The 105,336-nt window shown below is 51.9% G+C and carries 95 protein-coding genes, 6 tRNA genes and 2 pseudogenes; 40 read left to right on the top strand and 63 right to left on the bottom strand.

Annotation, left to right across the window (positions count from 1 at the left end; all coding sequences use genetic code 11):
* The first annotated feature begins 371 nt into the window (after positions 1–371).
* From ypdA to A7098_RS17410, 3 genes are read left to right on the top strand one after another with little or no spacing between them, the layout of a single operon-like run.
* Complete coding sequence (gene ypdA, locus A7098_RS17420) at positions 372–2,069, top strand: two-component system sensor histidine kinase YpdA (RefSeq protein WP_000544384.1); 1,698 nt, start codon at positions 372–374, stop codon at positions 2,067–2,069.
* Between the two features lie 14 nt (positions 2,070–2,083).
* Entirely contained in the window at positions 2,084–2,818 is a 735-nt protein-coding gene (gene ypdB, locus A7098_RS17415) for a two-component system response regulator YpdB (protein ID WP_001298580.1), read from the top strand.
* A gap of 12 nt (positions 2,819–2,830) precedes the next feature.
* On the top strand, positions 2,831–3,688 hold the full coding sequence (locus A7098_RS17410) for an AraC family transcriptional regulator (protein ID WP_000648317.1): 858 nt from the start codon (positions 2,831–2,833) through the stop codon (positions 3,686–3,688).
* Positions 3,689–3,690: 2 nt separating this feature from the next.
* Here the strand turns inward: A7098_RS17410 and ptsP are convergent, their stop codons facing one another.
* From ptsP to glk, 6 genes are all read right to left on the bottom strand, one after another.
* Positions 3,691–6,192, bottom strand: a complete 2,502-nt coding sequence (gene ptsP / locus A7098_RS17405) for a phosphoenolpyruvate--protein phosphotransferase (RefSeq protein WP_105281167.1) — start codon at positions 6,190–6,192, stop codon at positions 3,691–3,693.
* A 24-nt stretch (positions 6,193–6,216) separates the two neighbouring features.
* On the bottom strand, positions 6,217–7,254 hold the full coding sequence (ypdE, locus tag A7098_RS17400; RefSeq protein WP_105281166.1) for an aminopeptidase: 1,038 nt from the start codon (positions 7,252–7,254) through the stop codon (positions 6,217–6,219).
* A complete protein-coding gene (ypdF, locus tag A7098_RS17395) occupies positions 7,254–8,339 on the bottom strand; it encodes an aminopeptidase (RefSeq protein WP_105281165.1) in 1,086 nt (361 codons plus the stop codon). The genes ypdE and ypdF overlap by 1 nt, the downstream gene beginning before the upstream one ends.
* Before the next feature lie 14 nt (positions 8,340–8,353).
* A complete protein-coding gene (locus A7098_RS17390) occupies positions 8,354–9,601 on the bottom strand; it encodes a PTS transporter subunit EIIC (protein ID WP_000985310.1) in 1,248 nt (415 codons plus the stop codon).
* A gap of 21 nt (positions 9,602–9,622) precedes the next feature.
* Positions 9,623–9,949: a PTS fructose transporter subunit IIB gene (locus tag A7098_RS17385; RefSeq protein ID WP_000038454.1), complete on the bottom strand. Its 327-nt coding sequence runs from the start codon at positions 9,947–9,949 to the stop codon at positions 9,623–9,625.
* A gap of 218 nt (positions 9,950–10,167) precedes the next feature.
* Positions 10,168–11,133, bottom strand: coding sequence for a glucokinase (gene glk, locus A7098_RS17380; protein ID WP_000170385.1), 966 nt, complete (start codon positions 11,131–11,133; stop codon positions 10,168–10,170).
* A 203-nt stretch (positions 11,134–11,336) separates the two neighbouring features.
* On the opposite strand from glk, the gene A7098_RS17375 reads away from it, so the two are divergent.
* Both A7098_RS17375 and ypeC read left to right on the top strand, forming a co-directional pair.
* Positions 11,337–12,593: an ion channel protein gene (locus A7098_RS17375; protein WP_032225851.1), complete on the top strand. Its 1,257-nt coding sequence runs from the start codon at positions 11,337–11,339 to the stop codon at positions 12,591–12,593.
* A 114-nt stretch (positions 12,594–12,707) separates the two neighbouring features.
* Positions 12,708–13,034 (top strand): DUF2502 domain-containing protein YpeC, encoded by a 327-nt coding sequence (ypeC, locus tag A7098_RS17370; RefSeq protein ID WP_105281164.1) that lies wholly within the window; start codon positions 12,708–12,710, stop codon positions 13,032–13,034.
* A 142-nt stretch (positions 13,035–13,176) separates the two neighbouring features.
* Here the strand turns inward: ypeC and A7098_RS17365 are convergent, their stop codons facing one another.
* On the bottom strand, positions 13,177–14,415 hold the full coding sequence (locus A7098_RS17365) for an Nramp family divalent metal transporter (protein WP_105281163.1): 1,239 nt from the start codon (positions 14,413–14,415) through the stop codon (positions 13,177–13,179).
* 338 nt (positions 14,416–14,753) lie between these two features.
* Here A7098_RS17365 and nupC point away from each other — a divergent pair, with 338 nt between their 5' ends.
* Positions 14,754–15,956: a nucleoside permease NupC gene (nupC, locus tag A7098_RS17360; RefSeq protein WP_001516818.1), complete on the top strand. Its 1,203-nt coding sequence runs from the start codon at positions 14,754–14,756 to the stop codon at positions 15,954–15,956.
* A gap of 55 nt (positions 15,957–16,011) precedes the next feature.
* On the opposite strand, the gene A7098_RS17355 is transcribed toward nupC, so the two are convergent.
* The 3 genes from A7098_RS17355 to A7098_RS17345 all read right to left on the bottom strand — a co-directional run bounded on the left by A7098_RS17355 (position 16,012) and on the right by A7098_RS17345 (position 18,599).
* Entirely contained in the window at positions 16,012–18,201 is a 2,190-nt protein-coding gene (locus A7098_RS17355; protein WP_024212638.1) for a sensor domain-containing phosphodiesterase, read from the bottom strand.
* A 207-nt stretch (positions 18,202–18,408) separates the two neighbouring features.
* Positions 18,409–18,484, bottom strand: a tRNA-Ala gene (locus tag A7098_RS17350).
* A gap of 39 nt (positions 18,485–18,523) precedes the next feature.
* Positions 18,524–18,599, bottom strand: a tRNA-Ala gene (locus A7098_RS17345).
* Between the two features lie 220 nt (positions 18,600–18,819).
* Between A7098_RS17345 and A7098_RS17340 the strand changes: the two genes are divergently transcribed.
* Together A7098_RS17340 and A7098_RS17335 are read left to right on the top strand one after the other, a co-directional pair.
* Positions 18,820–19,179 carry a YfeC-like transcriptional regulator gene (locus A7098_RS17340; protein ID WP_000472029.1) on the top strand — a complete coding sequence of 120 codons (360 nt, stop codon included), beginning with the start codon at positions 18,820–18,822 and terminating at the stop codon, positions 19,177–19,179.
* A 1-nt stretch (position 19,180) separates the two neighbouring features.
* Positions 19,181–19,573 carry a YfeC-like transcriptional regulator gene (locus A7098_RS17335; RefSeq protein WP_000826490.1) on the top strand — a complete coding sequence of 131 codons (393 nt, stop codon included), beginning with the start codon at positions 19,181–19,183 and terminating at the stop codon, positions 19,571–19,573.
* Positions 19,574–19,623: 50 nt separating this feature from the next.
* Here the strand turns inward: A7098_RS17335 and gltX are convergent, their stop codons facing one another.
* Entirely contained in the window at positions 19,624–21,039 is a 1,416-nt protein-coding gene (gltX, locus tag A7098_RS17330) for a glutamate--tRNA ligase (protein ID WP_105281162.1), read from the bottom strand.
* Positions 21,040–21,297: 258 nt separating this feature from the next.
* Here gltX and A7098_RS17325 point away from each other — a divergent pair.
* From A7098_RS17325 to A7098_RS17310, 4 genes are all read left to right on the top strand, one after another.
* A tRNA-Val gene (locus A7098_RS17325) sits at positions 21,298–21,373 on the top strand.
* 44 nt (positions 21,374–21,417) lie between these two features.
* Positions 21,418–21,493 (top strand) — tRNA-Val (locus A7098_RS17320).
* 46 nt (positions 21,494–21,539) lie between these two features.
* Positions 21,540–21,615 (top strand) — tRNA-Val (locus A7098_RS17315).
* Between the two features lie 4 nt (positions 21,616–21,619).
* Positions 21,620–21,695 (top strand) — tRNA-Lys (locus A7098_RS17310).
* Between the two features lie 106 nt (positions 21,696–21,801).
* Here A7098_RS17310 and xapR read toward each other — a convergent pair.
* From xapR to xapA, 4 genes and pseudogenes are all read right to left on the bottom strand, one after another.
* The gene (gene xapR, locus A7098_RS17305) at positions 21,802–22,686 is read right to left on the bottom strand and encodes a DNA-binding transcriptional regulator XapR (RefSeq protein ID WP_000439925.1); all 885 of its coding nucleotides are present in this window, start codon (positions 22,684–22,686) and stop codon (positions 21,802–21,804) included.
* A gap of 40 nt (positions 22,687–22,726) precedes the next feature.
* A complete protein-coding gene (locus tag A7098_RS17300) occupies positions 22,727–22,885 on the bottom strand; it encodes a DUF1427 family protein (RefSeq protein ID WP_000651752.1) in 159 nt (52 codons plus the stop codon).
* 52 nt (positions 22,886–22,937) lie between these two features.
* A complete protein-coding gene (xapB, locus tag A7098_RS17295) occupies positions 22,938–24,194 on the bottom strand; it encodes a xanthosine/proton symporter XapB (RefSeq protein ID WP_105281161.1) in 1,257 nt (418 codons plus the stop codon).
* 59 nt (positions 24,195–24,253) lie between these two features.
* A pseudogene (gene xapA / locus A7098_RS17290) lies at positions 24,254–25,086 on the bottom strand (xanthosine phosphorylase).
* A gap of 249 nt (positions 25,087–25,335) precedes the next feature.
* Here xapA and A7098_RS17285 point away from each other — a divergent pair.
* Positions 25,336–26,100: an outer membrane protein OmpK gene (locus tag A7098_RS17285; RefSeq protein WP_105281160.1), complete on the top strand. Its 765-nt coding sequence runs from the start codon at positions 25,336–25,338 to the stop codon at positions 26,098–26,100.
* 283 nt (positions 26,101–26,383) lie between these two features.
* Positions 26,384–27,382: a bile acid:sodium symporter family protein gene (locus A7098_RS17280; RefSeq protein ID WP_105281159.1), complete on the top strand. Its 999-nt coding sequence runs from the start codon at positions 26,384–26,386 to the stop codon at positions 27,380–27,382.
* Here A7098_RS17280 and A7098_RS17275 read toward each other — a convergent pair.
* The 3 genes from A7098_RS17275 to zipA form a co-directional block, all read right to left on the bottom strand.
* On the bottom strand, positions 27,379–27,597 hold the full coding sequence (locus A7098_RS17275) for a DUF3820 family protein (RefSeq protein WP_000410201.1): 219 nt from the start codon (positions 27,595–27,597) through the stop codon (positions 27,379–27,381). The two genes, A7098_RS17280 and A7098_RS17275, sit on opposite strands and share 4 nt — an antisense overlap.
* A gap of 1 nt (position 27,598) precedes the next feature.
* Positions 27,599–29,614, bottom strand: a complete 2,016-nt coding sequence (ligA, locus tag A7098_RS17270; protein ID WP_105281158.1) for an NAD-dependent DNA ligase LigA — start codon at positions 29,612–29,614, stop codon at positions 27,599–27,601.
* A gap of 70 nt (positions 29,615–29,684) precedes the next feature.
* Entirely contained in the window at positions 29,685–30,677 is a 993-nt protein-coding gene (zipA, locus tag A7098_RS17265) for a cell division protein ZipA (protein ID WP_000983144.1), read from the bottom strand.
* 229 nt (positions 30,678–30,906) lie between these two features.
* Between zipA and cysZ the strand changes: the two genes are divergently transcribed.
* The 5 genes from cysZ to crr all read left to right on the top strand — a co-directional run bounded on the left by cysZ (position 30,907) and on the right by crr (position 35,786).
* The gene (gene cysZ / locus A7098_RS17260) at positions 30,907–31,668 is read left to right on the top strand and encodes a sulfate transporter CysZ (protein WP_000255356.1); all 762 of its coding nucleotides are present in this window, start codon (positions 30,907–30,909) and stop codon (positions 31,666–31,668) included.
* A gap of 183 nt (positions 31,669–31,851) precedes the next feature.
* Positions 31,852–32,823, top strand: a complete 972-nt coding sequence (gene cysK, locus A7098_RS17255) for a cysteine synthase A (RefSeq protein WP_000034402.1) — start codon at positions 31,852–31,854, stop codon at positions 32,821–32,823.
* 383 nt (positions 32,824–33,206) lie between these two features.
* Positions 33,207–33,464, top strand: a complete 258-nt coding sequence (ptsH, locus tag A7098_RS17245) for a phosphocarrier protein Hpr (RefSeq protein ID WP_000487600.1) — start codon at positions 33,207–33,209, stop codon at positions 33,462–33,464.
* Positions 33,465–33,508: 44 nt separating this feature from the next.
* Entirely contained in the window at positions 33,509–35,236 is a 1,728-nt protein-coding gene (gene ptsI / locus A7098_RS17240; protein WP_000623129.1) for a phosphoenolpyruvate-protein phosphotransferase PtsI, read from the top strand.
* Positions 35,237–35,276: 40 nt separating this feature from the next.
* Positions 35,277–35,786, top strand: coding sequence for a PTS glucose transporter subunit IIA (gene crr / locus A7098_RS17235; protein WP_000522247.1), 510 nt, complete (start codon positions 35,277–35,279; stop codon positions 35,784–35,786).
* A 41-nt stretch (positions 35,787–35,827) separates the two neighbouring features.
* Here crr and pdxK read toward each other — a convergent pair whose 3' ends face one another.
* Complete coding sequence (gene pdxK, locus A7098_RS17230; RefSeq protein ID WP_105281157.1) at positions 35,828–36,679, bottom strand: pyridoxine/pyridoxal/pyridoxamine kinase; 852 nt, start codon at positions 36,677–36,679, stop codon at positions 35,828–35,830.
* 103 nt (positions 36,680–36,782) lie between these two features.
* Between pdxK and A7098_RS17225 the strand changes: the two genes are divergently transcribed.
* Positions 36,783–37,151: a YfeK family protein gene (locus tag A7098_RS17225; protein ID WP_105281156.1), complete on the top strand. Its 369-nt coding sequence runs from the start codon at positions 36,783–36,785 to the stop codon at positions 37,149–37,151.
* A 2-nt stretch (positions 37,152–37,153) separates the two neighbouring features.
* On the opposite strand, the gene cysM is transcribed toward A7098_RS17225, so the two are convergent.
* The 6 genes from cysM to ucpA all read right to left on the bottom strand — a co-directional run bounded on the left by cysM (position 37,154) and on the right by ucpA (position 43,106).
* Positions 37,154–38,065 carry a cysteine synthase B gene (gene cysM, locus A7098_RS17220; RefSeq protein ID WP_105281155.1) on the bottom strand — a complete coding sequence of 304 codons (912 nt, stop codon included), beginning with the start codon at positions 38,063–38,065 and terminating at the stop codon, positions 37,154–37,156.
* Positions 38,066–38,199: 134 nt separating this feature from the next.
* Positions 38,200–39,297 (bottom strand): sulfate/thiosulfate ABC transporter ATP-binding protein CysA, encoded by a 1,098-nt coding sequence (gene cysA / locus A7098_RS17215; RefSeq protein ID WP_000021084.1) that lies wholly within the window; start codon positions 39,295–39,297, stop codon positions 38,200–38,202.
* Complete coding sequence (gene cysW / locus A7098_RS17210) at positions 39,287–40,162, bottom strand: sulfate/thiosulfate ABC transporter permease CysW (RefSeq protein ID WP_064526347.1); 876 nt, start codon at positions 40,160–40,162, stop codon at positions 39,287–39,289. The genes cysA and cysW overlap by 11 nt, the downstream gene beginning before the upstream one ends.
* Entirely contained in the window at positions 40,162–40,995 is an 834-nt protein-coding gene (cysT, locus tag A7098_RS17205) for a sulfate/thiosulfate ABC transporter permease CysT (RefSeq protein WP_032225900.1), read from the bottom strand. Before cysT ends, cysW begins: the two co-directional genes overlap by 1 nt.
* Complete coding sequence (cysP, locus tag A7098_RS17200) at positions 40,995–42,011, bottom strand: thiosulfate/sulfate ABC transporter substrate-binding protein CysP (RefSeq protein ID WP_105281154.1); 1,017 nt, start codon at positions 42,009–42,011, stop codon at positions 40,995–40,997. The genes cysT and cysP overlap by 1 nt, the downstream gene beginning before the upstream one ends.
* A 303-nt stretch (positions 42,012–42,314) precedes the next feature.
* The gene (gene ucpA / locus A7098_RS17195) at positions 42,315–43,106 is read right to left on the bottom strand and encodes an SDR family oxidoreductase UcpA (protein ID WP_000517454.1); all 792 of its coding nucleotides are present in this window, start codon (positions 43,104–43,106) and stop codon (positions 42,315–42,317) included.
* A 229-nt stretch (positions 43,107–43,335) separates the two neighbouring features.
* Between ucpA and murQ the strand changes: the two genes are divergently transcribed.
* Positions 43,336–44,232 carry an N-acetylmuramic acid 6-phosphate etherase gene (murQ, locus tag A7098_RS17190; RefSeq protein ID WP_105281153.1) on the top strand — a complete coding sequence of 299 codons (897 nt, stop codon included), beginning with the start codon at positions 43,336–43,338 and terminating at the stop codon, positions 44,230–44,232.
* Positions 44,233–44,235: 3 nt separating this feature from the next.
* Positions 44,236–45,660 (top strand): PTS N-acetylmuramic acid transporter subunit IIBC, encoded by a 1,425-nt coding sequence (gene murP, locus A7098_RS17185; RefSeq protein ID WP_001040441.1) that lies wholly within the window; start codon positions 44,236–44,238, stop codon positions 45,658–45,660.
* Between the two features lie 146 nt (positions 45,661–45,806).
* Here murP and yfeX read toward each other — a convergent pair whose 3' ends face one another.
* The 4 genes from yfeX to A7098_RS17165 all read right to left on the bottom strand — a co-directional run bounded on the left by yfeX (position 45,807) and on the right by A7098_RS17165 (position 48,299).
* Complete coding sequence (gene yfeX, locus A7098_RS17180) at positions 45,807–46,706, bottom strand: porphyrinogen peroxidase (RefSeq protein ID WP_010344616.1); 900 nt, start codon at positions 46,704–46,706, stop codon at positions 45,807–45,809.
* Positions 46,707–46,801: 95 nt separating this feature from the next.
* Positions 46,802–47,377 carry an RpoE-regulated lipoprotein gene (locus A7098_RS17175; protein WP_000838945.1) on the bottom strand — a complete coding sequence of 192 codons (576 nt, stop codon included), beginning with the start codon at positions 47,375–47,377 and terminating at the stop codon, positions 46,802–46,804.
* A 60-nt stretch (positions 47,378–47,437) separates the two neighbouring features.
* Positions 47,438–47,887, bottom strand: coding sequence for a DUF2919 domain-containing protein (locus tag A7098_RS17170; protein ID WP_105281152.1), 450 nt, complete (start codon positions 47,885–47,887; stop codon positions 47,438–47,440).
* Positions 47,874–48,299: a GNAT family acetyltransferase gene (locus A7098_RS17165; RefSeq protein ID WP_000406000.1), complete on the bottom strand. Its 426-nt coding sequence runs from the start codon at positions 48,297–48,299 to the stop codon at positions 47,874–47,876. The genes A7098_RS17170 and A7098_RS17165 overlap by 14 nt, the downstream gene beginning before the upstream one ends.
* 213 nt (positions 48,300–48,512) lie before the next feature.
* Here A7098_RS17165 and amiA point away from each other — a divergent pair, with 213 nt between their 5' ends.
* Together amiA and hemF are read left to right on the top strand one after the other, a co-directional pair.
* Positions 48,513–49,382, top strand: coding sequence for an N-acetylmuramoyl-L-alanine amidase AmiA (gene amiA / locus A7098_RS17160; protein WP_000102902.1), 870 nt, complete (start codon positions 48,513–48,515; stop codon positions 49,380–49,382).
* A gap of 3 nt (positions 49,383–49,385) precedes the next feature.
* Positions 49,386–50,285: an oxygen-dependent coproporphyrinogen oxidase gene (gene hemF / locus A7098_RS17155; RefSeq protein WP_105281151.1), complete on the top strand. Its 900-nt coding sequence runs from the start codon at positions 49,386–49,388 to the stop codon at positions 50,283–50,285.
* Between the two features lie 5 nt (positions 50,286–50,290).
* Here hemF and eutR read toward each other — a convergent pair whose 3' ends face one another.
* The 18 genes and pseudogenes from eutR to maeB form a co-directional block, all read right to left on the bottom strand.
* On the bottom strand, positions 50,291–51,343 hold the full coding sequence (gene eutR / locus A7098_RS17150) for an HTH-type transcriptional regulator EutR (RefSeq protein WP_105281150.1): 1,053 nt from the start codon (positions 51,341–51,343) through the stop codon (positions 50,291–50,293).
* A gap of 45 nt (positions 51,344–51,388) precedes the next feature.
* The gene (gene eutK / locus A7098_RS17145) at positions 51,389–51,877 is read right to left on the bottom strand and encodes an ethanolamine utilization microcompartment protein EutK (RefSeq protein WP_010350327.1); all 489 of its coding nucleotides are present in this window, start codon (positions 51,875–51,877) and stop codon (positions 51,389–51,391) included.
* A 12-nt stretch (positions 51,878–51,889) separates the two neighbouring features.
* Positions 51,890–52,549 (bottom strand): ethanolamine utilization microcompartment protein EutL, encoded by a 660-nt coding sequence (eutL, locus tag A7098_RS17140; protein WP_001111038.1) that lies wholly within the window; start codon positions 52,547–52,549, stop codon positions 51,890–51,892.
* A gap of 9 nt (positions 52,550–52,558) precedes the next feature.
* A complete protein-coding gene (eutC, locus tag A7098_RS17135; RefSeq protein WP_105281149.1) occupies positions 52,559–53,446 on the bottom strand; it encodes an ethanolamine ammonia-lyase subunit beta in 888 nt (295 codons plus the stop codon).
* Between the two features lie 20 nt (positions 53,447–53,466).
* Positions 53,467–54,828 carry an ethanolamine ammonia-lyase subunit alpha gene (gene eutB, locus A7098_RS17130; RefSeq protein ID WP_000769998.1) on the bottom strand — a complete coding sequence of 454 codons (1,362 nt, stop codon included), beginning with the start codon at positions 54,826–54,828 and terminating at the stop codon, positions 53,467–53,469.
* A gap of 11 nt (positions 54,829–54,839) precedes the next feature.
* A complete protein-coding gene (gene eutA / locus A7098_RS17125; RefSeq protein ID WP_105281148.1) occupies positions 54,840–56,243 on the bottom strand; it encodes an ethanolamine ammonia-lyase reactivating factor EutA in 1,404 nt (467 codons plus the stop codon).
* Positions 56,240–57,466 (bottom strand): ethanolamine utilization protein EutH, encoded by a 1,227-nt coding sequence (gene eutH, locus A7098_RS17120; RefSeq protein WP_105281147.1) that lies wholly within the window; start codon positions 57,464–57,466, stop codon positions 56,240–56,242. The genes eutA and eutH overlap by 4 nt, the downstream gene beginning before the upstream one ends.
* Positions 57,467–57,679: 213 nt before the next feature.
* Positions 57,680–58,867 (bottom strand): ethanolamine utilization ethanol dehydrogenase EutG, encoded by a 1,188-nt coding sequence (gene eutG / locus A7098_RS17115; protein ID WP_105281146.1) that lies wholly within the window; start codon positions 58,865–58,867, stop codon positions 57,680–57,682.
* Complete coding sequence (gene eutJ / locus A7098_RS17110) at positions 58,857–59,693, bottom strand: ethanolamine utilization protein EutJ (protein WP_105281145.1); 837 nt, start codon at positions 59,691–59,693, stop codon at positions 58,857–58,859. Before eutJ ends, eutG begins: the two co-directional genes overlap by 11 nt.
* Before the next feature lie 10 nt (positions 59,694–59,703).
* On the bottom strand, positions 59,704–61,107 hold the full coding sequence (locus tag A7098_RS17105) for an aldehyde dehydrogenase family protein (RefSeq protein ID WP_105281144.1): 1,404 nt from the start codon (positions 61,105–61,107) through the stop codon (positions 59,704–59,706).
* A gap of 11 nt (positions 61,108–61,118) precedes the next feature.
* Complete coding sequence (gene eutN / locus A7098_RS17100; RefSeq protein WP_105281143.1) at positions 61,119–61,406, bottom strand: ethanolamine utilization microcompartment protein EutN; 288 nt, start codon at positions 61,404–61,406, stop codon at positions 61,119–61,121.
* Between the two features lie 106 nt (positions 61,407–61,512).
* Entirely contained in the window at positions 61,513–61,806 is a 294-nt protein-coding gene (gene eutM / locus A7098_RS17095) for an ethanolamine utilization microcompartment protein EutM (protein ID WP_000387713.1), read from the bottom strand.
* Positions 61,807–61,844: 38 nt separating this feature from the next.
* A complete protein-coding gene (gene pta / locus A7098_RS17090) occupies positions 61,845–62,861 on the bottom strand; it encodes a phosphate acetyltransferase (RefSeq protein WP_105281142.1) in 1,017 nt (338 codons plus the stop codon).
* Positions 62,858–63,661: an ethanolamine utilization cob(I)yrinic acid a,c-diamide adenosyltransferase EutT gene (gene eutT, locus A7098_RS17085; protein ID WP_105281141.1), complete on the bottom strand. Its 804-nt coding sequence runs from the start codon at positions 63,659–63,661 to the stop codon at positions 62,858–62,860. The genes pta and eutT overlap by 4 nt, the downstream gene beginning before the upstream one ends.
* Positions 63,658–64,360: pseudogene (gene eutQ / locus A7098_RS17080) on the bottom strand (ethanolamine utilization acetate kinase EutQ). The gene eutT and the pseudogene eutQ overlap by 4 nt, the downstream one beginning before the upstream one ends.
* On the bottom strand, positions 64,335–64,814 hold the full coding sequence (gene eutP, locus A7098_RS17075; protein WP_105281140.1) for an ethanolamine utilization acetate kinase EutP: 480 nt from the start codon (positions 64,812–64,814) through the stop codon (positions 64,335–64,337). The pseudogene eutQ and the gene eutP overlap by 26 nt, the downstream one beginning before the upstream one ends.
* Positions 64,815–64,826: 12 nt before the next feature.
* On the bottom strand, positions 64,827–65,162 hold the full coding sequence (eutS, locus tag A7098_RS17070) for an ethanolamine utilization microcompartment protein EutS (RefSeq protein ID WP_000356956.1): 336 nt from the start codon (positions 65,160–65,162) through the stop codon (positions 64,827–64,829).
* Positions 65,163–65,452: 290 nt separating this feature from the next.
* Positions 65,453–67,732 (bottom strand): NADP-dependent oxaloacetate-decarboxylating malate dehydrogenase, encoded by a 2,280-nt coding sequence (gene maeB, locus A7098_RS17065; RefSeq protein WP_105281139.1) that lies wholly within the window; start codon positions 67,730–67,732, stop codon positions 65,453–65,455.
* A gap of 285 nt (positions 67,733–68,017) precedes the next feature.
* Between maeB and tal the strand changes: the two genes are divergently transcribed.
* Positions 68,018–68,968, top strand: a complete 951-nt coding sequence (gene tal / locus A7098_RS17060; protein WP_001003728.1) for a transaldolase — start codon at positions 68,018–68,020, stop codon at positions 68,966–68,968.
* A gap of 19 nt (positions 68,969–68,987) precedes the next feature.
* Positions 68,988–70,997, top strand: coding sequence for a transketolase (gene tkt / locus A7098_RS17055; protein ID WP_032225925.1), 2,010 nt, complete (start codon positions 68,988–68,990; stop codon positions 70,995–70,997).
* Positions 70,998–71,072: 75 nt separating this feature from the next.
* Here the strand turns inward: tkt and A7098_RS17050 are convergent, their stop codons facing one another.
* From A7098_RS17050 to aegA, 3 genes are all read right to left on the bottom strand, one after another.
* Positions 71,073–72,116 (bottom strand): DUF1176 domain-containing protein, encoded by a 1,044-nt coding sequence (locus tag A7098_RS17050; RefSeq protein WP_032225926.1) that lies wholly within the window; start codon positions 72,114–72,116, stop codon positions 71,073–71,075.
* Positions 72,117–72,241: 125 nt separating this feature from the next.
* Positions 72,242–72,817: a GDP-mannose pyrophosphatase NudK gene (gene nudK, locus A7098_RS17045; protein WP_010344584.1), complete on the bottom strand. Its 576-nt coding sequence runs from the start codon at positions 72,815–72,817 to the stop codon at positions 72,242–72,244.
* Positions 72,818–72,884: 67 nt separating this feature from the next.
* The gene (aegA, locus tag A7098_RS17040) at positions 72,885–74,864 is read right to left on the bottom strand and encodes a formate-dependent uric acid utilization protein AegA (RefSeq protein WP_105281138.1); all 1,980 of its coding nucleotides are present in this window, start codon (positions 74,862–74,864) and stop codon (positions 72,885–72,887) included.
* Between the two features lie 205 nt (positions 74,865–75,069).
* On the opposite strand from aegA, the gene narQ reads away from it, so the two are divergent.
* Positions 75,070–76,770, top strand: coding sequence for a nitrate/nitrite two-component system sensor histidine kinase NarQ (narQ, locus tag A7098_RS17035; protein ID WP_024212552.1), 1,701 nt, complete (start codon positions 75,070–75,072; stop codon positions 76,768–76,770).
* Between the two features lie 163 nt (positions 76,771–76,933).
* Positions 76,934–80,047 carry a multidrug efflux RND transporter permease AcrD gene (gene acrD / locus A7098_RS17030; RefSeq protein WP_105281137.1) on the top strand — a complete coding sequence of 1,038 codons (3,114 nt, stop codon included), beginning with the start codon at positions 76,934–76,936 and terminating at the stop codon, positions 80,045–80,047.
* 98 nt (positions 80,048–80,145) lie between these two features.
* Here acrD and ypfM read toward each other — a convergent pair whose 3' ends face one another.
* Complete coding sequence (gene ypfM, locus A7098_RS17025) at positions 80,146–80,205, bottom strand: protein YpfM (RefSeq protein ID WP_001386977.1); 60 nt, start codon at positions 80,203–80,205, stop codon at positions 80,146–80,148.
* 378 nt (positions 80,206–80,583) lie between these two features.
* Here ypfM and A7098_RS17020 point away from each other — a divergent pair, with 378 nt between their 5' ends.
* The 3 genes from A7098_RS17020 to A7098_RS17010 are packed head-to-tail and all read left to right on the top strand — an operon-like array spanning position 80,584 to position 82,299.
* Entirely contained in the window at positions 80,584–80,940 is a 357-nt protein-coding gene (locus A7098_RS17020) for an ArsC family reductase (protein WP_000258248.1), read from the top strand.
* A 3-nt stretch (positions 80,941–80,943) separates the two neighbouring features.
* Positions 80,944–82,071: a succinyl-diaminopimelate desuccinylase gene (gene dapE, locus A7098_RS17015; protein WP_001277782.1), complete on the top strand. Its 1,128-nt coding sequence runs from the start codon at positions 80,944–80,946 to the stop codon at positions 82,069–82,071.
* A gap of 27 nt (positions 82,072–82,098) precedes the next feature.
* The gene (locus A7098_RS17010) at positions 82,099–82,299 is read left to right on the top strand and encodes a YpfN family protein (RefSeq protein ID WP_000383836.1); all 201 of its coding nucleotides are present in this window, start codon (positions 82,099–82,101) and stop codon (positions 82,297–82,299) included.
* 128 nt (positions 82,300–82,427) lie between these two features.
* On the opposite strand, the gene ypfH is transcribed toward A7098_RS17010, so the two are convergent.
* From ypfH to dapA, 6 genes are all read right to left on the bottom strand, one after another.
* Positions 82,428–83,126 carry an esterase gene (gene ypfH / locus A7098_RS17005; protein WP_000679838.1) on the bottom strand — a complete coding sequence of 233 codons (699 nt, stop codon included), beginning with the start codon at positions 83,124–83,126 and terminating at the stop codon, positions 82,428–82,430.
* A 73-nt stretch (positions 83,127–83,199) separates the two neighbouring features.
* Complete coding sequence (gene tmcA / locus A7098_RS17000; protein ID WP_105281136.1) at positions 83,200–85,215, bottom strand: tRNA cytosine(34) acetyltransferase TmcA; 2,016 nt, start codon at positions 85,213–85,215, stop codon at positions 83,200–83,202.
* A 14-nt stretch (positions 85,216–85,229) separates the two neighbouring features.
* Positions 85,230–86,093 (bottom strand): neutral zinc metallopeptidase, encoded by an 864-nt coding sequence (locus A7098_RS16995; protein ID WP_001267512.1) that lies wholly within the window; start codon positions 86,091–86,093, stop codon positions 85,230–85,232.
* 167 nt (positions 86,094–86,260) lie between these two features.
* Positions 86,261–86,974, bottom strand: coding sequence for a phosphoribosylaminoimidazolesuccinocarboxamide synthase (purC, locus tag A7098_RS16990; RefSeq protein WP_001295467.1), 714 nt, complete (start codon positions 86,972–86,974; stop codon positions 86,261–86,263).
* Positions 86,975–87,186: 212 nt separating this feature from the next.
* A complete protein-coding gene (bamC, locus tag A7098_RS16985; RefSeq protein WP_105281135.1) occupies positions 87,187–88,221 on the bottom strand; it encodes an outer membrane protein assembly factor BamC in 1,035 nt (344 codons plus the stop codon).
* 16 nt (positions 88,222–88,237) lie between these two features.
* Positions 88,238–89,116: a 4-hydroxy-tetrahydrodipicolinate synthase gene (gene dapA, locus A7098_RS16980; RefSeq protein WP_010344577.1), complete on the bottom strand. Its 879-nt coding sequence runs from the start codon at positions 89,114–89,116 to the stop codon at positions 88,238–88,240.
* A gap of 146 nt (positions 89,117–89,262) precedes the next feature.
* Between dapA and A7098_RS16975 the strand changes: the two genes are divergently transcribed.
* Both A7098_RS16975 and bcp read left to right on the top strand, forming a co-directional pair.
* On the top strand, positions 89,263–89,835 hold the full coding sequence (locus A7098_RS16975; RefSeq protein WP_000176182.1) for a glycine cleavage system transcriptional repressor: 573 nt from the start codon (positions 89,263–89,265) through the stop codon (positions 89,833–89,835).
* Entirely contained in the window at positions 89,835–90,305 is a 471-nt protein-coding gene (gene bcp, locus A7098_RS16970; RefSeq protein WP_001068678.1) for a thioredoxin-dependent thiol peroxidase, read from the top strand. The genes A7098_RS16975 and bcp overlap by 1 nt, the downstream gene beginning before the upstream one ends.
* Positions 90,306–90,380: 75 nt before the next feature.
* On the opposite strand, the gene A7098_RS16965 is transcribed toward bcp, so the two are convergent.
* Positions 90,381–91,442: an AI-2E family transporter gene (locus A7098_RS16965; protein WP_000892038.1), complete on the bottom strand. Its 1,062-nt coding sequence runs from the start codon at positions 91,440–91,442 to the stop codon at positions 90,381–90,383.
* 212 nt (positions 91,443–91,654) lie between these two features.
* Between A7098_RS16965 and bepA the strand changes: the two genes are divergently transcribed.
* Together bepA and arsC are read left to right on the top strand one after the other, a co-directional pair.
* On the top strand, positions 91,655–93,118 hold the full coding sequence (bepA, locus tag A7098_RS16955; RefSeq protein ID WP_000489665.1) for a beta-barrel assembly-enhancing protease: 1,464 nt from the start codon (positions 91,655–91,657) through the stop codon (positions 93,116–93,118).
* 20 nt (positions 93,119–93,138) lie between these two features.
* On the top strand, positions 93,139–93,498 hold the full coding sequence (gene arsC, locus A7098_RS16950; RefSeq protein WP_000166470.1) for an arsenate reductase (glutaredoxin): 360 nt from the start codon (positions 93,139–93,141) through the stop codon (positions 93,496–93,498).
* Between the two features lie 137 nt (positions 93,499–93,635).
* Here arsC and A7098_RS16945 read toward each other — a convergent pair whose 3' ends face one another.
* The 3 genes from A7098_RS16945 to upp form a co-directional block, all read right to left on the bottom strand.
* Complete coding sequence (locus tag A7098_RS16945) at positions 93,636–94,337, bottom strand: DnaA inactivator Hda (protein ID WP_001307333.1); 702 nt, start codon at positions 94,335–94,337, stop codon at positions 93,636–93,638.
* Between the two features lie 94 nt (positions 94,338–94,431).
* Positions 94,432–95,721 (bottom strand): uracil permease, encoded by a 1,290-nt coding sequence (gene uraA / locus A7098_RS16940; protein ID WP_000198328.1) that lies wholly within the window; start codon positions 95,719–95,721, stop codon positions 94,432–94,434.
* An 85-nt stretch (positions 95,722–95,806) separates the two neighbouring features.
* Positions 95,807–96,433, bottom strand: a complete 627-nt coding sequence (upp, locus tag A7098_RS16935) for a uracil phosphoribosyltransferase (RefSeq protein ID WP_001295473.1) — start codon at positions 96,431–96,433, stop codon at positions 95,807–95,809.
* Between the two features lie 324 nt (positions 96,434–96,757).
* On the opposite strand from upp, the gene purM reads away from it, so the two are divergent.
* The 4 genes from purM to ppx all read left to right on the top strand — a co-directional run bounded on the left by purM (position 96,758) and on the right by ppx (position 102,216).
* Positions 96,758–97,795, top strand: coding sequence for a phosphoribosylformylglycinamidine cyclo-ligase (purM, locus tag A7098_RS16930; protein ID WP_010344571.1), 1,038 nt, complete (start codon positions 96,758–96,760; stop codon positions 97,793–97,795).
* A complete protein-coding gene (gene purN, locus A7098_RS16925; RefSeq protein WP_001028605.1) occupies positions 97,795–98,433 on the top strand; it encodes a phosphoribosylglycinamide formyltransferase in 639 nt (212 codons plus the stop codon). The genes purM and purN overlap by 1 nt, the downstream gene beginning before the upstream one ends.
* Positions 98,434–98,603: 170 nt before the next feature.
* Positions 98,604–100,670 (top strand): polyphosphate kinase 1, encoded by a 2,067-nt coding sequence (gene ppk1 / locus A7098_RS16920; RefSeq protein WP_010344570.1) that lies wholly within the window; start codon positions 98,604–98,606, stop codon positions 100,668–100,670.
* Positions 100,671–100,674: 4 nt separating this feature from the next.
* Positions 100,675–102,216: an exopolyphosphatase gene (gene ppx, locus A7098_RS16915; RefSeq protein ID WP_001121374.1), complete on the top strand. Its 1,542-nt coding sequence runs from the start codon at positions 100,675–100,677 to the stop codon at positions 102,214–102,216.
* Between the two features lie 44 nt (positions 102,217–102,260).
* Here ppx and A7098_RS16910 read toward each other — a convergent pair whose 3' ends face one another.
* Positions 102,261–104,504, bottom strand: a complete 2,244-nt coding sequence (locus A7098_RS16910; protein WP_085461011.1) for a sensor domain-containing phosphodiesterase — start codon at positions 104,502–104,504, stop codon at positions 102,261–102,263.
* A gap of 181 nt (positions 104,505–104,685) precedes the next feature.
* On the bottom strand, positions 104,686–104,838 hold the full coding sequence (locus A7098_RS23985; protein ID WP_000019881.1) for a hypothetical protein: 153 nt from the start codon (positions 104,836–104,838) through the stop codon (positions 104,686–104,688).
* 17 nt (positions 104,839–104,855) lie between these two features.
* Here A7098_RS23985 and A7098_RS16900 point away from each other — a divergent pair, with 17 nt between their 5' ends.
* Positions 104,856–105,047, top strand: coding sequence for a YfgG family protein (locus tag A7098_RS16900; protein ID WP_000075999.1), 192 nt, complete (start codon positions 104,856–104,858; stop codon positions 105,045–105,047).
* Positions 105,048–105,336: the final 289 nt, after the last annotated feature.

The following is a 105,336-nucleotide window of genomic DNA, read 5'->3' as shown; positions in this document are numbered from 1 at the left end:
CACAGATAAACGTTAGCGCCCGGACCGTCCGAGCGACGCTGCCACGATGGGTGGCTGTTTTGAAAATAGCCTGATTAATTTCTGTCTGTCGAGCGTTTTAGCAAAAATTTTTTTCTACCAAAAAAAGAGGAACATCTGTAATAAAACGGGAAATCCTTAATTTCTTCCAAGAAAATCAAACTCACATTAATTAACATTACAATTTCAATAATTTTACTTATTGGGTGTGCATTATCAAGAGATGCATTGCCAATACACCATTTACCTGATAATCCCCTTTTAAAACTGTGGTTTTTCCTCAAAAACGGCCTGCTGGTCATCAGCCTTCAGGTTACCTATCATAGAGGTTTAATCCTTATCCAGAGTTACCCGTGCACGAAATATTCAACATGCTGCTGGCGGTCTTCGATCGGGCAGCGTTAATGCTTATCTGCCTGTTCTTTCTCATCCGTATCCGCCTGTTTCGCGAGCTGTTGCACAAGTCGGCGCACTCCCCAAAAGAGTTGCTCGCCGTTACCGCCATTTTCTCGCTGTTCGCCCTGTTCAGCACCTGGTCCGGCGTTCCTGTAGAAGGCTCGCTGGTGAACGTGCGTATTATTGCGGTGATGTCAGGCGGGATTTTATTTGGCCCGTGGGTAGGCATCATTACCGGCGTGATAGCCGGGATTCACCGCTATCTTATTGATATTGGTGGCGTGACGGCGATTCCCTGCTTTATCACCAGTATTCTGGCGGGATGTATATCGGGCTGGATCAACCTAAAAATCCCCAAAGCGCAGCGTTGGCGTGTCGGTATTCTCGGCGGTATGTTGTGTGAAACGTTGACCATGATTCTGGTGATTGTCTGGGCGCCGACCACCGAACTGGGGATCGATATCGTCTCTAAAATCGGTATCCCGATGATCCTTGGCAGCGTCTGTATCGGTTTTATTGTGCTGCTGGTGCAAAGCGTTGAGGGCGAAAAGGAGGCCAGCGCCGCGCGGCAGGCCAAGCTGGCGCTGGATATCGCCAACAAAACGCTGCCGCTGTTTCGCCATGTCAATAGCGAATCATTACGTAAAGTCTGCGAAATTATCCGCGATGATATTCACGCCGATGCGGTAGCAATCACCAATACCGATCATGTGCTGGCCTACGTTGGCGTGGGTGAACATAACTATCAGAATGGTGATGACTTTATTAGCCCAACCACACGGCAGGCGATGAATTACGGTAAAATCATCATTAAAAACAATGATGAAGCCCATCGCACGCCGGAAATCCACTCGATGCTGGTGATCCCGCTTTGGGAGAAAGGAGTCGTGACCGGGACGCTGAAAATCTACTACTGCCACGCGCATCAGATCACCTCGTCATTGCAGGAAATGGCGGTCGGTCTGTCACAAATCATCTCCACGCAACTGGAGGTTTCGCGTGCCGAGCAGCTACGTGAAATGGCAAATAAGGCAGAGCTTCGCGCGCTACAAAGTAAAATTAATCCCCATTTCCTGTTTAACGCTCTGAACGCAATCTCCTCATCAATTCGCCTGAATCCGGATACCGCTCGCCAGCTGATCTTTAATCTGTCGCGTTATCTGCGCTATAACATTGAATTAAAAGACGATGAGCAAATCGATATCAAAAAAGAGCTGTATCAAATTAAAGACTATATTGCCATTGAGCAGGCCCGCTTTGGTGACAAGCTGACGGTTATCTATGATATTGATGAAGAGGTGAATTGCTGCATTCCCAGCCTGCTGATCCAGCCGTTGGTGGAGAACGCCATTGTCCACGGTATTCAGCCTTGCAAAGGTAAAGGCGTTGTCACCATCAGCGTTGCAGAGTGCGGTAATCGGGTACGCATTGCGGTGCGAGATACCGGGCACGGCATCGATCCAAAGGTGATTGAGCGGGTCGAAGCGAATGAAATGCCGGGCAATAAAATTGGCCTGCTGAATGTCCATCATCGCGTGAAGTTATTGTATGGCGAGGGGCTGCATATCCGCCGCCTGGAGCCGGGGACGGAAATTGCGTTTTACATTCCTAACCAACGCACCCCAGTCGCCTCACAGGCTACGTTATTGCTTTGAGCCGGAGTGATATTGTGAAAGTCATCATTGTTGAAGACGAATTCCTGGCACAACAGGAACTGAGCTGGCTAATTAAAGAGCATAGCCAGATGGAGATTGTCGGCACCTTTGACGACGGTCTGGACGTGTTGAAGTTTTTGCAGCATAACCGCGTCGACGCCATTTTTCTGGATATCAATATTCCGTCGCTGGATGGCGTGTTGCTGGCGCAAAACATCAGCCAGTTCGCCCATAAACCATTTATTGTGTTCATCACTGCGTGGAAAGAACATGCGGTAGAAGCGTTTGAACTGGAGGCGTTTGACTACATTCTCAAACCGTATCAGGAGTCACGCATCACCGGGATGCTGCAAAAACTGGAAGCGGCCTGGCAGCAACAGCAAACCAGCAGTACGCCTGCCACAACGGTAACGCGTGAGAATGACACTATTAATCTGGTGAAAGATGAGCGAATTATCGTTACGCCAATTAATGATATCTATTACGCCGAAGCGCACGAAAAAATGACCTTTGTCTATACGCGGCGTGAATCCTACGTAATGCCGATGAACATTACCGAGTTTTGCAGCAAGCTGCCTCCATCGCATTTTTTCCGCTGCCATCGCTCGTTTTGTGTCAATCTGAACAAAATCCGCGAAATCGAACCGTGGTTTAATAACACTTATATTCTGCGGCTAAAAGATCTGGATTTTGAAGTGCCAGTCAGCCGCAGCAAAGTAAAAGAATTCAGGCAGTTAATGCATCTGTAATCAGGAATATTCATGAAAGCAACAGGCTTGCCCGCCGATCAACAATTTTTCGCCGATCTGTTCAGCGGCCTGGTGCTTAACCCGCAACTACTTGGGCGCGTCTGGTTTGCCAGCCAGCCTGCCTCGTTGCCGGTGGGTAGTTTATGTATTGACTTTCCCCGTCTGGATATCGTGCTGCGCGGCGAATACGGCAATCTGCTGGAAGCAAAGCAGCAGCGTATGGTGGAAGGGGAAATGCTGTTTATTCCGGCGCGCGCAGCTAATTTACCGGTCAACAACAAACCGGTAATGCTGTTAAGCCTGGTGTTCGCACCGACCTGGCTTGGGTTATCGTATTACGATAGCCGCAGCACGTCATTGTTGCATCCGGTTCGCCGGATCCAGCTTCCCAGTCTGCAACGCGGTGAAGGTGAAGCAATGCTCACCGCCCTCACCCATCTCAGCCGTTCGCCGCTGGAGCAGAATATCATTCAGCCACTGGTGTTAAGTTTGCTGCATCTTTGCCGTAACGTGGTGAATATGCCGCCGGGCAATTCGCAGCCGCGCGGCGATTTTCTCTATCACAGCATTTGTAACTGGGTTCAGGATAATTATGCCCAGCCGCTCACCCGCGAGAGCGTGGCGCAGTTTTTTAATATCACGCCCAATCATCTGTCAAAACTGTTTGCTCAGCATGGAACGATGCGTTTTATCGAGTATGTGCGTTGGGTGCGAATGGCGAAGGCGAGGATGATTTTGCAGAAATATCATCTGTCGATTCATGAAGTGGCGCAGCGTTGCGGCTTTCCGGATAGCGACTATTTTTGTCGCGTCTTCCGGCGTCAGTTTGGCCTGACGCCGGGAGAGTACAGCGCCCGTTTTCAGGGCTAACATTAGAAGGTTAATTCCGTTTCCAGCAGCGTCAGGATGCTTTGTGCGTCTTGCGCGGCGAACAGCGACTGGCGGAAGTTTTTATTCACCAGTTTGCGCGCCAGCTGCGAGAAGACCTTCACATGGTTCATCCCTTCGCTAGCGCCCAGCGTCAGCATGATCACCAGCTCGACTTCGCCCATTTCTGACTGCCAGTCAACCGGTTTCACCAGCCGGGCAATGCTGATACTGGAATGGCGGATCCACTGAGATTTAGTGTGCGGGATCGCCACGCCAAAACCAACGCCAGTAGTCACAATCTCTTCCCGCTGCCAGACATCTTCTTCCAGCTCGAACGGATGCTCAGTGCGCCCGTTGACGCCAAGGTTGCCGCACAGAAACTGAATCGCCTGCTCTTTATTACTAAAAGCCTGATCAACAAAGATATTCTCCAGCGCCAGCAATGGGCGAACGTCTTCTTCCGGCGTAAAGGCGGTGAGTAACGCTTCAATTTCCTGCGCACTGCGGCACTCGCAAGCCTGACGCGCAAGTTCCCGACACGCCTCGCTATCCAGTTGACGCAACTGGCTTTTCACCGCCGGAATGCGTGGGCTACTCATACTTAGCTCATCCAGGCCCAGCCCAAGCAGTAGCGGCAGATAACGGCTTTCACCACCCAGCTCACCGCAAATGCCGACCCATTTTCCCCGCTGATGCGCAGTGGTCACTATCTGCTGCAACATGCGCAGGAAAGATGGCGTAATCGGGTTATATAGCGGCGATACGCGCGGGTTATTACGATCGACCGCATACAGATACTGGGTCATATCGTTCGAGCCGATACTAAAGAAATCGACCTCATCGCAGAAGTGGTCGATGATGTAGCAAACCGACGGCACTTCCACCATGATCCCAAGCGTAATCGTCTCTGCATGACGCAGGCCATCGCGCTTAAGCTCAACGATTGCTTTCTGGATCTCACTCTTCACCCATAAGATCTGATCGAGGCTGTGAACCATCGGGATCATCAACTGAGCGTTACCGTAACTGGCAGCACGCAAAATGGCCCGTAGCTGGGTACGGAACAGGCCAGCAAATTCCGGGTAAATACGTACCGCACGATAGCCGAGGAACGGGTTCTCTTCCTGGGGAATGTTGAGATATGGAATGCTTTTATCGCCGCCGATGTCCATCGTGCGGAAAATAATTGGCTTGTCGCCCGCCGCCAGTAACACCTGCTGGTAGGCTTCAAACTGTTCCTGCTCGTCCGGCGCGCTATCGCGATCCATATACAGCATTTCGGTGCGGAACAGCCCGACGCCTTCCGCGCCATTGGCAAACGCACCAGGAGCTTCCAGAGCGGTGCCAATATTCGCGGCGATATCAATTCGCTTGTTATCACGGGAATAGGCCAGTTGCGCGGCGGCCTGCGCCTGTTGTTTTTGGCGTTTGTCCGCCAGCGTCTGCGCAACCTGGTAATAACCGCTCACCGCGTCATCAGGATTAATCGCCAGCACGCCACACTGGGCGTCAAGCACCGCCGGTTGCCCGGCATAACGGGCTATCGCATCCAGCGGCAAGCCGCTCAGTACCGGGATCGCCGAAGCTCGCGCCAGAATCAGGGTATGCGATGTGCGCCCGGTTTTCTCCAGAATCATGCCTGCGAGATTTTTTAAATCGAGACTCAAAAACTGGCTTGGAGTTAAATCTTCGGCGACCAGAATGGTCGATTTTTCAAGCAGCAGATTATTGCGCGGCTTCAGTTCCGGCCAGGTGATATGCAGCAACTGTTCGCTGATATCACGAATATCACTAACTCGCTCGCGCAGATAATCGCTGGCAGAGGCAGAAAGTTTGTCGCAAACCTGCTCCATATTGCTGATGATTGCCGCCCCCAGTCCCTGATGTTGTTCTGCCATCAGACGACGGATATTCCCCGCAAACTCTTCATCCTGAATCAGCGACAAATGGGCGCTAAGAATGGTTTTACTTTCGCCGTCACGCTCGCGCAGCTGCTGGTTCAGTTGTTCGGCAAGCGTTGCCAGGCTGTGTTCCAGCCGGGTGGTGTCTTGCACACTGGCAGGGATCGCCCGATAACTGTCGAGGCTGTCGCTCTGCAACAACGTTAACGTACCAACACCGACGCCGCTCGCCAGCACGTTACCGTACAGCAAATCAGGGTTAAGGCGACTTAATGAACGTGGCAGCGGATGCGCCGTCAGTTCTGCTTGTGTCGGTTGGATGCTGTCGCTGTCGCTGTCGATAAAGCGCACCTGGATGAACTCTTCCAGTACGCGCCGTGCCTGTTCTTCATCGCTACCGCTAATGTTCAGGCTGCAACTGTCATTAAATAAAGTGCCGGTGCCAATCAGCGCCAGTGAACTTTTGGCATCGGCCTTTGCGTTCTGGCGATGGTTGATAAAAGCGATTTCGCTTTGCCACTGACTACACTGTTCTTTAAGTTCCCACGCCGGACGGGCATGAAGTCCGTTAGGCAAAGGACAGAGAAATAGAATCGTTAACATAACCGCTCCGGGTTAATCAGGAGATCATCTGAAATCCGTCAGTTGAACAACCGTCTCACGCGTAAAACGTTGAATAAGGGCAGATAAAAGCTGCTGCATCTGCAAGATGTCGCGGCAGTCGGCAATCGATGCGGCGCAATGTCCATGGCGGGTTGCTGGCCCCATCACCACCGTAGGTACGCCAGTACCGGTTAAGTGAACCGCTCCACCGTCCGTGCCGCCGTTACTGAACATATCCGCCTGTAACGGCACGCCAATTTCTGCCGCCACGGTTTCGATCCAGGCGGTGAGTTTTAGCGGCGCAATCAATGACTTGTCGCTTAACACCAGCATCGGGCCGTTACCAATCTGGCGATGGTTAGCCGCGCCATAATCAAAGTTTTTCGCCCAGCAGGCGGTATCAAGCACAATGGCGACGTCCGGCGACACCGCGCGGGTGGCGGTTTGCCCGCCGCGTAATCCCACCTCTTCGCTGGAACTTGCCACCAGCCACACTTCCGCAGGCAGTTCGGCGTCGTGCAGCTCACGTAGTAACGTCACCAGCAGATAGCAACCGAGGCGGTCATCAAAAGCTTTCCCCATCACCCGCTGGTGAGGGAGAACCTGAAAAGCGGTATCAAACGTGACGCGATCGCCTGGACGAATTCCCGCCTGTATCACTTCATCATACGAGCGCGCGCCAATGTCCACGCGCATTACGCTAACCTCATTTCCCTGCCGCTCGCCGTCGAGCAGGCCGGGAATTTTGCACTCTTCACGGGTAGTGATCCGCACCGGCTGAAGCTGACGGGCAGCCATGCGCACGTTGCCAACCGGCAGCACATCGATCGCGCCTTCGCGGGAGATGCTACGCACCATAAACCCCACTTCATCCATATGTGCGCAGATCATCACCTTCGGCCCCATCGATTCATTGAGGTGGATCAGCACCGATCCCAGACCGTCAAATCGCACTTCTTTTTGCAGTCGATCCGCTTCATCCAGCAGAATCTGCCGGACTTCCTGTTCCGAGGAGGCGATCGCATCGGCCTCACTCAACGCTTTTAATAGCGATAAATCCATTATGCCTCTCCCGTGAGCAACACTGTTTTCGGCATGGCGTAGAGCACTTCTGCGCCTTGCGGGGTAACCAGCACGACATCTTCGATGCGCACGCCCCCTTGCCCTGGCAAATAAATCCCCGGCTCTACGGTCAGTAACATGCCTGGCTGGAGCATCGTGGTATCACGTGGTGAAAAACGCGGATCTTCATGTACGTCAATGCCGATTGCATGACCGGTGTTATGGCCGAAATACTCTCCATAACCGGCTTCTGTAATGACCCGACGCGCGGCGTCGTCAACCTGCTGGCAACGCACGCCGGGGAGAATCGCGGAGATTGCCGCCAGTTGCGCTTGCAGGACAATCTGATACACGTTAAACAGCGGGTGAGATTCGGCGCTCCCCCCTTCGCCATGAACCAGGAAGGTGCGCGTCATATCAGAGCAGTAGCCCTGATACAGCGCACCGAAATCGAGTGTGACAAACTCGCCCGCTACAACCACTTTGTCGCTGGCCTTGCCGTGCGGCAGCGCCCCACGCCAGCCACTGGCAACAATGGTGTCAAAGGAGGCTTTTTCTGCTCCCTGCTGGCGCATAAACCACTCCAGTTCAGCGGCAATCTCGCGCTCGCTCATCCCCGCCTGAATAAAACGGCGAATATGCTCTGCACCACGATCGGCAATCCCACAGGCGAGACGGATTTTTTCCACCTCCTCTGGCGTTTTGATTTGCCGCAGCACATCCGGCGTGGCGCTGACCAGCTTTGCATTAAGTTCAGCCTGCCAGCGGTGCGCGGTTTCCCAACTCACCTGCTGGCCTTCAAAACCGAGCGTTTGCAGCTGCTCATCGGCAATGATTTGATTGACGATGGTTGCCAGCGTGTGCATCGCGTCAAGCAAATGTAGCTGGTAGCCTTGCGCACGAGCTTCCACCTCCACGTAATAGCGCGAATCCACCAGAATGTGCGCACTTTCACGGCCAATCAGCACATAGCCTGACCCGGTGGAAATCCCCAGATGGGGCTGTTTGTTCTGCCGTGAGGAGAGAAGCACCGCATCCAGCTGTTGCGCCTTAAGCCAGTCGCGCAGCGAAGCGAGTAATGTCATCAGGATTGTCCTTCTTACAGGCTATCGATTAACAATTTGCCTTTGCGGAACATCATCAAACGCAGGAACACCACCATCAGCGCGGTAATGATTGCCCCCAGCGCGATCCCCGCCATGTAAACGCCCAGATTAGTCACCAGCGGCCACGCCCAGATTGCTGATTCCGGGAACCATTGCACTGCGCCCAGCCAGACAGCGGCGGTGGAGCCGACAATCGCACCGACCATATAGGACGGAATTGCGGTGATGGGGCTTTCCAGCGCAAACGGAATCGCACCTTCACTGATCCCCATAAACGCCAGGAACATGGCGGTTTTACCCTGCGGATAAAGCTGGGCGTTAAACAGGCGTTTGCCGGTTAAACGACGGTCGATAATAGTCGCCAGACCCAGACCAATCGGCGGAATGACGATTGCGATAGAACGCGCGGTAACCGGTAATACGTGGTCAGTGGTAAAGCTGAAAGCAACGAAACCTGCTGCTTTGTTGATTGGGCCACCGAGGTCGATTGCGGTCGCTGCTGCGATACCCATCGCATACATCAGCGCACCCTTCTCACCTGCGGCAGTCAGCACGGCACGGATCCCACCGTTGATCCAACCGCCAAATGGGGTGATGACGTAATACATCGCCAGCATGACAAAAATGGCGGAAAGAATCGGTAGCAAAAATGTGGTTTTGAACGCTAACAGGAAATCCGGTAACTGGATTTTCTGGTTCATCCACTTCACAAGGTAACCTGCAACGATAGAAATGATCAGCGCACCAATGAAGGTAGACGGCACCGGTGAAGAGGTCGCCCACTGCATGGTGCTGGGATCAAAGTTCAGCAGTTGCGTTGGCTGGGTAGACATTAACCCGCCGATAAACCCAGCCGGGAACGCCAGTTTGCCGCCAATGGAGTTCGCCACAAAAGCAGCAAACATCGGAATGGCAAAACCAAACAACACGCCGCCAAAGGACTGCGACAGCCAGGCAAATTTCAGTAAGGAGAGGTCGAAACCGGAAAATTTCCCGCTATTAAGTGCATCCATAATGCCAATGTCAGCGGGAATTTTTAGCCAGCTATAAGCAATCAGCTGGCTGAAAGCGAGGATCACGCCGCCCATAATTAAGGTCGGCACCATGCGTGAAATCCCTGACATCACATGCTGCGGAAGTTCACCCCAGAAGCTGCTTTTAGAGGCCTGCGGATTCTTAATTGCCGCTGCCGCACCGGATGCGCCAGGCACAACGGTTGCACTGCGTTTTTTAATGGCCATAACAATTATCCCTGTCGAAAATTACGGTTGTTCAGCGGCAATCATCTCTTCGATTTCTTTGATGATGCCCGCAGCGTTTTTAATTGCGTCCTGCAAAGTGATTTCATAAACGTCGCGGGATTCGAAACGTTCGTTATCTTCCGGGGTAACTGCTACGGAGTGGATGATGATGGTTGCTTCGGCGATATCCTGCGCCGTCAGGCGATTCTGGATGCCGTCTGCGCCCTGGGTTTCAATCTTCACTTCATAGCCAGCTTCCACTGCGGCCTCTTCCAGCGCCTGAGCCGCCATAAAAGTGTGCGCAAGGCCCATCGGGCAGGCACATAAGGCAATCAGTTTCTTACTCATCGTTATTTCCTCGTTCGTTTATAGTTAATGAGTGAAATTATGAACGTGCAAAACAAATTGCCGTTACCAGACAAATAATGCATTTACTGGAGAATTAATCCCGTAGTGCGGAAGTGTGACGCAGGTCGGCCTTGTGATGAAACACAAAGAAAAATTGAACTAACCGTATGATTTAAAAGATTATCGGGAGGATTATCTCCCGATATGGCAGGAAGGATTTACAGGACGTACCCTAAGGTCTGGCGTAAATGTGCACCTGAGCCGAGAAGACCCGGATTGTCATGGACGATAAGATAAGCCGGAATATCATGGACATATTCTTTAAAGCGGCCTTTGTCTTCAAAAGCGGCACGGAAACCAGAGGCTTTGAAGAATTCAAGGAAACGCGGCACGATACCGCCCGCAATAAACACGCCGCCAAATGTGCCGAGATTGAGCGCCAGATTGCCGCCAAAACGGCCCATAATCACGCAAAACAGCGACAACGCGCGGCGGCAATCGGTGCAACTGTCGGCCAGCGCGCGTTCGGTAATATCTTTTGGCTTGAGATTTTCTGGCAGACGGTTATCTGCTTTCACAATCGCGCGGTACAAATTCACCAGCCCTGGCCCAGAGAGCACGCGTTCAGCAGAGACATGGCCTATTTCAGCACGCAGTATTTCGAGAATAATGGCCTCTTCTTCGCTGTTTGGCGCAAAATCAACGTGACCGCCTTCGCCTGGCAGGCTTACCCAGCGTTTATCAACATGAACCAGATGCGCCACGCCTAGCCCCGTTCCGGCACCGTAAACCGCGATAGGTTTACCTTCAACTGGTTCCTTACCGCCAAACTGGATCAGATGCTCTTTTTTCAGCATCGGGATCGCCATCGATACAGCGGTAAAATCGTTAATAATTTCCAGATGGCTAAAACCGAGATTCTTTTTCATTTCGGCAATTGAGAACGCCCAGGTATGGTTGGTCATTGCCACCCAGTCACCGGTAATTGGGCAAGCGATGGCAATACAACCGTCTTTCACCTCGACCTTATGTTCTTCGAGATAAACGCGGATAACCGCTTCCAGGCTGGGATAATCAAGCCCAGAATAGGTTTTAGCCTGCGAGATTTCACCACTGGTAATATCACACAGAGCAAGACGTGCGTTGGTGCCGCCCACATCACCGACTAATGCATACTTTGTCATTCTTCTACTGCTCCGCTAAAGTCAAAATAATTCTTTCTCACACTGTAAATACCTGGGAGCCTAACAACAACGCCGGAAAGGCGGGCTCCCTGTAAATATCGATCTGGGTCACACTATTACTTTATCGTTTCAGCACCAATTGCAGCGATGCCTTTATGCAAGCTGGGCAAACTAAGTATCTGACCCCGCATAAGGAATAGAACATGCTCCATTCGCGAGCCAGAACCATGTTGTTATTATCGCTTCCCGCCCTGGCAATTGGGATTGCGTCCAGTCTTATTCTGATTGTGGTGATGAAAATCGCCTCGGTATTACAGAATTTACTCTGGCAACGACTGCCGGGAAGTCTGGGGATAGCCCAGGATTCACCGCTGTGGATCATCGGAATATTAACGCTGACGGGGATCGCAGTGGGACTGGTTATCCGTTTCAGCCAGGGTCATGCCGGACCAGATCCCGCCAGTGAACCGCTGATCGGCGCGCCAGTCCCCCCTTCTGCGCTACCGGGGCTTATCGTAGCATTAATTCTCGGTCTTGCCGGTGGCGTCAGCCTGGGGCCGGAACATCCGATTATGACTGTTAATATCGCCCTCGCGGTAACGATAGGCGCTCGCCTGTTACCTCGAGTTAACCGGATGGAATGGACTATTTTAGCCTCAGCCGGAACTATCGGTGCGCTATTTGGCACACCTGTTGCGGCGGCGTTGATATTTTCGCAAACCTTAAATGGCAGTAATGAAGTGCCGCTATGGGATCGACTCTTTGCGCCGTTAATGGCAGCGGCGGCTGGTGCGCTGACGACAAGTCTATTTTTCCACCCCCATTTTTCGCTGCCCATTGCGCATTACGGACAGATGCAGATGGCAGATATCATCAGCGGTGCGATTGTAGCGGCGATTGCCATCGCTGCGGGGATGGTCGCCGTATGGTGTCTGCCACGGTTGCACGCAATGATGCATCAGATTAAAAACCCTGTGCTCATGCTCGGGGTTGGCGGGTTTATTCTCGGTATTTTGGGCGTTATTGGTGGGCCGGTTTCACTGTTTAAAGGGCTGGATGAGATGCAGCAAATGGTGATGAATCAGGCTTTCAGCACCAGTGATTACTTTTTACTGGCAGTGATTAAGCTCGCCGCTCTGGTCATTGCCGCCGCCAGCGGGTTTCGTGGCGGGCGAATCTTCCCGGCAGTGTTTGTTGGCGTGGCGTTAGGTTTGATGCTACATGAACACGTTCCCGCAGTCCCGGCGGCAATTACTGTCTCCTGCGCTATTCTCGGTATGGTACTGGTGGTAACGCGCGATGGCTGGTTAAGCCTGTTTATGGCGGCAGTCGTTGTACCTGATACCAATCTGCTACCGCTACTTTGTATCGTTATGCTTCCGGCATGGCTATTGCTGGCTGGCAAACCGATGATGATTGTGAATCGCCCGAAGCAGCAACCACCCCACGATAATCTTTAGCAAAAAATGCTCTCCATCATGATTTAAGAGTTATGGCGATGAAACTGGGCTTTACCTCCCCGTAATATTGCGTTAACAGGCCGCTGACGGCTTCGATCGTGAAGGAGAATAACAATGTTCAGGTCACTGTTTCTGGCGGCCGCCCTGATGGCTTTTACCCCGCTTGCGGCGAACGCAGGTGAAATTACCCTACTGCCATCAATCAAATTACAAATTGGCGATCGCGATCATTACGGTAATTACTGGGACGGTGGTCATTGGCGCGACCGTGATTACTGGCACCGTAATTACGAATGGCGTAAAAACCGCTGGTGGCGTCACGATAATGGCTACCACCGTGGCTGGGATAAGCGTAAAGCGCATGAGCGTGGCTATCGTGAAGGCTGGCGCGACCGTGATGATCATCGCGGGAAAGGCCGTGGACACGGACATCGTCATTAAACACATCCACCAATGGAGCACGATGCCTGATGCGACGCCCGCGCGTCTTATCAGACCTACAGCCCCACTCCATTGAACGCGTAGGGCGGATAAGGCGTTTACGCCGCATCCGCCAGTGATGCCTGGTACGACGCCAGTTGAACTACAACCCCAGCGCCGTTCCCACCAACAGCCAGATATTCAGCGCCACTACCAATACCACAATCACCCAGCCAGCCTGTTTTACGCGTTTGCTGTTCACCAGATCGCCCATCAACTTACTGTCACTGGTGAAAATCAACAGTGGAACCAGCGCCAGGGCGATACCAAAACTTAGCAGCACCTGACTCATGACCAGAATTCGTGTCGGATCTAATCCCATCAGGATGACAATAAATGACGGTAACATGGTCACTGTCCGGCGCACCCACAGCGGGATATGGAAACGAATAAAGCCCTGCATCACCACCTGCCCCGCCAGCGTACCCACCACCGTTGAAGAAAGCCCTGCTGCCACCAGGCTTAAACCAAAGACCGTCGCTGCAGCATTGCTTAACAGCGGTTGCAGCGTCAGGTAAGCTTCGTCAAGATCGGCGACACCAGTATGGCCGGAAAAGTGGAACGCGGCAGCAGCCGTTGCCATCATCGCCAGATTGACAAAACCAGCAATAGTCATGGCAATCGCGACATCCCATTTGGTGGCTGAATAACGTTGCTGGCGTGACCCACCATGCAGATGCTGGGTCAGCGAAGAGTGCAAATAAATCACATGCGGCATAATTGTCGCACCCAGCACACCCGCAGCCAGGAAGACCGCCTCTGAGGTCGGTAAACTCGGGATCACCATTCCTTTACCTAACTGCACCAGGTTAGGCTGGGAGAAGATCAGCTCAACAATGTAAGCCGCTGCGACAAACAGCAGTAGCCCGCCAATCACTTTCTCCAACGGTTTTTGCCCGCGACGTTGCAGCATTAAAATCAGGAAGGTTGCGATACCCGTCAGTACGGCGCCTTGCAACAACGAAACCCCAAGAATCAGTTTGAAACCGATAGCCGCACCAATAAATTCCGCCAGGTCGGTAGCCATCGCAATAATTTCTGCCTGAACCCAATAGAACCAGACGACCGGACGCGGGTAGTGATCGCGAATTTGTTCCGCCAGATTTTTACCGGTGGCAATCCCCAGTTTGGCCGAGAGGATCTGAATCAACATCGCCATCAGATTAGCCCAGACAACAACCCACAATAGCTGATAGCCGAAGGTGGCACCCGCCTGAATATTGGTCGCAAAGTTACCAGGATCGATATAACCAATCGCCGCAATGAACGCAGGTCCCATTAATGCGAGCCTCATCTTGCGCGCCGCCCGTCCGCTGCTACTCTCAACGCGATAGTTCGCCATCTTGTTGTGCCTCTAAAACATAGCCTTTGCTATGTTTCATGCTATGTCAAACGAGAATGATTATCAAATTCATTTAAATGGGTTGTGATGATTTCTCTGATAGACCAGGATTATGACTACGAAAAGATTGATGGTTTGAATGTTATTTTTATGTTTAATGTTAGCACATTTACATAACTTTCCGCTTCCATACACAACATAGCAGAAATGTAGGACAGCTCACTATTTTTGAAGCTTGTCACAGGACGTCATTATAGTGTGTGTCAGATCTCGTTTTCCTGAATCATGTTGCATAGAATGTGCACGGAAATTTAACCTGCCTCATATTTGGAGCAAATATGGACCGCGTCCTTCATTTTGTACTGGCACTAGCCGTTGTTGCGATTCTCGCATTGCTGGCAAGCAGCGACCGCAAAAAAATTCGTATCCGTTATATTATTCAACTGCTTGTTATCGAAGTATTACTGGCGTGGTTCTTCCTGAACTCTGACGTTGGTCTGGGCTTCGTGAAAGGCTTCTCCGAAATGTTCGAAAAACTGCTCGGATTTGCCAACGAAGGTACTAACTTCGTCTTTGGTAGCATGAATGATCAAGGCCTAGCGTTCTTCTTCCTGAAAGTGCTGTGCCCTATCGTCTTTATTTCTGCGTTGATCGGTATTCTCCAGCACATTCGCGTGTTGCCGGTGATTATTCGCGCGATTGGTTTCCTGCTTTCCAAAGTCAATGGCATGGGCAAACTGGAATCCTTTAACGCCGTAAGCTCCCTGATTTTGGGACAATCCGAGAACTTTATCGCCTATAAAGATATCCTCGGCAAAATCTCCCGTAATCGTATGTACACCATGGCAGCAACGGCGATGTCCACCGTGTCGATGTCCATCGTTGGCGCATACATGACGATGCTGGAGCCGAAATACGTCGTTGCTGCACTGGTACTGAACATGTTCAGCACCTTTATCGTACTGTCGCTGATCAACCCTTACCGCGTTGATGCCAGCGAAGAAAACATTCAGATGTCCAACCTGCACGAAGGTCAGAGCTTCTTCGAAATGCTGGGTGAATACATTCTGGCAGGTTTCAAAGTCGCCATTATCGTTGCAGCGATGCTGATCGGCTTTATCGCCCTGATCGCCGCACTGAACGCACTGTTTGCCACCGTGACTGGTTGGTTTGGCTACAGCATCTCCTTCCAGGGCATCCTGGGCTACATATTCTATCCGATTGCATGGGTGATGGGTGTTCCTTCCAGTGAAGCACTGCAAGTAGGCAGTATCATGGCGACCAAACTGGTTTCCAACGAGTTCGTAGCAATGATGGATCTGCAGAAAATTGCTTCCACGCTTTCTCCGCGTGCAGAAGGCATCATCTCTGTATTCCTGGTATCCTTTGCTAACTTCTCTTCTATCGGGATTATCGCGGGCGCGGTTAAAGGTCTGAACGAAGAGCAAGGTAACGTCGTTTCTCGCTTCGGTCTGAAACTGGTTTACGGCTCTACGCTGGTGAGTGTGCTTTCTGCGTCAATCGCAGCACTGGTGCTGTAAGTCCAATACATTCATTAAAAAAGCCGGGGATAATTCCCCGGCTTTTTTACGTCTGTTAATCAACTAATGGCTGAGGGCGACCAATCAAATACCCTTGCAGATATTGCACCCCAAGTTTATGCAATAACGCCTGCTGCTGTTGCGTTTCGACAAACTCCGCGACCACACTCAATGACTTCGCTTTCGCCAGGTCGGTAATTGACCGCACAATCATCGCATCCAGCGTATTAGTCACTATATCTTTCACAAAGACGCCATCAATCTTGATGATATCGGCCTGCAAACGTTTTAATCGCTCGTAGTTGGCATAACCAGTGCCAAAATCATCAATCGCAATACGGAAGCCAAATTTATGCAGTTGCTCGATGTTGTACATGCTGCTTTCTGCATTTGAAAACGCCTGCTCCTCGGTGATCTCAAGAATGACTGTCTCCGGGGAGATGTGATAACGCTTAAACAGACGAATAATCCGCCCGGCGATATTTTTTTGCAGCAGAGTGAGCGGCATTAAATTGACTGAAAAGCGCGGACCTTTATTGTTGGAAGGGTGAGTTGCTAACCACTTCAACAGAGATTCCAGCACCTGCAAATCGAAACGCGCGCTAAGGTTAAACTGGGCGATAAGCGGCAGAAATTTATCCGGCGTCATAATGCCGTCGTCATATTTCAGACGCGCCAGGATCTCATCATAGCCCTGCCCCTCTTTGTTTCGAATGGGCTGAGCGTAGAGGAGCAAGTCACCATTATCTAACGCCTTACGAATGGTGTTCAGCAACAGTACCTGTTTGGTGGTCTGCCCGGACGCTATTTCCTCTCGATTATCCAACGCCAACACATGATGATGAACGCAAGATTGTTCCGCCAGCCAGCTTAACTGCCCCAGCATGGGCTGCAGGGTTTCCTGATTGCCATCAAAACGCCCCCAGGCGGCACCATAGCCCATATCCAGGCCGGTGTTGTTCCAGTGAATCTGCCGACTATTGAGGATGTTAACCATATGCTGTAGTCGACCTTCCGTTTCCGGCCCGGTCAGTACCAACAGCAATTCACTGCCCGGCAGTTGATACAACTTTTCGTTTTCCTGCATCAACGGCAGCAAGGTACGGTAAATTGAGCGGATACAATGAACACGCATCACCAGGCCGTAATGACGACTCAGAAACTCAAGATTATCAATACGCAGGCAGCAAAAACTCTTTCCTGCCTCCTGCTCTTGCGATTGCTCCAGTGCACGAAAGTTGGGTAATAGCGTTAATGGATCGGTCAGCGCCTGCAAATGCCAGCGGCGGTTAAGCCATTCACTTCGATGATAAATACGCACCATGTAAAGCAGGCAAACGCTAAAGGAAATCAGCACCGCGAGAATAAATGCCAGCGAATATTCGGTTTCGACCCCTTGTAAAAAATTCTGGTTGTAATTCAGGAGGAAAAGAGTCGAAACAGCCCAGGTGAGATTTAAAAACGGATAACGAAGTTTACCAACACCAAGGGTAAAGATGATGAAGAAAACGGGCACCAGGTAACCGGCAATAAAATCGTTTTCATAAGGCGTACACATCAGAAGCAGCAGCACGCTAAGAGTTGCCAGCCAGCTTAAAGTAAATGCACGTTTCTCTTTGTTCAGCGACGGGGCGATATCCCTGCGCCACAATATCTGCGCAAAGTGGGGACTTACAACCATGCGAGTGAGATAGTAAAAGAACATGTTGTAAATCAGCACAGCGGTGAAAAGGCTAAGCAAATCAACGACCGTGAAAATAGCATCTGCATCGCCGAAAAATGTCGATATCTTTAGCGGGAAATCAAAAAAGCTACCCACCAGATACATGCTGCCTTTGATGCCAATCGGCGTCACTAAACCAAGCCAGAAGAGACGTTGCCAAACGTATCGGGTGGTCAACCCATAACGCCAACGCGTTCCTAACTGCCAGCGTAATATTGCACAGGCACACAGCACTACAAATGTCTGGCTGCCGAGCATGACGGCAGTTTGCAAAAATGAGAGATGAAAATTCCACAGATTAGTGCAAAACATCCCGCATAAAACAGGAACAACACCACGCCAGCCAAAGATGAATAATATTGACAGCATTACGCACAGTGGCATCCACGCCAGAAAGATATAGCTGGAATGGATAACGGCCAGTGGCGAAATAAAACGGGATAGCTGAATAAGTACCACGGTGAGCGTAAACGCCAGTGTGAATATCTTGATATTTTTTATCAGGTTATGCTCCACAAACATGAGTAGACTACTCTCACTGATCGGGGTTTTCAGGCACACAAATAATAAGTTTATTCGCATCGCGAAGCAAACAGGGGCCGGCCTGTTGCCGATTTTTCATCCAATGATGCTTTCACCAGGCGGCACTAACCCGGACGTAGACTGTATTACAAAAGCGGCAAAAATCAGAGACAAAAAACCCCCGCTTCACAGCGAGGGTTTGAAATTTGGTGGAGCTAAGCGGGATCGAACCGCTGACCTCTTGCATGCCATGCAAGCGCTCTCCCAGCTGAGCTATAGCCCCACGAGGCGTTTACGTACCAAATTTGCTGGGTGCAAAATTTGGTGGAGCTAAGCGGGATCGAACCGCTGACCTCTTGCATGCCATGCAAGCGCTCTCCCAGCTGAGCTATAGCCCCGTCACGTAAAGCTTGTCGAGTTGACGGGCGGCATCATATGAATTCCGTCCGAATGTGTCAACGGCAAATTGCAGCGCCTTGTTTCAATCGCTGAAAAATCAGGCAAATGAACATTTTTGGATTACGCCTCGCATTCAGTAGTTATTCATGTCACGGTTTCATGTAAATTGATGCTATAAAATGAACACTTAATAGACCCACAACTATTCCGGGAATTGTTATGTTCAAGGAGAGGATGACGCCAGATGAACTTGCCAGACTGACCGGTTATAGCCGCCAGACCATTAATAAATGGGTACGCAAGGAAGGCTGGACGACATCACCCAAACCAGGCGTCCAGGGGGGCAAGGCTCGACTGGTACACGTCAATGAACAGGTTCGTGAATATATTCGCAATGCAGAACGCACGGAGGGTCAGGGAGAAATCCCAGCCCTGTCTGGCGATGCACCGCTTGAAGTGCTGTTAGCTACGCTGGCGAAAGAGATGACGCCGGCTGAACAAAAACAGTTTACATCATTGCTTCTGCGGGAAGGGATTATCGGGTTATTACAACGCTTAGGGATTCGCAATAGCAAATAATATGAAAAGATTACGCAATAAAATGACCACCGAAGAACTGGCGGAATGCCTCGGTGTGGCTAAACAAACCGTTAACCGCTGGATTAGAGAAAAAGGCTGGAAAACAGAAAAATTTCCCGGAGTGAAAGGAGGTCGCGCCAGACTTATTCTACTGGACACACACGTTTGCGAATTTATTCAAAACACGCCTGCCTTCCATAATACGCCAATGCTTCTTGAGGCCGAAGAACCCCTTGCTGAATACGCGCCAGGTATGCGCACTCCGGCTTATCGGCAAATCATCAGCGCAATAGACAATATGACTCACAGTGAGCAGGAAAAAGTTGCGCAATTTTTGTCACGTGAAGGGATTCGTAATTTCCTTGCCCGTCTCGACATAGACGAATCAGCATAAATAAAAAACGGCAGGATACTATCTCCTGCCGTTTATCTTTTATGCGCTAATTACTGCTGGTTTTCGCGTTCAGCAATAAAAGCCAGAGCTTTATTGATGCGCTCGATGCTACGTGCTTTGCCGATCGCGTGAACGGTAACATCCAGTGCCGGAGACTGCCCCGCACCAGTAACGGCGACACGCAGCGGCATACCAACTTTACCCATTCCCACTTCCAGCTCGTCCGCCGTCGTCTGAATAGCGTGGTGAACGTTTTCAGCTGTCCAGTCAGTAATCGCGGCCAGTTTGTCGCGAACTACTTCCAGCGTCTGACGTGCTACCGGGCGCAGATGTTTTTTCGCTGCATCGGCATCGAACTCAGCAAAATCTTCGTAGAAGTAACGGCAGCTCTGTGCCATCTCTTTCAGCGTCTTGCAGCGTTCACCCAGCAGTTTAACCAGATCCGCCAGCTGCGGGCCGTTGCGGGTATCGATATTTTCCTGCTCGATGTGCCACTGTAAATGGGTAGCAACATACTCCGGCGGCAGCGTGTTAATGTAGTGATGGTTCAACCACAGCAACTTGTCGGTATTGAACGCGCTGGCGGATTTGCTGACGGCATTCAGGGTGAAGTATTTGATCATCTCTTCACGGGTGAAGATTTCCTGATCGCCGTGGGACCAGCCCAGACGCACCAGATAGTTCAGCAACGCTTCCGGCAGATAGCCGTCATCACGATACTGCATTACGCTGACCGCACCGTGGCGTTTGGACAGTTTCTTACCATCATCGCCGTTGATCATAGAAACGTGCGCATAAACCGGCACTGGTGCTTTCAGGGCTTTAAGAATGTTGATCTGGCGCGGCGTGTTGTTGATATGGTCTTCACCACGGATAACATGGGTGATTTCCATATCCCAGTCATCGACAACTACACAGAAGTTATAGGTCGGAGAACCATCGGTACGGCGGATGATCAGATCATCCAGCTCCTGGTTGCTGAACTCGATCGGACCACGGATCTGATCGTCAAAAACCACAGAACCTTCTTGCGGATTAGCAAAACGAACGACACATGGTTCATCATCAGCATGATGTTCATGGTTGTGGCGGCAGCGACCGTCATAACGCGGCTTTTCACCTTTCGCCATTTGCTCTTCACGCAGTGCTTCCAGACGCTCTTTAGAGCAATAGCATTTATAGGCCGTGCCCTCTTCCAGCATCTGATCGATAACTGCGTTATAGCGATCAAAACGTTTGGTCTGATAGTACGGACCTTCATCCCACTCCAGACTCAGCCAGTTCATACCATCCATAATGGCTTCGATAGCTTCCGGCGTAGAACGCTCAAGATCGGTGTCTTCAATACGCAGCACGAACTCACCGCCGTGGTTACGTGCAAAAAGCCAGGAGTAAAGAGCAGTACGCGCGCCGCCAACGTGCAGATAGCCTGTTGGGCTTGGCGCGAAGCGAGTTTTGATTTTCATGAAATGGCCTTACGTTTAGAAAGATGCCGACAACCGGCAAATCCTGGAAAAATTGAGTGGGCGATATTCTATCACTCCAGCCTGATTCCTCAATGTAGTTCGGGTTGCTACATGATGCATTATTGTTTTCGTTGAGAAATTGCGCAACGCGGTCTGTTTTGCGATCATCCTGCTTAATTTTACGACGAACAAACAAATTCTTTAGAAAATGCGTTGACTCATTTCCAACTCTCCCTATAATGCGACTCCACACAGCGGGGGTGATTAGCTCAGCTGGGAGAGCACCTCCCTTACAAGGAGGGGGTCGGCGGTTCGATCCCGTCATCACCCACCAACTACTTTATGTAGTCTCCGCCGTGTAGCAAGAAATTGAGAAGTGGGTGATTAGCTCAGCTGGGAGAGCACCTCCCTTACAAGGAGGGGGTCGGCGGTTCGATCCCGTCATCACCCACCACTTTCTCGCCAGCTAAATTTCTTGCAATAATGTGAAGTACCGAAGTGGGTGATTAGCTCAGCTGGGAGAGCACCTCCCTTACAAGGAGGGGGTCGGCGGTTCGATCCCGTCATCACCCACCACTTCGGGTCGTTAGCTCAGTTGGTAGAGCAGTTGACTTTTAATCAATTGGTCGCAGGTTCGAATCCTGCACGACCCACCAATGTAAAAAAGCGCCCTAAAGGCGCTTTTTTGCTATGTGCGATTTGCGAAATTGCCAGATTCGCTTCGCTTATCAGACCTACGATTTCCGGCTGTCTCCCCCTCGCCTACTGTCTCAATGCTGCCAACAGCTTAACCATCGCGGGCGTCACCTGCTGCGTTTCATAAACAATATATAAATCTGCCGGGATGCGCTCTTTGAGCGGACGGAAAATGACACCAGGCCAGTTCATCTGTGCATAGCTGTCTGCTATCAACGTGATACCAATGCCCATACTGATCATGGCCAGCACCGTTTGTGGTTCATTAACTTCGCGAATAACAACCGGTGAAAAACCCGCCTGCTGACAAACGCGCTGCAAAAATTCCCAGTCAGTGTACACGGGCGGCATTGTGACAAAATACTCGTCACGTAGTGCTTCCAGCGGAACGTCGGAATATGATGAAAGGTGATGCTCTTCAGGCATCGCTACCAGAAACGCCGATTCATGCAAGCGTAAGCTGGTAAAATCTTCCGGTGGTTCTGTCGCCATTCGCCAGATCCCGGCATCGAGTTCGCGGCGCTCCAACAGCGCCATTTGCATCGCAGGCATCTTTTCGCGAAACAGTACTTCAACGTTGGGGTTTTCCCTAAGGAATCGCCGCATAACCGGCCGCATCCGTCCCCACATTGCCGTTCCGACCACACCGAGTTCAATCCGCCCTGCTTCTCCCCGGCCTATTTGTTCAATCCGAGCCAACACCTGATTTGCATTCATCAGCAACCGGCGCGATTCTTCCATCAAGATTTTGCCCGCGTGTGTCAGGGCGACGCTGCGCGAATGACGAATAAAAAGCTGTGTGCCGAGTTGATTTTCCAGCTCTTTAATATGAATACTGAGCGGAGGCTGAGACATATTTAAACGCGCCGCTGCGCGGCCAAAATGTAACTCTTCCGCTACAGCAAGAAAATAACGGAGCAACTTAAGGTCTGTTCTGTAAATGCGTTCCATAATTAAATGCTCCGTTTAATAAATATATCTTATTAAATTATCACGGCATAAAGTATTTCACCACCAGATAACCTACATACATAAACACAATAGATAATATACCCGGCAATACATTTGGCACGGGAATAGGTAACCGCACGATTGTAAATAAAGCACCAATACCAAAACCGACGCCAGAAGAAAATAAAATATCTTTCATTAATTAACCTTTATCATAAAAGCAGCCCTGAAAAACGGAGCTGGCAGTTCTTTTAATGTGTCACTGTTCGATGTGTTATCTTTTCAGGGTCATGGTTATATTTAAATCCAAAGAAAAATATCACTGCGAGGAAAAGAGAATATCCTGCAAACATCAGCCAGATAGTTTGCCAGTCTTTTACGCCATCTACCGAGAAGTAATCCACTGCCATGCCGCTCAGAATCGAGCCAACCCAAGCACCGACACCATTTACCATGGTCATAAAGAGCCCCTGTGCGCTGGCACGAATGTTGGAATCAACTTCCTGTTCAACAAAGACCGAACCGGAAATATTGAAGAAATCAAATGCGCAGCCGTAAACAATCATCGACAGCAGCAGCAAAATAAACCCAGTTGGTGACGGATCGCCATAAGCAAAGAAGCCAAAGCGCAGCGTCCAGGCCACCATACTCATAAGCATGACCGTTTTGATGCCGAAACGCTTCAAAAAGAACGGAATCGTCAGAATGAAACCGACTTCAGCCATCTGTGAAACTGACAATAAAATGGACGGATATTTCACCACGAAGCTATCAGCAAACTCCGGGTTACGGGCAAAATCATGCAGGAACGGGTTGCCAAAAACGTTGGTAATTTGCAGTACCGCGCCCAGCATCATGGCGAAGAGGAAAAAGATGGCCATACGCGGATTTTTGAATAGCACAAACGCGTCCAGACCGAGTTTACTGGCAAGCGAAGTAGTCACTTTTTTCTGCGCAACAGGAATCTTAGGCAAAGTCAGCGCGTAAGCCGACAGCAGCAGAGACGCGCCGGAAGCGATATACAATTGCAGGCTGCTCAATTCCAGATGCAGTAAGCTTACTGCCCACATCGCAATGATGAACCCCACCGTACCAAAAACGCGAATAGGCGGGAAAGCTGTCACCGGGTCAAGCCCGGTCTGAGCGAGGCAGGAATAAGAGACGCTGTTTGATAACGCGATGGTCGGCATAAATGCCATTGCATTGACTAACATCACCCAAAACATCGTCTCCGGATCACTAACGGATGCCGCATAAAAAAGCACGCCAGCACACACCAGGTGGCACAGCATATATGCGCGTTCCGCACGCAGCCATTTATCCGCGATAATCCCCATAATGCCAGGCATAATAATCGCAGCAATCCCTTTGGAGCTGTAGACCATACCGACGTTAGCGCCGGTAAAATGAAGGGTATTAATCATGTAGGAACCGAGGGTAACCAGCCAGCTCCCCCAGATAAAATATTGCAAAAAGGACATTACCTTTAAGCGCAAAGCGATGCTCATAATCGTTTCCTTGTCGCATCATGTGGCCTCACCCGTGAGGCCGTTTATTGTTGTTTTAATCAGGCAATATTGCGCAGAAAGCCGCAAATAAGGTTGATAAAGTTCTGCTTAGAGAGATCCGCTGCCGCCAACGTTTGGGTATGCGAGAGCTTCACGTCACTCAGACCTTCCGCCATATTGGTAATCGCAGAAACGGCCACGACCTTCAGGTCACAATGGCGTGCTGAAATAACTTCAGGCACAACGGACATTCCAACGACATCCCCGCCAATAATTTGCATCATGCGAATCTCTGCCGCCGTTTCGAAATTCGGCCCCGGATACGAGACGAACACACCTTCCGCAGGGGGAAACCCTCTTCTTTCGCCACTTTTTGCAACAGTGCGCGGTAGTCCGCATCGTAGGCATTCGCCAGCGAGAAGAAGCGTTCGCCAAAGCGTTCATCGTTAAGACCCACCATCGGTGTACCTGGCATGGTGTTGATGTGGTCTTTCAGCGCAACCAGACTGCCCGCACCGACTTCCGGACGCAGTGAGCCCGCCGCATTGGTGCAGAACAGCAGTTCACAGCCCAGCAATTTGAAAGTACGAATCGCGTCGGTCATGATGGTCATTCCACGACCTTCATAGAAATGCCCTCGACCTTTCATACATGCCACCGGAACGCCCTGGAGATGCCCCAACACCAGCTCACCCGCATGTCCATGCACCGTACTCACCGGGAAACCCGGCAGCTTTTCATAGGAAATGGCGACAGCGTTATCAATCTGATCGGCCAGCGCGCCCAGCCCGGAACCTAAAATAAAAGCCACTCGTGGTGTGAAATCAGGTTTATAAGCCTGGATAATATCGACGCAATACAGCGGGTTATGAGAAAATTGAGCCTGAGACATATATATCCTTTTTTCAGTAGGGTTGAATCTAATGTCTTTTTATAGCGAAGTTGTCCCGGCTCTTACCAATACACTTTCCTCACGCATTCAATAGCGATTCGATATCGATGGATTTATATCTTTTCACTATTAATTCCCAGCAAAAACTGTATTGGCGATATTCACTCCCTTGCATTAACAATATGCTGTTTTTAACAAACCACTTTATTAAGCAATCTACTAATAACGATCGGCATAGGGAATTATGCTATGAAAAAACATCTTTTAACTCTGACGCTCACCTCTTTATTAGCCATACCTGTTATATCTCATGCAGAATTTAAAGGTGGGTTTGCAGATATCGGCGTGCATTACCTGGACTGGACCAGCCGAACCACCGAGAAATCGTCAACTAAGTCACACAAAGATGATTTTGGTTATCTGGAACTGGAAGGCGGTGCCAACTTTAGTTGGGGAGAAATGTACGGGTTTTTCGACTGGGAAAACTTTTATAACGACCGCCACGATAAACCAGGTAGTGAGCAGCGTTATACCTTTAAAAATACCAACCGCATTTACCTGGGCAATACCGGATTTAATCTCTACCTGCACGCGTATGGCACCTACGGTTCTGCAAATCGGGTAAATTTCCACGACGATATGTTCCTGTACGGTTTTGGCTACAACTTCACCGGTAACAGTTGGTGGTTCAAACCTTTCTTTGCCAAACGCTATACGGATCAAACCTATTACACGGGCGATAACGGCTACGTGGCAGGTTGGGTTGCGGGTTACAGCTTTATGCTGGGCAGAGAGAAATTCACCCTCACCAACTGGAACGAGTACGAGTTTGACCGTGATGCCACCTACGCAACAGGTAATGGCGGTAAAGAAGGGCTGAACGGTGCGGTCGCCCTCTGGTGGAATGCTACCCCGAATATAACTACGGGGCTTCAGTATCGCTACGCGGACGACAAGCTGGGAGAAGCCTGGTATCAGGACGCCATCATTTACTCGGTCAAATTTAACTTCTGAACCATTTCTGCCGGGATTCCCGGCAGAAATGCATAACACGATATATGATACAACGGCTCCCCTTCTCGCCCTGCCATCACTATTCCCCCTGTTCTTGCTCCACGTCCTCTAATGCTTCACCAGCTGTTGAAAGTGTCCGGTTCTTCCTTCGCTACTGTGACGAAAACCTTTAATTGTTTTAAAGAGTCATTCATCTATTTTCTTCATGAATGAATGCAATAAATCAATTTTATTTCTCAAACTGGAAGAAGCACAATAGAACCATCGATTATCTGGAGCCTTTATGAAACTTTTTCGTATCCTCGATCCTTTCACCTTAACCCTGGTCACGGTGATGTTACTGGCTTCTTTCTTTCCGGCCAGAGGCGATTTCGTCCCCTTCTTTGAAAATCTGACCACAGCAGCCATTGCCCTGCTGTTCTTTATGCACGGCGCGAAGTTGTCGCGAGAGGCCATTATTGCAGGCGGTAGTCACTGGCGACTGCATTTGTGGGTGATGTGCAGTACCTTCGTGCTGTTTCCGGTTCTGGGCGTGTTGTTTGCCTGGTGGAAACCAGTAAACGTCGATCCCATGCTCTATTCCGGCTTTCTCTATCTTTGCATTCTTCCTGCCACGGTGCAGTCTGCAATCGCTTTTACCTCGATGGCGGGCGGTAACGTTGCGGCGGCCGTTTGTTCTGCATCAGCATCCAGCCTGCTGGGTATTTTCCTTTCGCCATTGCTGGTTGGTCTGGTAATGAATGTTCACGGTGCAGAGGGCAGCCTCGAACAGGTCGGTAAGATTATGCTGCAGCTGTTACTACCTTTTGTGTTGGGGCATCTTTCTCGCCCGTGGATTGGCAACTGGGTGGCGCGCAATAAAAAGTGGATTGCGAAAACTGACCAGACCTCCATTCTGTTGGTGGTCTATACGGCCTTCAGCGAAGCTGTTGTTAACGGCATCTGGCACAAAGTCGGCTGGGGATCGTTGCTGTTTATCGTGGTGGTCAGCTGCGTGCTGTTGGCTATCGTGATTGTGATTAACGTCTTTATGGCACGCCGACTGGGTTTCAATAAGGCGGATGAGATAACGATTGTCTTCTGTGGTTCGAAAAAGAGCCTGGCGAATGGTATTCCGATGGCGAACATTCTGTTCCCAACGTCAGTTATCGGTATGATGGTGCTGCCACTGATGATTTTCCATCAGATCCAGCTGATGGTTTGCGCGGTGCTGGCGCGTCGTTATAAGCGCCAGACCGAGCAACTACAGGCGCAGCAGGAAAGCCACGCAGGGAAGATTTAAAGCGGACGTTTCAGGGGCTGAACCAGTTGCGTCAGCCCCTCGGTTTTAATCAGCAGCGTGATTTGCATTAGCTCACCGAGTTTTCCTGCCGGGAACTCATCCTTGCGGGCAAACCACAAAAGATACTCTTCCGGCAGGTCGATTAAGCGACGCCCTTTGTACTTGCCAAACGGCATTATCGTATTGGCTATTTCAATCAGCTGCTCTTTTTCCATCTCAGTTACCCAGCAAACGTAGCATCTCTGCTTCGTCGATCACTTCAATGCCCAATTCCTGCGCTTTCGCCAGTTTAGAACCTGCGGCTTCTCCGGCGATCACCAGATCGGTTTTCTTCGAAACGCTGCCCACGACTTTCGCGCCCAGTTCGACCAGGCGAGCTTTAGCATCATCACGCGACATCTGACTTAAGCTACCGGTGAGCACCACGGTTTTACCGGCAAACGGACTGTCGATCTCTTCCGCGTTAATCACCACCGGCGCAGGCCAGTGAACACCTTCCGCCAACAGCTCGCTGATGACATTGCGGTTACTGTCTTCGGCAAAGAAGTTGTGAACATGGGATGCGACGACAATTCCGACATCGGGCACTTTTTGCAGCTCTTCAATCGAGGCAGCTTCCAGTGCGTCCAGCGTGCCGAAATATGCTGCCAGACCTGCTGCAGTGGCCTCGCCGACTTCGCGAATGCCAAGCGCATAAAGGAAGCGAGCAAAGGTGGTTTCTTTCGCTTTTTCCAGCGCGTTAACCACGTTTTGCGCTGATTTCGGCCCCATTCTCTCCAGTCCGGTCAGTTTGCCTGCGGTGAGTTTAAACAGGTCAGCAGGTGTGTGGACGTACTCTTTTTCAACCAGCTGGTCGATGATTTTGTCACCCATACCGTCAACGTCCATCGCCCGACGGGAAACAAAATGTTTCAGCGACTCTTTACGCTGAGCGCCGCAAATCAGGCCACCTGTACAGCGGGCGACTGCTTCACCTTCCACACGCTCGACGTCAGAACCACATACCGGGCAATGCGTCGGGAATACAACCTCACGGGTGTCTTCAGGGCGTTCAGAAAGCACGACGTTAACCACCTGCGGGATCACATCGCCAGCGCGGCGGATCACCACCTTATCGCCAATACGTAAACCAAGACGTTCGATTTCATCGGCATTGTGTAAGGTAGCATTGCTCACCAGCACGCCTGCAACATGTACAGGTTCCAGACGCGCAACGGGCGTAATAGCGCCGGTACGCCCAACCTGAAACTCAACGTCGCGCACGAAAGTCATCTGTTCCTGCGCCGGGAATTTAAACGCCACAGCCCAGCGCGGGGCACGTGAAACAAACCCAAGCTGTTCCTGCTGCGCCAGTGAGTTGACTTTAATCACCACACCGTCGATATCAAAGCCCAGCGTCGGACGGTCTTCTTCCACTTTGTGGTAAAACGCCAGCACCTCTTCTGCCGATTCACATAACGTGACACGATCGCTGACCGGTAATCCCCACTTTTTAAATTGCATTAAACGACCAAGATGGGTGTCCGGCAGCTCGCCGCCTTCCAGCACACCAACGCCGTAGCAGAAGAACGTGAGCGGTCGCTTCGCCGTGATACGCGGATCAAGCTGACGCAGCGAACCTGCCGCAGCATTACGTGGGTTAGCAAATACTTTCCCGCCCGTGCGTCGCGCCTCTTCGTTGATCTTTTCGAACCCTGCTTGTGGCAGGAATACTTCACCACGCACTTCCAGGCGCGCCGGGATATTCTCACCATGCAATTTCAGCGGAATCGCGCGAATAGTACGGACGTTAGAGGTGATGTCTTCGCCGGTGGTGCCATCACCACGGGTCGCCGCACTGACCAGAACGCCATTCTCATACAGAATGCTGACGGCAAGGCCATCAAGCTTCAGCTCACAGCACCAGCTGACTTTTTCGTTACTTTTCAGACGATCCAGTACGCGTTTGTTGAAAGCGAGAAAACTCTCTTCATCAAAAACGTTGTCCAGCGACAGCATCGGTACTTCATGACGGATCTGGCTGAAGGCTGCCAGCGGCGCTGCACCTACGCGCTGGGTTGGTGAATCCGGGGTAATGAGTTCCGGATGTTTTGCTTCCAGCTCGCGCAGCTCACGCATCAGCCTGTCGTATTCAGCGTCGGGAATTTCCGGCGCATCCATCACATGATAAAGATATTCATGATGGCGAAGCGTCGTTCGCAGTTCTGTGAGTTGTCTTTCGATTGATTCCATATCGCACCATCAATGCTAAAAACCCCCGACAAGCGGGGGTTCGAAGAAGAGTTAATTTGCCTTAAGTGTATCAGACGTTAGCGTCTTTCACTTCGCGGATGATGTCCTGATACTCGCGCAGTTTCTGCGGAGTCATCATACGGCGCTGATCGTCAAGAACTACGCCACCGACTTCATCAGCGATATGCTGCGCAGATTGCAGCATCAGCTTGAAGTTTTGCAGTTCATCACCATAAGACGGAACCTGCATAAAGATAGTGACGCCAGGAGTGGTGAAATCCTTCATTTCAGGATCGAATGTTCCCGGTTTCACCATATTCGCCAGGCTGAATAACGCAGGGCCACTGCCGTCCGGGCTGAGATGACGATGGTAAATATTCATATCGCCAAAGATAAAGCCCGCCTGCTGAATGCTGTTAAGAAGCAGTTCACCATTCAGCTCGCTACCGTGATGCGCCGCGACGTTCATAATGATCACCGCTTCTTTACGCTTCGGCTTATCCATGACAGGTGCCGGTTCATTTACAGGTTCAGGCTGCGGTGCCGCTACGGGTTCCGCAACCTGGAAAGCCTGCTGCGCTGGTTGGGGCGCTGGCTGCGTCGGTTGCGGAGCTGGCGGTACTTGCGGAGCAACCTGCTGTTCAGGCTGCGGCTGGTAGGTCGGCTGCTGAACCGGCTGCGGTTGCTGAACCGGCTGCGCTGAATGCGGAGCATGTTGCGGCGATACCTGCGCTTCAGGCGGCTGCTGAACCGGTTGACGCGGCTGCGCAGACGCATAAGGCGGTTGGTACTGGTGTTGCGGCGACGGACGAGCAGCCTCATGCTCCTGGGCGTTAGCCGGGGCATGATTTACGCGGTGAACACGAACCTCACCAACGCCCTCATCATCTTCGACATCCTCATCATAAGAATCGTCGTCACGTTTTGACTTCATTCGTTTTAATGGCCGATCGCGGAACATAGAAGATCGTTCTTTACGGCTGGTCCAGAAACCATGTACCAGTAAAGCGATTATGGCGATCGCGCCAACAATGATTAATATCAGACGCAAATCCTGCATCATTATATTCTCTGTTGTTCTAACACCTTGCCACCACGGCAAACATTTACTCACTAAGAGTATTTGCCGATTACCTCGAGTGCAAGTGCACTCTTAACTTTCACAGCACAAAGATAGATGAAATCGTGCTTTTTGCTGTTTTTTCGAACATATCCTAACTGTCCATTGCGCAATTACCCGGTAAAATACGCAGAATTTTCCTGGGATTGGTCAAAAGGAGCATCTCCTGATTATGGTTTCAACATACACATCTTCCCCACGCAGCGGTTTTTACTATTTTGCGCAAGGCTGGAAGCTCGTCTCGCAACCCGGGATTCGGCGTTTTGTCATTTTACCTCTGTTGGTCAATATTTTGTTGATGGGAAGTGCATTCTGGTGGCTCTTTACCCAACTGGATGTCTGGATCCCATCATTAATGAGCCACGTGCCTGACTGGCTGCAATGGTTAAGCTATTTGCTGTGGCCTGTCGCGGTTCTCTCCGTGCTGCTGATTTTTGGCTATTTTTTCTCAACTATTGCGAACTGGATTGCCGCGCCATTTAACGGTTTATTGGCTGAACAACTGGAAGCAAGGCTGACAGGCGCTACGCCGCCGGATACCGGAATTTTGGGTATCATGAAAGATGTGCCGCGAATTATGAAACGCGAATGGCAAAAATTTGCGTGGTATTTGCCACGCGCCATCGTATTGCTGATCCTCTACTTTATCCCAGGCATCGGGCAAACCGTCGCGCCAGTGTTGTGGTTCCTGTTCAGCGCCTGGATGTTAGCCATTCAGTACTGCGACTATCCGTTCGACAACCACAAAGTGCCGTTTAAAGAGATGCGCACTGCCCTGCGCACGCGCAAAATCACCAATATGCAGTTTGGCGCATTAACGAGTCTGTTCACGATGATCCCGGTGCTCAACCTGTTCATCATGCCGGTGGCCGTCTGTGGCGCGACAGCAATGTGGGTCGATTGCTATCGCGCTAAACATGCACTATGGCGGTAACAATCTTCCGGTTGTTTTGTAAACTATTTGTATGAAACAAGGGTGGCTTATGCCACCCTTATTCCATCTTGCAAGTCATTATTTCCCTTCTGCATATAGATATGCTAAATCCTTACTTCCGCATATTCTCTGAGCGGGTATGCTACCTGTTGTATCCCAATTTCATACAGTTAAGGACAGGCCATGAGTAAGATTTTTGAAGATAACTCGCTGACTATCGGTCACACACCGCTGGTTCGCCTGAATCGCATCGGTAACGGACGTATTCTGGCGAAGGTGGAATCTCGTAACCCCAGCTTCAGCGTTAAGTGCCGTATCGGTGCCAATATGATTTGGGATGCCGAAAAACGCGGCGTGCTGAAACCCGGCGTTGAACTGGTTGAACCCACCAGCGGCAACACAGGTATTGCTCTGGCTTATGTGGCAGCCGCTCGCGGTTATAAACTCACTCTGACCATGCCAGAGACAATGAGTATTGAACGCCGCAAACTGCTGAAAGCTCTGGGCGCAAACCTGGTACTGACTGAAGGCGCGAAAGGCATGAAAGGCGCGATTCAAAAAGCAGAAGAAATTGTCGCCAGTAACCCAGAGAAATACCTGCTGCTACAACAATTCAGCAACCCGGCGAATCCGGAAATTCATGAAAAAACCACCGGTCCGGAGATCTGGGAAGATACCGACGGTCAGGTTGATGTATTTATTGCGGGTGTCGGTACTGGCGGTACGCTTACCGGCGTCAGCCGCTACATTAAAGGCACCAAAGGCAAGACTGACCTCATCTCTGTTGCCGTTGAGCCAACCGATTCTCCCGTCATCGCCCAGGCGCTGGCAGGTGAAGAAATCAAACCCGGCCCGCATAAAATCCAGGGCATTGGCGCTGGCTTTATCCCGGCGAACCTTGATCTCAAACTGGTCGATAAAGTTATTGGCATCACCAATGAAGAAGCTATCTCTACTGCACGTCGTTTAATGGAAGAAGAAGGCATTCTTGCCGGAATCTCTTCCGGCGCGGCGGTTGCTGCGGCGTTGAAACTACAAGAAGATGAAAGCTTTACCAATAAGAATATTGTGGTTATTCTGCCATCATCGGGTGAGCGTTATTTAAGCACCGCATTATTTGCCGATCTCTTTACCGAAAAAGAATTGCAACAGTAATGCCAGGTTGTTAAAAATGCGTAAAAAAGCACCTTTTCAGGTGCTTTTTTGTGGCCTACTTCAAATTTTAGCCTCTCCTGGCATTGATTCAGCCTGTCGGAACTGGTATTTAACCTGACTAATTATTTTGATGCGCGAAATTAATCGTTACAGGAAAAGCCTTAGCTGAATCGATTTTATGATTTGGTTCAATTCTTCCTTTAGCGGCATAATGTTTAATGATGAACGAAACGTCAGCGGTCGATATCCGCCAGCAATGGACTGTACAGAACACTTCGTGCGTCGCGTCTGTTAAAAACTGGCGCTAACAATACAGGCTAAAGTCAAACCGCCAGGCTAGACTTTAGTTCCACAACACTAAACCTATAAGTTGGGGAAATACAATGTTCCAGCAAGAAGTTACCATTACCGCTCCGAACGGTCTGCACACCCGCCCTGCTGCCCAGTTTGTAAAAGAAGCTAAGGGCTTCACTTCTGAAATTACTGTGACTTCCAACGGCAAAAGCGCCAGCGCGAAAAGCCTGTTTAAACTGCAGACTCTGGGCCTGACTCAAGGGACCGTTGTGACTATCTCCGCTGAAGGCGAAGACGAGCAGAAAGCGGTTGAACATCTGGTTAAACTGATGGCGGAACTCGAGTAATTTCCCGGGTTCTTTTAAAAATCAGTCACAAGTAAGGTAGGGTTATGATTTCAGGCATTTTAGCATCCCCGGGTATCGCTTTCGGTAAAGCTCTGCTTCTGAAAGAAGACGAAATCGTCATTGACCGGAAAAAAATTTCTGCCGACCAGGTTGATCAGGAAGTTGAACGTTTTCTGAGCGGTCGTGCCAAGGCATCAGCCCAGCTGGAAACGATCAAAACGAAAGCTGGTGAAACGTTCGGTGAAGAAAAAGAAGCCATCTTTGAAGGGCATATTATGCTGCTCGAAGATGAGGAGCTGGAGCAGGAAATCATAGCCCTGATTAAAGATAAGCACATGACGGCTGACGCAGCTGCTCATGAAGTTATTGAAGGTCAGGCTTCTGCCCTGGAAGAACTGGATGATGAATACCTGAAAGAGCGTGCGGCTGACGTGCGTGATATCGGTAAGCGCCTGCTGCGCAACATCTTGGGTCTGAAGATTATCGACCTGAGCGCCATTCAGGATGAAGTCATTCTGGTTGCCGCTGACCTGACACCGTCCGAAACCGCACAGTTGAACCTGAAGAAGGTGCTGGGTTTCATCACCGACGCGGGTGGCCGTACTTCCCACACTTCTATTATGGCGCGTTCTCTGGAGCTGCCGGCCATCGTGGGTACTGGTAGCGTCACTTCGCAGGTGAAAAATGACGACTATCTGATTCTGGATGCCGTAAATAATCAGGTTTACGTCAATCCAACCAACGAAGTTATCGATAAATTGCGCGCTGTTCAGGAGCAAGTGGCTTCTGAAAAAGCAGAGCTTGCTAAACTGAAAGATCTCCCGGCTATTACGCTGGACGGTCACCAGGTAGAAGTGTGCGCTAACATCGGTACTGTTCGTGATGTTGAAGGTGCAGAACGTAACGGCGCTGAAGGTGTTGGTCTGTATCGTACTGAATTCTTGTTCATGGACCGCGACGCGCTGCCAACAGAAGAAGAACAGTTTGCTGCCTATAAAGCAGTGGCTGAAGCGTGTGGTTCGCAGGCTGTTATCGTTCGTACCATGGATATTGGCGGCGACAAAGAGCTGCCGTACATGAACTTCCCGAAAGAAGAGAACCCGTTCCTCGGCTGGCGTGCTATCCGTATCGCGATGGATCGTAAAGAGATCCTGCGCGATCAGCTCCGCGCTATCCTGCGTGCCTCTGCTTTCGGTAAATTGCGCATCATGTTCCCGATGATCATCTCTGTCGAAGAAGTTCGCGCTCTGCGCAAAGAGATCGAAATCTACAAACAGGAACTGCGTGACGAAGGTAAAGCGTTTGACGAATCAATTGAAATTGGCGTAATGGTGGAAACACCGGCTGCCGCAACAATTGCGCGTCATTTAGCCAAAGAAGTTGATTTCTTTAGTATCGGCACCAATGATTTAACGCAGTACACTCTGGCAGTTGACCGTGGTAATGATATGATTTCACACCTTTACCAGCCAATGTCACCGTCCGTGCTGAACTTGATCAAGCAAGTTATTGATGCTTCTCATGCTGAAGGCAAATGGACTGGCATGTGTGGTGAGCTTGCTGGCGATGAACGTGCTACACTTCTGTTGCTGGGGATGGGTCTGGACGAATTCTCTATGAGCGCCATTTCTATCCCGCGCATTAAGAAGATTATCCGTAACACGAACTTCGAAGATGCGAAGGTGTTAGCAGAGCAGGCTCTTGCTCAACCGACAACGGACGAGTTAATGACGCTGGTTAACAAGTTCATTGAAGAAAAAACAATCTGCTAATCCACGAGATGCGGCCCAATTTACTGCTTAGGAGAAGATCATGGGTTTGTTCGATAAACTGAAATCTCTGGTTTCCGATGACAAAAAGGATACCGGAACTATTGAGATCATTGCTCCGCTCTCTGGCGAGATCGTCAATATCGAAGACGTGCCGGATGTCGTTTTTGCGGAAAAAATCGTTGGTGATGGCATTGCTATCAAACCAACTGGTAACAAAATGGTCGCTCCGGTTGACGGCACCATTGGTAAAATCTTTGAAACCAACCACGCGTTCTCTATCGAATCCGATAGCGGCGTTGAGCTGTTCGTCCACTTCGGTATCGACACCGTTGAACTGAAAGGCGAAGGCTTCAAGCGTATTGCTGAAGAAGGTCAGCGCGTGAAAGTTGGCGATACGGTTATTGAATTCGATCTGCCGCTGCTGGAAGAGAAAGCCAAGTCTACCCTGACTCCGGTTGTTATCTCCAACATGGACGAAATCAAAGAACTGATCAAACTGTCCGGTAGCGTGACTGTGGGTGAAACCCCGGTTATCCGCATCAAGAAGTAATTCTTGCCGCAATGAAAAATGGCGCCATCGGCGCCATTTTTTTATGCATCTAACAGCGGCGGCAAAATCAATTCATCGCTCTCATGCTGCTGGGTATAACGCATTACCTCCAGCACACGTAAGCCCGCGCTGTGTACTGCGTCGGTTAACGCCTTCCCTTTCAGTAATCCACTAATAAGCTGGGCGCAAAACAGATCGCCAGTACCTTTCAGGTCGGTTTTTACCCGTGAATGGGAAATGACATTCACGCTATCGGCACTGACCACCACCACCTGCATCTCCTGATGTTCTTCATTGCCGGAGGCGCTGGTAACAACCACCCATTTTAATGTCTCTGAAAGCAGGCTTTTTGCAGCAGCAATGGCGCTGTCGAGGTCGCGGCAGTTTTTACCGGTCAATATTTCCAGCTCAAAGATATTTGGCGTAATCCCCTGCGCCAGCGGCAGTAAATATTGCCGATACGCATCGGGAAGATCAGCTTTGACGTAAATACCGCTATCAATATCGCCAATCACCGGATCAACCATAATCAGCAAGTCAGGATGCTCTTCGCGTAAGGCTGTCAGCCATTCGGCAAGGATTTTGATTTGCGATGCCGTCCCCATATAGCCCGTGGTAACAGCGCGAAGTTGGCGCAGCGCATCACGCTCCTGTAGCGCACGCAAATAGCCGCTAAACCACTCGTCCGGAATCGCACCACCGTAGAACGTATCGTAATGCGGCGTATTGCTCAGCAACACGGTCGGCACGGCAAAGACATTCAGGCCGTTCTGTTTAATCGCAGGCACGGCGATGCTGTTACCTACGCTGCCATACACCACCTGCGACTGCACGGCGACGATATCCGCCTGCAGCGCCCTGCTCTTATCGTTAAACAACAACAAACTACTCATTTAGTTTTTCTCCTTGCCGATGATCCCCATCGTATTCCAACCGAAACTTTACCTGATTCTGGCAGTCAAATCGGCTATCACAAAACAAGGATAAGGTAATTCAGTGAAGAAAATCATTTGTCTGGTCATTACGCTGTTAATGGCACTTCCCGCTTACGCGAAGTTAACAGCCCATGAAGAAGCCCGCATCAACGCCATGCTAGAGGGATTAGCACAGAAAAAGGATTTGATATTTGTACGCAACGGCGATGAACACACCTGTGATGAAGCGGTTTCCCATCTGCGTCTGAAGCTGGGCAATACCCGTAATCGCATTGATACTGCCGAGCAATTTATTGATAAGGTTGCCTCGTCATCATCGATTACCGGAAAGCCTTACATTGTGAAGATCCCTGGTAAGAGCGATGAAAACGCGCAACCTTTTTTACATACGTTAATTGCCCAGACGGATAAAACGTTGCCTGCGCAATAATCTTAAATTCCCGCCCCCTGGCTAAAGTGTTCTTCGCCAAATACGCCGGTGGAAAGGTAGCGATCGCCGCGATCGCAGATGATCGCCACCACTACCGCGCCAGCGTTAGCTTTTGCCACGCGCAGCGCACCAGCAACCGCGCCGCCAGAACTAACGCCGCAGAAAATACCTTCCCGCACCGCCAGTTCGCGCATGGTGTTTTCCGCATCGCGCTGATGAATATCCAGCACCTCATCCACCAGCGAGGCGTTGAAAATCCCCGGCAGATACTCTGCTGACCAGCGGCGAATGCCCGGAATGCTGCTGCCCTCTTCTGGCTGCAGGCCGACAATGGTCACCGGTTTGGATTGCTCGCGCATAAACCGTGACACACCGGTAATGGTGCCGGTTGTCCCCATACTGGAGACAAAATGGGTAATGCGACCGCCAGTTTGCTGCCAGATTTCCGGCCCGGTGGTGGTGTAATGGGCGTAGGGGTTATCGGGGTTGTTGAACTGGTCAAGCAACTTGCCTTCGCCCCGGTTCGCCATTTCCAGCGCCAGATCGCGCGCACCTTCCATGCCTTGTTCTTTGGTCACCAGAATCAGCTCCGCACCATAGGCACGCATCGCCGCACGGCGTTCCTGGCTCATGTTGTCGGGCATCAGCAATTTCATGCGATAGCCTTTTAGCGCGGCGATCATTGCCAGCGCAATGCCGGTGTTACCGCTGGTGGCTTCAATCAACACATCGCCCGGTTTAATCTCACCGCGTTTTTCCGCCTCAACAATCATCGATAGCGCCGCACGATCTTTCACCGAACCTGCCGGATTATTACCTTCCAGCTTTAACCAGACTTCACTGCCGTTATCCGGCCCCATTCGCTGTAACTTCACCAGAGGCGTATTGCCTATTGTTTGTTCTAATGTACTCACGATCTCTGTCCATACATGGTGTTGCCTGATGCGAGGCTTGTGCGTCTTATCAGGCCTACAGGTTACAAAACCTTGCCATTAAAAAGCCCGGATCGCGGGAAGCGCCTCCGGGCGTTTAACATTCACTCAACCTATCAGGCGCTTTGTGCGAGAGCAAGTTCCTCATCGCGGGTTTCGATACGCTCGTCACCGTTATACAGCCGCGCATGTTGCAGCCCAACAAACAGGCGATCGCCGCGTACTGGCGCGTCATCCCCGCGCATCACCACGGTTAGCGGGTCGTCATACCACCCCAGCGGCTGCACAACTAATTGGGTGTAGTGGCCTTTCGGGCTGGCTTCCAGCACCTGAACCGGCAGCGGCGAATCCAGGCTGGTGCGGCGGCTGATATCCACTTCCCACGGGCGCAGGAAGAGATCCACCGGCCCCTGATAGGCAGGCGTATATCCCAGCGGCCAGCGATGTGCGCCAACATGGAACTGCCCGCCGCGAATGGTGCCACGCAGACGGTTTACTTCGCCCATAAATTCCAGCACAAAACGGGTCGCCGGTTCGCGCCATACCTGATCCGGCGCGTCAGCCTGTTCAATATTGCCCTGGCTCATCACCACCACGCGGTTGGCGACTTCCATCGCCTCTTCCTGGTCGTGGGTGACGAATACGCTGGTGAATTTCAGTTCTTCATGCAGTTGACGCAGCCAGCGACGCAGCTCTTTACGTACCTGCGCATCCAGCGCGCCGAACGGTTCATCAAGTAGCAGAATTTGCGGTTCAACAGCAAGCGCGCGCGCCAGCGCCACACGCTGTTTCTGACCGCCGGAAAGCTGCGCCGGATAACGATCCGCCAGATGAGCAAGCTGCACCATCTCCAGCAATTTTGTCACTTTCGCTTTGATGGCTGCGGCATTTGGCCGCTCGCGACGCGGCAGCACCGTCAGGCCAAAAGCGATATTGTCGAATACCGTCATATGGCGGAACAACGCGTAATGCTGGAACACGAAACCGACTTTACGGTCGCGCGCGTGCAGGCGGCTGACGTCAGTGCCGTGGAAGCGAATATGTCCGCTGGTTTGATGTTCCAGCCCGGCAATAATACGCAGCAGCGTGGTTTTCCCGGAACCGGACGGCCCCAGCAGCGCGACCATCTGGCCTGAAGGAATATCCAGTGAGATATCGTTCAGCACCTGGGTGCGACCAAAAGACTTCTTAATCCTGGCAATCTCAATGCTCATGATGTTCCTCCTGCTGCGCGCGTTTTTCCTGATTCTCCAGGCGCCATTGCAACATACTCTTCAAAAACAGGGTGATAATCGCCATCAGCGTCAATAACGCCGCAGCGGTAAAGGAGCCGACAGTGTTGTAGTCCTGCTCCAGCAATTCAATTTGTAACGGCAGCGACAGCGTTTCACCGCGAATCGAGCCGGAAACCACCGACACCGCGCCAAACTCACCAATTGCGCGGGCGTTGGTCAGCACCACGCCGTAAAGTAGCGCCCAGCGAATATTCGGCAATGTGACGCGACGAAACATCTGCCAGCCAGATGCACCAAGCAAAATCGCCGCTTCGTCTTCCTGGCTGCCCTGGCTCAACATCACCGGCACCAGCTCGCGCACCACAAACGGGCATGTCACGAAGATGGTGACCAGCACCATCCCCGGCCAAGAGAACATAATTTGTAGGTTATGCTCGTCGAGCCAACCGCCCAGCGGGCCGTTGGAGCCGTAGAACAGCAGATAAACCAGACCGGCAACCACCGGCGACACCGCAAACGGGATGTCCAGCAGCGTCAGCAGCAACTGACGTCCCGGAAAATCAAAACGCGTCACCAGCCAGGCCAGCAGAATGCCGAACACCAGGTTTACCGGCACGGCAATCAGCGCAATCATCACCGTCAGCCAGATGGCGTGCAGCATGTCCGGGTCGGCCAGATTCTGTAAAACCGGCATCAGCCCTTTGCTGAATGCCTGCACGAAGATGTAAATCATTGGCACCAGCAGGATGAACGCCGAAACCAGCATCCCGATGCCAATCAGAAACCATTTGCCCCAGTTAATCGGGCGCGCGTCATAACGCTTCAATTGGGTAACTTCCGCCATTAATGACCTACCACACGCCGACCAAAGCGACTTTGCAGAGTGTTAATAGAGAACAGCAGTAGCAGTGATGCCGCAAGGATCACCGAGGCAATCGCGCTCGCCGCCGGGTAATCAAACTCCTGTAAGCGAACGAAAATCATCAGCGACGTCACTTCCGTCTTCCATGCGATGTTCCCGGCGATAAAAATCACCGCGCCAAACTCACCGAGGCTACGGGTGAACGACAGCGCCACACCCGCCACCAGCGCAGGGGAAAGCTCCGGCAGCACCACTTTGCAGAAACTCTGCCAGCGCGTTGCTCCGAGCGTTTCCGCCGCTTCTTCATATTCCGGGCCTAACTCTTCCAGCACCGGCTGCACGGTACGCACCACAAACGGAATACTGGTAAAGGCCATTGCCACCGCAATCCCCAGCCAGGTGTAGGTAACTTTGATATCAAACTTCGCTAGCCATTCACCGTAAAAGCCGTTGACCGAAAACAGCGAAGCCAGCGTTAAACCTGCTACCGCCGTCGGCAATGCAAACGGCAAATCCATCAGCGCATCAAGCAGAGTGCGCCCCGGAAAGCGATAACGGGTTAGGATCCATGCCATCAGCAGACCGAAAACGCCGTTAAAAATCGACGCCACAAACGCCGACAGCAGCGTCACTTTATAGGCCGCGACCACCTGCGGATTGGTGATCACCTCCCAGTACTGCGCCCAGCTCATCTCAGAGAGCTGCATCACCAGTGCGGAAAGCGGCAGTAACAAAATCAGGCACACAAACAGCAGACTGGTGCCGAGGCTTAAGGTAAAGCCCGGCAGCACACGTCTGGAAGCGACGGCAAACATCAGCTACGCCCCGCCGCTAACAGCTTGTCTAACTCGCCGCCGCTGGTGAAGTGAGTTTTCATCACTTCCGGCCAGGAGCCAAATTTGTCTTCCACGCGGAACAGCTCGGTCTGCGGGAATTTATCTTTCAGTTTGTCCATAACTTCCGGGTTATTTACGCGGTAGTAATAGTCGGTGATGATGGTTTGCGCCTGCGGGCTGTAGAGCCAGTTCAGGTAAGCTTTGGCGGCTTTTTCCGTACCGTTGGCCTGCACGTTTTTATCCACCCACGCCACCGGGAACTCCGCCAGAATGTTGGTTTTTGGAATCACCACTTCGAAGCCCTGCGCTTCATACTGTTTACGGATGTTGTTCACTTCCGATTCGAAGCTGATCAGCACATCGCCCAAACCGCGCTCGGCAAAAGTGGTGGTTGCGCCACGACCGCCGGTATCGAACACTTCGACGTTTTTCAGGAACTGGGTCATAAACTGTTCGGTTTTGGCTTTATCGCCACCGTCGGCTTTATCCGCTGCGCCCCACGCGGCTAAATAGGTGTAGCGCGCGTTACCGGACGTTTTCGGGTTCGGGAAAATCAGCTTCACGTCGGAGCGAACCAAATCGTTCCAGTCGTGGATATTCTTCGGGTTGCCCTTACGCACCAGGAAGCCCATGGTGGAGTATAACGGCGAGCTGTTGTTCGGCAGGCGCGACTGCCAGTCGGCCGGGATCAGCTTGCCTTTGTCGTGCAGGATTTGTACGTCGGTCACCTGGTTATAAGTAACAACGTCGGCTTTTAAGCCCTGCAAAATCGCCAGCGCCTGTTTTGATGACCCGGCATGTGATTGTTTTATCGTCAGTTTGTCGCCGCCGTTATCTTTTGCCCACTGCTGTTCAAACGGGGTATTCAGGGCGGCAAACAGCTCGCGGGAGACGTCATAAGAACTGTTAAGCAGTTCCGTTGCCTGCACGTGGCCAGCCAGCAGCAGCGAAGCGACCAGCGCGAGAGAGTTCTTTTTCAGTAAGTTAACGGCCATTGCGCACCCTTATATATTTAATGACTTTCTAATAGCCATCATATTTATAACGGGCATGAAAGGAGTAACGGTTTTATATACCGTTTGGTGATTTGGAAGTTGAAAAGGGAATAAGAACTTGGTTCAACAGGCGTAATTGTTGCAGTCAGTTTGGACACGGACAGCGCGGAGAAACCGGAGCGTACACATAGTACGTGAGGATTTCGAGCACTGCCTGGGGCAAAAATGACAAATAAAATAGCCTGGTGAACTTAGTTCAAGACGAAATCCTCCCCACTAATGCAGGGAGGAAACAGAGGTGAATCAGATGCCGACGCTAACCGTCTCCGGTAGTGTGCTACCGCCATCGATCACATTCTGTGTACCTGTTAAATAGCTGGATTCATCCGACGCGAGGAAGGCTGCCAGTTCGCCGACTTCCAGCGGATCGGCGAGGCGACGCAGCGGGATTGCTTTTGCCATTTCGGTGAGCACCGATTCCGGATCTTGCGGATTTGACTGACGGGCGATGCTTTCCGCCATTGGCGTGCGAACGTAACCAGGGCAGATTGCATTAACGCGAATCCCCGACTGTGCATACTCCACTGCCAGCGATTTGGTCAGCCCCACAATCGCCGCTTTCGTTAAGGCATACGCTGTTTCGCCCGGATCGGCCACCATATCGCCGGTGACCGAAGACATCATCACAATGCGACCATCTTTGCGGGCAATCATCTCCGGCAGCACCGCCTTCGTGACGTTCCAGACACCTTTGATATTGATATCAATATGGAAATCGCGATCGTCATCGCTCATTTCAAGAAAACTACCCAGACGGCAAACACCTGCGTTATTCACCAGAATATCAATGCGCCCTTCTTTTTCCTTCGCGCGCTTGATCGCTGCCGTAACTGACGCCGGGTCGCGTACATCGGCAATTACCGCCGTACAGCGATGACCACGACCACACAGCTCATCCGCCAGCTTTTCAATCTCAGGGGAGATATCCAGCAAGATTAGGTTTGCGCCATGACGCGCAAAGGTTCTGGCAATTCCTTCACCAATGCCTTGCGATGCGCCCGTAATCAGTGCTGTCTTGCCCGTGAGTTTACCCATTTCAAGTTTCTCCTTTTGAATACAGAGCATTACGCTCTATTGTCCCTACCATACCTGAATAACAGATCAATGCTGAGGAGTGGATCTAAATTCAGGAAAATCTTAAGTAAAATCTCCCATAACCACAACTCTGTCATTGTATGCATTCCCTGCTGTACATAATCAGGCAGGGAGATATGATTCACTCCATATGAAATTATTCGAAGGCAAATATTTAAGGTGATTGTATATGCAACTTGAAAAAATGATTACTGAAGGTTCGAACAGCGCCTCGGCTGAAATCGACCGCGTATCGACGCTGGAAATGTGCCGAATTATCAATGATGAAGATAAAACCGTTCCATTGGCCGTTGAGCGAGTACTGCCGGATATCGCAGCGGCGATTGATGTCATCCACGCCCAGGTCAGCGGTGGCGGTCGTCTGATTTATATCGGTGCCGGAACTTCCGGTCGGTTGGGGATTCTGGATGCCAGCGAGTGCCCCCCAACCTACGGCGTGAAACCTGGTCTGGTGGTTGGTTTGATTGCTGGCGGCGAATATGCCATTCAGCACGCGGTGGAAGGCGCGGAAGACAGCCGGGAAGGCGGCGTCAACGATCTGAAAAATATTGCGTTAACGGCGCAGGATGTGGTTGTCGGTATTGCTGCCAGTGGTCGCACGCCGTATGTGATTGCCGGGCTGGAATACGCTCGCCAGTTGGGCTGCCGCACGGTGGGCATTTCCTGTAATCCCGGTAGTGCTGTTTCAACAACCGCAGAGTTTGCTATTACGCCAGTCGTCGGGGCTGAAGTGGTTACCGGTTCTTCGCGGATGAAAGCAGGTACGGCGCAGAAACTGGTGCTCAACATGCTCTCCACCGGGCTGATGATTAAGTCAGGAAAAGTGTTCGGCAACCTGATGGTCGATGTGGTCGCCACCAATGAAAAACTACACGTGCGCCAGGTCAATATTGTCAAAAACGCGACCGGATGTAGCGCGGAACAGGCGGAAGCGGCGCTAATTGCCTGCGATCGCCACTGCAAAACAGCGATTGTAATGGTCTTGAAAAATCTCAATGCCGCAGAAGCGAAAAAACGCCTGGCGCAGCATGGCGGTTTTATTCGTAAGGCTCTGGAAAAGGAATAACCTATGGCTAAAGAGATCAGCAGTGAGCTTCTGAACACCATTCTTACCCGCGTCGGCGGCGCGGGAAATATCGCCAGTTGTGGTCACTGTATGACGCGTCTGCGTCTCGGTGTACATGACAGTTCACTGGTTGATCCTGATATCAAAACGCTGGAAGGGGTGAAGGGTGTCATTTTGACCAGCGATCAAGTACAGGTGGTATTTGGGTCGGGCAAAGCGCATCGTGCCGCAAAAGCGATGAGCGTGTTGTTGGGTGAAACACCAGTGCAGGATGCCGCAGAAATCGCCGCTCAGAACAAACGTCAGTTAAAAGCCAGACAAACCTCTGGCGTGCAGCAATTTCTCGCCAAATTCGCCACTATCTTTACGCCGCTAATCCCCGGATTTATTGCCGCCGGTCTGCTGCTGGGGATTGCGACGTTAATCGCCACGGTGATGCACGTTCCGGCAGATGCCCAGGGAACGCTGCCCGATGCGCTGAATTTTATGAAGGTATTCAGCAAAGGCTTATTCACCTTCCTGGTGATCCTGGTGGGATATAACGCCGCTCAGGCCTTCGGCGGCACAGGTGTAAATGGCGCGATTATCGCCGCACTGTTTTTGCTCGGTTATAACCCAGGCGCGACCACCGGTTACTACGCTGGTTTTCACGATTTCTTCGGCCTGCCTATCGATCCGCGCGGAAATATCATCGGCGTACTGATTGCCGCCTGGGCCTGCGCCCGCATTGAAGGTATGGTGCGTCAATTTATGCCGGACGATCTCGACATGCTGCTGACCTCGTTAATCACTCTGCTGATCACCGCTACGCTGGCATATCTGGTGATTATGCCGCTGGGAGGCTGGTTATTCGAAGGCATGTCCTGGCTGTTTATGCATCTGAACAGTAATCCACTTGGCTGTGCAGTGCTTGCCGGACTGTTCCTGATTGCCGTGGTCTTCGGCGTGCATCAGGGCTTTATTCCCGTTTATCTTGCCTTGATGGACAGCCAGGGTTTCAACAGTCTATTCCCGATCCTTTCAATGGCAGGCGCAGGTCAGGTGGGCGCGGCGCTGGCGCTTTACTGGCGCGCGCAGCCGCACAGTGCCTTACGCAGCCAGGTGCGCGGGGCGATTATCCCTGGTCTGCTGGGCGTTGGTGAACCGTTGATTTACGGTGTCACCCTGCCGCGCATGAAACCGTTTGTTACCGCTTGTTTAGGCGGCGCAGCAGGTGGATTGTTTATTGGTCTTATCGCATGGTGGGGTCTGCCGATGGGGCTAAACAGTGCCTTTGGGCCGTCTGGCCTGGTGGCGTTGCCGCTGATGACTTCGGCACAAGGCATCCTTCCGGCAATGGCTGTGTATGCAGGTGGGATTCTGGTGGCATGGATTAGCGGATTCATTTTCACCACGCTCTTTGGCTGCCGTGACGTCAATCTGGACTAAGCCGTAACTTAGAAACAAAACAGCCCGATACGCTACGCTTATCGGGCCTGCAGGTTAACTGCAATTTATTGAATTTTAACGATCATACAGGCCGGATAAAGCATTTACGCCGCTCCGGCAAGACGCTACAGGTGCGTGAGTAAAACTTACAGCGCCATCAGCTTGTCCAGCGACGGTGCGAAGTAATAGCCGCCAGTGACCGGTTTGGTGAAACGTAACATTGCGTCACGTTTGCCATCAGTATCGCCAAACATGCTCAGCAGCTGTTGCTCAATGTTGTGCAGACGTGCGCAGTAAGCGCAGAAGTACAGACCGTGCGTGCCGCTGGCTGTACCGTATGGCAAGCTCTGGCGAACAATCTTCAGCCCTTTGCCGTCTTCTTTCAGATCAACGCGGGTCAGGTGAGAGGTTTCCGGACGTTCGTCGCCGTCAATCTCTTCGTTGGCTTCTTTGGTGCGCCCGATCATCATCTCCTGATCGTGAACACTCATACGGTTAAGCTGCTTCAAGTTGTGCTCCCAACGCTGCACAAACACATAGCTGCCGCCCGCATCCACGCCGTCTTTGATAACCGCCACTTCGCGACGCGTCTCTTCACCCGCCGGGTTTTCTGTACCGTCAACAAAGCCGCTCAGGTCACGCTCTTCAACCCAACGGAAGCCGTGGATCTCTTCTTTCACTTCAATGCAGTCACCAAAGGCTTCCATCGCCGCCTGAGCGACAGAGAAGTTTACGTCGTGACGCAGAGAAAGAATGTGGATCAACACATCGAACTGGGTCGTCGGCGCAAGACCTTTACCGTAGCCCGGAAAATCTTTCAGCTCTTCGGCCCCAACGCCGCCACTCAGAGCACGCCAGGTGTTGTTACCAAAGGCAACCACAGCACCGAGATGCGCGTCCGGGAATTTTGCTTCAAAGGTTGCCAGTTTATCGGCAAAGGTTTTACTGGCCGCACGCAGGGCATCAACATCCCCTTTTACGTTGGCTTCAATCCAAATCGCTGCGCGGCAATGTTCTGGCAAAATGCCACTCTGAACCTGAGACATTGTTCCTCCTGAAAATAAGAATGCCACGCAATCCGTGGCATTGTTGGGCGCTATTTTACGTGTTTTTTCGCGGCGGCGGTTTGTTCAGACGCAAATTAACGCCGCCAGATAATTTTACTGACTTTCCAGTTTTTCAGGGTATCGTCTGAAGGCATTAACCCTTCAGGACCACTCCACTCACCGCTGAACTGGTAGCTAATATGTTGACTACCTTCGGCTTTACATTCGACAGCACGATTATCATCACCATCAGCTTTTTGGCAATTGCCAAATGCTTTGCTGTAAAGGTCGCTAAACGGTGTTCCGATTTTAACACCCGTATCAGCAGGAATATCGCTATCCAGCACGTCAATACGGCTGATTGTGCCCTGATCGCCGTTAATCACCATCGCCACGTTGTCGCCTTTCATCACTTCGAAAAAGCGCACCACGTTGCCGTTCGCGGTTTTCATTCCGCTGCGCAGGCGATAATCGCCATCAAGCGCATCGGCAATGGCTTGTTCTTGCAGTGGTGTGGACGCCGTTAATTCACCCACGCCCTGCTCGCTCACTTTGGTGGACGAACCAAACCAGTTCCACGGGTTAGCGGCAGACCAGTTAACTGACGACATAGTGGAACAGCCGGTCAGCATCAACGGCATAGCGCATAACATTAAACGCAGCGATTTCATGTCACTTCCTTTGGTTATTCAATAACGTTGCTTGGAGTGCAAATTCACCAAAAAGTGCCGTTATTCTTTTTCTTCATTAAAACAAGCGCGTAAACGTCGATTGGTCAGCAGCCAGATTAACGCCACAATATCCGCCACTACCAGCGCCAGACCGATACCGCTAACGGATTCACCGTTCAGCCACAGCCACGGTTGCCAGCAAAGTAAAACCACTTGCGCTAACAGCAACAGAAAATAGAGCACATGCCAGATACGGGGAAACGTAGCCCGCCGACCGCTCAACAAAAACGCCAGCACCGCCGGAATGCCAGGAATCAGCCCCAGCCAGAAATTATCGTGATCGGGATAAAACAGATTCAGCAGCGCACTACCCTGCTCGCGCGATGCACCGGCAATAACAAACAGTACCCAGGTTCGCGCCTGTAGCAAAAGCACAATCCAGAAGAGAAAAGGTAAACGCAGGCGTCCGTGCGCATCATAATGGACAGGATGAAACTCAGTACTCTTCATCTTCAATCAAACGCTTACCCAGACTCAGCACGTCGGCGTGTTCATATCCCAGGCGTTCATACATTCCGAGCACCATGTCGTTATCTTCCGGCACGTTGATCTGAATTTTCGGGCAGCCGCGAGCAATCAGCTTTTTCTCCAGCCGATTAAGCAGCGCATTAGCAATGCCACGCCCACGAAACTCAGGATGCACGCCAAGATAATAAGCAGATCCGCGATGCCCGTCATAACCGCCCATCACCGTTCCCACCACTTCACCGTTCACCTCAGCGACCAGAAACAAACTGACGTCATGGTTCATCTTGCGCTCGATGTCCATTTCCGGATCATTCCACGGACGCAGCAAGTCGCAACGCTCCCAAAGGGTGATGACCTCTTCGAAATCTTCCTGGCGAAATACGCGTATCTCCATGGTATTCGTTACCTTTTTGCGGGTTAAAAGGGTGATTATGGCGTGAACGGTCGAATTAGCCAATATCTGACGAAAATCGGTTGAAAAAGTGGCATAATGGGGAGTTGTCAACTATTGAAATGAAAAGTAAAACAATTCTCAACAGCAAACGGTCGTAACGGATTACGCGATACGATATAACATCTGGAACTTTATTATTACAACTCAGGCCGTATGAGCACTTTTAAACCACTAAAAACACTCACTTCGCGCCGCCAGGTGCTGAAAGCCGGATTGGCTGCCCTGACGTTGTCAGGCATGTCGCAAGCCATCGCCAAAGAAGAACCTTTAAAAACCAGTAACGGACACAGCAAGCCAAAAGCCAAAAAAGCCGGCGGCAAACGTGTCGTTGTTCTCGATCCAGGCCACGGCGGGATTGATACCGGGGCGATTGGCCGCAATGGATCGAAAGAAAAACATGTGGTGCTGGCGATTGCCAAAAACGTCCGTTCCATTTTGCGCAATCATGGCATTGATGCGCGTTTAACGCGTTCTGGCGATACGTTTATCCCACTGTACGATCGCGTTGAAATCGCCCATAAACATGGCGCGGATCTGTTTATGTCAATTCACGCCGACGGCTTTACCAACCCAAAAGCCGCTGGTGCATCAGTCTTTGCCCTCTCTAACCGTGGCGCAAGTAGTGCGATGGCAAAATATTTGTCGGAACGCGAAAACCGTGCCGATGAAGTCGCCGGGAAAAAAGCGACTGACAGAGATCATCTATTGCAGCAAGTGCTGTTTGATCTGGTGCAAACAGATACCATTAAAAACAGCCTGACGCTTGGCTCGCATATTCTGAAGAAGATTAAGCCGGTGCATAAGCTGCACAGCCGCAACACTGAGCAAGCCGCGTTTGTGGTATTGAAATCGCCGTCGGTTCCTTCAGTGCTGGTGGAAACTTCGTTTATCACCAACCCAGAAGAAGAGCGACTGTTAGGCACGGCGGCGTTTCGTCAGAAAATCGCCACAGCGATTGCTGAAGGCGTGATCAGTTATTTCCACTGGTTTGACAACCAGAAAGCACACTCGAAAAAACGGTAAGTTATGAAGCCCGACGCACACCAGGTTAAACAGTTCCTGCTCAACCTTCAGGACACAATTTGCCAGCAACTGAGCGCCGTAGATGGCGCAGAGTTTGTCGAAGATAGCTGGCAGCGCGACGCTGGCGGCGGCGGACGTAGCCGGGTGTTGCGTAATGGTGGTGTTTTCGAACAGGCGGGCGTCAACTTTTCTCACGTCCACGGCGAGGCGATGCCTGCTTCCGCCACCGCTCATCGCCCGGAACTTGCCGGGCGTAGTTTCGAGGCGATGGGCGTTTCGCTGGTCGTGCATCCGCATAACCCGTATGTTCCCACCAGCCACGCGAATGTGCGCTTTTTTATTGCCGAAAAACCGGGTGCCGAACCCGTCTGGTGGTTTGGCGGCGGCTTCGACTTAACCCCCTTCTATGGCTTTGAAGAAGACGCCATTCACTGGCACCGCACCGCCCGTGACCTGTGCCAGCCGTTTGGCGAAGACGTTTATCCACGTTATAAAAAGTGGTGCGACGAATACTTCTACCTCAAACATCGCAACGAACAGCGCGGTATTGGCGGGCTGTTCTTTGATGATCTGAACACGCCAGATTTCGACCACTGTTTTGCCTTTATGCAGGTGGTAGGCAAAGGCTACACCGACGCTTATTTACCAATTGTAGAGCGACGTAAAGCGATGGAATACGGCGAGCGCGAGCGTAATTTCCAGCTCTACCGTCGCGGTCGTTATGTCGAATTCAACCTGGTCTGGGATCGCGGCACGCTGTTTGGCTTACAAACTGGCGGGCGCACCGAATCGATCCTGATGTCAATGCCGCCGCTGGTACGCTGGGAGTACGATTATCAGCCGGAAGAAGGCAGTCCGGAAGCGGCGTTGAGTGAGTTTATTCAGGTCAGGGATTGGGTGTAACTCCCTCACCCCAACTCCCGCATCCGCTGATGCAGCGTCAGTGACGGCTTCTCGGCAAACAGTTGCTGGTAATCCGTGGCGAATTGCCCCAGATGCCAGAATCCCCATTGCATGGCGGCGTCTTTTACCGTTGTGCTTTGCGACCACGGGCTTATCAGTTCGCGTCGCACGGCGTTCAGACGAATACGTTTCAACCACGCGTTCGGGCCAATGCCTAAAATAGCGTGAAACGCGTTTTGTAACGTGCGGCGACTGACATGCAGTTGATTACACAAGTCCAGCACCGTCACCGGTTCGGACATGTTTTCCAGCACATATTCACGGGCGCGGGAAAGCAATCGACGGTAACTCTGATGACTGATGCTTTCCGCCGTCATCATCGGCTGCGCTTCTTCCAGCATCGCCCCCATCGCCATTAGCAAATTATCCCCCAGCACTTTACGCACAGCAGGCTGATGAAGATTTTCCGGTTTCTCGCAAAACGTCGCCAGCGCCTGTTGGACAAAGCCCCACAGAGCGGCTTTATGCTGCTCTTTCACTTCCAGCGCCGACTGGCTACGCAGCATATGTAATACCCGATCCGGATTATGCAAAAAGTTAGCCTGCCGGGTAATGACGTCTTCAGAAAGCACCACGCCAAGGATCGTGTAATCGTCCGGCGTACTTAATTCAAACTCGGTTCCACCAGGGCGCGTGGCAATTTCTGCGCTTCCCAGACATTGCGAACCGATAAATCCCTGTTCACCACGTGTCGCCGGAATGCCAAACCAGAACGAGTTCGGCCAGACCAGGCACGACTGACGCAGCGCCAGACCGGTGTATTCACGGAAAACCTGAATATCATCGAGCAGGATTTCCGTAAATTCACCATGAAACTTGCCCGGATGGAGCTGATCGTAAATCTGCTGCCAGGCGGTAATCGTCAAGGCATGTTCATAGACATCCGTTGTCTGTCGTTGATGAACATTATCCACTTCGACCTTCGGCGTGAGCTTCAGGTTTTCGGGTAAGGGTTCATGATAAAGATGGTGCAAATTGGCTGTACGGGTCTTTTTCATGATGTTAATGCCGGGTGTTGTATGACACCCGGCACCTCCGACAGGTTAATGGGGCTTGAGACGATAACGACTACTGCGTTTACGTAACGTCCCGGCAGAAAAGAGCTGTTCGAGCGCATTTCTGGCTTTTTCCAGCGGCCAGCCAAAGTGGGCAGCCACTTCTCCTGCCGTCATTCCCTGACGTACTGATGTTAACAGCGCCAACAACTCGTCAGCAGATCCCTCGGCAATAGCGGACGCATCAGGTTGCTTCGGCTGGCGATTAAAGCCAGTAACCAGCCACTGGGTGTCATCATCAGGCCGACCAATCTCCTTACGGCTGATGACACGCCCGGTACGCATCGCGGCGGCACAACCTGCGTCCAGCGCCGCACGACACGCCGCCAGATCGCCTTCCACCACCAGCGTTAAGCGACCAGGGTCAAGCACTTCGTGACTGAGCAGACGCACGTTAGCCGCTTTCAGCATGGCATCCGCCGCATCTATCGCGGCGACCATGCCGTCCACTTCCAGCAATCCCAGTGCATTGATCATCGGCAACCTCCGTTACGCACGCTGGATTGGATTACGCGCGATTTCCAGCACTGCATCGGTAAAGGCGTTGCAGGCCGCTTTACACGCTGCCTGGCTACCGGTTAAAAATGCTGCCGAGTAGTTAGTTTCAGACGGTGGCGGGACATAGGTCACCAGCTGTACGTCGGCAGATTTCAGGGCTGCATCAATGCCGTAGGTCGCTTCCAGCGGCGGTGCCACCAGATACGCCATCGGATCGCCAAGCGTGATCCCGGCGGTTGATGAGAGATAAGAACCGGTACGCGAAACTACATGTGCCAGGAAGGCTGTATTTTCTGCGTCATTAGCCCACTGGAAAGCAGCGCCATTTTCAATATGCGCAACCATCGCATCCAGACCTGCACGCACTTCCGCCGGGTTTGGCCCACCAAGCATAATCAGCACTTCACCGGCAGTCGGTGACGGTCCGTGTGCAGCGCCCGCATACAGCGAGCGACCATACACCACTTCGACCATCGCCTGTTTGGTCGCTTCGTCAGCCGCAATGTAGGTTACGTCATCGGAGTCGGCAGAAATCAGCCCGAGGCTACGAATATGCGGCGGCAATTTCAGTTCACGCGCAAATTCGGCGTTAACGGAGGCAATCACCCGCATGGCGGTGACAGACGGTCGAATCAAATCTAAAGCTGGCATGATGCCTCCTTATCGGGTCATGTTGATGCCGGATGCTTTCTGCTCCAGCATACGTTTCGCCAAATCCACAATGACGGCTGCGGCTTCAACCGGCGGTGTGCCGCCCTGGTGAATGTTAGAGATACAGGTGCGATCGGCCTCAACGGTGGTCGCCATACGCGGCGAGTAAACGGCGTAGCAGGAGAGGCTTTCTGACTGCCCTAATCCCGGGCGTTCGCCCACCAGCAGGATCACCACTTTCGCGCCGAGGATCTCACCGATCTGATCTTCAATCTTCACGCGACCATAACGAACAAAGAATGGCGTACCGACTTTCAGCCCGGCCTGTTTCAGGCCCGCCATCAGCGGCGGCAGGATCTCTTCGTAGTTCACGGTGATCGCATCAGTTGACAGGCCATCGGAGACAACGACCTGTACGTCCGGATTGGCAACGCACTGTGCTTTCAAGGCTTCAACAGCTTCCGCACACAGGCGACGCCCCATGTCCGGGCGAGTCAGGTAGAGATTTTTGTCACTGATTTCAGAGCGTACTTCCAGCAAACCCTGCGCTTTCACCCACTCTTCCGGCACTTCTTTCAGTACGGTATCTTTCGAACGAGAGTGGTCGGCCAGGAAACGCAGCAACGCCTGAGTACGCGGACGCGGGCCGGCACGACCGGTACAAACGCGAGCCACGGTGCTGCGACGCAGTTCTGTTAATACGTCTGCGCGATGCGGATTTTCCACGCCAATCCATGCCTTCGCTTCAGCGGAACCTAAATCCAGCGCGCAACTTTCAGAGGTCACCGGCGCAGCGCACGTTGTGGTGGCGCATTTGGTTTCCGCTGGCGCGGCATCCGCCTGCCCCATTGACGCCATCACGCTGCGTACAATTTCTTCAATCTGTTTTTGATCCATGATGTGTTATCTCCGCGTCATCAGAAGAACAGTGACGGATCGCCCGCCCGTTTGGTCAGGCGACCGTTTGCCATAATGCCCATGCTTTCCAGCCAGCGTTCAAACTCCGGTGACGGACGCAGGTTGAGTAACTGACGCACTGTGGCGGTGTCATGGAAGGCGGTGGTCTGATAGTTGAGCATGATGTCATCGCCTAACGGCATCCCCATGATGTAGTTGCAGCCTGCGGTGGCGAGCAGGATCATCAGGTTTTCGTTGAGGTTCTGGTCAGCGTCAGCGTGGTTGGTGTAACAGCAGTCACAGCCCATAGAGATGCCGCTCAGCTTGCCCATAAAGTGATCTTCTAAGCCCGCACGGATAATCTGACGGTCATTGTAGAGATACTCCGGCCCAATAAAGCCGACCACGGTGTTGACGATAAACGGATCGTAATGACGCGCCAGCCCATAGTTACGTGCTTCCATCGTCACCTGGTCTGCGCCGAAGTTAGCGCCAGCGGATAGCGCTGAACCTTGTCCGGTTTCGAAGTAGAGGCAGTTTTCCCCGGCGATACGGTTGAACTCTGCACCCACTGCGCGCGCTTCGTCGAGCATCGCCAGTTCCACACCAAACTCTTTCAGCCCTTTTTCACTGCCACAGATACTCTGGAAAATCAGCCCGCCTGGTGCGCCACGACGGATCGCTTCGATCTGGGTGGTGACATGCGCCAGCACGCAGCCCTGAGTTGGAATGTTGAATTTGTCGATAACACCGTAAATGGTGTCCAGCACGCGGCTTAAGTTTTCCACGTCATCAGTCACCGGGTTAACGCCAATCACCGCATCGCCCACGCCGAAAGAAAGCCCTTCGTAGATTTGTGCGGCAATACTTTGCACGTCATCACGGGTATCGTTCGGCTGCAAACGGGCGCTGAAAGTGCCTGGGATACCGATGGTGGTATTGGCCTTTTTGATCACCGGCATTTTCTTCGCGCCGTAGATGAGATCCGCGTTGGAACAAATCTTCGCCACCGCCGCGACCACTTCCGAGGTCAGCCCTTTGCGGGTAAAGGCAATGTCATCCACGCTGGTTTCGTCGCTCAGCACATACTCGCGCAATTCGCTGATGCTCCAGTTTTTAATCTGGTTGTAGGCCGTTTCGTTAACGTCGTCCTGAATCAGCCGCGTTACGCAGTCCTCTTCATAAGAAATCACCGGATTATTGCGGATATCCGCCACCGTCATTTCCGACAACACCTGCTTTGCCGCCACGCGCTCCTGCGAGCTTGCCGCTGCAACGCCCGCCAGCACATCCCCCGAACGCAGTTCGTTGGCTTTAGCCAGCACCTCTTTTACATCCTTAAACTGATATACATTGCCGAACAATGTGGTCTTTAGTTTCATAAGTCGTTCCCTCAGGAAGGAAATGCGAGTGATTTCACCGTCACCGGCACAACCGATCCGCCAAAAAGAGGCGTACCAATGTCGATATAGTCCCCCGCGCGAACAATCACTTCGTCAATGACTGCCAACGGGAGTTGTTGTAGCTGTGGGCGCAATAACATGCCCAGAGCTTTACCAAAGTCCTGCCCGGCTACCACCAGCAGGGGATGCGGATTCGGAAAACGCGCGACGAATTGGGTCAACGCGTCGATGACCGTCAGTAATGCGGCATAACGCACGGGAAGCCCGGCGGGTAGCGCCAGCACGTATGCGTCTGTTTGGGGACAAAGATCGAGCTGCGCCAATGCCTGCTGCCAGGCATCAACCAGGTTCGACTCAGTCTGTGGGATGGCCACCGGCAGATTGCGTATCGGCAAATCAACGCCATCCAGCCAAATTGTGCTGCCGGAAAGCGATAGCGTATGCGCGCCCGCGCCAATCACCGTGGCGCGCACGGTTTGCGCCGGAAACTGCACGTTCATCTCACGCAGGCGCGGATGTTCATGCAGCGCCGTCGCCAGCAGCGGGCCAATATCGGAAAAACAAAACGGGTCGGCAGGCTGATGGCGGTAACACTCGCCCACGCCGCCAGAAAGGGTGATAACGTCCGGTTTCACATCGGCGGGCAGAAGGCCGGTTTGCATCAACTGCTGCGCAAGCGCAGAGAGCGTGCCGCTCACCACTTCCACAATAAGCTCCGCCATCCGCCGGGTAACCTGCCCAAGCTGTGCGCCAGTGAGTGCGCAGGCGTCGGTTCCCTTGCCAAAAAGGTCATCGACAATCATCTGCCCCGGCTTGTGGGCGTAAACCACCCGGCCCTGGCTATCCGTTTCCAGCAGACGTCCGCCGACGTTCAGGCAGGCGGTTCCGCTCACCTTTCCCGCTTCAAAGAGCGCGTAGTTTGACGTACCGCCGCCAATATCAATATTCAACACCCGGCACATCCGCTGTTCCGACAGGGTTTGCGCCCCGGCGCCGTGTCCGGCAATCACCGATTCCAGATGCGGCCCGGCGCTGGCCACCACAAAATCGCCCAGCGACTGGGAAAGCGTCATGACCGCCGGACGCGCATTGCGGGTTTTCGCACTCTCGCCGGTGATGATAATGGCCCCGGAATCAACGCTTTCCGGCGCAATGCCCGCAGCCTGATATTGCTCAAGGATTAAAGTTTTCAGCTCCGCTTCTTTTAATCCGCCCTGTTTATCGACAGGGGTAAAGAACACCGGGCTTTGCCAGCTAATTTCGCGTTTGATGAATTCGTAACGCGGCACCTGCGACACTGCCGCACGGTTAACCAGTTCCAGACGGGAAAAGATCACCTGGGTGGTGGTGGTGCCGATATCGATACCGACGCTCAGTAGCTGGCGAGTGTTCACGATTGTGCCTCCGCTTCGGTTTTAACCTGTGCTGCGTCATCTTTCGGCACCAGCATCATTGCCACGCCAATCGCCGTGACGCCGCCAATCAGCTTGCCGACAATCATCGGGAAGATCATCGCGTTCATGTTGGCCGCCGCAAAACCTAAGTGATCGCCCAGAGCGAACGCCGCAGAGACGGCGAAGGCGCAGTTGATCACTTTGCCGCGGGTATCCATCTGCTTCATCATGCCGAACATCGGGATATTGTTGGCAAGCGTTGCCACCATGCCCGCTGCCGCAATATTATTCACATTCAGAAGCTTACCGACGCTCATCAACGGTTTTTCAAACCAACGGGTGAGCAGCAGCACCATCGGATACGCTCCCAGCAGCACGCAGGAGATAGAACCAATAACTTCGATGGCGCGCATCACTTCGCCAGGTTTATCGCCGGGCGCTATAAAGATAGGATCAAGACCTGGAATAAGTTCCCAGCCAAGCAGGAATTTCACTACCGCGGCGGCAAGGCCAATCGTAATCAGCGCGACGAGGAATTTGGCGAAGATCTGGAAGCCGTTGATCATTTTTTCCGGGATGAACTTCAGCCCCAATGCCACCAGCACCGCGACAATTAATACCGGGATCATGTTCATCAGGATCAACGCGAAGGTGAATTCCACCGGCTGACCGTTGATCTGCACGCCGGAATACATGGCGATTAAGCCACCCGCGATACAGCCGATGGGGATGGTGACGATCCCGGCCAGCACGCCAAGCGCCAGGTAACGACGGTCGGAAGGTTCGATAATGCCGAGCGCCACGGGAATGGAGAACACAATCGTCGGCCCCATCATCGAGCCCAGAATCAAACCTGAGTATAGCCACGCCGCCACATCGCCGCCCGCCAGCTCTTTAGCGAGGAAGAAGCCGCCCATATCGCACGCCAGCAGCGTTCCGGCGAACATTGACGGGTTAGCGCCAAGCATTTCATACAGCGGGATAATGACCGGGCCCAGCACATGCGCCAGCACCGGTGCCAGCGCAGTCATACCGACCATCGCCAGACCCAGCGCGCCCATCGCCATAAAGCCTTCTTCGAACTGCCCGCCCGATCCTTCAATACTTTTACCGAATTTACCGAGGAAACGTGCAGAACCGCCGAACTGCGACAGGATCCTGTCTACGGCAGCTATCAGCATAAAGAACATCATGATGTACATGATGATTTCGTTAATTCCCATCGCCTTTACTCCCTGTTAGTTGTTATTTATTGGCGGATGCGGCGTAAACGCCTTATCCGCCCTACATGTGCAATCCCGAAGGCCGGATAAAACGCGACATACGTCGCATCCGGCAATTGCTCCGCACTGGCGGATGCGGCGTGAACGCCTTATCCGTCCTACATGTGCAATCCTGTAGGCCGGATAAGACGCGACAAGCGTCGCATCCGGCGTTTATTGTGCTGCTGCGTACAGGCCGACAATCTGTTCCAGGCTGGCGGTACGCGGATTACTGCGCAGACAAATATCTTCCAGCGCGGCCTGCGCCCATGCGCCGTAATGCGCAGATGTCGCACCAACATCGCCCAGTCGTTTACCAATCCCAACTTCCGCAATCAGCTCACTAACCGCGTTAATAGCATCACGCTCGTCGGATTTTTTAGTTCGCAGCGCCCTGCCTACCTGGCTAAAACGTTCGCGGCATACCATCCGGTTAAACTCCATCACCGTTGGCAGCAGCATGGCATTCGCCAGACCGTGCGGAATATGCAGCGCCGCGCCCGGCTGATGCGCCATCGCGTGGCATAACCCAAGCCCCGCACTGGAAAACGCCATTCCCGCCATGCATGATGCGAGCAACATACTTTCGCGCGCGGCAAGGTCGTGCCCGTAGCCCACCGCTTTCGGCAGCGATTTACCAATCATCGCAATGGCGCCAATCGCCAGACTGTCGGTAAACGGTGTGGCGTTCAGTGCGCTATACGCTTCAATGGCATGGGTTAACGCATCGATGCCGGTCATCGCCGTGACATGCGACGGCACGCCTTCGGTCAGCGCGGCATCGAGAATCGCCACATCCGGCATCAGTGAGGCATGTGCTAACACCTGCTTGCGCCCGCTCACAGCGTCGATAATCACCGTTACGTTAGTGGTTTCAGAGCCGGTTCCGGCGGTAGTTGGAATGGCAATCAGCGGCAGGCGCGGTTGCAGAACGCGGGTTTCTGACATCTCTGCCAGCGTGCTATCGGGGTTCGTCACCAGCAACGCCACGGCTTTTGCGGCATCCAGCACCGAGCCACCGCCAAACGCGATAACACCATCACAGCCTGATTCACGCAGTTGCGCCACAGCCGCACACACGTCGGTAATGCACGGTTCGCCCACCGGACATGGCCAGAGCGTCATGGCGATACCTTTTACCGCCAGGCTACGCATAAGCCCGGCGGTCATCCCCGCCTGATGCAAAAAGCTGTCTGCCATCACGAACAGATGTTTCAACCCGCGCGTTTGCGCCTGCTGTCCGCAACTGCTCACCGCACCAGAGCCGCAAAGCGTCACAGGTGGAACGCTAAATGTTTTTACCCGTTGCAGATTCAGGGCATCGAATGCCTGAAAGAGCGCGGTCTGCAATTCATTTTGCATAGATCCCCTCCGCTTTCTCTCGCCCGCTACTGGCAATCGCCAGCGGGGTCATAAACAGACTGTGCTGCGGTAAATGCACCTGGAATGTCGGGAATTGTTTGCGAAACAGCTCCGCCACGCCCGGTTGCATACAGGAGCCGCCTGCCAGCCATAAATCAGTAATGCCCTGCCCTGCGATATGCCGTGCGACAATGTCCGCCATTTTTTCGTACACCGGTTTCACCACTGGCCAAATCTCTTCACCGTGACCGCGCTTGTACTGCTCCGCCTCTTCCAGCGGAATACGACGATTTCCGGCGAGCGTCAGAGAAATGTGATGTCCGCCGGTGGCTTCATCCGCCGAGTAAGTCACTTTGCCCTGTTTCACGATGGCAATACCGGTGGTGCCGCCGCCAATATCCACTACGCCTGCGTTATCCAGTTGCAGCAGATCCACCACCGCCGTTGGTTCATCCAGAACATGGCTGACTTCCAGTCCGGCAGATTCCAGTACGTTGATGGAAATACGCGCATCCGTACCTGGGGGAAATGACGTCGCCGCATGGCTAAAACGGCGACCGAATTGCTGCTCAAGGGTGTCGAGATGGCGACGAACAATGGTGACTGCGCCGAAGAAATCCCAGACGATGCCGTCGCGGACCACATCGGCCCAGTCGAGGCATACCGCCACCGGCTGACCTTCGCGGTCGACAACCATCGACACCACATCGCAGGTGCCCAGATCCACCCCCAGCCACAGCGGAGACTCCGTCGCGCCAGGCGTCTGGTTACACAGCGTTGCCGCCGTTTGCAGACGCGGGGTGAGCCATTGTTCGTCGTGCGCCATCGGTTACTCCTTAAACAATGCGAAACGCATCGACTAATACACAGCGACGCAGACGGACAAACGTCCGTGCGCTGGTTACCCCTTCACCGGTTGGCGTGGTGATGGTCATGGTGGTCCAGCCCTCCCCGCCCAGACCCAGCCCGGCAATGCACGGTCCGTTCTTAACGAAAATGCTGGTATCAATGGCGTTCGCCATCTGGTTCATGTTTTCGATATTGCGCGAGTGCATTGCCGCCGTATGGTGGCAACCGCCTTCCAGTTTCACCGCCAGCGCAATGGCATCCGCCACATTGGCGACGCGCACCACCGGCAGTACCGGCATCATCAGTTCGGTCACGGCAAACGGATGTTCTGCGGTGGTTTCTACAAACAGCAAGCGCGTTTCTTGCGGCACGTTCAGGCCGATTGCCGCCGCGATTTTCGCCGCATCGCGACCTACCCAGTCGCGGCTGACTGTGCCCTTTCCGCGTTCGTCGATATTTTTCAGCAACACTGGTTGTAGCTGCTGCGCCTGCTCTGCGGTCAGTTTCACCGCGTTCTGGCCTTCCATCAGACGCATCAGCTCATCGGCTACGCTATCGACGACAATCAGTACCTTTTCATCGGCACAAATAATGTTGTTATCGAAAGAAGCGCCTTTGACAATGGACTGAGCGGCACGGGCAAGGTCGGCGGTTTCATCCACCACTACCGGCGGGTTGCCTGCACCTGCGGCTATCAGACGTTTATTGGTGTGTTTACGCGCCGCTTCCACCACTGCTTCGCCGCCGGTCACCACCAAAAGGCCGATGCCCGGAAACTTGAACAAGCGTTGCGCGGTTTCGATATCCGGATTTGCCACGGTCACCAGTAAGTTTTCCGGCCCGCCTGCGGCAACAATCGCCTGGTTGAGCAGCGTAATCGCCCGCTGGGAGACTTTTTTCGCCGCCGGATGCGGGGCAAAAATGACGCTGTTGCCCGCCGCAATCAGGCTGATGGCGTTATTAATAACGGTCGCCGCCGGGTTAGTGGACGGCGTTACCGAAGCCACCACGCCCCAGGGCGCGTTTTCAATTAAAGTCAGGCCGTTGTCGCCGGTCAGCACTTGCGGAGAGAGACACTCAACGCCTGGCGTGCCGCGTGCCTGAGCGACGTTTTTGGCAAATTTATCTTCGACGCGCCCCATGCCGGTTTCACTGACGGCAAGTTCCGCTAAATCTCTGGCGTGTTTTTCGCCTGCTTCACGAATGGCAGCAATAGCTAACTGGCGCATTGCCACGCTTTTTAACCCTTGCTGAGCAATTTTGGCTGCCGCAACGGCGTCATCCAGGGACGCGAAAACACCCATCTCATGAACGACGGCGGGCGGCATGTCACTGCTTTGCATTTTCAGCAGTACCGCTTTCACCACCTGTTCAATATCCTGTTGATTCATGATGTTCTGCCTTATTTGTGGAAAATTACCTGACCGCCAGAGACCACCTCATCGACGATGCCAATCACGCACAGATCGACCGGTGACGTTTCGCTTTTATGCGCCTGGCGGGCGGAACTGCCACTCACCAGCAACACCCACTCCCCGGTTCCTGCGCCAATGTTGTCGATGGCAACGGCACACTGCCCGTCAGGGTTTCCCTGTGAATCAATCATTTCCACCATCAGCAATTTGTCATGCGCCAGTCCGTGATGGCGTACGGTACAAACAATTTGTCTAGTGACGACTGCCAGTTTCATACCCGCCTCCGTGGCGTATTTCAGGTAAAAGCTCCCCCTACCCTCCGCAGAAGGTAAATAGAAAAAGGAGAGAGCGTGACGCCCGAATCGACGTCACACAGGGTGATTACAGGTTACTGCTGTCGCCTTTCAGGCCGATCGGGAACACTTCTTCCAGGTCGCCGTGCGGACGCGGAATAACGTGGACAGATACTAGCTCGCCGATACGCTGTGCCGCTGCGGCACCGGCATCGGTCGCCGCTTTACAGGCAGCAACATCACCGCGAACCATCGCAGTACACAGGCCGCCGCCAATCTGCTTAACACCAACCAGTTTGACGCGCGCAGCTTTTACCATCGCGTCAGAAGCCTCAATCAGTGCAACCAGGCCCCGGGTTTCGATCATTCCTAATGCTTCCATTGTGTTTTCCTCTTTATAGGGGTCCAGAACGGGACCGTTCATTCAACCAGTGTTTGTAAACTGCTTTCGCGGTTCACTTCTGTCTGACGCGGTACGGCTGCCACCAGCGCCAGTTCGATAATTTCCTGCACGCTACAGCCACGAGAGAGATCGTGCATCGGCGCGGCAAGCCCTTGTATCAACGGTCCGACGGCACGATATCCGCCAAGTCGTTGTGCGATTTTGTAGCCAATATTGCCCGCTTCCAGCGACGGAAAAACCATCACATTGGCCTTACCTTGTAGCGGGCTGGCAGGCGCTTTTTGCGCCGCGACATCCGGCACGAAGGCGGCGTCAAACTGTAATTCTCCATCCACCACAAGCTGTGGCGCGCGTTCACGGACGATTTCGGTCGCCTGCTGAACGTTAGCAACGCAGGGGTGACGGGCGCTGCCGTTGCTGGAAAACGACAACATCGCTACGCGCGGCTCTTCTCCGGTGATGGCGCGCCAGGTGTCGGCGCTGGCAAGCGCGATATCCGCCAGTTGCGCCGCCGTCGGCTGTGGCACCACGCTGCAATCGGCAAAGCCCAACGCGGAGCCGCTGTACTGCGGCAGCATCAGGAAAATGGAGGAGAGCGTTTTGCAGCCTGGCTGCAAGCCAATAATGCGTAATCCGGCGCGTAACACATTCGCCGTGGAAGAGAGGTTGCCCGCAATGCAAACATCCGCTGTACCGGCGCTGACTATTGCGGCGGCAAACATCAGCGGATCGGTGAGTTTATCCAGCGCGTCCGGCGGCGTTTTATCGCCTGCGCGAGCAAGCCAGCGGTGGGTAAATTCGTCCCGCATCGCAAGATTGCTGTGTGGATCAATCACCTGTAGCCCGTCCATCGCCACGCCATGACTGAGCGCAAACTGGCGAAGTTCAAACGGATTGGCGACCAGAATGGGCGTTGCCAGAGCTTGTTGATGTAAATATTGCGCGGCTTTCAGCACACGTTGATCTAACGCATCCGGAAAAATCACTCTGGCGGGCGCTCGCAACGCCAGTTCACGACAACGTTCAATTATCATGGCGTCTCTCCCAGTCGTTGTTGGATCTGCGTCACCGTTAGCGGCTGCTTCGTCACGCTCAGGATCATCATCACGTAAACTGTGCTGGAAAGGCGGTTCAGCGCCTGCAAGATGTCCGGGCGTAATACTTCAAAACTGCGGGTGATAAACACCTGCGCCGCTACGGTTTCGGTTTCACGCACTTTGGTGCGTAGCAGATTGAGCAACGCGGCATCGCGCCCGTGGCTGGCTTCCGGCACCAGATGATCGTGATCGAGATAACGCAGAGGCTGATGGGAAAGCCGATGCAGGTCTTCGTCTGAAAGCCCGACAATCGCCTGGCAGCCCAGCGGTTCTCCCAGCGCATCGGCGCGCATAATGTTGCCAAGACGCGAACGGATGTCCGCCAGCCACGGCTGCCACGGTTCCGCCAGTTCAATTTGCAGCCACACTGTCAGCGCAATGGTGCTGTCGAGAACAGCGCGAAAACCCAGGCGCGGATCGCTTTTAGCGACCATTTTTTCCGCCGACAGATGAGTCAGCGTGTCTGGCTTTTTCGCCACCGGCTGGTGGCAGAGTTCGCAGCACGCCTGCGGATATTCATCGCTACTGGTCAGCCCGTGAACGCGCTGCGGCTGCTGCTGTTCATCGTCAACAAACAGGCTGCCCTGCTCGTCAATAAACTTGATGCGCAGATGGCGGCTTTCCAGTAACTCCCGGGCAGAGGGCGTCAGGCGACTGTGCGCAGGGAGATGGATCTCTGCGCCTTCGCTAAGCGTATGGTTCGCTCTTAGCCATGCTTCGGTGATGAAATCTTTCATAGGGATTGCCAGTTAGCCGGCCAGGCGACATACAGGAATTTCACGCTGGATGTCGTACCAAATTCGATGCTGGAACCCTTCGGGATAAACATCACGTCGCCCGCTTTGGCGATCATGGTTTCGCCTTCATGGCGAACGTGCAGTTCACCTTCCAGTACCATGTCGATTTCGTCGTAGTTCAGCTTCCACGGGAAGAAGGCGTTATCCCACTGCATAAAACCCGCAGCCATGCTGCTGCCGTCATCTCCGGTAACCAGGTCGGTCAACCCGACGCATTGAGGCTCCGCGCCGTCGAAACGACCAAACTTCACGCTGCCGCCATCGATAACTTTGATGCCGCCTTTGCCGGTCACCGATTTAAAACTCGACTGCATTGCGCCCTGCTCCAGCGACTGCTTTTCCTTCATCACTTTTTCCATCAGTTGCGCGACCAGGCTTTCGGTAAACTGGCCTTCCGGCAGTTGGGCGATGATGGTTTCGCGAATGCGCTGACTTTCGGTTTTATCGGCAGGCGCGCTGGCAGGAACGGACGCCGTTACCGGTGTCGATTCATCGCATTCGGTGATGGTAAACCCCAGCAGATCCGCCACTTCTCGCGCTTCCGGGGTGGATAATGCTGGCGCGCAGAACCACGGACATTGCCTGTTCGCCGCGCGCATGGGCTTCACGAATATCATTCGCTGTGATGAGTTTTTTCACCTGCTTCCTCCTGTTCGGTGAGAGATGCCAGATAATCCACCAGTTGCTGCACGCTTTGCGGGTCGTGGCTGTTTAGCTCGAAAATCGGCTCTTCAAAGCCAGTCTCGCGCAATAACTGTCGCGTTGCGGCGACGTCAGCATCCGGCATGTCCGTTTTACTGATGACGGCGATTTGCCGTTTAGTGACGCCAATATCCAGCAACCCGGCAGGTAATCGGCTTTCCGGATCATTTGCGCCGTGGACATATATCAGCATGTCCACATCCTGTAGCGTGGTAATTAAGGCGTGATACCAGCGGGGATGGCTAAAATATTCACCTGGCGTATCAATATCACCCTTATTATTAAATTCCACAGTCTGCGTTTTTCGCGCGAGGGTATAATCCCCTTGCAACGCATTAAATAACGTTGTCTTTCCTGCTCCGACAGCACCCACAAACGCAATTCGTTTCATGAATGCCTCGCATTAACTTTTGGTCATTTCACAAAGCGTATAATTTAATAAGCGCCCTAAACCGCTGACGGTTTGTGATAACGCTTCTTCTACCGCGCCCACCGAGCCATAAATCACCAGCGCGCCGCTAAAACGGTCAAGAAAACCGATATGCACATCGGCGGCTTTCAGTGCTAAATCGCCGGCGATCATCGCTGTTTCACCGGGAGTTAGCGTCATAATGCCGATTGCGCCGGCATCGGGAACACCGATTTTCTTCGCCAGTTCCTCACCGGGATGCGCAATTAAATGCGCCAGCGTGACCTGTTTACCGGGCACAAATTCCTGAATGATGCGTTCTTTATCCATGAGTCGCCGCCTGTGAAAAATCTGGCGCTATCGTGACAATTTTTCGTCAGAGTAAATAACAAAATTCGGCAAGGGAGTTTAAAAGGTGAGGTAGATCACTAAGAATGGAGAGATATTTTATCTAATGCATAAATTTTCATGTACAGCACATGAATATAATTAAATTGATATTGATTTATTTTTATATGGCGCGCTTTATTATTCGAAAAACAAGTAATAATTCCTTCTGATATATTGCGATAAACCGCTTACCCTGAATATTCAGGGTAAGCGTAAGAGTTAAGAAAGAATTACAGCGGCTGGGTTTGCGCTTCAACCACGGCCAGCGCCACCATGTTGACGATACGACGTACCGACGCGATTGGCGTTAATACGTGAACCGGTTTCGCCACGCCCATCAGCACCGGACCAACGGTTACACCTTCCGAGCTGGAAACGCGTAGTAAGTTGTAACTAATGCGGGCGGCTTCCATATTCGGCATCACCAGAATATTAGCGGAACCTTTCAGAGAGCTGTCCGGCATACGATCGTTGCGAATCGCTTCCACCAGCGCCGCATCACCGTGCATTTCGCCATCAATCATCAGTTCTGGCGCACGTTCCCTGACCAGTTCCAGGGCTTTACGCATTTTGCTGGACGACGGGCAATTTGAAGAACCAAAGTTGGAGTGCGAGAGTAAGGCAACACGCGGCTCAATACCGAAACGACGGACAGTTTCTGCCGCCATCAGCGTGATCTCCGCCAGCCCTTCTGCGTCTGGATCATCGTTGACGTAGGTGTCAGCAATGAAGGTGTTACCACTCGGCAGCAGCAGCGCGTTCATTGCGCCTGCGGTGTGAACGCCATCGCGATAACCAAACACATTTTTCACCACACTAAAGTGTTCGTGATAATCCCCCACCGTACCGCAGATCATTGCATCGGCTTCGCCACGCTGAACCATAATCGCGCCGATCACTGTCGGATTGCCGATCAATGCACGCTGTGCCTGTTCCTGGGTGACCCCGCGACGTTTCATGATCTGGAAGTATTCGGTCCAGTACTCTTTAAAGCGCGGATCGGATTCGTTATTGACGATCTCAAAATCAACACCCGCTTTGATCTGCAAGCCCAGTTTCTGAATGCGCATTTCGATCACGTTCGGACGACCAATAAGAATCGGTTTCGCCAGTCCCAGCGTTACCAGTTCCTGAGTGGCATGCAGAACGCGCGCCTCTTCCCCTTCCGGCAGAACAACGCGCTTCGGCGCTTTGCGAGCCTGAGAGAAGATCGGCTTCATAAACAGGTTGGTTTTGTAAACGAACTCGGTCAGTTTGTCGATGTAGACGTCGAAATCAGCAATCGGACGCGTCGCCACACCGGACTCCATTGCCGCTTTTGCCACCGCTGGCGCGATCTTGACGATCAGACGCGGATCGAACGGTTTAGGAATGATGTATTCCGGGCCAAAGCTCAGATCCTGATCGCCATAGGCAGAAGCAACCACTTCGCTCTGTTCCGCATGAGCCAGTTCAGCAATCGCACGTACCGCCGCCAGTTTCATCTCTTCATTAATAGCGGTTGCACCAACGTCCAGCGCGCCACGGAAAATGAACGGGAAGCAAAGCACGTTGTTGACCTGGTTTGGATAGTCAGAACGACCAGTACAGATGATGGCATCCGGACGCACTTCTTTCGCCAGCGGCGGCAGAATTTCCGGTTCCGGATTCGCCAGCGCCAGGATCATCGGCGCGCGAGCCATTTTCTTCACCATTTCCTGGGTCAGCACTTTCGGGCCGGAGCAGCCAAGGAAAATATCCGCGCCTTCAATTACATCGTCGAGGGTACGTTTACCGTCATCCACCACCGCATAAGCGGCTTTGGTTTCCGCCATGTTCGGCTCTCGACCCTGATAGATAACGCCTTTCGAGTCACAAACCACGATGTTATGTTTTTGCAGCCCCAGTGCCACCAGCAGGTTCATACAGGCGATGGCGGCTGCCCCCGCGCCGGAAACTACCATCCGCACGTCGGAGATGTTTTTCTCTACCACGCGCAAGCCGTTAAGGATAGCGGCGGTGCTGATGATTGCCGTTCCGTGCTGGTCGTCGTGGAATACCGGAATGTTCATCCGCTGGCGCAGTTTCTGCTCAATATAGAAGCATTCTGGCGCTTTAATGTCTTCGAGGTTGATGCCGCCAAAGGTCGGTTCCAGCGCAGCGACCACTTCGATAAATTTGTCCGGATCGAGTTCATCAACTTCAATGTCAAACACATCAATCCCGGCGAATTTCTTAAACAGAACGCCCTTGCCTTCCATCACTGGTTTGCCTGCCAGCGCGCCAATGTTGCCTAACCCCAGTACCGCCGTACCGTTGGAGATCACCGCCACCAGGTTACCGCGCGCAGTATATTTGTAGGCTTTTAACGGATCTTTCTCGATTTCAAGACAAGGCGCGGCGACGCCAGGTGAGTAGGCCAGCGCCAGATCGCGCTGCGTGGCCAGAGGTTTAGTGGGAGAAACCTGGATTTTCCCTGGAACTGGAAATTCATGGAAATCAAGTGCACTTTGTTTTAACTGGTCATCCATTTGGTTGTTCCTTTCACGTAACGTTCACAAAAATGCGTGGGCAACTGCCTCAGCCCACAACATGGCGCACATTATTACCTTGCCGGAGCTTTCAGACTTTGAGCAAGTCCAAACTCTCCTCATAAAAATAATATTTTGGCAATAATCCTATAACACTGATGTTACCTGCTTAATCCGGCAATACCATGCCTGTCTGCTATGCTTTTTTGATGCGATTAGCAAAATTTCTCAGAAGTGTGAATTAACGCACTCACCTAACACTTTACTTTTCAAGGAGTATTTCCTATGAACGAGTTAGACGGCATTAAACAATTCACCACTGTCGTGGCAGACAGCGGCGATATTGAGTCCATTCGCCATTATCATCCTCAGGATGCCACCACCAATCCTTCGCTATTACTCAAGGCTGCCGGATTATCACAATATGAGCATTTAATAGACGATGCTATCGCCTGGGGTAAAAAAAATGGTCAAACGCAGGAACAACAAGTGGTAGCTGCCTGCGATAAGCTGGCGGTCAATTTCGGTACAGAAATTCTCAAAATCGTACCCGGTCGTGTATCGACAGAAGTTGACGCACGCCTCTCTTTTGATAAAGAAAAGAGTATTGAGAAAGCGCGTCATCTGGTGGATTTGTACCAGCAGCAGGGCGTTGAGAAATCACGCATTCTGATCAAGCTAGCTTCAACCTGGGAAGGGATCCGCGCGGCAGAAGAGCTGGAAAAAGAAGGCATTAATTGCAATCTGACGCTGCTGTTTTCCTTTGCTCAGGCACGCGCCTGTGCAGAAGCGGGCGTTTTTCTGATTTCGCCATTTGTCGGGCGTATTTATGACTGGTATCAGGCGCGCAAGCCGCTGGATCCGTATGTGGTGGAAGAAGATCCGGGCGTTAAGTCGGTGCGTAATATCTACGACTATTTCAAGCAGCACCGCTATGAAACCATTGTGATGGGCGCAAGTTTCCGCCGTACCGAGCAAATCCTCGCTTTAACCGGTTGCGATCGTCTGACTATCGCGCCGAACTTGCTGAAAGAGTTGCAGGAAAAAGTCTCGCCAGTCGTCCGCAAATTGATCCCGCCTTCTCAGACGTTCCCACGCCCTGCCCCCATGAGCGAAGCGGAGTTCCGTTGGGAGCACAATCAGGATGCGATGGCGGTAGAAAAACTGTCTGAAGGCATCCGCCTGTTCGCCGTCGATCAACGCAAACTGGAAGATCTTCTTGCCGCCAAACTATAAACCAGCCACGGAGTGTTATATGTCCCGAAAAGACCTTGCCAATGCGATTCGCGCGCTCAGTATGGATGCGGTGCAAAAAGCCAATTCTGGTCATCCCGGCGCGCCGATGGGCATGGCCGATATTGCCGAAGTGCTGTGGAACGATTTTCTTAAACATAACCCCACCGATCCAACCTGGTATGATCGCGACCGCTTTATTCTCTCCAACGGTCATGCCTCGATGCTGCTCTACAGTTTGCTGCATCTGACCGGTTACGACCTGCCGCTGGAAGAGCTGAAGAACTTCCGTCAGTTGCATTCGAAAACCCCAGGACACCCTGAGCTTGGCTATACGCCAGGCGTTGAAACCACCACAGGGCCGCTGGGGCAAGGGCTGGCGAACGCGGTTGGACTGGCGATAGCAGAACGTACGCTGGCGGCGCAGTTTAACCAGCCGGATCATGAAATTGTCGATCACTTCACTTATGTGTTTATGGGCGACGGCTGCCTGATGGAAGGTATTTCTCACGAAGTCTGTTCGCTGGCGGGCACGCTGGGGCTAGGCAAGCTGATTGGTTTTTACGATCACAACGGTATTTCCATCGACGGTGAAACCGAAGGCTGGTTTACCGACGATACGGCAAAACGTTTTGAAGCCTATCACTGGCATGTTGTCCATGAAATCGACGGTCACGATCCGCAGGCGGTGAAAGAAGCGATTCTCGAAGCGCAAAGCGTGAAAGATAAGCCGTCGTTGATTATCTGCCGCACGGTGATTGGCTTCGGTTCGCCTAATAAAGCGGGTAAGGAAGAGGCGCACGGCGCACCTCTGGGGGAAGAAGAAGTGGCGCTGGCACGGCAAAAACTGGGCTGGCACCATCCGCCATTTGAGATCCCTAAAGAGATTTATCACGCCTGGGATGCCCGCGAAAAAGGCGAAAAAGCGCAGCAGAGCTGGAATGAAAAGTTTGCAGCTTATAAAAAAGCCCATCCGCAACTGGCAGAGGAGTTTACCCGCCGGATGAGCGGAGGTTTGCCGAAGGACTGGGAGAAAACGACGCAGAAATATATCAATGAGTTGCAGGCGAATCCGGCAAAAATCGCTACCCGTAAGGCGTCGCAAAATACGCTTAACGCTTACGGCCCCATGCTGCCGGAACTGCTCGGCGGTTCGGCGGATCTGGCTCCCAGTAACTTAACCATCTGGAAAGGTTCGGTGTCGCTGAAGGAAGATCTGGCAGGGAATTATATTCACTACGGAGTGCGTGAATTTGGTATGACCGCCATCGCCAACGGCATCGCGCACCACGGTGGATTTGTACCGTATACCGCGACGTTCCTGATGTTTGTTGAATACGCCCGCAACGCTGCACGTATGGCGGCGCTGATGAAAGCGCGGCAGATTATGGTTTATACCCATGACTCGATTGGTCTGGGGGAAGATGGCCCGACGCACCAGGCGGTTGAGCAACTGGCCAGTTTGCGCTTAACCCCGAATTTCAGCACCTGGCGACCGTGCGATCAGGTGGAAGCAGCGGTGGGCTGGAAACTGGCGGTTGAGCGCCACAACGGGCCGACGGCGCTGATCCTCTCAAGGCAGAATCTGGCGCAGGTGGAACGTACGCCGGATCAGGTAAAAGAGATTGCTCGTGGTGGTTATGTGCTGAAAGACAGCGGCGGCAAGCCGGATATTATTTTGATTGCTACCGGTTCAGAGATGGAAATCACCCTACAAGCGGCGGAGAAATTAGCGGGAGAAGGTCGCAATGTTCGCGTGGTTTCCCTGCCCTCGACCGATATTTTCGACGCCCAGGATGAGGAATATCGGGAGTCGGTGTTGCCTTCTAACGTTACGGCTCGCGTAGCGGTGGAAGCAGGCATCGCCGATTACTGGTACAAATACGTTGGCCTCAAAGGTGCGATTGTCGGGATGACGGGTTATGGCGAATCGGCTCCGGCGGATAAGCTGTTCCCGTTCTTTGGCTTTACCGCCGAGAATATTGTGGCAAAAGCGCATAAGGTGCTGGGAGTGAAAGGTGCCGGATGCTGATTGCCGGATGCGACGCTGACGCGTCTTATCCGGCCTACAGCGTCTTATCCGGTCTACATGTCCCCGCCATTTTGTTTAACGGGTGATCCACAACGTGGGCCAGGCGTCTGGCCCATGCCAGTTATCGCAGGTGGGTTCGGCAGCGTAACGCACCAGACGAAAACGCTGGCCGTCAAAACGCCAGCGCGTCTGGATACCACAATCGCTTAATCCACGGCCTTTCGCTAACGTCACCAGTTCACGCGATTTTTCATCAAATGTCGCGTTCATCAGTTCCAGTTCATTCGTCTCCTGACCGTTATTGAACGGCAAACGCAACCGTACCGGACGCGAGGCCAGCGGCTTTTTACGCGACACTATCCACGCCAGATCAATGGTGTTATAGGCGCCCGCCTCACAGCTAATCATCATCAACGCTTTATCATCGGTTAGCGCAGTGACATTCACCTCTCGACGCAACGGATCAAGCGAACAACGCAGGCCATTCATCCGCCAGTTACCGTAATCCAGCAAATCATTACGCTCTTCGAGTGAGAGTGGCGTCGGCGTTGGGTTTACCACCACGACCTCTTTCAGCGCAGGCGCGGGCGGTACGCTGAGCGGCGGTTCGTCCCCTTTCTTGATCCAGGCGGTTTCACTGCCAACGCGCTTTTGCTGAGCATCAATAAACAACAACGCCGCTTTTAATCCATTAAGAGAAATGGTCTGATCGCCCTCGCGTAAGGTAATTGCCTTCCCTTCCTGAATCATCTGCAAAAACGCGGTGATGGTCGCCGTATCATCGGTCACTAATAACCACGGCGAAATCCGCCACTTGTCCCCGCTTAACGCCAGCGGCTCGCCATCTAACAGCAGTCGTGGCGCTATCGCCTCTTCCGACGCATCCGGCGACTTCAACCCGCCGCGCTCAATACGTAAAACGGCATCGGTATGCGCCCCGGCACTGCGACTGAGAGTCATCACCAGTCCATTATGATTGCCAGTATTGCGCGCTACGCAGAAATTTTGGTTGTTACAGGTGACCTGCCAGTCAGAAAACGTCCGTTGCGCTGGTGCTGCCCACGCCAAAGACGTCGGCAACAAAGCGAAAAAAAAGAGCAGGAAAATGCGATAGCGCATGGACGGTACGACCCCAGAAGTTCAAACAAACAGCACAAGTCGTATCTTCGTTGCGCAGGTAGCGCGGCTCAATCGGATTTATCGGATTGAGCCAATAATAAACAACGAAATATTATTGTTATTTTTCAGTCCATTAAATGTGACGTTTGTAAATAGTTAAGCAATAACACCGTCTTACCGTCACGTATCTCGCCGGTATTAATCATCTCAAGCGCCTGGCTGAACGGCAGCTCAAGCACTTCAATATCTTCATCTTCGACGCCGCCCCCCGCGTTAGCACGCTGGCTGTCACTGTATTCGGCGATAAAAAAGTGGATTAGCTCGGTCACACCGCCAGGCGACATATACAGTTCAAATAATTTGCGTACTTCGCCAACCTCATAACCCGTCTCTTCAATCGCTTCTTTGCGAATGCACACTTCGGGTTCGTCGTTGTCCAGCAGCCCGGCACAGGTTTCAATCAACTGCCCGCTTTCATTGCCATTAACCCAGGTCGCGACGCGGAACTGACGAATCAGAACTACGGTCTTTTTCTTCGCGTTGTACAGGAGGATCGTCGCGCCATTGCCGCGATCGTAAACTTCACGTTTATGGCGGATAACTTCGCCATCTTTGCGGGTGAGATCGTAGGTAATGTTGTGCAGGGTGAAATAGTTATCGGAGAGAATTTGGTCTTTGATGAGGGTGATTTGTTGCGTCATACCGACTCCACAGCGCGAAATGAACAAGTATCTTACGCTGTGAAGTCGGGTTTGTCTGCGGATGGAATTAGTGAGATTTGACTGATTTTATCCCCAGCCAGTCAATAATTCCCTGCGCCGCATGGCGCCCTTCCGCCATTGCAGTCACCACGAGATCCGCACCGCGCACGGCATCGCCACCAGCGAAGATTTTCGGGTTCGTCGTCTGGTAACGGTACTGACTTTCAACATCAGCCACGATGCGCCCCCATTTATCCACCGTTACACCATGTGACTGAAGCCACGGCATATCATGCGGATTAAAACCAAACGCCATAATCACCGCGTCGGCTGGCATGACAAATTCACTGCCTTCCACCGGCACCGGACGCCGACGCCCTTGTGCATCCGGCTCGCCAAGTCGCGTGCGCAGGAAACGAATCCCGCAGACGTGACCTTGCTCATTCAATTCAAGCGCCACTGGCTGGACGTTAAATTCGAAGTTAGCCCCCTCTTCGCGGGCGTTCTTCACCTCTTTTTTCGAACCGGGCATGTTAGCTTCATCACGACGATAGGCGCAGGTGACGTTACTTGCGCCGTGGCGCAGCGCGGTGCGCACACAGTCCATCGCGGTGTCGCCGCCGCCCAGTACAACGACATTTAGCCCGGCGGTATTGATAAACGGCTCTTCCGGTAGCTCTTCGAGCCCCATCACCTGTTTAGTGTTGGCGATGAGGAACGGCAGCGCGTCATAAACGCCCGGCGCATCTTCATTGGGTAAGCCCGCTTTCATGGAACGGTAAGTGCCGGCGCCAACGAAGACTGCGTCGTATTGTTCGAGCAGCGAATCCAAAGAGACATCTTTACCCACTTCACAATTGAGTTTGAAGTGAATCCCCATTGCGCTGAAGATTTCCCGACGGCGCGCCATCAGCGATTTATCCAATTTGAAAGAAGGAATGCCAAAGGTGAGCAAGCCACCGATTTCTGGATGGCGATCGTATACCGTCACCTCCACGCCGCTGCGGGTCAGGACGTCCGCACAGGCCAGCCCCGCAGGCCCCGCACCGATAATCGCCACTCGCTTGTCCACTTTCGTGACATGGCTTAAGTCAGGACGCCAACCTTTCGCCAACGCCTGATCTGAAATGTAGCGTTCAATGTTGCCGATAGTCACCGCGCCGTGCTCATCGCGAATGGTGCAGGCGCCTTCACACAAGCGATCTTGCGGACAGACGCGTCCGGTAATTTCTGGCAGGGTGTTGGTCTGGTGAGAAAGCTCGACGGCGGCGTCGATATTTCCGGCTTTCACCAGTTCAATCCACTGCGGAATATGGTTATGCAGCGGGCAGGTCCATTCACAGACGCTATGCTCGCCGCACTTCAGGCAGCGCGAGGCTTCCCGTTGTGCCTGGTCGGTGCGGAATGGCAGATAAATTTCATCAAAGCCGGTTTTGCGCGCTTCAATTGCCAGTTTATCCGGCTCGCCGCGCGCGGGCGTTGCCTGCATTTGCTCGACTTTACTCATTACCGGCATTTCTTGTGCCGCTGTACTGGTATGCCACGGTTGATGTTCCTGACGTGCAGTGCGCAAGCGGCGAGATTTCGCTATGCCGGAGAGTGCGGCGTCGGTGACCAGTTGCAGCGCATCCGCCGGGCAGTTTTCGACACAGGAGGGGTCGTTTTCTCGCCCTGCGCACAGGTCGCATTTATGTGCCGTGGCTTTCACTTTACCCGCTGTGACGGGTGTCAGGACAATCTGCATGGCACCAAACGGACAGGCCACCACACAGGATTTACAGCCAATACACTTTTGCTGATTGACCTGAATGCTGTCATCAACATGGCTGATTGCGCCATTGGGGCAGCTACGGGCACAGGGCGCATCTTCGCAATGGTGACAGGTCACTGCACTACGTTGCTGCTGATGTTTGATAACCGTAATTCGGGGATGAAAATGGTGTTGGCTCAGGACATGTTGCTCATCATTGTGAGCCATGACACAGGCGATTTCACAAGCATGACAACCCAGACATTGCTGACTGTTGGCCATAATAAAACGATTCATAACGACCTTCTTTTTTGGTTGTAAAAACCTTATTCTTTATATGAGTGTTGTTATTACCCGACTTGCAGGGGAATCGGCAATGTCCATGTGCCCAGAACAAGTAACTATTTCGCTATAAACTGTGGCAGATCAAATAATCCCATCACTGACTAAATTGCGTTTCAACAACCTGGAACATTAATGATTTTATGTGGAGAAGACGCGTGTGATTGTTAAACGACCCGTCTCGGCCAGTCTGGCCAGGGCCTTTTTTTACATTGTGCTGCTGTCGATTCTTTCCACGGGTATCGCTCTGCTAACTCTGGCGAGCAGCTTGCGCGACGCTGAGGCGATCAATATTGCCGGATCGCTGCGTATGCAGAGTTACCGCCTGGGCTACGACTTGCAAAGTGGCAGTCCACAACTCAATGCGCATCGCCAGTTGTTCCAGCAGGCACTGCATTCACCGGTATTAACCAATCTCAACGTCTGGTATGTGCCAGAGGCAGTAAAAACCCGCTATGCGCATCTGAATGCCAACTGGCTGGAGATGAATAATCGGCTCAGCAAAGGGGATTTGCCGTGGTATCAGGCCAATATCGATAATTATGTCAATCAGATAGACCTGTTCGTGCTGGCTTTACAGCACTACGCTGAACGCAAAATGCTGCTGGTGGTGGCGATTTCGCTGGCTGGCGGCATCGGTATTTTCACGCTGGTCTTTTTTACTCTGCGCCGCATACGCCATCAGGTCGTTGCCCCACTGAATCAACTGGTTACCGCCAGTCAGCGTATTGAACACGGTCAGTTCGACTCACCGCCGCTGGATACCAGCCTGCCCAATGAGCTGGGACTGCTGGCCAAAACCTTTAACCAGATGTCGAGCGAACTGCATAAATTGTACCGTTCGCTGGAAGCGTCAGTAGAAGAAAAAACCCGCGATCTCCACGAGGCCAAGCGCCGTCTGGAGGTGTTGTATCAGTGTTCGCAGGCGCTGAACACCAGCCAGATTGATGTGCATTGTTTCCGCCATATTTTGCAGATTGTTCGCGACAATGAAGCGGCTGAATATCTGGAGTTAAATGTCGGTGAAAACTGGCGGATTAGCGAAGGAAAGCCCAACCCGCAACTGCCGATGCAGATTTTACCGGTGACCATGCAAGAGACGGTTTACGGCGAGCTGCACTGGCAAAACAGCAACGTGTCGGCCTCCGAACCGCTGCTTAATAGCGTTTCATCGATGCTGGGGCGCGGTTTGTACTTTAACCAGGCACAGAAACATTTTCAGCAATTGCTGTTGATGGAGGAACGCGCGACCATCGCCCGCGAATTACACGACTCGCTGGCTCAGGTGCTTTCTTATTTGCGTATCCAGTTGACGTTACTGAAGCGTTCGATACCGGAAGATAACGCCACCGCACAAAGTATCATGGCCGATTTTTCCCAGGCATTGAATGATGCGTATCGGCAGTTACGCGAGCTGCTGACCACTTTCCGCCTCACGCTGCAGCAGGCGGATCTCCCTTCCGCGCTGCGGGAAATGCTGGATACATTACAAAATCAAACCAGCGCCAAACTGACCCTCGACTGCCGCTTGCCAACCCTGGCGCTGGATGCGCAAATGCAGGTGCATCTGTTGCAAATTATTCGTGAAGCGGTGCTGAATGCGATGAAGCACGCCAACGCCAGCGAAATCGCTGTTAGCTGCGTCACCGCACCGGACGGCAACCACACGGTCTATATCCGTGACAACGGGATTGGTATCGGTGAACCGAAAGAACCTGAAGGCCATTATGGTCTGAATATTATGCGCGAGCGCGCGGAACGACTGGGCGGAACGCTGACATTTTCGCAACCTTCCGGCGGCGGCACGTTAGTGAGTATTAGCTTTCGCTCTGCGGCGGGTGAGGAAAGTCAACTGATGTAATACCTCTTGTTGACCAAAGAATACGGGCACTTAAGGTTCAGTATAAAAGGGCATGATAATTTACATTATCTCCTTTTTTTCTCCACGATTGGCTCGTACCTTGCCGCTACAGTGAAGCAAGTCAAGCCTACAACGATACGCAGAAACACGAGGTCCTCTTTTAATGGCGAATTTCTTTATTGATCGCCCCATTTTTGCCTGGGTGCTGGCAATCCTGTTGTGTCTGACAGGTACCCTGGCGATTTTTTCATTGCCCGTTGAACAATACCCCGATCTCGCGCCACCGAATGTGCGAGTGACCGCTAACTATCCCGGCGCATCGGCCCAGACGCTGGAAAACACCGTGACCCAGGTTATCGAGCAGAATATGACTGGCCTCGATAACCTGATGTATATGTCGTCACAAAGCAGTGGCACCGGTCAGGCATCTGTCACCTTAAGTTTTAAAGCCGGAACCGACCCAGACGAGGCGGTGCAACAGGTGCAAAACCAGCTGCAATCGGCCATGCGTAAACTCCCACAGGCGGTACAAAACCAGGGCGTGACAATACGTAAAACCGGCGATACTAACATCCTGACCATTGCTTTCGTCTCTACCGATGGTTCGATGGATAAACAAGATATTGCCGATTACGTTGCCAGTAATATTCAGGATCCGTTAAGCCGCGTTAACGGCGTTGGTGATATCGACGCCTATGGTTCACAGTACTCGATGCGTATCTGGCTTGATCCGGCAAAACTGAACAGCTTCCAGATGACGGCTAAAGATGTAACCGACGCCATTGAGTCACAGAACGCGCAGATTGCGGTCGGACAGCTTGGCGGTACACCTTCTGTAGATAAACAAGCATTGAACGCTACCATTAACGCCCAGTCGCTGTTGCAAACGCCTGAACAGTTCCGCGATATCACCTTGCGGGTAAATCAGGATGGTTCGGAAGTGAAACTGGGCGATGTTGCCACCGTCGAAATGGGGGCGGAGAAATACGATTATCTTAGCCGCTTTAATGGTAAGCCTGCCTCCGGTCTGGGAGTAAAACTGGCTTCCGGCGCGAACGAAATGGCCACGGCGAAGCTGGTACTGAACCGGCTCGACGAACTGGCGCAATACTTCCCTCCCGGTCTGGAATATAAGGTGGCGTATGAAACCACCTCGTTTGTTAAAGCCTCCATTGAAGACGTAGTGAAAACCCTGTTAGAAGCTATCGCGCTGGTTTTCCTCGTCATGTATCTGTTCCTGCAAAACTTCCGCGCTACATTGATTCCAACTATCGCCGTGCCGGTGGTGTTGATGGGCACTTTCTCCGTGCTTTACGCCTTCGGTTACAGCGTCAACACCTTAACCATGTTTGCGATGGTGCTGGCGATCGGTCTGCTGGTGGATGACGCCATCGTGGTAGTGGAAAACGTCGAACGTATTATGAGTGAGGAAGGACTCACTCCTCGCGAAGCCACACGTAAATCGATGGGGCAAATCCAGGGCGCTCTGGTCGGGATTGCAATGGTGCTGTCGGCGGTATTTGTGCCAATGGCCTTCTTTGGCGGCACGACCGGAGCTATCTATCGCCAGTTCTCTATTACCATTGTTGCGGCGATGGTGCTGTCGGTACTGGTGGCGATGATCCTCACTCCGGCGCTGTGTGCCACGCTACTTAAGCCACTGAAAAAAGGTGAGCATCACGGGCAGAAAGGCTTTTTTGCCTGGTTTAACCAGATGTTCAACCGTAACGCCGAACGCTACGAGAAAGGGGTGGCGAAAATTCTCCACCGCAGCCTGCGCTGGATTTTGATTTACGTCCTGCTGTTAGGCGGTATGGTGTTTCTGTTCCTGCGTCTGCCGACGTCATTCCTGCCACTGGAAGACCGTGGCATGTTCACCACGTCGGTGCAGCTACCCAGCGGTTCGACCCAGCAACAGACGCTGAAAGTGGTGGAACAGATCGAGAAGTATTACTTCACTCATGAGAAAGACAATATCACGTCGGTATTTGCCACGGTCGGTTCAGGCCCTGGCGGCAACGGGCAAAACGTGGCGCGTATGTTTATCCGCCTGAAAGACTGGAGTGAGCGCGACAGTAAGACCGGCACTTCGTTTGCCATTATCGAACGTGCAACGAAAGAATTTAATAAGATTAAAGAAGCCCGCGTTATCGCCAGCAGCCCGCCGGCAATTAGCGGTCTTGGCAGTTCTGCGGGTTTTGATATGGAGTTGCAGGATCACGCCGGAGCGGGTCACGATGCGCTGATGGCTGCACGTAACCAGTTGCTGGCGCTGGCAGCGGAAAATCCGGAATTAACCCGCGTGCGCCATAACGGTCTTGATGACAGTCCGCAGTTGCAGATTGATATCGACCAACGTAAAGCTCAGGCGCTGGGCGTTGCCATTGACGATATTAACGACACGCTGCAAACCGCGTGGGGTTCAAGCTATGTAAATGACTTTATGGATCGCGGTCGCGTGAAGAAAGTCTATGTGCAGGCCGCCGCGCCGTATCGGATGCTGCCGGATGATATCAACCTGTGGTATGTGCGTAACAAAGACGGTGGGATGGTGCCCTTCTCTGCCTTCGCGACCTCTCGCTGGGAGACAGGTTCGCCGCGTCTGGAACGCTATAACGGCTATTCTGCGGTAGAGATTGTCGGGGAAGCCGCACCGGGCGTCAGTACGGGTACAGCGATGGATATTATGGAATCGTTAGTGAAGCAGTTGCCGAACGGCTTTGGACTGGAGTGGACGGCGATGTCGTACCAGGAACGACTTTCCGGTGCGCAAGCTCCGGCGCTGTATGCCATTTCATTGCTGGTGGTATTCCTGTGTCTGGCTGCACTTTATGAAAGTTGGTCAGTACCGTTCTCGGTAATGCTGGTTGTACCGCTGGGAGTTATCGGCGCGCTGCTGGCAACCTGGATGCGTGGGCTGGAAAACGACGTTTACTTCCAGGTGGGTTTATTAACGGTCATTGGTTTATCGGCGAAAAACGCCATCCTCATTGTCGAGTTCGCTAACGAGATGAACCAAAAAGGTCACGACCTGTTTGAAGCGACGCTTTATGCCTGCCGCCAGCGTTTACGCCCGATACTGATGACCTCGCTGGCGTTTATCTTCGGCGTACTGCCGATGGCAATCAGCAGCGGTGCCGGTTCCGGTGGTCAACATGCGGTGGGTACTGGCGTAATGGGGGGAATGATCTCCGCCACCATTCTGGCGATTTACTTCGTGCCGCTGTTCTTTGTGCTGGTACGCCGTCGTTTCCCTCTGAAGCCACGCCCGGAATAATCAATAAAAAAGGCGACATGCCAACGTGTCGCCTTTTTCAACTTTCTGATAAAGAACCTGTTCATCAGGTTCTTTCATTTTACCTTCTGTCCTGGTAATTACTTGCGAAGCATAACTTCGATAAAGTCTTTCCAGTTCCCCAGTTCACGTTCAATCATAACAACCTCTCTTATAATTATGGGTATTCTACGGAAACAATATACCGTGGTGAAGCTAATTTATTCGATTGCAGTGATTACTACCTCCGGGGCAAAACCTATGTAAATACTATGGCCCTGAGACAGGGATTTTTATGTGATGCAAAGCAACATTTCAACAGATTCATACGGATTCTAATACTTGCTTAATTCTGTTTGAAATACATACAGATACCTAGGGGAATATTCTTAATAATTACATTCAAAATGCTCACAATTATTTAATAATTGTTAAGTGAAACACCTTAATAATGTTATATTCCCTGGTATTCATTTGTCGGGGAAATGTATTGACCGTTAAATGAGTATTTATTCTTATAAATCGAAAAAGGATTCATTATGGTTACACTTTACGGCATTAAAAATTGTGACACCATTAAAAAGGCTCGCCGTTGGCTGGAAGCCAATAACATCGACTATCGTTTTCATGATTATCGCGTTGATGGGCTGGACAGCGAATTATTGAACGGTTTTATCAACGAATTAGGCTGGGAAGCGTTACTCAACACCCGTGGTACTACCTGGCGTAAACTGGACGAAACCACGCGCAATAAAATCACCGATGCGGCTTCTGCGGCGGCATTAATGACTGAAATGCCTGCAATTATCAAACGCCCATTGCTCTGCGCGCCAGGGAAGCCTATGCTGCTGGGTTTCAGTGAGTCCAGTTATCAGCAATTTTTCCATGAGGTGTAGTCTATGTCGTGTCCGGTTATTGAGCTGACACAGCAGCTTATTCGCCGCCCATCCTTAAGTCCTGATGACGCAGGATGTCAGGCAATCATTACCGAACGTTTACAGGCGATCGGTTTTACCATCGAACGCATGGACTTTGCGGATACGCAGAATTTTTGGGCGTGGCGTGGACAGGGAGAAACGTTAGCCTTTGCCGGACATACCGACGTTGTACCGCCTGGCGATGCCGACCGTTGGATCAATCCACCATTTGAACCGACCATTCGCGACGGTATGTTATTCGGGCGCGGCGCGGCAGATATGAAAGGGTCGCTGGCGGCGATGGTGGTAGCAGCAGAACGCTTTGTCGCTCAACATCCCAACCATAAAGGTCGACTGGCGTTTCTGATCACCTCAGACGAAGAAGCCAGCGCCCACAACGGCACGGTCAAAGTGGTCGAAACCTTAATGGCACGCCGTGAACGGCTGGATTACTGCCTGGTTGGTGAACCGTCGAGTATCGAAGTGGTCGGTGATGTAGTGAAAAATGGCCGTCGCGGATCGTTGACCTGTAACCTTACAATTCATGGCGTGCAGGGACATGTGGCCTACCCACACCTTGCAGATAACCCTGTACATCGTGCAGCGCCTTTCCTCAATGAGTTAGTGGCTATCGAGTGGGATCAGGGCAATGAGTTTTTCCCGGCAACCAGTATGCAAATAGCCAATATTCAGGCGGGTACTGGCAGTAATAATGTCATTCCGGGTGAGCTGTTTGTACAGTTTAACTTCCGCTTTAGCACCGAACTTACTGATGAAATGATCAAAGCACAGGTGCTTACCCTGCTTGAAAAACATCAACTGCGTTATACGGTCGATTGGTGGCTTTCCGGGCAGCCATTTTTGACTGCGCGCGGTAAACTGGTAGATGCGGTCGTCAACGCGGTTGAGCACTATAATGAAATTAAACCGCAGCTACTGACCACAGGCGGAACGTCCGACGGGCGCTTTATTGCCCGCATGGGGGCGCAGGTGGTGGAACTTGGGCCGGTCAATGCCACCATTCATAAAATTAATGAATGTGTGAACGCTGCCGACCTGCAGCTACTTGCCCGTATGTATCAACGTATCATGGAACAGCTCGTCGCCTGATGAGTGGTTCTGCAAGAGGAAAAAAGCATGGACTGGCTGGCTAAATATTGGTGGATTCTGGTAATTGTCTTTTTGGTGGGCGTTCTGCTGAATGTTATCAAAGATCTCAAGCGCGTCGACCATAAGAAATTTCTCGCCAACAAGCCGGAGCTTCCCCCGCATCGTGATTTCAACGATAAATGGGACGATGACGACGACTGGCCGAAGAAGGATCAACCGAAGAAGTAAGCTGGAGGGGCCGGATAATGTCTGGCGCTCAACCGTAGGCCTGATAAGACGCGTCAGCGTCGCATCAGGCATCATAGCCGGATGCGGCGTGAACGCCTTATCCGGCCTACGCGTCCGGCACCTGTCTTTTACATCATTTCAATCACATCATCATCGCCAGGCTTACCGCCGCTTAACGCCTCGTCGAAGTAATGTTTCGGAATGGTATAACGCAAGTGATCCAGGGCAAATTGCATACTGCGATTATCGATCGCATGACCTAAATCCTCCACGATATCCAGCGTCACATCTCCACCGGCGTTAATTAACGCTTCCTGCGCCGCAACCGCGTGAGCCAGATCGATAACCGGATCTTCACCACCGTGGATCAGGTGAATTGTTGTAGCAGTAGAAGCCGTTTCCGGCAGGCTGGCATAGCGTCCGTTAAAGGCGATGACGCGTGAGGCAAGTCCCGGTTCGGCTTTAATACTCTCCAGCGCCATAATGGCCCCTTGTGAGAACCCGATCAGCGCCGTGGCGTTAGCCCCTACTCCGCTCTGTTTCTGCCAGTAGCGTACTGTCTCAATAAACGTCGGCATGATGGCATCCACCCGCGCCTGGCGATTCTCTTCCGTTACGCCCTGCACCGAAAACCATTGACGCCCTGCCGGATTACCGCTCGGCTCAGCACCACCGACACTTACCACCAGCGCATCTGGAAACAACGGTGCAAACCAGCTACCGATTTCCCCCATTGCCACCGGGTTATCCCCGACACCGTGGAAAAGCAGTAACAACTGTTGGGCAGGTTTATCCGGGCTTTGAACAACAAAATGGTCATGTTTCATGGCGAACTCCTTAACTGATGTCATTAATTTTACGCCGCTGACTCACAATGACCATGGGAGAAAATTGAAGGAGTCAGTGAAAAAATTGCCATTGTGTTATGCGATTGCGCAGGCGTTCAGTGCGGACATCATCAAGTGCGAATAGCGCCTGCGCGGCTTCTTCGCGTTGGCAAACCAGCAATGCCTTACGGCCTGAAAGTTTAAGTGTGGTACATAACTGCGCGTCGCTGACGTTTTTCTGCAACCGTCCTCGCAGCGCCGGTAATGCCCGTTCACTGGTTTGCAGCAGGCGTGTTAAACAACCTAACGACGTTAAAAGGGGACGATGGGCGAAAGCAAAACCGGCCAGTTCAAGCCAGTCATTATCAGAAAGCATGATGTCGTTTAACGGATCAACCGAGATGCTTTCACCATTCCATTGCGAGAGAATTTGTGCGTCGCGGCGTAAACGATAATGCTCACATTCTGCCAATTGTTTACCCGCTTCGCTAATGGGTAATAGTGCCATCGCCGTATAACAGCCGCTACTGGCTTCGCGATGATTACCCATCCGTACCAGCACAAAACCGCAGCGTTGCCAGAAACGCCATAATTCCTCGGTGTAGCCAAAACTCACTGAAAGATAGTCGAGGTCATGCATATATTGCACAGCGTCAGCAATAAGTTGCTGCCCTGTACCTTCCCGCTGACGCGCCGGATGGACGGCAATGCGGCTGACACGCCGTCCGCGTAACGTTGCTGCCAGTGGATTGCTACCGTGTGCCGCCAGCGACTGAGCCACCAGGTTGCCACGCGGGCGACGAAAACCCGCCCATACCGCCTGACTGAGCTCTTCAGATAATCCCCCCTCATCCACCAGCCACAGCGCCCCGGCAATCTCGTTTTCGCAAGCAGCTTGTAAAAAATGTTGTCCAGGCGCGTCCATCATCCGGCGTAAATCCAGCGGTGAAGTCCGGTAGTGCGCACCAGACAATAACTGGTAAACCTTTAACGGCGTTTCTGGCTTGCTTCGCCATGAAGTCTGTTCAAATGCAGAAATGGTGATCTTGCCTTGTGGTACGCGCGTGAAGGTTTCATCGTCAAAAACCAGTGCCTCGCTAACCATTTTTTCCAGCGGGCATCCCTGCGCCCAGCGGATCGGCTGTTGCAATTCAAAACGCTGCAAATGCGGGAAGCGGGCGCAAAATTTCAGCAAAAAGCCACGCCCGGTGCCTTCATAGCCCTGCACCGTAGTGGTTAACAAAGTACGCGGAAAGCGTGATACCAGTTGATGTAATAGTGGGGCGGGTATTGCAGCAGCTTCATCGACAACCAGCCAATCAGCTTTTTCATCACTGGACAGCAATGCATCCGGCGCAACAAAACGAAACTTCTCTCCGGCAAATTGTGCCAGCACATTCGTTGCGGCTCTCGCAGGCGCAGTGACTATCGCACTGCCAGCGATACGGGAAATGAGTTGCCCTGCCAGCGCCGACTTACCGCGTCCGCGCGCAGCAGTTACCGCTGCCACGCCCGGTGGCATAGTCAGAAGCTGTTGTAGTATCTGTTGTTGTTCTGGTTGCGGTGCGCCGGTAGCGGATTGCCAGTCAGTACGGGGAGCAAAATGCGCCAACGTGAACGGCTGATTTTGCCGCCAGAGGATAGCGTCGTTATCCGCCGTAAGTACGCGTTTGAGATGCTGGACAAAATGCGGTGTAGCGATGGGACTGGCGCAATCACTCCAGCGCAGCGAATCAGCATCGGGATGGTTTTCCCATTCTTCCCATACAGGGAGTAACAAAACCAGCCAACTGCCCGCTTTCAGCGTTCCACCAAGCGCCGCAAAGGCTGCGGCATCAAAGCCCTGGCGAGCATCGAATACCGCATGCTGGAACTCGCGCCCAAGTAAAGTTTGTAGCGCCGCTGGCGTACAGTGGTTTTCAGAAGTTGGCTGCGGCGATACCCACAGCCAGTCGCCGGGTAATGCGTCACGCAATTTGAGTGCATGTTCACAGCACCAGCACGCATCCCCGCTCAACACCAACAGGCGGCGAATCCCTTCGCGTTTCATTTGCGCTGTTAATGTGTGTAGCGCGGTCAGTTCAGCCATCCCTGCCCCGAAAGTTAAATGCTTTTACCGAAAGTATTGCATTGTGCCGGATCGCCGCTGTCGAAACCACGTTTAAACCAGCTATAGCGTTGTTGGGATGTACCATGAGTAAAGCTGTCCGGCACTACCCGCCCCTGACTTTGCTGCTGTAAGCGGTCATCGCCGATGGCTTGCGCTGCATTCAGCGCCTCTTCCAGATCGCCAGTTTCCAGAACGCCTTGTTGCTGCATACTGTGCCCCCAGACACCGGCAAAACAGTCGGCCTGGAGTTCCATACGCACAGATAAGCGGTTCACTTCTGCCTGCGTCGCGTTTTGTTGCAATTGACGGACTTTCGGTTCAATGCCTAACAGTTTCTGCACATGATGACCGACTTCATGGGCGATAACGTATCCCTGAGCGAAATCACCATCCGCGCCCAGTTTGTCTTTCATGTCATCATAGAAAGAGAGATCGATATAGACCGTACCATCCGCCGGGCAATAGAACGGCCCCATAATAGACTGTCCGGCGCCGCAACCGGTGCGTGTCATTCCGCGATACATCACCAGCTTCGGTTGCTGATAAGTCTTACCCATCTTCTCGAATTGCTGTCCCCAGGTGTCTTCCGTGGTTGCCAGAATTACCGAGGTGAATTTTGCTGCTTCATCTTCATTTGGGCTAATTGAGCGCGTTGATTGCTGTTGAGAAATCGGCTGTCCGGTCATCAACCCAGTTAAATCAACACCATAGTAGCCAGCAACCAGCACCACTACCAGTAAAATCAGCCCACCTTTACCGCTTGGCAGACGGAAACCGGGACCGCCCATTGACGGGCCACCAGAGCTGTTTCGCCTGTCTTCAACATTGTCACTTTCACGACGCCCTTGCCAGCGCATAGATACCTCAACAATATATTCATTATAGTGATGATCGTAGGTGCTTCAGAGGAAGATTACCACAGAAAAACGGGAGGAAATGATGGAGGAATGAGCGTTCAATTCACGTATTACAAGAGCGGTCATCTTGCCGTGCCAGCAGCACGGCAAGATGATGAACAGAAAAATCAGTCCAACTGTACACCCAGGCGGCGGGCGACGGCTTCATAAGCTTCAATCAAACCACCGAGGCTCTGACGGAAACGGTCTTTGTCCATTTTCTCCAGCGTTTCTTTGTCCCACAGGCGACTGCCGTCCGGGGAGAACTCATCGCCCAGTACCACTTCGCCTTTGTACAGACCAAACTCCAGCTTGAAGTCGACCAGAATCAGACCGGCATCATCAAACAGTTTTTTCAGCACGTCGTTCGCTTTGTAGGTCAGTTCTTTCATACGCGCCAGGTTCTCTTTGCTTACCCAGCCAAAGGTTTCGCAATAAGATTCGTTAACCATCGGGTCATGCATGGCATCGTTTTTCAGGAACAGATCGAACAGCGGCGGGTTCAGCTCAATACCTTCTTCAATTCCAAGACGTTTCACCAGAGAGCCAGCAGCACGGTTACGTACGACACACTCAACCGGCACCATATCCAGCTTTTTCACCAGACATTCAGTATCGGAGAGCAGACGCTCCATTTGAGTCGGGATACCCGCTTCAGCCAGTTTGCTCATAATGAAGTAGTTGAACTTGTTGTTCACCATACCTTTGCGATCAAACTGCTCAATGCGCGCACCATCACCTGCTGACGTATCATTGCGGAATTCGAGCACCAACAGATCCGGGTTTTCCGTGCTGTATACGGTTTTCGCTTTACCACGATACAACTCAGCTTGCTTTTGCATCTTTATCACTCCTGGGTGTGAATTAACGTTTTAAAATCTTTTGCTGTCTGGTGTGCCGGATATTTTGTCGGATGCGGCGTGAACGCCTTATCTGACCTGTGTCCGACAAACAAATTTCGTGCGAATTAACGCTAAAATCGCGTTTTTCTGCCGACGCACACGTTTGCGTATCATAACAGAAAAAAGGGCCGGATTACTCCAGCCCTGTATTTTTACTTGCTAAACGCTGCCTGGAAGACAGATACCAGTGCGTCGTTTTGGCTTTGAGTCAGCGTATGGCCTTTCGGATCGATGAACTGCAAGCTGCTGCGGTTATCTAAATCACCGACCTGCAGTTTATAGTCACCGGATGCCAGGCCTGGATCGCTCGCGCCCAGTTCCTGCCAGTCGCTGTCAGACAACGGCTTATAGGTCACGGCCATGCTGCCCTGCGAACGGGTGCTGTCGGTCGCTTTCATGCCCACTTTTTCCAGCGCCGCTGGCAGACGTTGCCAAACCACGTTGAACGGCCCGCGAACGACCAGCATTGGTAAGCCTGTGTCATCAGCAGCACTTTGTACGTCCATGGTGGTGGAAGCACGGTTTTGCGCCGCATTAGCCGCATCGGTCACGGATTTATCCAGACCGGCGGAAATGACGTTCATCATCTCCGTGCTGTAACGCTGCATGGAAGCCGCGTCTGCAACCGGTTTGCCCGCCTGCTCCAGGTTCAGCAGTTTCACCGTTACCGCCTGCTGATAACCCTGCGGTTTAACAGAGATTTGATAACGACCGCGATACTGCTCGTCTTCGTCCAGACGATTCCATTGCACCCAATCGGTAGTCAGCGTCTGACCAGCATCATCGCGTTGGGTAATGGTGTAGTTTTTCGCCTGCAGCACGCTAACAACCTGCGGCCACAAAGTATTACCACGACCATTTTCTACCAGCAGCGAGGCGGTGTCGCCCGTAAACTGGGTACGTGCGCCGGAAATCAGCGCCAACGGCTGGGCAGGTGGACGAATGTCCAGCGCCTTACCGACAGCACCGCTACCGTTGGTCACCGGTATTGCATAATCACCGGAAGTCACCGGCAAAATCATTCCTGCCGGGGCATGAAGCTCCGCAAGCGGTGCCGCTTCCAGATAGGCTTCATCACCACTCACCTGACGCTTATAGCGTGAGTCAGAACTACAGGCTGCGAGTAACAGAACAAGCGATACACCCGCAACCTTTGCCAGGCGCGACTTTTGAACAGAGTAAGCCATCAAATCTCCCTAAACTTTACAGCAAACCGGCATACTTAAGCGCCGCTCTGACCGTCTCACGACCACTGTCGGTGATTGGTGTCATTGGCAGGCGCAGCGTATCGGTCGCCACAAGACCCAGTTCCTTACATGCCCATTTCACCGGGATTGGATTGGGTTCGACAAATAGTTTGTTGTGTAATGGCATCAGACGCTGGTTAATAACGCGTGCCTCGGCAAAATGCCCTTCTGCCGCCAGTTTGCACATCTGAGCCATATCACGCGCTGCGACGTTAGCAGTAACGGAAATAACGCCATGACCACCTAACTGCATGAAGTCCAGCGTGCTCGCATCATCGCCGCTCAGCAGAACAAAATCGTCTGAAACCAGCTCTTTGATCTGGTTAACACGCGTTAAGTTCCCTGTTGCCTCTTTGATTCCGATAATATTTTTTACTTTCGCCAGACGGCCCACCGTTTCTGGTAGCAGATCGCAGCCAGTACGGGACGGCACATTATACAGGATTTGCGGCAGGTCAGTATGTTCAGCGATGGCTTTGAAATGCTGATACAGACCTTCCTGCGACGGGCGGTTGTAATAAGGGGTCACCGTCAGGCAGCCAGCAATGCCACTGTCATTGAAACGCTGTGTCAGGCTAATGGCTTCCGCAGTAGCGTTAGCGCCGGTTCCGGCAATCACCGGAATACGCCCGTCAGCCAGCTCCAGGGTCATCATCACCACATCAACATGTTCGTCATGATTCAGGGTAGCGGACTCACCAGTGGTGCCAACAGAAACAATCGCCGAAGTACCGCTGGCGACATGATAATCAATCAGTTTTTTTAAGCTAGCCCGACAGACATTACCTTTTTCATCCATCGGAGTAACAATCGCGACAATACTTCCCGTGAACATGGGCCATCCTCTGTGCAAACAAGTGTCTCAATGGTACGTTTGGTATGGCATTAAAAGCAAGCAAACAGAACCGTTCTGATTGTTGTATGCATGTTTTTTTTATGCTTTCCTTAAGAGCTACTCTCCCCCTTGAAGGAATAACCGGTTTGACACTGTCATCGCAACATTATCTGGTGATCACTGCGCTGGGTGCCGATCGCCCAGGAATTGTGAACACTATCACCCGTCATGTCAGTAGTTGCGGCTGTAATATTGAAGACAGTCGCCTGGCGATGCTGGGAGAAGAGTTCACCTTTATCATGCTGCTTTCCGGTTCATGGAACGCAATCACCTTGATCGAATCAACGTTACCGTTGAAAGGTGCCGAACTGGATCTTTTAATCGTGATGAAGCGCACGACGGCTCGTCCGCGTCCGCCGATGCCAGCATCTGTCTGGGTTCAGATCGATGTGGCAGATTCACCGCATTTAATTGAACGCTTTACCGCACTTTTTGACGCGCACCATATGAACATTGCGGAGCTAGTGTCTCGCACGCAACCTGCTGAAAATGAACGAGCTGCGCAACTGCATATTCAGATAACCGCCCACAGCCCGGCGTCTGCGGATTCAGCAAATATTGAACAAGCTTTCAAAGCACTATGTACAGAACTCAATGCGCAAGGCAGTATTAGCGTCGTCAATTATTCCCAACATGATGAACAGGATGGAGTTAAGTAATGAATCCACTGAAAGCCGGTGACATCGCACCGAAATTTAGCTTGCCGGATCAAGACGGAGAACAAGTTAATTTGACCGACTTCCAGGGACAGCGTGTTCTGGTTTATTTCTACCCGAAAGCCATGACCCCCGGCTGTACCGTACAAGCTTGTGGCTTACGCGATAACATGGATGAGTTGAAAAAAGCCGGTGTTGATGTACTGGGTATTAGCACCGATAAACCCGAAAAACTCTTCCGTTTTGCGGAAAAAGAGCTGCTCAACTTTACACTTCTGTCTGATGAAGACCACCAGGTGTGCGAACAATTCGGCGTCTGGGGAGAGAAGTCCTTCATGGGCAAAACCTACGATGGTATTCACCGCATCAGCTTCTTGATCGATGCTGACGGCAAAATCGAACATGTCTTTGACGATTTCAAAACCAGCAATCACCACGACGTAGTGATTAACTGGCTGAAAGAACACGCCTGATTACTTTGCTCCATTCCGTGCTGGCTGCGCTTGCGGCCAGCACTCCTCACCTCCGGCGATATAGCGGAGTAAAGGTTAATCTTGCGCAATTTGACCATCGGGCCAGGCATGGATTACCGCTTTAATTAGCGTCGCCAGAGGAATGGCAAAGAACACCCCCCAGAATCCCCACAGACCACCGAAGATCACCACCGATAAAATAATCACCAGCGGATGCAGGTTAACCGCTTCGGAGAACAACACCGGTACTAACAGGTTGCCATCCAGCGCCTGAATAATCAGATATACCGCGAAGCAGCTCCAGAATTCAGTGCCAGCGCCAAACTGGAATAGCGCCACGCCGACCACCGGAATGGTCACCACAAATGCGCCAATGTACGGAATAAGCACCGAGAAACCGACCAGCACCGCCAGCAGCAGTGAATAGTTCAACCCGAAAAGCAAGAACCCCAGCCAGGTGGCTATCCCCACCACAATCATCTCCAGTACCTTGCCACGGATGTAGTTGGTGATTTGCTGGTTCATCTCCTTCCAGACCTGACCTGCCAGCCCACGGTTACGCGGAAGCACCCGGCGGACGGCATTCAACATTTGCTCTTTATCTTTCAGAAGGAAAAAGACCATCAGCGGCACCAGAACAAGATAGACGGCAATGGTCAGCAGGCCCACCAGCGAGGCGAGAGAGATTTTCACCACCGAATCGCCCATGGTAAGCATCCGGCTGCGCATATTGTCGGCCATCGCATCAATAATGCCCGCATCCATTAACGCCGGATAACGGCGCGGCAACGTGGCGGCAAAATCAGACAGTTTATTGAGCATCCCCGGCATATCGCGGATTAAATATATGCCCTGCTGCCAGGCGATAGGCAGTACCACGAACGCCATCAGCAGCAAAATTCCAACGAAAACCACCAATACAATCGACGTCGCCCAACGACGGGAACAGCCAATAGATTGCAGGCGCACGGTTGGCCATTCCAGCAAATAGGCCAGCACAATAGCAACCAGCAACGGTGCGAGTAGGCCACTAAAGAAAAAGATAATGCCAAATCCGGCAACTAAAATAACCAGCAAGGCAATCGCTTCCGGATCACTAAAACGGCGGCGATACCATTGCATCAACATTTCGAGCATAAAGACCTTCCCTGAACCTCAAGAGCGGGATTGCGATCCGCAATTGTATCGAAATGTCACAAAAAAGACTTCGCTTTTTATGACGGATTCAGGAAACTGAAAAGTCATTTGAGTGGGTTAATCTTCGCCGTTACACTCAAAGGCGGCGCGGTGGGAACGATATTTCACAGTATCGATCAAATGACTATCTCCAGAAATACAGGACAGAGGTTATGTTCAGGCAGTTGAAAAAAAACCTGGTTGCAACCCTCATTGCTGCTATGACCATCGGTCAGGTAGCCCCGGCGTTTGCCGATAGCGCAGACACCTTGCCGGATATGGGAACCTCCGCAGGAAGCACGCTTTCCATTGGTCAGGAAATGCAGATGGGCGACTATTATGTCCGCCAGCTACGCGGCAGCGCACCGTTAATTAATGACCCGCTATTAACGCAATATATTAATTCGCTGGGGATGCGCCTGGTTTCACATGCCAACTCAGTTAAGACACCGTTTCATTTCTTTCTGATCAACAACGACGAAATTAACGCCTTTGCTTTCTTTGGCGGCAACGTGGTGCTGCACTCTGCCCTGTTCCGTTATTCCGATAACGAAAGTCAACTGGCTTCAGTTATGGCGCACGAAATCTCCCACGTCACCCAACGTCACCTGGCGCGAGCGATGGAAGATCAGCAGCGCAGCGCGCCACTGACCTGGGTCGGGGCGTTAGGTTCTATTTTACTGGCAATGGCCAGCCCGCAGGCGGGGATGGCGGCGCTGACCGGTACACTGGCGGGAACGCGCCAGGGGATGATCAGCTTCACCCAGCAAAATGAACAGGAAGCGGACCGCATTGGTATTCAAGTGCTGCAACGCTCGGGGTTCGATCCGCAGGCGATGCCGACCTTCCTCGAAAAACTGCTCGATCAGGCGCGTTACTCTTCGCGTCCGCCGGAAATTTTGCTGACTCACCCGCTGCCGGAAAGCCGTCTGGCTGATGCCCGTAACCGTGCCAATCAGATGCGCCCAATGGTGGTGCAGTCGTCGGAAGATTTCTATCTGGCGAAAGCGCGCACACTGGGGATGTACAATTCCGGACGTAATCAGCTCACCAGTGATTTGCTGGATGAATGGGCAAAAGGTAACGTTCGTCAGCAACGGGCAGCGCAATATGGTCGCGCTTTGCAGGCGATGGAAGCCAATAAATACGACGAGGCACGGAAAACGCTGCAACCGTTACTGGCGGCAGAACCCGGCAACGCGTGGTATCTCGATCTGGCTACCGATATCGATCTTGGGCAAAACAAAGCCAATGACGCGATCAATCGCCTGAAAAATGCCCGTGATTTGCGCACCAATCCTGTGTTGCAGCTCAACCTGGCGAACGCTTATCTGCAAGGGGGTCAACCACAGGAAGCCGCCAATATTCTGAACCGCTACACCTTTAACAATAAAGATGACAGCAATGGCTGGGATTTACTGGCACAGGCGGAGGCCGCGCTAAATAATCGCGATCAGGAACTGGCAGCGCGAGCAGAAGGTTATGCGCTCGCCGGGCGACTCGATCAGGCAATTTCCTTGTTGAGTAGCGCCAGTTCGCAGGTGAAATTAGGCAGCCTGCAACAAGCGCGTTACGATGCGCGCATCGACCAGTTGCGCCAGTTGCAGGAACGCTTTAAGCCTTATACCAAGATGTAATTTGCATTAAAGGAAGAACAATGACCAAACAGGTAAAAATCTACCATAACCCACGCTGTTCAAAGAGCCGGGAAACGCTGACACTGCTGAAAGAAAACGGCGTGGAGCCAGAAGTGGTGCTCTATCTTGAGACTCCCGCCGATGCGGCAACGCTGCGCGATTTGCTGAAAATGCTGGGGATGAATAGCGCCCGTGAATTGATGCGCCAGAAAGAAGATCTTTATAAAGAGCTGAACCTGGCTGACAGTTCGCTTAGCGAAGAGGCGCTGATTCAGGCGATGGTGGATAATCCGAAGCTGATGGAGCGCCCGATTGTGGTCGCCAATGGCAAAGCGCGGATTGGACGTCCACCGGAGCAAGTGCTGGAAATCGTGGATTAAGATGTGCCCCATCGCTAGTTAAGGCACATTGCCGGATGCGACGCTTGCCGCGTCTTGTCCGGCCCAGGAATACTATGGATTAACTTCGCGTAGGTCGGATAAGGCGCTCGCGCCGCATCCGACAATAAACACCTTATCTACAACTTCAGAATTTCTTTCACAAACGGAATGGTCAGCTTACGCTGTGCGGTAATCGACGCGCGATCCAACTGATCCAGCGTCATAAATAGCGTGCGCATCTCTCTGTCGAGCCGCTTCAGCAAGAAGCGTCCCACATCTTCCGGCAGTTCAAAACCACGCAAACGCGCGCGTAACTGTAGCGCCTGCAACTTATCTTCATCAGAAAGTGGCTGCAATTTGTAGATCTGCCCCCAGTCAAGACGCGACGCGAGATCCGGTAATCCCAGATTCAACTGACGCGGTGGGCGATCGCCGGTGATCAACAACCGTGTTTTGCCCGACTCCAGAATCCGATTGTAGAGATCGAAAATCGCCATCTCCCACAACTCATCGCCGGCAATACACTCGATATTGTCGATGCAAACCAGCGACAAATGCTCCATACCGTCGAGCACTTCCGGGACAAACCAGGTGCGTTTATCCAGCGGGACATAGCCCACCGCATCACCACGCTGCGACAATTCCGCGCAAGCCGCGTGCAGCAGATGGCTGCGCCCCGCGCCTTCGCGTGCCCAGAGATAGATGTAACCGCTATGTTCCTGACGCAGCACGTTTTGCAGCGCGGCCAGTAGAGAGGAGTTATCCCCCGGCCAGAAACTTGCAAAGGTTTCGTCGTCAGGAAGATAAAGTGGCAAAGAGAGCTGTGCCGGTGTGTTCAGAGATACCTCAACCAGGATTTCACAAAATCGCGAGAAGTTTACCACAGAATCCCATGATGTTTGAACCGGGCAGCAGCACTGCCCGGTCGGTACATTATTTGTCTGTTATATCTGCGTCTTCTGCGTCCAGCACCACTTCTTCAGGGCGCAGCACGCTAATCAGTTTGAAGATCAGGCTTAAGCCGATACCGACGATAGTCGCCAGCGCCATGCCTTTCAGCTCCGCCGCGCCGATGTTTACCTTGGCACCACTGACGCCGATGATCAAAATCACGGAAGTCAGGATCAGGTTCTGTGCTTTGTTGTAATCCACTTTCGATTCGATCAACACACGAATACCGGAAGCACCGATGACACCGTAAAGCAGCAGCGAAACGCCGCCCATCACCGGCAATGGGATCATCTGGATAGCAGCCGCCAGTTTACCGACGCAGGAAAGCAGGATAGCAAAAATCGCCGCGCCGCCGATAACCCAGGTACTGTAAACACGGGTGATCGCCATCACGCCAATGTTTTCCCCGTAGGTGGTGTTTGGCGTGGAGCCAAAGAAGCCGGAGATCACAGTCGACAGGCCGTTAGCGAACATCGAACGGTGCAGACCCGGATCGCGCAGCAAATCCTTTTTGACAATGTTAGCCGTTACTACCAGGTGACCTACGTGTTCGGCAATAACCACTAATGCCGCTGGCAGAATAGTCAGAATAGCGAACCACTCGAAGCGCGGCGTATAGAGGGTTGGCAGCGCAAACCAGTGAGCATTAATAATCGGCGTGGTATCGACAATTCCCATGGCGAAGGAGAGCGCGTAACCCACCAGCACGCCAATTAAAATCGGGATAATTGCCAGGAAACCACGGAACAGCACGGAACCTAAAACCGTGACCGCCAGGGTGGTAATAGAGATGATGATGGTTTTGGAGTCTGGCGTTTGCCCTTCAGCCGGGAGTAAACCCGCCATACCAGCAGCTACGCCCGCCAGCTCCAGACCGATGACGGCAACGATTGCGCCCATTGCCGCAGGTGGAAACAGCACGTCCAGCCAGCCGGTTCCCGCTTTCTTCACGATGAAAGAGACCAGGCAGAACAGCACGCCGCACATAATAAAGCCGCCCAGCGCGACTTCATATCCCAATGGCAACAGTAACAATACCGGTGAAATAAAGGCAAAGCTGGAACCAAGATAAGCCGGGATTTTCCCTTTACAGATGAAGAGATACAGCAGCGTCCCGATACCGTTAAATAACAGTACAGTCGCCGGGTTAATATGAAATAAGACGGGCACCAGGACGGTTGCACCAAACATGGCGAACAAATGTTGCAAACTAAGCGGGATTGTCTGTAAAAGTGGCGGTCTTTCACTCACCCCGATAGCACGGCGCGTCATAGTATTATCCTCTGTATTATGTGTTATAGGCGCTTTACTCAAAAAAAAGCCGACTCTTAAAGTCGGCTTTAATTATTTTTATTCTTTATTTTGTACCAAAGATTTTGTCACCGGCATCGCCAAGACCCGGAATAATGTATCCATGCTCGTTCAATCCCTGGTCAATCGATGCAGTATACAGCTCGACGTCCGGGTGCGCTTTTTCCAGCGCAGCGATACCTTCTGGTGCAGCGACCAGCACCAGAACTTTGATGCTGCTGCAGCCCGCTTTTTTCAGCAGGTCGATAGTCGCGATAACGGAACCACCGGTTGCCAGCATTGGGTCAACGATCAGCGCCATACGCTCATCGATGTTAGAAACCAGTTTCTGGAAGTACGGTACTGGTTCCAGCGTTTCTTCATTACGGTACATACCGACTACGCTGATGCGCGCGCTCGGAACGTTTTCCAGCACGCCATCCATCATCCCCAGACCAGCGCGCAGAATCGGCACCACGGTAATTTTCTTACCTTTAATCTGGTCGATTTCCACCGGGCCGTTCCAGCCTTCGATGGTTACTTTTTCAGTTTCGAGGTCAGCGGTCGCTTCGTAAGTCAGCAGGCTACCCACTTCGGAAGCGAGTTCGCGAAAGCGCTTGGTGCTGATATCTTGCTCACGCATCAGTCCCAGCTTGTGTTTGACGAGTGGGTGTTTGACTTCCACGATCTTCATACTCTTTCTCCTTTGAGGGCAGCCACAAAAAAAATCGACGGATTATACCGCCTTTCTTCAAGGCGGCAATATTATTTTCGTTGACTTCAGTCAAGATCATAAAGATTTTAGATAAAGTTATTTTATAATCAAATAGTTAATAGTGGTAATTATCCTGGCAAAAAATCATTCATCCGCTCTATGTACACATTTTTTTTGTCACTCTCTCGGTAAAAAGAGGTTAAAAAAGGTTATGTAAAGCAGTCTCGCAAACGTTTGCTTTCCCTGTTAGAATTGCGCCGAATTTTATTTTTCTACCGCAAGTAACGCGTGGGGACCCAAGCAGTGACCGATAAAACCTCTCTTAGCTACAAAGATGCCGGTGTTGATATAGACGCAGGTAATGCTCTGGTTGGAAGAATCAAAGGCGTAGTGAAGAAAACGCGTCGCCCGGAAGTGATGGGCGGTCTGGGCGGCTTCGGTGCGCTGTGTGCGTTGCCGCAAAAATATCGTGAACCCGTGCTGGTTTCCGGCACTGACGGTGTAGGCACCAAGCTGCGCCTGGCAATGGACTTAAAACGTCACGACACCATTGGTATCGATCTGGTCGCCATGTGCGTTAATGACCTGGTGGTGCAAGGCGCTGAGCCGCTGTTTTTCCTCGACTATTACGCAACCGGAAAATTAGATGTCGATACTGCTTCATCAGTGATCAGCGGCATCGCCGAAGGTTGTCTGCAATCCGGGTGTTCGCTGGTAGGTGGCGAAACGGCGGAAATGCCGGGGATGTATCACGGTGAAGATTATGACGTTGCGGGTTTCTGCGTTGGCGTGGTAGAAAAATCAGAAATCATCGACGGTTCTAAAGTCAGCGACGGCGATGTGCTGATTGCGCTTGGCTCCAGCGGTCCGCATTCGAACGGCTATTCGCTGGTGCGCAAAATTCTCGAAGTCAGCGGTTGTGATCCACAAACTACCGAACTTGATGGTAAGCCATTAGCCGATCATCTGTTGGCACCGACCCGCATTTACGTGAAGTCCGTGCTGGAGTTGATCGAAAAGGTCGACGTGCACGCTATTGCGCACCTGACCGGTGGCGGCTTCTGGGAAAATATTCCGCGCGTATTGCCGGAAAACACTCAGGCAGTTATTGATGAATCCTCCTGGCAGTGGCCGGAAGTGTTCAACTGGCTGCAAACGGCGGGTAATGTCGAGCGCCATGAAATGTATCGCACCTTCAACTGCGGCGTCGGGATGATTATCGCCCTGCCTGCTCCGGAAGTGGACAAAGCTCTCACTCTGCTTAATGCCAACGGTGAAAACGCGTGGAAAATCGGTATCATCAAAGCCTCTGATTCCGAACAACGCGTGGTTATCGAATAATGAATATTGTGGTGCTTATTTCCGGCAACGGAAGTAACTTGCAGGCAATTATAGACGCCTGCAAAACCAACAAAATTAAAGGCACCCTACGGGCAGTTTTCAGTAATAAGGCCGACGCGTTCGGCCTTGAACGCGCCCGCAAAGCCGGTATTGCAACGCATACGCTCATCGCCAGCGCGTTTGACAGTCGTGAAGCCTATGACCGGGAGTTGATTCACGAGATCGATATGTACGCTCCCGACGTGGTTGTACTGGCCGGTTTTATGCGCATTCTCAGCCCGGCGTTTGTCTCCCACTATGCTGGTCGTTTGCTGAACATTCACCCTTCCCTGCTGCCAAAATATCCCGGTTTGCACACCCATCGTCAGGCGCTGGAAAATGGCGACGAGGAACACGGTACATCGGTGCATTTCGTTACCGATGAACTGGACGGTGGGCCGGTTATTTTACAGGCAAAAGTCCCGGTATTTGCCGGTGATACAGAAGATGAAATCACCGCCCGCGTACAAACCCAGGAGCACGCTATTTATCCGCTGGTGATTAGCTGGTTTGCCGATGGTCGTCTGAAGATGCACGAAAACGCCGCGTGGCTGGATGGTCAGCGTCTGCCGCCGCAGGGCTACGCTGCCGACGAGTAACGCCGCCGTAGTTAAAGCGCCAGCCCTGCGTTGGCGTTTTTCAATTCACCTGTAAATCGCAGGCTCCAGCAGTTTTTTTCTCCCTTTTCTGGCATAGTTGGACATCTGCCAATATTGCTCGCCATAATATCCAGGCAGTGTCCCGTGAATAAAACGGAGTAAAAGTGGTAATGGGTCAGGAAAAGCTATACATCGAAAAAGAGCTCAGTTGGTTATCGTTCAATGAACGCGTGCTTCAGGAAGCGGCGGACAAATCTAACCCGCTGATTGAAAGGATGCGTTTCCTGGGGATCTATTCCAATAACCTTGATGAGTTCTATAAAGTCCGCTTCGCTGAACTGAAGCGACGCATCATTATTAGCGAAGAACAAGGTTCTAATTCTCATTCCCGCCATTTGCTGGGCAAAATTCAATCCCGCGTGCTGAAAGCCGATCAGGAATTCGACGGCCTCTACAACGAACTGTTGCTGGAGATGGCGCGCAACCAGATTTTCCTGATTAATGAACGCCAGCTCTCTGTCAATCAACAAAACTGGCTGCGTCATTATTTTAAGCAGTATCTGCGTCAGCACATTACGCCGATTCTAATCAACCCTGACACTGACTTAGTGCAGTTCCTGAAAGATGACTACACCTATCTGGCGGTAGAAATTATCCGTGGCGACACTATTCGTTACGCGCTGCTGGAGATCCCCTCAGATAAAGTGCCGCGCTTTGTGAATTTGCCGCCGGAAGCACCGCGCAGACGCAAGCCTATGATTCTTCTGGATAACATTCTGCGTTACTGCCTTGATGATATTTTCAAAGGCTTCTTTGATTATGACGCGCTGAATGCCTATTCAATGAAGATGACCCGCGATGCTGAATACGATTTAGTGCACGAGATGGAAGCCAGCCTGATGGAGCTGATGTCTTCCAGTCTGAAACAGCGTTTAACCGCAGAACCGGTGCGTTTTGTTTATCAGCGCGATATGCCCAGTGCTCTGGTTGAGGTGTTGCGCGAAAAACTGACGATTTCCCGCTACGACTCCATCGTACCCGGTGGTCGTTATCATAATTTTAAAGACTTTATTAATTTCCCCAATGTCGGCAAAGCGAATCTGGTGAATAAGCCACTGCCACGTTTACGCCACATTTGGTTTGATAAGGCCCAGTTCCGTAACGGTTTTGATGCCATTCGCGAACACGATGTGCTGCTCTATTATCCTTATCACACTTTTGAACATGTGCTGGAACTGCTACGCCAGGCCTCGTTCGACCCAAGCGTACTGGCGATTAAAATTAACATTTACCGCGTAGCGAAAGATTCGCGCATCATCGACTCGATGATCCACGCCGCTCACAACGGTAAGAAAGTCACCGTGGTGGTTGAGTTACAGGCGCGTTTCGATGAAGAAGCCAACATTCACTGGGCAAAACGGCTGACTGAAGCGGGCGTACACGTGATTTTCTCTGCGCCGGGGCTGAAAATTCACGCCAAACTGTTCCTGATTTCACGTAAAGAAAACGGCGAAGTCGTGCGTTACGCGCATATCGGAACCGGGAACTTTAATGAAAAAACCGCGCGTCTTTATACCGACTACTCACTGCTGACCGCCGATGCGCGCATCACCAACGAAGTACGGCGGGTGTTCAACTTTATTGAAAATCCATACCGTCCGGTGACTTTCGATTATTTAATGGTGTCGCCGCAAAACTCCCGTCGTTTGCTGTATGAAATGGTGGACCGTGAGATAGCCAACGCTCAACAAGGGCTGCCTTGCGGTATTACCCTGAAACTGAATAACCTGGTCGATAAAGGTCTGGTCGATCGACTGTATGCGGCCTCCAGTTCCGGCGTGCCGGTGAATCTCTTGGTACGCGGAATGTGTTCGCTGATCCCCAATCTGGAAGGTATTAGCGACAATATTCGTGCTATTAGTATTGTCGATCGTTACCTTGAACATGATCGGGTTTATATTTTTGAAAACGGCGGCGATAAAAAAGTTTACCTTTCTTCCGCCGACTGGATGACACGCAATATTGATTATCGTATTGAAGTGGCTACACCGCTACTCGATCCCCGACTGAAGCAGCGGGTGCTGGACATCATCGAAATTCTGTTCAGCGACACGGTCAAAGCGCGTTATATCGATAAAGAACTCAGTAATCGCTACGTCCCCCGTGGTAACCGCCGCAAAGTACGGGCGCAATTGGCGATCTACGACTACATCAAATCACTCGAACAATCTGAATAACCCTATGCCAATACACGACAAATCCCCTCGCCCACAGGAGTTTGCTGCGGTCGATCTTGGTTCAAACAGTTTCCACATGGTCATTGCCCGTGTGGTTGATGGCGCAATGCAGATTATTGGTCGCCTGAAACAACGGGTACATCTGGCGGACGGCCTGGGGCCAGATAATATGTTGAGTGAGGAAGCGATGACGCGTGGCTTAAACTGCCTGTCGCTGTTTGCCGAACGCCTGCAGGGTTTTTCTCCTTCCAGCGTCTGTATTGTCGGAACCCATACTCTACGTCAGGCGCTGAATGCCACTGACTTTCTGAAGCGAGCAGAAAAGGTTATCCCCTACCCAATTGAAATTATTTCCGGCAACGAAGAAGCGCGTCTGATTTTTATGGGCGTGGAGCATACCCAGCCGGAAAAAGGCCGCAAACTGGTTATTGATATTGGTGGCGGCTCAACAGAACTGGTGATTGGTGAAAATTTCGAACCTATTCTCGTGGAAAGTCGCCGGATGGGTTGTGTCAGCTTTGCCCAGCTTTATTTCCAGGGCGGCGTCATCAATAAAGAAAATTTTCAGCGCGCACGCATGGCAGCAGCGCAAAAACTTGAAACCTTAACCTGGCAATTCCGTATCCAGGGCTGGAATGTGGCAATGGGCGCTTCCGGCACCATTAAAGCTGCTCATGAAGTGTTGATGGAAATGGGCGAGAAAGACGGGATAATTACCCCGGAACGTCTGGAAAAACTGGTAAAAGAGGTTTTACGGCACCGTAATTTCGCATCGCTGAGTTTACCGGGTCTTTCCGAAGAGCGGAAAACTGTCTTCGTTCCTGGACTGGCGATTTTATGCGGTGTGTTTGATGCCTTAGCCATCCGTGAACTGCGACTTTCTGACGGGGCGCTTCGTGAAGGCGTACTGTATGAGATGGAAGGACGTTTTCGCCATCAGGATGTGCGTAGCCGCACCGCCAGTAGTCTGGCTAACCAGTATCATATCGACAGTGAACAGGCACGACGGGTGCTGGATACCACTATGCAAATGTACGGACAGTGGCGAGAACAACAACCGAAGCTGGCGCATCCGCAACTGGAGGCGCTACTGCGATGGGCCGCCATGCTGCATGAGGTCGGGTTGAATATCAACCATAGCGGTTTGCATCGCCACTCCGCTTATATTCTGCAAAACAGCGACTTGCCGGGTTTTAATCAGGAACAGCAGTTGATGATGGCGACACTGGTGCGCTATCACCGTAAAGCGATTAAGCTCGACGATCTGCCGCGCTTTACCTTGTTTAAGAAGAAACAGTTCCTGCCACTGATTCAGCTATTACGCCTTGGCGTATTACTCAATAATCAACGTCAGGCTACCACCACGCCGCCAACATTGACGCTGATTACCGATGACAGCCACTGGACCCTGCGTTTTCCGCATGACTGGTTTAGCCAGAACGCGCTGGTATTGCTTGATCTGGAAAAGGAACAAGAATACTGGGAAGGCGTGGCTGGCTGGCGACTAAAAATTGAAGAAGAAAGCACGCCTGAAATTGCGGCTTAATATGAAATGAAAACGGGCCAACATGTTATGTTGGCCCAAATAAATTACGCGCTTTCCCGGACTGGCTCTCTTTCACCCAGTATCGCCACTAACGGCTGAGGTTCACCAATCAAAAATCCTTGCAGATAATCAATACCTAAAGAATGCACCGCTTTGCGAATCTCTTCATTTTCAACATATTCCGCAACCACTTGCATTTTCTTCATTCGCGCCAGATGACAAATTGACGCCACTATCTGGTAATCCAGACTATTCGAGGCAATATTGCGTATGAAGCTGCCATCAATTTTTAATAAATTGGCATTCACATTTTTTAGCCGCGCATAACTAGCGTAGCCGGTGCCGAAATCATCAATTGCAATTTGACATCCTAACTCCTGAAGATGCAGCAACGTATTCTGCGCCTGCTTAACATTGGTCAGGGTATTACTCTCGGTTACCTCAAAGATAAGCTGCCACGCTTCTATTTGATATTTACTTAAAAATTTACTGATATCTAAAGGGAAACTCGCCTGACAAACGGAAGTTGGCGACAGGTTAATAGCAAACCGACGAGCTGGCATTTTTTCTCTATTTTCCGCCATAAATTGCAGTGTATGCTCGATAACCCACATGTCGATACTGGACGATAAGCCAAACTCATGCGCGACCGGTAAGAAATTGTCAGGATTGATGAGTTCACCATTATCTCCTTTCATGCGCAGCAGAATTTCATGATAAACATCACCGCGCACCCCTGTAATCGGCTGAGCCATCAGGCAAAAATCGTTATGCTCAAGCGCCTGTTGTAGCCGATTCATCATCGCCACCTTGTCTTTCAATTCACGTTGTAAATACATTGCCCCGCGACGCTGCATATTTTCCGGGGTATTGGTCACGATAGAAAGTTCGGCAACCGTATTTAGCTCTCCCAGCAGCAGATATATATGATTAACCGGTGAGCGGACATAGCAATAACTGACGCCAATCTGAGGCTGTAACGGCATTCCATCCCAAAAGAAACGAAACTGTTTCAGATGATTATCCAGCGTGGTAATGCGCTCCTGGTATGATTCTGTATTCAGTCGCAACGCAAGGTCGTTACCGGAAAGCTGATAAACAGCTTCGCCCGGTTCCAGCAACGGTGTCAGCCAGTGTGAAAGTTTTTGTTTATATTGAATGCGTAGCATGATGCCATAGTTCTTTACCAGCATTTCCATGCCAGGGATGCGTAAATAACATAGCGCGGACCAGGGAGCATCACGCAATGCGCGATTCAGGGCACGAATGTTTGGCAGATGAACAACCGGATCCACATATGCAAGCCGTTGAATGCGTCTGACCACCGCTCGCTGACGGGTTGCCAGAACAGCCATATAATTCACAATAAAAGAAAATACCAGATAACTGGAGGAAGTTATGGTCAGTTGCGTGGTATATCCAGGATAAAGGGGAATGTAATTCTGATAGCTGTGAATGCTGATCATCAGCACTACCGCCCAGAGCAGTGATATAAACTTATAGCCATAGCGCATTGCTCCCCACATCATCAGCGGTAGCAATAACGATAACGTATAGTTGGTGCTAAAAATTGTGCTTTTTTCATTTAATGGCATACATAGCAACAACAACAACGCACCCAATGCAAGCAACCAGATCGCAAATTCTTTTTTGGTAACCTTTTTGTCAACCTGCTGTTTTAATTGCGAATAATAGCTACGTAAATAAAACGGATTCCGCACCACCCGAATGATGAAGTAGCACAGTGGGACGCCGATAAGATTACCTACCAGCAAGGCCTGGTAATTGATTAATGTCCCGAGGTTAAAGGGCATAACCCCTACCAGATTATCTCTGCTCGCCAGTAACCCTACAAATGCCGCAAACTGGAAAAGTACCAGAAACAACGTTGCAGGGAAAACAATCTGCCAGAAAATTCGCTGGGAAATTAAGCGGATATCACCATGTGAAACGTTGTTACGCCGGGGAGAAAAGACCCTGTAACCGCCCCAACAAATAATAATAATGATAATAAAATTAGCTGTTAACGAAAGCGTTTCATAAAGGCCAAGCTCCGCATACTTACGAACAAAAATGCCTAATGCTATACCCGGTAATGCAGCCCAGCTAAAAAACATCATCATGCTGATCATCAGAGCCAGGGGCAGATAAAAGAGAAAGACTTCACCGGAGGAAATATGCGCAAAAGTATTTATTTGTGCGAAAATGGGCAAGATTAAAGAAGGCAGGATCAGCGGAAGCCCCCACCATTTATCACGTATTTTTATATAAGTTGCATTCAGTTTCATAGATGCTCAACAGAATTCCCCACATCCTGAAAGGGGTGTATTCAGACAGGCATCCCACCTGAATTCGACGGATGATTATTCATCACTATAGAGAGTATCGATTCTAAGTGTCATATGAAAGTTCCAATTGATATATATCAAACAAAATAACCATGATTAATGAATTATTACGTTTATCATGTTAAGCCATCATTATTACATCATTGTTGTAAATAATTAAATCAACTTCCATAACATTAGAATATGTATCCGCTGACGCTTTTTTACATAATAGAGAATTGACCATTTTGCCCAGGTGTGCCTTAATGTAAGTACCGTCCACAGAGTGGGACATACTTCAAGGAACCTTTTGTGAGTCAGGCAACCAGTATGCGAAAACGACACCGATTTAACAGTCGCATGACCCGTATCGTACTGCTCATCAGCTTTATCTTCTTCTTTGGTCGCTTTATCTACTCGTCCGTGGGTGCCTGGCAGCATCATCAGAGCAAAAAAGAAGCGCAGCAATCCACTCTCTCTATCGAATCCCCGGTACAACGTTAGCGGTTACCTTCTCCATTTTAACTTAACAAGACGGCGCATTGCTGCCCGATGTTTTTGCTCTTTGTAGTTAACAAAGCGGCAAGCATTCTTTCACCTTAAATTTCACCCATTGTCTCGACTGAAGTAGATCCTGCCTTAGAAGGCATAAGCTCTAAATTAATACATATATTTAAATTATATTTATTTAATAATTTATTTCTCGCATGAATTTTCATAAATTTAATCTATTACTTTATACGCAATACATTTACTTTCCTCTTTTGATGATCTTAAATATCTTATTTTTCGT

Source organism: Escherichia sp. MOD1-EC7011, from assembly GCF_002965005.1.
Taxonomy (GTDB): domain Bacteria; phylum Pseudomonadota; class Gammaproteobacteria; order Enterobacterales; family Enterobacteriaceae; genus Escherichia; species Escherichia ruysiae.
The sequence above is the reverse complement of the archived record's forward strand: the minus strand, read 5'-3'. Positions and strand labels throughout refer to the sequence as shown.

Excerpts from the sequence above, each read along its gene's own strand:
- A7098_RS17410 (WP_000648317.1), top strand. The coding sequence starts at position 2,831 with ATGAAAGCAACAGGCTTGCCCGCCGATCAACAATTTTTCGCCGATCTG.
- ptsP (WP_105281167.1), bottom strand. The coding sequence starts at position 6,192 with ATGTTAACGATTCTATTTCTCTGTCCTTTGCCTAACGGACTTCATGCC.
- ypdE (WP_105281166.1), bottom strand. The coding sequence starts at position 7,254 with ATGGATTTATCGCTATTAAAAGCGTTGAGTGAGGCCGATGCGATCGCC.
- ypdF (WP_105281165.1), bottom strand. The coding sequence starts at position 8,339 with ATGACATTACTCGCTTCGCTGCGCGACTGGCTTAAGGCGCAACAGCTG.
- A7098_RS17390 (WP_000985310.1), bottom strand. The coding sequence starts at position 9,601 with ATGGCCATTAAAAAACGCAGTGCAACCGTTGTGCCTGGCGCATCCGGT.
- A7098_RS17385 (WP_000038454.1), bottom strand. The coding sequence starts at position 9,949 with ATGAGTAAGAAACTGATTGCCTTATGTGCCTGCCCGATGGGCCTTGCG.
- glk (WP_000170385.1), bottom strand. The coding sequence starts at position 11,133 with ATGACAAAGTATGCATTAGTCGGTGATGTGGGCGGCACCAACGCACGT.
- A7098_RS17375 (WP_032225851.1), top strand. The coding sequence starts at position 11,337 with ATGCTCCATTCGCGAGCCAGAACCATGTTGTTATTATCGCTTCCCGCC.
- ypeC (WP_105281164.1), top strand. The coding sequence starts at position 12,708 with ATGTTCAGGTCACTGTTTCTGGCGGCCGCCCTGATGGCTTTTACCCCG.
- A7098_RS17365 (WP_105281163.1), bottom strand. The coding sequence starts at position 14,415 with ATGGCGAACTATCGCGTTGAGAGTAGCAGCGGACGGGCGGCGCGCAAG.
- nupC (WP_001516818.1), top strand. The coding sequence starts at position 14,754 with ATGGACCGCGTCCTTCATTTTGTACTGGCACTAGCCGTTGTTGCGATT.
- A7098_RS17355 (WP_024212638.1), bottom strand. The coding sequence starts at position 18,201 with ATGTTTGTGGAGCATAACCTGATAAAAAATATCAAGATATTCACACTG.
- A7098_RS17340 (WP_000472029.1), top strand. The coding sequence starts at position 18,820 with ATGTTCAAGGAGAGGATGACGCCAGATGAACTTGCCAGACTGACCGGT.
- A7098_RS17335 (WP_000826490.1), top strand. The coding sequence starts at position 19,181 with ATGAAAAGATTACGCAATAAAATGACCACCGAAGAACTGGCGGAATGC.
- gltX (WP_105281162.1), bottom strand. The coding sequence starts at position 21,039 with ATGAAAATCAAAACTCGCTTCGCGCCAAGCCCAACAGGCTATCTGCAC.
- xapR (WP_000439925.1), bottom strand. The coding sequence starts at position 22,686 with ATGGAACGCATTTACAGAACAGACCTTAAGTTGCTCCGTTATTTTCTT.
- A7098_RS17300 (WP_000651752.1), bottom strand. The coding sequence starts at position 22,885 with ATGAAAGATATTTTATTTTCTTCTGGCGTCGGTTTTGGTATTGGTGCT.
- xapB (WP_105281161.1), bottom strand. The coding sequence starts at position 24,194 with ATGAGCATCGCTTTGCGCTTAAAGGTAATGTCCTTTTTGCAATATTTT.
- A7098_RS17285 (WP_105281160.1), top strand. The coding sequence starts at position 25,336 with ATGAAAAAACATCTTTTAACTCTGACGCTCACCTCTTTATTAGCCATA.
- A7098_RS17280 (WP_105281159.1), top strand. The coding sequence starts at position 26,384 with ATGAAACTTTTTCGTATCCTCGATCCTTTCACCTTAACCCTGGTCACG.
- A7098_RS17275 (WP_000410201.1), bottom strand. The coding sequence starts at position 27,597 with ATGGAAAAAGAGCAGCTGATTGAAATAGCCAATACGATAATGCCGTTT.
- ligA (WP_105281158.1), bottom strand. The coding sequence starts at position 29,614 with ATGGAATCAATCGAAAGACAACTCACAGAACTGCGAACGACGCTTCGC.
- zipA (WP_000983144.1), bottom strand. The coding sequence starts at position 30,677 with ATGATGCAGGATTTGCGTCTGATATTAATCATTGTTGGCGCGATCGCC.
- cysZ (WP_000255356.1), top strand. The coding sequence starts at position 30,907 with ATGGTTTCAACATACACATCTTCCCCACGCAGCGGTTTTTACTATTTT.
- cysK (WP_000034402.1), top strand. The coding sequence starts at position 31,852 with ATGAGTAAGATTTTTGAAGATAACTCGCTGACTATCGGTCACACACCG.
- ptsH (WP_000487600.1), top strand. The coding sequence starts at position 33,207 with ATGTTCCAGCAAGAAGTTACCATTACCGCTCCGAACGGTCTGCACACC.
- ptsI (WP_000623129.1), top strand. The coding sequence starts at position 33,509 with ATGATTTCAGGCATTTTAGCATCCCCGGGTATCGCTTTCGGTAAAGCT.
- crr (WP_000522247.1), top strand. The coding sequence starts at position 35,277 with ATGGGTTTGTTCGATAAACTGAAATCTCTGGTTTCCGATGACAAAAAG.
- pdxK (WP_105281157.1), bottom strand. The coding sequence starts at position 36,679 with ATGAGTAGTTTGTTGTTGTTTAACGATAAGAGCAGGGCGCTGCAGGCG.
- cysA (WP_000021084.1), bottom strand. The coding sequence starts at position 39,297 with ATGAGCATTGAGATTGCCAGGATTAAGAAGTCTTTTGGTCGCACCCAG.
- cysW (WP_064526347.1), bottom strand. The coding sequence starts at position 40,162 with ATGGCGGAAGTTACCCAATTGAAGCGTTATGACGCGCGCCCGATTAAC.
- cysT (WP_032225900.1), bottom strand. The coding sequence starts at position 40,995 with ATGTTTGCCGTCGCTTCCAGACGTGTGCTGCCGGGCTTTACCTTAAGC.
- cysP (WP_105281154.1), bottom strand. The coding sequence starts at position 42,011 with ATGGCCGTTAACTTACTGAAAAAGAACTCTCTCGCGCTGGTCGCTTCG.
- ucpA (WP_000517454.1), bottom strand. The coding sequence starts at position 43,106 with ATGGGTAAACTCACGGGCAAGACAGCACTGATTACGGGCGCATCGCAA.
- murQ (WP_105281153.1), top strand. The coding sequence starts at position 43,336 with ATGCAACTTGAAAAAATGATTACTGAAGGTTCGAACAGCGCCTCGGCT.
- murP (WP_001040441.1), top strand. The coding sequence starts at position 44,236 with ATGGCTAAAGAGATCAGCAGTGAGCTTCTGAACACCATTCTTACCCGC.
- yfeX (WP_010344616.1), bottom strand. The coding sequence starts at position 46,706 with ATGTCTCAGGTTCAGAGTGGCATTTTGCCAGAACATTGCCGCGCAGCG.
- A7098_RS17175 (WP_000838945.1), bottom strand. The coding sequence starts at position 47,377 with ATGAAATCGCTGCGTTTAATGTTATGCGCTATGCCGTTGATGCTGACC.
- A7098_RS17170 (WP_105281152.1), bottom strand. The coding sequence starts at position 47,887 with ATGAAGAGTACTGAGTTTCATCCTGTCCATTATGATGCGCACGGACGC.
- A7098_RS17165 (WP_000406000.1), bottom strand. The coding sequence starts at position 48,299 with ATGGAGATACGCGTATTTCGCCAGGAAGATTTCGAAGAGGTCATCACC.
- amiA (WP_000102902.1), top strand. The coding sequence starts at position 48,513 with ATGAGCACTTTTAAACCACTAAAAACACTCACTTCGCGCCGCCAGGTG.
- hemF (WP_105281151.1), top strand. The coding sequence starts at position 49,386 with ATGAAGCCCGACGCACACCAGGTTAAACAGTTCCTGCTCAACCTTCAG.
- eutR (WP_105281150.1), bottom strand. The coding sequence starts at position 51,343 with ATGAAAAAGACCCGTACAGCCAATTTGCACCATCTTTATCATGAACCC.
- eutK (WP_010350327.1), bottom strand. The coding sequence starts at position 51,877 with ATGATCAATGCACTGGGATTGCTGGAAGTGGACGGCATGGTCGCCGCG.
- eutL (WP_001111038.1), bottom strand. The coding sequence starts at position 52,549 with ATGCCAGCTTTAGATTTGATTCGACCGTCTGTCACCGCCATGCGGGTG.
- eutC (WP_105281149.1), bottom strand. The coding sequence starts at position 53,446 with ATGGATCAAAAACAGATTGAAGAAATTGTACGCAGCGTGATGGCGTCA.
- eutB (WP_000769998.1), bottom strand. The coding sequence starts at position 54,828 with ATGAAACTAAAGACCACATTGTTCGGCAATGTATATCAGTTTAAGGAT.
- eutH (WP_105281147.1), bottom strand. The coding sequence starts at position 57,466 with ATGGGAATTAACGAAATCATCATGTACATCATGATGTTCTTTATGCTG.
- eutG (WP_105281146.1), bottom strand. The coding sequence starts at position 58,867 with ATGCAAAATGAATTGCAGACCGCGCTCTTTCAGGCATTCGATGCCCTG.
- eutJ (WP_105281145.1), bottom strand. The coding sequence starts at position 59,693 with ATGGCGCACGACGAACAATGGCTCACCCCGCGTCTGCAAACGGCGGCA.
- A7098_RS17105 (WP_105281144.1), bottom strand. The coding sequence starts at position 61,107 with ATGAATCAACAGGATATTGAACAGGTGGTGAAAGCGGTACTGCTGAAA.
- eutN (WP_105281143.1), bottom strand. The coding sequence starts at position 61,406 with ATGAAACTGGCAGTCGTCACTAGACAAATTGTTTGTACCGTACGCCAT.
- eutM (WP_000387713.1), bottom strand. The coding sequence starts at position 61,806 with ATGGAAGCATTAGGAATGATCGAAACCCGGGGCCTGGTTGCACTGATT.
- pta (WP_105281142.1), bottom strand. The coding sequence starts at position 62,861 with ATGATAATTGAACGTTGTCGTGAACTGGCGTTGCGAGCGCCCGCCAGA.
- eutT (WP_105281141.1), bottom strand. The coding sequence starts at position 63,661 with ATGAAAGATTTCATCACCGAAGCATGGCTAAGAGCGAACCATACGCTT.
- eutP (WP_105281140.1), bottom strand. The coding sequence starts at position 64,814 with ATGAAACGAATTGCGTTTGTGGGTGCTGTCGGAGCAGGAAAGACAACG.
- eutS (WP_000356956.1), bottom strand. The coding sequence starts at position 65,162 with ATGGATAAAGAACGCATCATTCAGGAATTTGTGCCCGGTAAACAGGTC.
- maeB (WP_105281139.1), bottom strand. The coding sequence starts at position 67,732 with ATGGATGACCAGTTAAAACAAAGTGCACTTGATTTCCATGAATTTCCA.
- tal (WP_001003728.1), top strand. The coding sequence starts at position 68,018 with ATGAACGAGTTAGACGGCATTAAACAATTCACCACTGTCGTGGCAGAC.
- tkt (WP_032225925.1), top strand. The coding sequence starts at position 68,988 with ATGTCCCGAAAAGACCTTGCCAATGCGATTCGCGCGCTCAGTATGGAT.
- A7098_RS17050 (WP_032225926.1), bottom strand. The coding sequence starts at position 72,116 with ATGCGCTATCGCATTTTCCTGCTCTTTTTTTTCGCTTTGTTGCCGACG.
- nudK (WP_010344584.1), bottom strand. The coding sequence starts at position 72,817 with ATGACGCAACAAATCACCCTCATCAAAGACCAAATTCTCTCCGATAAC.
- aegA (WP_105281138.1), bottom strand. The coding sequence starts at position 74,864 with ATGAATCGTTTTATTATGGCCAACAGTCAGCAATGTCTGGGTTGTCAT.
- acrD (WP_105281137.1), top strand. The coding sequence starts at position 76,934 with ATGGCGAATTTCTTTATTGATCGCCCCATTTTTGCCTGGGTGCTGGCA.
- A7098_RS17020 (WP_000258248.1), top strand. The coding sequence starts at position 80,584 with ATGGTTACACTTTACGGCATTAAAAATTGTGACACCATTAAAAAGGCT.
- dapE (WP_001277782.1), top strand. The coding sequence starts at position 80,944 with ATGTCGTGTCCGGTTATTGAGCTGACACAGCAGCTTATTCGCCGCCCA.
- A7098_RS17010 (WP_000383836.1), top strand. The coding sequence starts at position 82,099 with ATGGACTGGCTGGCTAAATATTGGTGGATTCTGGTAATTGTCTTTTTG.
- ypfH (WP_000679838.1), bottom strand. The coding sequence starts at position 83,126 with ATGAAACATGACCATTTTGTTGTTCAAAGCCCGGATAAACCTGCCCAA.
- tmcA (WP_105281136.1), bottom strand. The coding sequence starts at position 85,215 with ATGGCTGAACTGACCGCGCTACACACATTAACAGCGCAAATGAAACGC.
- A7098_RS16995 (WP_001267512.1), bottom strand. The coding sequence starts at position 86,093 with ATGCGCTGGCAAGGGCGTCGTGAAAGTGACAATGTTGAAGACAGGCGA.
- purC (WP_001295467.1), bottom strand. The coding sequence starts at position 86,974 with ATGCAAAAGCAAGCTGAGTTGTATCGTGGTAAAGCGAAAACCGTATAC.
- bamC (WP_105281135.1), bottom strand. The coding sequence starts at position 88,221 with ATGGCTTACTCTGTTCAAAAGTCGCGCCTGGCAAAGGTTGCGGGTGTA.
- dapA (WP_010344577.1), bottom strand. The coding sequence starts at position 89,116 with ATGTTCACGGGAAGTATTGTCGCGATTGTTACTCCGATGGATGAAAAA.
- bcp (WP_001068678.1), top strand. The coding sequence starts at position 89,835 with ATGAATCCACTGAAAGCCGGTGACATCGCACCGAAATTTAGCTTGCCG.
- A7098_RS16965 (WP_000892038.1), bottom strand. The coding sequence starts at position 91,442 with ATGCTCGAAATGTTGATGCAATGGTATCGCCGCCGTTTTAGTGATCCG.
- bepA (WP_000489665.1), top strand. The coding sequence starts at position 91,655 with ATGTTCAGGCAGTTGAAAAAAAACCTGGTTGCAACCCTCATTGCTGCT.
- arsC (WP_000166470.1), top strand. The coding sequence starts at position 93,139 with ATGACCAAACAGGTAAAAATCTACCATAACCCACGCTGTTCAAAGAGC.
- uraA (WP_000198328.1), bottom strand. The coding sequence starts at position 95,721 with ATGACGCGCCGTGCTATCGGGGTGAGTGAAAGACCGCCACTTTTACAG.
- upp (WP_001295473.1), bottom strand. The coding sequence starts at position 96,433 with ATGAAGATCGTGGAAGTCAAACACCCACTCGTCAAACACAAGCTGGGA.
- purN (WP_001028605.1), top strand. The coding sequence starts at position 97,795 with ATGAATATTGTGGTGCTTATTTCCGGCAACGGAAGTAACTTGCAGGCA.
- ppk1 (WP_010344570.1), top strand. The coding sequence starts at position 98,604 with ATGGGTCAGGAAAAGCTATACATCGAAAAAGAGCTCAGTTGGTTATCG.
- ppx (WP_001121374.1), top strand. The coding sequence starts at position 100,675 with ATGCCAATACACGACAAATCCCCTCGCCCACAGGAGTTTGCTGCGGTC.
- A7098_RS16910 (WP_085461011.1), bottom strand. The coding sequence starts at position 104,504 with ATGAAACTGAATGCAACTTATATAAAAATACGTGATAAATGGTGGGGG.
- A7098_RS23985 (WP_000019881.1), bottom strand. The coding sequence starts at position 104,838 with ATGTCCCACTCTGTGGACGGTACTTACATTAAGGCACACCTGGGCAAA.